General features: G+C 42.5%; 111 protein-coding genes, 1 other RNA gene and 1 pseudogene (2 of these 113 cut by a window edge). 69 read left to right on the top strand and 44 right to left on the bottom strand.

Annotated elements, in window-relative coordinates:
* Positions 1-472, bottom strand: the beginning of a protein-coding gene (gene ppsA, locus ACNQO6_RS01170; RefSeq protein WP_004771590.1) for a phosphoenolpyruvate synthase. 1,907 nt of this gene lie to the left of the window's left edge; the window shows 472 of its 2,379 coding nt (coding positions 1-472); the start codon lies at positions 470-472; the stop codon falls past the left edge of the window.
* Positions 473-630: 158 nt separating this feature from the next.
* On the opposite strand from ppsA, the gene ppsR reads away from it, so the two are divergent.
* On the top strand, positions 631-1,467 hold the full coding sequence (ppsR, locus tag ACNQO6_RS01165; protein WP_343581442.1) for a posphoenolpyruvate synthetase regulatory kinase/phosphorylase PpsR: 837 nt from the start codon (positions 631-633) through the stop codon (positions 1,465-1,467).
* A gap of 79 nt (positions 1,468-1,546) precedes the next feature.
* Positions 1,547-2,263 carry a hypothetical protein gene (locus ACNQO6_RS01160; RefSeq protein ID WP_440207865.1) on the top strand — a complete coding sequence of 239 codons (717 nt, stop codon included), beginning with the start codon at positions 1,547-1,549 and terminating at the stop codon, positions 2,261-2,263.
* A gap of 42 nt (positions 2,264-2,305) precedes the next feature.
* Here the strand turns inward: ACNQO6_RS01160 and ACNQO6_RS01155 are convergent, their stop codons facing one another.
* Positions 2,306-3,307, bottom strand: coding sequence for an LLM class flavin-dependent oxidoreductase (locus ACNQO6_RS01155; RefSeq protein ID WP_440207864.1), 1,002 nt, complete (start codon positions 3,305-3,307; stop codon positions 2,306-2,308).
* Positions 3,308-3,451: 144 nt separating this feature from the next.
* Entirely contained in the window at positions 3,452-3,964 is a 513-nt protein-coding gene (locus ACNQO6_RS01150) for a glycine zipper 2TM domain-containing protein (RefSeq protein ID WP_343581440.1), read from the bottom strand.
* A gap of 246 nt (positions 3,965-4,210) precedes the next feature.
* Here ACNQO6_RS01150 and ACNQO6_RS01145 point away from each other — a divergent pair, with 246 nt between their 5' ends.
* On the top strand, positions 4,211-4,924 hold the full coding sequence (locus ACNQO6_RS01145) for a pseudouridine synthase (RefSeq protein WP_440207863.1): 714 nt from the start codon (positions 4,211-4,213) through the stop codon (positions 4,922-4,924).
* 26 nt (positions 4,925-4,950) lie between these two features.
* On the opposite strand, the gene ACNQO6_RS01140 is transcribed toward ACNQO6_RS01145, so the two are convergent.
* The 4 genes from ACNQO6_RS01140 to imm48 form a co-directional block, all read right to left on the bottom strand.
* On the bottom strand, positions 4,951-5,394 hold the full coding sequence (locus ACNQO6_RS01140; protein ID WP_440207862.1) for a GNAT family N-acetyltransferase: 444 nt from the start codon (positions 5,392-5,394) through the stop codon (positions 4,951-4,953).
* Positions 5,395-5,492: 98 nt separating this feature from the next.
* The gene (locus tag ACNQO6_RS01135) at positions 5,493-5,801 is read right to left on the bottom strand and encodes a type II toxin-antitoxin system RelB/DinJ family antitoxin (RefSeq protein WP_004771601.1); all 309 of its coding nucleotides are present in this window, start codon (positions 5,799-5,801) and stop codon (positions 5,493-5,495) included.
* A 109-nt stretch (positions 5,802-5,910) separates the two neighbouring features.
* A complete protein-coding gene (locus tag ACNQO6_RS01130; RefSeq protein WP_440207861.1) occupies positions 5,911-6,825 on the bottom strand; it encodes a pseudouridine synthase in 915 nt (304 codons plus the stop codon).
* A gap of 38 nt (positions 6,826-6,863) precedes the next feature.
* Entirely contained in the window at positions 6,864-7,385 is a 522-nt protein-coding gene (gene imm48, locus ACNQO6_RS01125; RefSeq protein WP_227554506.1) for an Imm48 family immunity protein, read from the bottom strand.
* Here imm48 and tsaE point away from each other — a divergent pair.
* The 5 genes from tsaE to ACNQO6_RS01100 all read left to right on the top strand — a co-directional run bounded on the left by tsaE (position 7,379) and on the right by ACNQO6_RS01100 (position 12,289).
* On the top strand, positions 7,379-7,855 hold the full coding sequence (gene tsaE / locus ACNQO6_RS01120; RefSeq protein WP_440207860.1) for a tRNA (adenosine(37)-N6)-threonylcarbamoyltransferase complex ATPase subunit type 1 TsaE: 477 nt from the start codon (positions 7,379-7,381) through the stop codon (positions 7,853-7,855). The genes imm48 and tsaE overlap by 7 nt on opposite strands.
* Positions 7,845-9,791, top strand: coding sequence for a DNA mismatch repair endonuclease MutL (gene mutL / locus ACNQO6_RS01115; RefSeq protein WP_440207859.1), 1,947 nt, complete (start codon positions 7,845-7,847; stop codon positions 9,789-9,791). The genes tsaE and mutL overlap by 11 nt, the downstream gene beginning before the upstream one ends.
* Before the next feature lie 6 nt (positions 9,792-9,797).
* A complete protein-coding gene (gene miaA, locus ACNQO6_RS01110; protein ID WP_440207858.1) occupies positions 9,798-10,742 on the top strand; it encodes a tRNA (adenosine(37)-N6)-dimethylallyltransferase MiaA in 945 nt (314 codons plus the stop codon).
* A gap of 92 nt (positions 10,743-10,834) precedes the next feature.
* Positions 10,835-11,350: an RNA chaperone Hfq gene (hfq, locus tag ACNQO6_RS01105; RefSeq protein WP_343578954.1), complete on the top strand. Its 516-nt coding sequence runs from the start codon at positions 10,835-10,837 to the stop codon at positions 11,348-11,350.
* 81 nt (positions 11,351-11,431) lie between these two features.
* On the top strand, positions 11,432-12,289 hold the full coding sequence (locus ACNQO6_RS01100; protein WP_440207857.1) for an EamA family transporter: 858 nt from the start codon (positions 11,432-11,434) through the stop codon (positions 12,287-12,289).
* Between the two features lie 34 nt (positions 12,290-12,323).
* Here the strand turns inward: ACNQO6_RS01100 and nfsB are convergent, their stop codons facing one another.
* The 3 genes from nfsB to ACNQO6_RS01085 form a co-directional block, all read right to left on the bottom strand.
* Positions 12,324-12,977, bottom strand: a complete 654-nt coding sequence (nfsB, locus tag ACNQO6_RS01095; protein ID WP_440207856.1) for an oxygen-insensitive NAD(P)H nitroreductase — start codon at positions 12,975-12,977, stop codon at positions 12,324-12,326.
* A 239-nt stretch (positions 12,978-13,216) separates the two neighbouring features.
* The gene (locus ACNQO6_RS01090; protein ID WP_440207855.1) at positions 13,217-13,933 is read right to left on the bottom strand and encodes a UDP-2,3-diacylglucosamine diphosphatase; all 717 of its coding nucleotides are present in this window, start codon (positions 13,931-13,933) and stop codon (positions 13,217-13,219) included.
* A gap of 79 nt (positions 13,934-14,012) precedes the next feature.
* A complete protein-coding gene (locus ACNQO6_RS01085) occupies positions 14,013-14,522 on the bottom strand; it encodes a peptidylprolyl isomerase (RefSeq protein WP_038345490.1) in 510 nt (169 codons plus the stop codon).
* Between the two features lie 167 nt (positions 14,523-14,689).
* Here ACNQO6_RS01085 and ACNQO6_RS01080 point away from each other — a divergent pair, with 167 nt between their 5' ends.
* Positions 14,690-16,417, top strand: coding sequence for a glutamine--tRNA ligase/YqeY domain fusion protein (locus tag ACNQO6_RS01080; RefSeq protein ID WP_440207854.1), 1,728 nt, complete (start codon positions 14,690-14,692; stop codon positions 16,415-16,417).
* A gap of 406 nt (positions 16,418-16,823) precedes the next feature.
* Here the strand turns inward: ACNQO6_RS01080 and ACNQO6_RS01075 are convergent, their stop codons facing one another.
* The 5 genes from ACNQO6_RS01075 to exaC all read right to left on the bottom strand — a co-directional run bounded on the left by ACNQO6_RS01075 (position 16,824) and on the right by exaC (position 23,092).
* Positions 16,824-17,537, bottom strand: a complete 714-nt coding sequence (locus tag ACNQO6_RS01075; protein ID WP_440207853.1) for a glutamine amidotransferase — start codon at positions 17,535-17,537, stop codon at positions 16,824-16,826.
* Between the two features lie 118 nt (positions 17,538-17,655).
* Positions 17,656-18,468, bottom strand: a complete 813-nt coding sequence (eutC, locus tag ACNQO6_RS01070) for an ethanolamine ammonia-lyase subunit EutC (protein WP_440207852.1) — start codon at positions 18,466-18,468, stop codon at positions 17,656-17,658.
* 12 nt (positions 18,469-18,480) lie between these two features.
* Complete coding sequence (locus ACNQO6_RS01065) at positions 18,481-19,866, bottom strand: ethanolamine ammonia-lyase subunit EutB (RefSeq protein ID WP_440207851.1); 1,386 nt, start codon at positions 19,864-19,866, stop codon at positions 18,481-18,483.
* 23 nt (positions 19,867-19,889) lie between these two features.
* Entirely contained in the window at positions 19,890-21,320 is a 1,431-nt protein-coding gene (eat, locus tag ACNQO6_RS01060) for an ethanolamine permease (protein WP_440207850.1), read from the bottom strand.
* Positions 21,321-21,580: 260 nt separating this feature from the next.
* Positions 21,581-23,092, bottom strand: coding sequence for an acetaldehyde dehydrogenase ExaC (gene exaC / locus ACNQO6_RS01055; RefSeq protein WP_440207849.1), 1,512 nt, complete (start codon positions 23,090-23,092; stop codon positions 21,581-21,583).
* A 124-nt stretch (positions 23,093-23,216) separates the two neighbouring features.
* Here exaC and ACNQO6_RS01050 point away from each other — a divergent pair, with 124 nt between their 5' ends.
* On the top strand, positions 23,217-24,395 hold the full coding sequence (locus tag ACNQO6_RS01050) for a transcriptional regulator (RefSeq protein ID WP_396512942.1): 1,179 nt from the start codon (positions 23,217-23,219) through the stop codon (positions 24,393-24,395).
* Between the two features lie 20 nt (positions 24,396-24,415).
* Here the strand turns inward: ACNQO6_RS01050 and ACNQO6_RS01045 are convergent, their stop codons facing one another.
* Positions 24,416-25,381 carry an alpha/beta hydrolase gene (locus tag ACNQO6_RS01045; protein WP_440207848.1) on the bottom strand — a complete coding sequence of 322 codons (966 nt, stop codon included), beginning with the start codon at positions 25,379-25,381 and terminating at the stop codon, positions 24,416-24,418.
* Positions 25,382-25,576: 195 nt separating this feature from the next.
* Here ACNQO6_RS01045 and ACNQO6_RS01040 point away from each other — a divergent pair, with 195 nt between their 5' ends.
* The 8 genes from ACNQO6_RS01040 (at position 25,577) to ACNQO6_RS01005 (ending at position 36,192) form a co-directional block, all read left to right on the top strand.
* A complete protein-coding gene (locus ACNQO6_RS01040) occupies positions 25,577-27,289 on the top strand; it encodes an AAA family ATPase (RefSeq protein WP_005229701.1) in 1,713 nt (570 codons plus the stop codon).
* A gap of 11 nt (positions 27,290-27,300) precedes the next feature.
* On the top strand, positions 27,301-27,663 hold the full coding sequence (locus ACNQO6_RS01035; RefSeq protein ID WP_440207847.1) for a 5-carboxymethyl-2-hydroxymuconate Delta-isomerase: 363 nt from the start codon (positions 27,301-27,303) through the stop codon (positions 27,661-27,663).
* 226 nt (positions 27,664-27,889) lie between these two features.
* Positions 27,890-30,715, top strand: a complete 2,826-nt coding sequence (locus ACNQO6_RS01030; protein WP_440207846.1) for a type VI secretion system Vgr family protein — start codon at positions 27,890-27,892, stop codon at positions 30,713-30,715.
* A complete protein-coding gene (locus ACNQO6_RS01025) occupies positions 30,715-32,265 on the top strand; it encodes a hypothetical protein (protein WP_440207845.1) in 1,551 nt (516 codons plus the stop codon). Before ACNQO6_RS01030 ends, ACNQO6_RS01025 begins: the two co-directional genes overlap by 1 nt.
* A gap of 17 nt (positions 32,266-32,282) precedes the next feature.
* A complete protein-coding gene (locus ACNQO6_RS01020; protein WP_440207844.1) occupies positions 32,283-33,230 on the top strand; it encodes a hypothetical protein in 948 nt (315 codons plus the stop codon).
* 122 nt (positions 33,231-33,352) lie between these two features.
* Positions 33,353-34,468 (top strand): hypothetical protein, encoded by a 1,116-nt coding sequence (locus ACNQO6_RS01015; RefSeq protein ID WP_440207843.1) that lies wholly within the window; start codon positions 33,353-33,355, stop codon positions 34,466-34,468.
* A 49-nt stretch (positions 34,469-34,517) separates the two neighbouring features.
* Positions 34,518-35,360, top strand: a complete 843-nt coding sequence (locus tag ACNQO6_RS01010; protein WP_440207842.1) for a hypothetical protein — start codon at positions 34,518-34,520, stop codon at positions 35,358-35,360.
* Between the two features lie 19 nt (positions 35,361-35,379).
* On the top strand, positions 35,380-36,192 hold the full coding sequence (locus ACNQO6_RS01005) for a DUF7738 domain-containing protein (protein ID WP_440208060.1): 813 nt from the start codon (positions 35,380-35,382) through the stop codon (positions 36,190-36,192).
* Positions 36,193-36,426: 234 nt separating this feature from the next.
* On the opposite strand, the gene thiM is transcribed toward ACNQO6_RS01005, so the two are convergent.
* Together thiM and ACNQO6_RS00995 are read right to left on the bottom strand one after the other, a co-directional pair.
* On the bottom strand, positions 36,427-37,242 hold the full coding sequence (gene thiM / locus ACNQO6_RS01000; RefSeq protein ID WP_440207841.1) for a hydroxyethylthiazole kinase: 816 nt from the start codon (positions 37,240-37,242) through the stop codon (positions 36,427-36,429).
* 33 nt (positions 37,243-37,275) lie between these two features.
* The gene (locus ACNQO6_RS00995) at positions 37,276-38,436 is read right to left on the bottom strand and encodes a hypothetical protein (protein ID WP_440207840.1); all 1,161 of its coding nucleotides are present in this window, start codon (positions 38,434-38,436) and stop codon (positions 37,276-37,278) included.
* A 371-nt stretch (positions 38,437-38,807) separates the two neighbouring features.
* On the opposite strand from ACNQO6_RS00995, the gene ACNQO6_RS00990 reads away from it, so the two are divergent.
* Complete coding sequence (locus tag ACNQO6_RS00990) at positions 38,808-39,281, top strand: DUF2147 domain-containing protein (RefSeq protein WP_440207839.1); 474 nt, start codon at positions 38,808-38,810, stop codon at positions 39,279-39,281.
* Positions 39,282-39,494: 213 nt separating this feature from the next.
* Positions 39,495-39,968 (top strand): DUF2147 domain-containing protein, encoded by a 474-nt coding sequence (locus ACNQO6_RS00985; RefSeq protein WP_440207838.1) that lies wholly within the window; start codon positions 39,495-39,497, stop codon positions 39,966-39,968.
* Between the two features lie 58 nt (positions 39,969-40,026).
* Here ACNQO6_RS00985 and ACNQO6_RS00980 read toward each other — a convergent pair whose 3' ends face one another.
* Positions 40,027-40,284 (bottom strand): hypothetical protein, encoded by a 258-nt coding sequence (locus tag ACNQO6_RS00980; RefSeq protein WP_004652954.1) that lies wholly within the window; start codon positions 40,282-40,284, stop codon positions 40,027-40,029.
* 428 nt (positions 40,285-40,712) lie between these two features.
* Here ACNQO6_RS00980 and pepN point away from each other — a divergent pair, with 428 nt between their 5' ends.
* The 6 genes from pepN (at position 40,713) to ACNQO6_RS00950 (ending at position 48,348) form a co-directional block, all read left to right on the top strand.
* On the top strand, positions 40,713-43,319 hold the full coding sequence (gene pepN / locus ACNQO6_RS00975) for an aminopeptidase N (RefSeq protein ID WP_440207837.1): 2,607 nt from the start codon (positions 40,713-40,715) through the stop codon (positions 43,317-43,319).
* A gap of 112 nt (positions 43,320-43,431) precedes the next feature.
* Positions 43,432-44,118, top strand: a complete 687-nt coding sequence (locus ACNQO6_RS00970) for a dienelactone hydrolase family protein (protein ID WP_440207836.1) — start codon at positions 43,432-43,434, stop codon at positions 44,116-44,118.
* Positions 44,119-44,182: 64 nt separating this feature from the next.
* Positions 44,183-44,620 carry an RDD family protein gene (locus tag ACNQO6_RS00965; protein WP_032872020.1) on the top strand — a complete coding sequence of 146 codons (438 nt, stop codon included), beginning with the start codon at positions 44,183-44,185 and terminating at the stop codon, positions 44,618-44,620.
* A 307-nt stretch (positions 44,621-44,927) separates the two neighbouring features.
* Complete coding sequence (locus ACNQO6_RS00960) at positions 44,928-45,623, top strand: hypothetical protein (protein WP_440207835.1); 696 nt, start codon at positions 44,928-44,930, stop codon at positions 45,621-45,623.
* Between the two features lie 56 nt (positions 45,624-45,679).
* Positions 45,680-46,399 carry an MgtC/SapB family protein gene (locus ACNQO6_RS00955; protein ID WP_440207834.1) on the top strand — a complete coding sequence of 240 codons (720 nt, stop codon included), beginning with the start codon at positions 45,680-45,682 and terminating at the stop codon, positions 46,397-46,399.
* Positions 46,400-46,515: 116 nt separating this feature from the next.
* The gene (locus ACNQO6_RS00950; RefSeq protein WP_440207833.1) at positions 46,516-48,348 is read left to right on the top strand and encodes a monovalent cation:proton antiporter-2 (CPA2) family protein; all 1,833 of its coding nucleotides are present in this window, start codon (positions 46,516-46,518) and stop codon (positions 48,346-48,348) included.
* Between the two features lie 156 nt (positions 48,349-48,504).
* Here ACNQO6_RS00950 and leuE read toward each other — a convergent pair whose 3' ends face one another.
* The 3 genes from leuE to ACNQO6_RS00935 all read right to left on the bottom strand — a co-directional run bounded on the left by leuE (position 48,505) and on the right by ACNQO6_RS00935 (position 51,222).
* Complete coding sequence (gene leuE / locus ACNQO6_RS00945) at positions 48,505-49,155, bottom strand: leucine efflux protein LeuE (RefSeq protein WP_262764904.1); 651 nt, start codon at positions 49,153-49,155, stop codon at positions 48,505-48,507.
* Between the two features lie 74 nt (positions 49,156-49,229).
* Positions 49,230-50,219, bottom strand: coding sequence for a transaldolase (tal, locus tag ACNQO6_RS00940; protein ID WP_440207832.1), 990 nt, complete (start codon positions 50,217-50,219; stop codon positions 49,230-49,232).
* A gap of 103 nt (positions 50,220-50,322) precedes the next feature.
* The gene (locus ACNQO6_RS00935) at positions 50,323-51,222 is read right to left on the bottom strand and encodes a LysR family transcriptional regulator (RefSeq protein WP_199950317.1); all 900 of its coding nucleotides are present in this window, start codon (positions 51,220-51,222) and stop codon (positions 50,323-50,325) included.
* Between the two features lie 88 nt (positions 51,223-51,310).
* Between ACNQO6_RS00935 and aceI the strand changes: the two genes are divergently transcribed.
* The 6 genes and pseudogenes from aceI to ACNQO6_RS00905 all read left to right on the top strand — a co-directional run.
* On the top strand, positions 51,311-51,739 hold the full coding sequence (gene aceI / locus ACNQO6_RS00930) for a chlorhexidine efflux PACE transporter AceI (protein WP_440207831.1): 429 nt from the start codon (positions 51,311-51,313) through the stop codon (positions 51,737-51,739).
* Between the two features lie 216 nt (positions 51,740-51,955).
* Positions 51,956-52,456 carry a hypothetical protein gene (locus tag ACNQO6_RS00925; protein ID WP_440207830.1) on the top strand — a complete coding sequence of 167 codons (501 nt, stop codon included), beginning with the start codon at positions 51,956-51,958 and terminating at the stop codon, positions 52,454-52,456.
* 138 nt (positions 52,457-52,594) lie between these two features.
* The gene (mfd, locus tag ACNQO6_RS00920; protein ID WP_440207829.1) at positions 52,595-56,053 is read left to right on the top strand and encodes a transcription-repair coupling factor; all 3,459 of its coding nucleotides are present in this window, start codon (positions 52,595-52,597) and stop codon (positions 56,051-56,053) included.
* Between the two features lie 198 nt (positions 56,054-56,251).
* Positions 56,252-56,686: an HIT domain-containing protein gene (locus ACNQO6_RS00915; RefSeq protein ID WP_004661448.1), complete on the top strand. Its 435-nt coding sequence runs from the start codon at positions 56,252-56,254 to the stop codon at positions 56,684-56,686.
* Between the two features lie 51 nt (positions 56,687-56,737).
* Positions 56,738-58,174 carry an adenylate/guanylate cyclase domain-containing protein gene (locus ACNQO6_RS00910; RefSeq protein WP_343578922.1) on the top strand — a complete coding sequence of 479 codons (1,437 nt, stop codon included), beginning with the start codon at positions 56,738-56,740 and terminating at the stop codon, positions 58,172-58,174.
* 119 nt (positions 58,175-58,293) lie between these two features.
* A pseudogene (locus ACNQO6_RS00905) lies at positions 58,294-58,715 on the top strand (NAD(P)/FAD-dependent oxidoreductase); the annotation flags it as partial.
* A 58-nt stretch (positions 58,716-58,773) separates the two neighbouring features.
* On the opposite strand, the gene fdx reads toward ACNQO6_RS00905, so the two are convergent.
* From fdx to ACNQO6_RS00865, 8 genes are all read right to left on the bottom strand, one after another.
* A complete protein-coding gene (fdx, locus tag ACNQO6_RS00900; RefSeq protein WP_004771669.1) occupies positions 58,774-59,112 on the bottom strand; it encodes an ISC system 2Fe-2S type ferredoxin in 339 nt (112 codons plus the stop codon).
* A 17-nt stretch (positions 59,113-59,129) separates the two neighbouring features.
* A complete protein-coding gene (hscA, locus tag ACNQO6_RS00895) occupies positions 59,130-60,989 on the bottom strand; it encodes a Fe-S protein assembly chaperone HscA (RefSeq protein ID WP_440207828.1) in 1,860 nt (619 codons plus the stop codon).
* Positions 60,990-61,027: 38 nt separating this feature from the next.
* Entirely contained in the window at positions 61,028-61,546 is a 519-nt protein-coding gene (hscB, locus tag ACNQO6_RS00890) for a Fe-S protein assembly co-chaperone HscB (RefSeq protein ID WP_440207827.1), read from the bottom strand.
* An 86-nt stretch (positions 61,547-61,632) separates the two neighbouring features.
* Positions 61,633-61,953 (bottom strand): iron-sulfur cluster assembly protein IscA, encoded by a 321-nt coding sequence (gene iscA / locus ACNQO6_RS00885; RefSeq protein ID WP_004661460.1) that lies wholly within the window; start codon positions 61,951-61,953, stop codon positions 61,633-61,635.
* A gap of 29 nt (positions 61,954-61,982) precedes the next feature.
* A complete protein-coding gene (iscU, locus tag ACNQO6_RS00880) occupies positions 61,983-62,369 on the bottom strand; it encodes a Fe-S cluster assembly scaffold IscU (protein WP_004639432.1) in 387 nt (128 codons plus the stop codon).
* A gap of 91 nt (positions 62,370-62,460) precedes the next feature.
* Positions 62,461-63,678 (bottom strand): IscS subfamily cysteine desulfurase, encoded by a 1,218-nt coding sequence (locus tag ACNQO6_RS00875; protein WP_004771672.1) that lies wholly within the window; start codon positions 63,676-63,678, stop codon positions 62,461-62,463.
* A 1-nt stretch (position 63,679) separates the two neighbouring features.
* Complete coding sequence (locus ACNQO6_RS00870; protein WP_004771673.1) at positions 63,680-64,153, bottom strand: Rrf2 family transcriptional regulator; 474 nt, start codon at positions 64,151-64,153, stop codon at positions 63,680-63,682.
* Between the two features lie 107 nt (positions 64,154-64,260).
* Positions 64,261-64,899, bottom strand: coding sequence for a hypothetical protein (locus ACNQO6_RS00865; protein WP_440207826.1), 639 nt, complete (start codon positions 64,897-64,899; stop codon positions 64,261-64,263).
* Between the two features lie 209 nt (positions 64,900-65,108).
* On the opposite strand from ACNQO6_RS00865, the gene ACNQO6_RS00860 reads away from it, so the two are divergent.
* The 3 genes from ACNQO6_RS00860 to ACNQO6_RS00850 all read left to right on the top strand — a co-directional run bounded on the left by ACNQO6_RS00860 (position 65,109) and on the right by ACNQO6_RS00850 (position 68,016).
* A complete protein-coding gene (locus tag ACNQO6_RS00860) occupies positions 65,109-65,564 on the top strand; it encodes a phasin family protein (protein ID WP_004771675.1) in 456 nt (151 codons plus the stop codon).
* Positions 65,565-65,732: 168 nt separating this feature from the next.
* Positions 65,733-66,005 carry an HU family DNA-binding protein gene (locus tag ACNQO6_RS00855; protein WP_004639426.1) on the top strand — a complete coding sequence of 91 codons (273 nt, stop codon included), beginning with the start codon at positions 65,733-65,735 and terminating at the stop codon, positions 66,003-66,005.
* 139 nt (positions 66,006-66,144) lie between these two features.
* On the top strand, positions 66,145-68,016 hold the full coding sequence (locus tag ACNQO6_RS00850; RefSeq protein ID WP_440207825.1) for a SurA N-terminal domain-containing protein: 1,872 nt from the start codon (positions 66,145-66,147) through the stop codon (positions 68,014-68,016).
* Between the two features lie 66 nt (positions 68,017-68,082).
* Here the strand turns inward: ACNQO6_RS00850 and ACNQO6_RS00845 are convergent, their stop codons facing one another.
* Positions 68,083-68,940, bottom strand: a complete 858-nt coding sequence (locus ACNQO6_RS00845; RefSeq protein ID WP_440207824.1) for a YbgF trimerization domain-containing protein — start codon at positions 68,938-68,940, stop codon at positions 68,083-68,085.
* 323 nt (positions 68,941-69,263) lie between these two features.
* On the opposite strand from ACNQO6_RS00845, the gene ffs reads away from it, so the two are divergent.
* Positions 69,264-69,360, top strand: an RNA gene (gene ffs / locus ACNQO6_RS00840) — signal recognition particle sRNA small type.
* A gap of 10 nt (positions 69,361-69,370) precedes the next feature.
* On the opposite strand, the gene ACNQO6_RS00835 is transcribed toward ffs, so the two are convergent.
* The 4 genes from ACNQO6_RS00835 to ACNQO6_RS00820 all read right to left on the bottom strand — a co-directional run bounded on the left by ACNQO6_RS00835 (position 69,371) and on the right by ACNQO6_RS00820 (position 72,222).
* Complete coding sequence (locus tag ACNQO6_RS00835) at positions 69,371-69,853, bottom strand: regulatory protein RecX (protein ID WP_343581483.1); 483 nt, start codon at positions 69,851-69,853, stop codon at positions 69,371-69,373.
* A gap of 46 nt (positions 69,854-69,899) precedes the next feature.
* Positions 69,900-70,946 carry a recombinase RecA gene (recA, locus tag ACNQO6_RS00830; RefSeq protein ID WP_005229770.1) on the bottom strand — a complete coding sequence of 349 codons (1,047 nt, stop codon included), beginning with the start codon at positions 70,944-70,946 and terminating at the stop codon, positions 69,900-69,902.
* 159 nt (positions 70,947-71,105) lie between these two features.
* Entirely contained in the window at positions 71,106-71,534 is a 429-nt protein-coding gene (locus ACNQO6_RS00825) for an RNA-binding S4 domain-containing protein (protein ID WP_005229771.1), read from the bottom strand.
* Entirely contained in the window at positions 71,518-72,222 is a 705-nt protein-coding gene (locus ACNQO6_RS00820) for an HAD-IA family hydrolase (protein ID WP_343581484.1), read from the bottom strand. The genes ACNQO6_RS00825 and ACNQO6_RS00820 overlap by 17 nt, the downstream gene beginning before the upstream one ends.
* 11 nt (positions 72,223-72,233) lie before the next feature.
* On the opposite strand from ACNQO6_RS00820, the gene ACNQO6_RS00815 reads away from it, so the two are divergent.
* Both ACNQO6_RS00815 and ACNQO6_RS00810 read left to right on the top strand, forming a co-directional pair.
* Positions 72,234-73,091, top strand: coding sequence for a 3'(2'),5'-bisphosphate nucleotidase CysQ family protein (locus ACNQO6_RS00815; RefSeq protein WP_440207823.1), 858 nt, complete (start codon positions 72,234-72,236; stop codon positions 73,089-73,091).
* A 51-nt stretch (positions 73,092-73,142) separates the two neighbouring features.
* On the top strand, positions 73,143-73,877 hold the full coding sequence (locus tag ACNQO6_RS00810) for a histidine phosphatase family protein (protein ID WP_440208059.1): 735 nt from the start codon (positions 73,143-73,145) through the stop codon (positions 73,875-73,877).
* Positions 73,878-74,011: 134 nt separating this feature from the next.
* On the opposite strand, the gene ACNQO6_RS00805 is transcribed toward ACNQO6_RS00810, so the two are convergent.
* Positions 74,012-74,428, bottom strand: a complete 417-nt coding sequence (locus ACNQO6_RS00805) for a hypothetical protein (protein ID WP_440207822.1) — start codon at positions 74,426-74,428, stop codon at positions 74,012-74,014.
* Between the two features lie 308 nt (positions 74,429-74,736).
* Here ACNQO6_RS00805 and ACNQO6_RS00800 point away from each other — a divergent pair, with 308 nt between their 5' ends.
* Entirely contained in the window at positions 74,737-77,544 is a 2,808-nt protein-coding gene (locus ACNQO6_RS00800) for a M66 family metalloprotease (RefSeq protein WP_440207821.1), read from the top strand.
* 179 nt (positions 77,545-77,723) lie between these two features.
* On the top strand, positions 77,724-78,992 hold the full coding sequence (locus ACNQO6_RS00795) for a hypothetical protein (RefSeq protein WP_440207820.1): 1,269 nt from the start codon (positions 77,724-77,726) through the stop codon (positions 78,990-78,992).
* 47 nt (positions 78,993-79,039) lie between these two features.
* On the opposite strand, the gene rpsT is transcribed toward ACNQO6_RS00795, so the two are convergent.
* Positions 79,040-79,306, bottom strand: coding sequence for a 30S ribosomal protein S20 (rpsT, locus tag ACNQO6_RS00790; protein ID WP_004771687.1), 267 nt, complete (start codon positions 79,304-79,306; stop codon positions 79,040-79,042).
* Positions 79,307-79,519: 213 nt separating this feature from the next.
* Here rpsT and ACNQO6_RS00785 point away from each other — a divergent pair, with 213 nt between their 5' ends.
* The 5 genes from ACNQO6_RS00785 (at position 79,520) to ACNQO6_RS00765 (ending at position 84,613) form a co-directional block, all read left to right on the top strand.
* The gene (locus ACNQO6_RS00785; RefSeq protein WP_440207819.1) at positions 79,520-80,185 is read left to right on the top strand and encodes an NAD(P)H-binding protein; all 666 of its coding nucleotides are present in this window, start codon (positions 79,520-79,522) and stop codon (positions 80,183-80,185) included.
* A gap of 12 nt (positions 80,186-80,197) precedes the next feature.
* Complete coding sequence (gene rraA / locus ACNQO6_RS00780; protein ID WP_440207818.1) at positions 80,198-80,710, top strand: ribonuclease E activity regulator RraA; 513 nt, start codon at positions 80,198-80,200, stop codon at positions 80,708-80,710.
* A gap of 12 nt (positions 80,711-80,722) precedes the next feature.
* Positions 80,723-81,511, top strand: a complete 789-nt coding sequence (locus ACNQO6_RS00775; protein WP_440207817.1) for a glutathione S-transferase N-terminal domain-containing protein — start codon at positions 80,723-80,725, stop codon at positions 81,509-81,511.
* Between the two features lie 117 nt (positions 81,512-81,628).
* The gene (locus ACNQO6_RS00770; RefSeq protein WP_440207816.1) at positions 81,629-81,982 is read left to right on the top strand and encodes a hypothetical protein; all 354 of its coding nucleotides are present in this window, start codon (positions 81,629-81,631) and stop codon (positions 81,980-81,982) included.
* 123 nt (positions 81,983-82,105) lie between these two features.
* On the top strand, positions 82,106-84,613 hold the full coding sequence (locus tag ACNQO6_RS00765; protein ID WP_440207815.1) for a tetratricopeptide repeat protein: 2,508 nt from the start codon (positions 82,106-82,108) through the stop codon (positions 84,611-84,613).
* Positions 84,614-84,696: 83 nt separating this feature from the next.
* Here the strand turns inward: ACNQO6_RS00765 and ACNQO6_RS00760 are convergent, their stop codons facing one another.
* A complete protein-coding gene (locus tag ACNQO6_RS00760) occupies positions 84,697-86,232 on the bottom strand; it encodes an acetyl-CoA C-acetyltransferase (protein ID WP_005229789.1) in 1,536 nt (511 codons plus the stop codon).
* Positions 86,233-86,455: 223 nt separating this feature from the next.
* On the opposite strand from ACNQO6_RS00760, the gene ACNQO6_RS00755 reads away from it, so the two are divergent.
* The 3 genes from ACNQO6_RS00755 (at position 86,456) to ACNQO6_RS00745 (ending at position 90,103) form a co-directional block, all read left to right on the top strand.
* On the top strand, positions 86,456-87,847 hold the full coding sequence (locus ACNQO6_RS00755) for a 3-oxoacyl-ACP reductase (protein WP_005229792.1): 1,392 nt from the start codon (positions 86,456-86,458) through the stop codon (positions 87,845-87,847).
* A gap of 67 nt (positions 87,848-87,914) precedes the next feature.
* Positions 87,915-88,769 (top strand): MaoC family dehydratase, encoded by an 855-nt coding sequence (locus ACNQO6_RS00750; RefSeq protein ID WP_440207814.1) that lies wholly within the window; start codon positions 87,915-87,917, stop codon positions 88,767-88,769.
* Positions 88,770-88,849: 80 nt separating this feature from the next.
* Entirely contained in the window at positions 88,850-90,103 is a 1,254-nt protein-coding gene (locus ACNQO6_RS00745) for a serine hydrolase domain-containing protein (RefSeq protein ID WP_440207813.1), read from the top strand.
* Here the strand turns inward: ACNQO6_RS00745 and ACNQO6_RS00740 are convergent.
* A complete protein-coding gene (locus ACNQO6_RS00740; RefSeq protein WP_440207812.1) occupies positions 90,100-90,618 on the bottom strand; it encodes a GNAT family N-acetyltransferase in 519 nt (172 codons plus the stop codon). The genes ACNQO6_RS00745 and ACNQO6_RS00740 overlap by 4 nt on opposite strands.
* A gap of 12 nt (positions 90,619-90,630) precedes the next feature.
* Positions 90,631-91,215, bottom strand: a complete 585-nt coding sequence (locus tag ACNQO6_RS00735; protein WP_440207811.1) for a TetR family transcriptional regulator — start codon at positions 91,213-91,215, stop codon at positions 90,631-90,633.
* 126 nt (positions 91,216-91,341) lie between these two features.
* Between ACNQO6_RS00735 and ACNQO6_RS00730 the strand changes: the two genes are divergently transcribed.
* Positions 91,342-92,832 (top strand): MFS transporter, encoded by a 1,491-nt coding sequence (locus tag ACNQO6_RS00730; RefSeq protein ID WP_440207810.1) that lies wholly within the window; start codon positions 91,342-91,344, stop codon positions 92,830-92,832.
* Positions 92,833-92,874: 42 nt separating this feature from the next.
* Here the strand turns inward: ACNQO6_RS00730 and ACNQO6_RS00725 are convergent, their stop codons facing one another.
* Both ACNQO6_RS00725 and ACNQO6_RS00720 read right to left on the bottom strand, forming a co-directional pair.
* Entirely contained in the window at positions 92,875-93,468 is a 594-nt protein-coding gene (locus ACNQO6_RS00725) for a Maf family protein (protein WP_150953538.1), read from the bottom strand.
* Positions 93,468-93,851 (bottom strand): DUF2237 family protein, encoded by a 384-nt coding sequence (locus ACNQO6_RS00720; RefSeq protein ID WP_005229802.1) that lies wholly within the window; start codon positions 93,849-93,851, stop codon positions 93,468-93,470. Before ACNQO6_RS00720 ends, ACNQO6_RS00725 begins: the two co-directional genes overlap by 1 nt.
* A gap of 140 nt (positions 93,852-93,991) precedes the next feature.
* On the opposite strand from ACNQO6_RS00720, the gene ACNQO6_RS00715 reads away from it, so the two are divergent.
* Entirely contained in the window at positions 93,992-95,179 is a 1,188-nt protein-coding gene (locus ACNQO6_RS00715) for a phosphoglycerate kinase (protein WP_440207809.1), read from the top strand.
* A gap of 152 nt (positions 95,180-95,331) precedes the next feature.
* Positions 95,332-95,586, top strand: coding sequence for a hypothetical protein (locus ACNQO6_RS00710; RefSeq protein ID WP_032872047.1), 255 nt, complete (start codon positions 95,332-95,334; stop codon positions 95,584-95,586).
* A gap of 48 nt (positions 95,587-95,634) precedes the next feature.
* On the opposite strand, the gene ACNQO6_RS00705 is transcribed toward ACNQO6_RS00710, so the two are convergent.
* Positions 95,635-96,018 carry a hypothetical protein gene (locus ACNQO6_RS00705; protein ID WP_440207808.1) on the bottom strand — a complete coding sequence of 128 codons (384 nt, stop codon included), beginning with the start codon at positions 96,016-96,018 and terminating at the stop codon, positions 95,635-95,637.
* Between the two features lie 254 nt (positions 96,019-96,272).
* Between ACNQO6_RS00705 and ACNQO6_RS00700 the strand changes: the two genes are divergently transcribed.
* The 18 genes from ACNQO6_RS00700 (at position 96,273) to ahpF (ending at position 115,131) form a co-directional block, all read left to right on the top strand.
* The gene (locus ACNQO6_RS00700; RefSeq protein WP_440207807.1) at positions 96,273-96,851 is read left to right on the top strand and encodes a nitroreductase family protein; all 579 of its coding nucleotides are present in this window, start codon (positions 96,273-96,275) and stop codon (positions 96,849-96,851) included.
* Between the two features lie 48 nt (positions 96,852-96,899).
* Positions 96,900-97,973: an NAD(P)H-dependent glycerol-3-phosphate dehydrogenase gene (locus tag ACNQO6_RS00695; RefSeq protein WP_396512883.1), complete on the top strand. Its 1,074-nt coding sequence runs from the start codon at positions 96,900-96,902 to the stop codon at positions 97,971-97,973.
* A gap of 75 nt (positions 97,974-98,048) precedes the next feature.
* Entirely contained in the window at positions 98,049-98,504 is a 456-nt protein-coding gene (locus ACNQO6_RS00690) for a SixA phosphatase family protein (protein ID WP_440207806.1), read from the top strand.
* A gap of 40 nt (positions 98,505-98,544) precedes the next feature.
* A complete protein-coding gene (gene gspL, locus ACNQO6_RS00685) occupies positions 98,545-99,684 on the top strand; it encodes a type II secretion system protein GspL (RefSeq protein ID WP_343579659.1) in 1,140 nt (379 codons plus the stop codon).
* Entirely contained in the window at positions 99,684-100,163 is a 480-nt protein-coding gene (gspM, locus tag ACNQO6_RS00680; protein WP_009508583.1) for a type II secretion system protein GspM, read from the top strand. Before gspL ends, gspM begins: the two co-directional genes overlap by 1 nt.
* 431 nt (positions 100,164-100,594) lie before the next feature.
* Positions 100,595-101,602 (top strand): quinone-dependent dihydroorotate dehydrogenase, encoded by a 1,008-nt coding sequence (locus ACNQO6_RS00675; protein ID WP_440207805.1) that lies wholly within the window; start codon positions 100,595-100,597, stop codon positions 101,600-101,602.
* Between the two features lies 1 nt (position 101,603).
* The gene (locus ACNQO6_RS00670) at positions 101,604-102,197 is read left to right on the top strand and encodes a CvpA family protein (RefSeq protein WP_199950348.1); all 594 of its coding nucleotides are present in this window, start codon (positions 101,604-101,606) and stop codon (positions 102,195-102,197) included.
* A gap of 24 nt (positions 102,198-102,221) precedes the next feature.
* Positions 102,222-103,760, top strand: a complete 1,539-nt coding sequence (gene purF, locus ACNQO6_RS00665) for an amidophosphoribosyltransferase (protein WP_343579662.1) — start codon at positions 102,222-102,224, stop codon at positions 103,758-103,760.
* Between the two features lie 101 nt (positions 103,761-103,861).
* Positions 103,862-105,751 (top strand): peptidase M48, encoded by a 1,890-nt coding sequence (locus ACNQO6_RS00660; RefSeq protein ID WP_396512879.1) that lies wholly within the window; start codon positions 103,862-103,864, stop codon positions 105,749-105,751.
* 124 nt (positions 105,752-105,875) lie between these two features.
* On the top strand, positions 105,876-106,676 hold the full coding sequence (locus ACNQO6_RS00655; protein WP_343579663.1) for an undecaprenyl-diphosphate phosphatase: 801 nt from the start codon (positions 105,876-105,878) through the stop codon (positions 106,674-106,676).
* Between the two features lie 108 nt (positions 106,677-106,784).
* On the top strand, positions 106,785-107,582 hold the full coding sequence (locus tag ACNQO6_RS00650; protein ID WP_343579664.1) for a PaaX family transcriptional regulator: 798 nt from the start codon (positions 106,785-106,787) through the stop codon (positions 107,580-107,582).
* 126 nt (positions 107,583-107,708) lie between these two features.
* On the top strand, positions 107,709-108,692 hold the full coding sequence (locus tag ACNQO6_RS00645; protein WP_440207804.1) for a fatty acid desaturase family protein: 984 nt from the start codon (positions 107,709-107,711) through the stop codon (positions 108,690-108,692).
* A 63-nt stretch (positions 108,693-108,755) separates the two neighbouring features.
* Positions 108,756-109,169 (top strand): PaaI family thioesterase, encoded by a 414-nt coding sequence (locus tag ACNQO6_RS00640; protein ID WP_440207803.1) that lies wholly within the window; start codon positions 108,756-108,758, stop codon positions 109,167-109,169.
* Positions 109,170-109,329: 160 nt separating this feature from the next.
* Positions 109,330-110,322: a putative solute-binding protein gene (locus ACNQO6_RS00635; RefSeq protein ID WP_440207802.1), complete on the top strand. Its 993-nt coding sequence runs from the start codon at positions 109,330-109,332 to the stop codon at positions 110,320-110,322.
* Positions 110,323-110,498: 176 nt separating this feature from the next.
* Complete coding sequence (locus ACNQO6_RS00630) at positions 110,499-111,275, top strand: tellurium resistance protein (protein WP_343579667.1); 777 nt, start codon at positions 110,499-110,501, stop codon at positions 111,273-111,275.
* 12 nt (positions 111,276-111,287) lie between these two features.
* Positions 111,288-112,412, top strand: coding sequence for a toxic anion resistance protein (locus tag ACNQO6_RS00625; RefSeq protein ID WP_440207801.1), 1,125 nt, complete (start codon positions 111,288-111,290; stop codon positions 112,410-112,412).
* Positions 112,413-112,439: 27 nt separating this feature from the next.
* Entirely contained in the window at positions 112,440-113,354 is a 915-nt protein-coding gene (locus ACNQO6_RS00620) for a hypothetical protein (protein WP_440207800.1), read from the top strand.
* A 211-nt stretch (positions 113,355-113,565) separates the two neighbouring features.
* Complete coding sequence (gene ahpF / locus ACNQO6_RS00615; protein WP_440207799.1) at positions 113,566-115,131, top strand: alkyl hydroperoxide reductase subunit F; 1,566 nt, start codon at positions 113,566-113,568, stop codon at positions 115,129-115,131.
* Between the two features lie 50 nt (positions 115,132-115,181).
* On the opposite strand, the gene ACNQO6_RS00610 is transcribed toward ahpF, so the two are convergent.
* Positions 115,182-115,343, bottom strand: the final stretch of a protein-coding gene (locus ACNQO6_RS00610; RefSeq protein ID WP_440207798.1) for an esterase/lipase family protein. 1,863 nt of this gene lie beyond the right edge of the window; only the last 162 of its 2,025 coding nucleotides appear in the window; the start codon falls outside the window, past its right edge; the stop codon is at positions 115,182-115,184.

The raw sequence follows: 115,343 nt of genomic DNA, 5'->3' as shown, positions 1-115,343 counted from the left end.
CTTCTTTAATCGCGATAAGAATATTGTCAATACCACGGATATTTAAGAAAGTTTCTTGTTGCCCTGCAAATGAAGCGTCAGGTAAGTCTTCAGCAGTTGCCGAAGAACGTACAGCAACGGCAATGTCTGGGTTACCGTTTGAAAGTGCTGCAAAAGCATCACGAATTTCTTGTTCTAATGTCGCAGTAAGCGGAGTGTCAACAATCCATTTACGGATTTTTGCACCAGTCTCAGCAAGTGCAATGACATCATCAACATTGAGTTGGGTAAGTTCAGCCTGAATTCGAGCATTTAAGCCGCTTTGATCCAAGAACTCACGATAGGCAGCAGCAGTCGTTGCAAAACCACCCGGTACCGATACACCAGCATTGGATAAATGGCTGATCATTTCACCCAGAGATGAGTTTTTCCCACCTACGAGTTCGACATCGTGTTTTCCTAATTTTTCCAGACCGATTACGCGCGCTTCCAAAGTATTTACTCCACTTTTTTTGCAGTATGAATGACCATCATTGGTATGAAATTATACAAAAGTGCCTAGATTTAGTATTTTACTAAGCGACAGTCATGTTAGATGAGTTTACTATAAAGATTATAGAGCACTAAGACAAATGTTTAAGGAGAATTTTGATGCCCGTAAGTAAAGAAATTAAACGGAGCGTTTTTTTTATTTCGGATGGTACCGCAATTACCGCAGAAACCCTTGGACATTCACTACTTGCGCAATTTCCAAACGTCGATTTTGACATTCATATTATGCCATATATTGCCACCGAAGAAGCAGCCATGGTGGCCGTGGCCGAGATCAATGCGTGCCAGTCTCGGGATGGTTCTTTACCTTTGGTTTTTGATACTTTGGTCGATCCGCATGTCCGTGAAATTATCAATACGGCGAAGGCGGTCAACCTTGATGTTTTTGAAGGTCTCATTAGTAAATTAGAACAAGAATTGGGTACACCACCGACGACCTTGGTTGGACAAACCCATGCTGTCACCGATTCGGAATATTATAAAGCGCGTATTGATGCGGTACATTTCGCGCTGGACAATGATGACGGTGCCAGAACACGACATTACGATAAAGCTGATATTATTTTGATTGGTGTCTCCCGTTCCGGTAAAACACCGACCTCAATTTATTTGTCATTACAATTTGGTATTCGTGTTGCGAACTATCCTTTAACTGAGGAAGATCTGGATGACAACCGCTTGCCAAAAGTGCTACGTGAACATAAAAACAAGCTGTTTGGCTTGATGATTGATGCAGAACGTCTGGTGGCAATTCGCAGTGAGCGCAAGGCCAATAGCCGTTATGCAAGTTTTAGTCAGTGTCAGATGGAACTCCGCGCTATTGAAGGAATTTATATCTCTGAAGGGATTAAATATCTGAATGTGACGGAGATGTCGATTGAAGAAATCTCAACGCGTGTTCTACAAATGACCGGTTTAAAACGTCGTATTGGTTAAAATGTAATCCAAGAAAGAAAAGCGTGGTCGATGTGCTGCGCTTTTTATATTTTTGGGATAATAAAAACAGGACAATAGAATGAAAAGACATATACTTCTTCTGGTTCTGCTGATGATTTCGCAAACGCATGCGGAAACCTTGGTACAATTTGAAAAAAAGCTAATGCAGAAATATGAAAATAAAGATTTTTATCAGGTCAATCAGGCAATCGAGTTGGAAATCGTCGAGAAAATCAAACAGGATCCTGCCAGCTTCAATTATTCCTTTCCCGCTTTTGCAGATCATTACCATGTGCGTATCCAGTTTTCACCCGATAAACATTTAAAGTTTTATACTTTTGATGTCGGCGGTGGTGGAACCATGGGGGAATATTCTTCATATGTACAGACTCAAAATGAGGGGAGGACGGATTTAACGCCTATTGAGACCGGGTTGATTTATCAGGTGAAGCAAACGGTATTAGCGACACAACCGGTTTATTTGGTGGACAGCTATTATAAGGGGAGCAGCTGTGTCGGAGCCTATGCGGTTAATGCATTTCAGCCGACCAAAGCGGGAGCGGTGCAGTCAATAAAGGTATTCCAGACCAAAACAAAACTGCTGGATCACATTCAGGTTGATTTCGATTGTAACAATCATGAAGATCGGAATGATGTGCCTGATTATATTCGCAGTGATAAAAAATTAAATACGATTGATATTATGTTGCTGGACCAAAATTCAAAACCACAAGCCAAGTATTTACGCTATCGCAAAAGCAATACAGTTTATCGGTATATAGGCATCGTGAAGTAAGCATCATTTATGAAAAAATAATGCTTACTTTCAGATAGCTATTTAGTTGTTTTTAAGGTCCATCAATAGGCTAAAGTTTTCTAACCGTTTCTGGGTATCGTAAATATCACAGGTGAAAATAAACTCATCTACTTCATATTGACTGGCAATTTTATTTAAACCCGCTTTCACTGTTTCTGCTGAACCGATTTGCGCCATGGCATAGAAATTCTGAATGGCAAGTTGCTCAGAACTGTTTGCCAGACCTTGAGTCGATGCAATGGGTGGTTTGAGTTTCAGGCTGTGGCCCCGGATCAGGTTCAAGATCCGTTGATAAGAACTGGTTGCCAGATGTTGAGCTTCTTCATCGGTTTCAGCAACTACGGTCGGTACACCCATCGATACATAAGGTTGATCCAGATATTCAGAAGGCTGGAAATTATCCCGATAGATGTCGATGGCCTGACCTAACATTCTTGGTGCAAAGTGCGAAGCAAACGAATAGGGAAGTCCCAGCTTGGCTGCCAGTTGTGCACTAAATAAACTTGAACCAAGTAACCAGACTGGTACATGGGTATTCTGCCCAGGCGTTGCAATAATTCGTTGACCGGGTTGCGGTGCTTTAAAATATTGTAAAATTTCCTGCACATCTTGCGGAAACTGATCCTCTGTTTCCTGACGTCCTCGACGTAATGCGCGCATGGTCATCTGGTCCGTACCCGGTGCACGGCCCAAGCCTAGCTCAAAACGATCTGGATAAAGCGTTGCCAAGGTACCGAATTGTTCTGCAACAACTAGTGGTGCATGGTTGGGCAGCATGATACCGCCTGAACCCAAACGGATGTTTTGGGTATTTGCAGCAATAAAACCCAATAAAACCGCGGTAGCAGAACTGGCGATCCCATCCATATTGTGATGTTCCGCCAGCCAGAAGCGTTCATAGCCTAACTTTTCTGCATGTTGTGCCAGTTCTAAAGCGTGGCGCAGGGAAAATTCAATATTCTTATCCTCTCTAACAGGGGCCAATTCCAGAATAGAGAACTTGATATCTTGTAGTGTTTTCATCATTACATCTCAAAACCATATATCGAAATACTACGATATAAGTTTGAGTTTGTATATCGAATTTGTTCGATATGTTGTTTCGATCCCATAAAAAAAGCACCCGAAGGTGCTATAAAGGGTAAAACCAATGTGAAACGAACTGGATTAATGGTGTTTGTACCAACCACGGTGGCGACCATTATCATGACGGTAGCTTTCACGCGAATTGTAATAACGGCGATCATCATAAGAACGACGGTTATCATAACGGCGGTCATAGCGACGATCATCATAACGGCGATCCGCATCGCGATCCTGACCAACCTTTTGGCCTAAAGCCGCACCACCGGCAGCACCTAATGCAGCACCGATATAGCCGCCATTGGTTCCGCCCATATTACGCCCTACGGTATAACCACCGACACCACCTAAACCGCCGCCAATGGCAGCTTCAGTACGGTCACGTCGATTACTTGAAGCAGCTGCACCGCCAGCACCACCAATGGCCGAACCAATCATGGCACCCGTATTACCGCCCAGTTGCTTACCTATCGCGGTACCGACGACGCTGCCTAGCGCTGAGGTGGCGGCTACACGAGTGGTGTTGTCCGCATGTGTAACAGTGACCATTGATGAGGTTGCTAGGATAACGCTACATAACCACATATTTGCTTTCATGATGAAACTCCTTATCCATTCTTTTGGACAGTATTCTTTTTGCTTGTGACAAATGTAACAAGACTTTTTAGCGAAATTATGGAGTGCAATATCTGGATTGAGCGAGTTTCACGAGGGTTTTGTTTGAGTTTTATTACAAGTGAAGAAATTGTGAATAAATTATAAAAATAAAGAATGAATGTACAATGAACAACGGGCCTTATGCTAATCAGGTACAATAGTGCAAGTTTCACTTAGGATGTAGATATGCTGCTGGAAAAAATTTTGCAATCTCAAGGCTTTGGTTCACGTAAGTATTGCCAGCAGTTAATTAAAAATGGTTCTGTCCTGATTGATCATCAGATTTGTGATAATCCTAAACAGAATATCAATACCGATCAGTTGCTGTTTCAGGTCTTTGGTGAAGAATATCAATATCGTGAGCATGTTTATCTTGTTTTGAATAAACCGCAGGGCTATGAATGCTCACATCAGGCTACGCATCATAAAAGTGTATTCAGTTTATTTCCTGAGGTGTTGCTCCACCGAGGTATTCAGTGCGTGGGGCGGCTGGATCAGGACACGACAGGACTGTTACTTTTGACTGATGATGGGCAATATTTACAAGCCTTGACTCATCCGCGCAAACATGTGCCTAAGGTGTATCATGTCACTACTGCAGATCCGATCACACCTGAGCAAGTTCAGGGCTTGCAGCAGGGTGTGGAACTTCGAAATGAAAAGGGAATCTTTGCTGCAACAGATGTTACATTATTTTCGGAACATCAGTTGAGCATGACCATTCACCAAGGTGTCTATCATCAAGTCAAACGTATGCTGGCTGCAGTGGGAAATAAAGTTGAAGCTTTACATCGTCATCAAGTGGGTTTGCTTGAGCTGCCTGAGTTGCCGGAAGGTGAATGGATATATTTAAATGCTGAGCAAAAACAGTTGAGTCAAAATATTGTTGTAGACGGTTAAGCCTTGTCGTATTCCACAGCTCCTCATTATTTCAAGAAGCAATGATAGGTCTTAAATTCACTATCCTGAATAAATCCCATGTGTTCATATAGACGATGGGATTGATAATTGTTTTTTTGGGTTTCGAGGCTAATCCGTTGTGCATTTTCATGACGTGCGAAAAGGATCGCGGTATCAATCAGTTGTTTGGCTGAACCCTGTTTACGATAGCTTGGGGTGACATAAACATCATCTAATATGTAATAGGTTTCACAGGCAACTGATGAAAAGGCACGGTAAAGTAGAATAAACCCGGTAAAGACATCATCTTTCACATGAATGAAAATGACACTTTCTTTATTGTCAAAACGTTGCTTGAGAAATTGATAGGATTGTTCAAGATTTGATGATGCACCGTAGAATTGACGGTATTCGTCAAACAAGACAGCAAGTTGATGAAGATCTTCCTTTGTGGCTCGCTTAACAATCATTCCAGCCCGTCCTTACACTTATAATTTTATTTGGACTGTCAGAATAGCGAAAAAATTTCAGCGTAAAAAATAAAAACTTGTTTATAAATGCAACATTGTTAAGTTTTGTCACTTTCGCCCAATAGTGCATTCAGCTCTTCAAACAGGTCTTCGTGATCATCCTCAATCTCAACTGCAGACGGGTTTTCGGCAGATGCAGCGGCTTTGGATTTACGTAACTTAAGCAGTTGTTCCATATTGATGTTCTGGTTTTCGATTGCAAAAGGAATCGATTTGGTCAGTACGACCTGTTTAAAGAAAAGACGGACGGCCTGAGCAGGGGAGATCCCTAACTGCTTAAACACAGCAAAAGCCTGTTTCTTTTCCTGAGAATCGAGGCGAACCTGATAAACTTCTGTTTTGCGCATGAAAAATGTAACCACATATTTTTAGTTATCGTCATGTATTTTAAACCATTGCAATGTAATTTCAATATTTTTGAGGTGAAAAAATAGAATTTTTGTCATTACGATGTATCTACAGTGTCAATTCAATATGAGATTTAAAGTTCATTTCCTGTTGTAGAATAGGGTCTATAAAATAAATTTCTTTAGCGAGTAACTGTAATGGATGGCTGAAATCATCGTCAGTTTTATGCGCGACCACTGGATAAAACGGATCATTTAAGATGGGAATGCCAAGATAATTTAAATGCACACGTAACTGGTGTTGCTTTCCTGTTGTCGGTTTGAGCAGATACTTTGCAAGCTGGTGGTTATGTTCCAGCAACTCGATCAGTGTTTCCGTATTCGGGGTTTTTTCAGGATTAATTTGCATGGTGTAAAAGGGCGTTCCCTTTTCCAGATGCAATTGCAAGCTTTGTGGAAAGTTGAGTTCTGGTCGATAAGCCGCAATGGCATGATAGGTTTTTTTGACTTTACGTTCGGCAAAAAGCTGCTGATAAATGCCGCGGGTTGCGGGTGTTTTGCAGAATAAAACCACACCCGCCGTTTCCCGATCCAGTCGGTGAATGGGCGTGAGCTCAGCATAACCTGTCTGCTTCTTTAATCTCACTAAAAGCGTTTCCTGAACATATTGTCCAGTTGGCGTCATGGTGAGGAAGTGTGGTTTATCGACCACCAGCAAATCTTCATTTTCAAATAAAATTTCATGTTGAAAGGGCACATGAATTTCATGCGAGAGAAAACGATAATAAAAGATGTGGGTATTGGGTGTGTAAATACTGTCGATACCAAGTTTTGTGCCATCTGCTGCATAGATCAGCCCATCGGCAAAGCGTTGTTGCCATTCTTCTGGCTGGATATGAGGAAAATGCTGGCAGAGATAGTCAAAAATAGTATTTGCACAACGATCATGAGGTAAAAAGACTTTACTGGCACTCACGCCGTCGATCAGTGGCGGAGTAAAATCTGTATTTGAGAATTTATTCATTGAGTTAAATTATGCCCTTAAAAATCAAGATGCGCATTTTAAGGGCAAATCAGAGTAAGTATACCGTTGATGTTATTGCTTAGATTGACATAATCAGAATTGATGAATTGCCTGTGTCCATCAATTCCCCTATGAATGATTGCATGAGTGGTCGGGTGAAGCTCTTTGTCGCTAGCAACTTGAATAAGATGCTCTACGAAATCTTTAGCTTGTTGAGGGGTATATTTAAATTCTGCAGTCAAAATAAAAATGGCGAGTTTATGAATCTCTAAAGCGGGTAGTTGATTTAAAAAACATTGGGCATGAATGGCACCGAAACTAAAACTCGCAAGAATTTGCCTTTCTAGCTCAGTTGTTTTTTCAAAAGGTTTCCCAATGGATAAAAAAAGCTGATGCGTAAATTTCGAAATGAGTATCCGATGTTCTTCCACAACAGTTTCCTCAGAAAATAATTTAGAAGTTGTTTTAAAAAGTAGCAACTTCTTTCTATGGATTAGGCTTTGAAGCAGGGCAATGTTATCATAGCCAGCATCCCAATTTTGTTCTATTTGCCATGTCATCGTCAGTGAAATTTAACTTAAATCATGAACAAGACACTCAACAGTTTGCACGCATCATGTCTCAGCATGTGCATTCAGGCATTATTTACTTGATTGGTGATCTGGGGGCTGGCAAGACGACCTTTACCCGTTATTTTTTACAAAATCTTGGTCATCAGGGTTCGGTAAAAAGTCCGACTTATACGCTGGTTGAACCTTATACCATTCAAGGCAAGGAAGTTTTTCATTTTGACCTTTATCGTCTGGATGATCCTTATGAATTGGAATTGATGGGGATTCGTGATTATCTGGAAACGCCCGATGCCTTATTCCTATTTGAATGGCCGTCTAAAGGTGGCGATGAGATTCCAACGCCGGATATCGTGATTGATATTCAAAAGTCAGAGGATGAATTGACCCGTTCTGTCACCTTAACTACAGAATCAGACTCTTTAATTCAAATTTTGCAGGAACAATTGAATGGCGCATGATTCAACCCGTCGTATTCATACCCTTGATGCTGCATTAGCCAACCAGATTGCAGCAGGTGAGGTCATTGAACGTCCCTCATCAGTGGTCAAAGAATTATTAGAAAACTCGATTGACGCGGGCGCAACTGAACTGATTATTCGGGTGGCGCAGGGTGGTTCGACCCTGATTGAAATCATTGATAATGGTAACGGGATTCATCCGGAAGATTTGCCTTTAGCCGTGATGCGACACGCCACCAGCAAAATTCAGACTGCAGATGATTTACATGCGATTGTGAGTCTGGGCTTTCGTGGTGAAGCTTTGGCTTCGATTGCAGCCGTATCGCGTTTGACCTTGACCAGCAGTCAGGATGAGCAGGGTGTTGGCTATCAGGTTGAAGTGAATGGGACAGCGTTTGATCATCAGCAGATTCAGGCGGTGGCGGCCCAGAAAGGGACGCATATTCGGGTGCAGGATTTATTTTTTAATGTGCCTGCACGTCGTAAATTCTTAAAAAAACCGACCACAGAATTTAATCATATTGAAGAAATTGTGCGTCGTCTGGCTTTAACCCATTTCGATATCCGATTTGTACTGGAACATAACGATAATATTCGTTTAAACCTGCCGATCGCGGACAGTGGTGAACTACGATATCAGCGGGTGCAACAATTATTGGGGCAACAATTTATCCAGAATGCCTACTGGATCGATTCGGATAGTATTAATATGCGTTTATCTGGCTGGCTGGGTCATCCATCCGATGCGCGGGCACAGGCCGATTTGCAATATGTCTATGTGAATGGTCGTATTGTGAAGGACAAGACCATTTCGCATGCCTTACGTATGGCCTATGACGGTATTTTGCATGGTCATCAACATTCATCCTATCTGTTATTTTTGGAAGTTGATCCCGAAAATATTGATGTTAATGTGCATCCGACCAAACATGAAATCCGTTTTCTGAACCAGCGTGAAGTGCATGAGTTTGTCCGGCATTATGCCAAAGCAACTTTGTCGCAATTTCAGACGGCAACCGCTGATCTGGCACAGGCCATGAAAACAGATGGGGCAGAGAATAGTTTCAGTGCTCCACCACAGCCAAAATATCAGGAACAATTTAATCTGCATCGTGCCGCTGTAGAAGCTGCACCACAGGCCGCTCAGCCTGCCGAGGTGTCGACCGATTTGTTGACCGACTTTCATCAGAGTCGCCCGCAGGCGGTACAATACAATTCAGCGCAAACTCAGCAACCACGTTACAACGGTTCAGTTCAACTGAATAATGCCTTGAAAACCTATCTGGCACCTTTGCGTGATGAGTCTGAAACTGCGACTGAAGAAGACAATACACCATCTCGAGTAGATGAGTTTCCGTTAGGTATTGCGATTGCACAGCTACATGGCATCTACATTCTGGCTCAGAATACGGAAGGCCTGATTATTGTGGATATGCATGCTGCTCATGAGCGGATTCTGTTACAACAAATGAAATCGGCATGGGATAAGCCTGAGTTCTGGACCTCACAGCAATTGCTGATTCCGAAGGTGGTTTCGATCACCCGCATGCAGGCGACGCGGATCGAGGATCTACAGTCACAATTGCAACGTTTAGGTCTGGAAATAGATCAGTATGGTGATGAGCAGGTGATTGTACGTGGTGTTCCTGCGATTTTGCATAAGGCAGACTTTGCTAATCTGATTCCAGAATTATTAAATGACCTTGATCCTAATGATGAGGTGAGAGGTTTATTGCAAAAACGTGATGAGCTTTTGGCGGGCATGGCCTGTCATGGGGCAGTACGTGCCCATCGACAATTAAGCCTCTCAGAAATGAATGCCTTATTACGCCAAATGGAACAGACCGAATTTGCCAGTCAATGTAATCATGGTCGTCCGACCTGGCGCGCGTTTCCATTGCATCAACTAGATAAATTATTTGCTCGAGGAGAGTAGTTTTACATGTCAAATCAATTGCCCGTGATCAATTTAATGGGGCCTACCGCAAGTGGTAAAACAGCATTGGCATGTGAACTTTACGAGCGTGGTAATTATGAGCTGATTTCAGTGGACTCGGCTTTAGTTTATAAAGATATGGATATTGGTACGGCCAAGCCGACCAAACAAGAGCAGGAGCAGTATCCGCATCATTTAATCGATATTATTACGCCATTAGAAGTATATTCGGCAGCACAATTTGTGGAAGATGTATGTCCACTGATTGATGATATGCATGCGCGCGGCAAGACCCCGATTCTGGTGGGTGGAACCATGCTGTACTTTAAGTCTTTGCTGGAAGGGCTGGCTGATAATCTACCGAATGCAGATCAAAGTATACGCGATGCAATCACTTCTAAAGCAGAGCAGGAAGGCTGGCAGGCGGTTTATGATGAGCTGGTTGCAGTCGATCCTGTGGCGGGACAAAAGTTTAAAGTATCAGATAAACAGCGGATTATTCGGGCACTGGAAGTGTATCGAATTACCGGTCAACCCATAACAAAATTACAAGCTGAACAACCTAAAAATCAACCATATCGTTACACATTTCATAACTACGCATTGATGCCAGATCGGTTAGAATTACATCAACGCATTGAGCAAAGATTGCGCAAGATGTGGGATATGGGTTTTTTGAATGAAGTAGAGGGGGTGATTGAAAAATACGATTTAAATGATGATTTGCCATCGATGCGGTCTGTCGGTTATCGTCAAGCTTTAGAATTTTTATTAAAAAGTGACTTGAGTCTCGAAAATAAAGTAGAAATGGAGAACAAAGCGCTATTTGCTACAAGGCAATTAGCAAAACGTCAATACACTTGGTTACGTTCTTTGCAAGAAATACACGATTTTAAAACTTACGTGACGATAAAGCAGGCGAAAGAAGACTTGCGAAACTTCTTTGGATAAAGCAAAATTCGCAAGCTGTCTTTTTAATAATTTTTAGTTGAAAAATAAAGATAGTTTTTTTGCGCTGATTTAAAAATTTTTTGGAGTTAAAAATGTCTAAAGGTCAAACTTTACAAGATCCGTTCTTAAATTCTCTCCGTAAAGAACGTATTCCAGTTTCTATTTTCCTTGTAAACGGTATCAAATTGCAGGGACACATTGAGTCATTTGACCAATATGTCGTTTTATTGAAGAACACTGTAAGCCAAATGGTTTATAAACACGCGATTTCTACAGTTGTTCCTGCGCGTAACCCACGTCCAGCTGGTGCTCAAGGCGCTGCAGGTGGCTTCCCAGCTCAAGGCGCTGCTGGCGGCTTCGGCGGTCAAGGTTCTACTGGCGGCTTCGGCGGTCAAGGCGGCTTCGGTGGTCAAGGTGGCTTCGGCGGTCAAGGCGGCTTTGGTGGTCAAGGTGGCTTCGGTGGCGGTCAAAGCGGCTTCGGCGGTCAAGGTGGCTTCGGTAGTCAAGGTGGCTTCGGCGGTCAAGGCGGCTTCGGTGGCGGTCATCAAGGCGGCTTCGATGGCGAAACTAAATTTGAAGATGGTCAAGAAGACGAAAATAATCGTTAATTGATCGATGATCTTTAAGAAAATGCCAGTCTTTTAATCGACTGGCATTTTTTTGTGTGTTGAAAAGTTAGAATAAATATTATGGAAATGATTGTTGCTGCGGCATGTTGTAGTGTTCTCGTCTCGATTGTATTGAAATACCTGAAAGCTAAGGGATTTGATGTTTTTCAAATGATTGCATGGAATTATTTAAGTGCAAGCATTTTATGTTATTACTGGTTTAAAACCGATATTACCCATATTTCTTTCAATCGCACGCCTTGGTGGCTAATTTTAGTGCTTGCTGTGCTACTGCCGAGTATTTTTCTATGTCTGGCAAAATCATTGCAGTTCGCAGGGATTCTTAAAACAGAAATTGCGCAGCGACTTGCGGTGATTTTGTCATTACTCGCCGCTTATTTTATTTTTGGGGAGCATTTTAGTCAGATCAAATTGATTGGTGTGGTTCTGGGAATCATTGCAATTTTAGCCATTATTATTGGTCAGGCCACAGAGCAGGCCAGTAAAGGCATCAATTTAAAATCTGCGTTGTTTTTATTCAGTGTCTGGGCGGGTTATGCTGCAATTGATGTGCTGCTTAAATACAGCAGTAGTTTGGGGCTTCAATCGGCTGTTACGCTGAATCTTGCCTTTATTGGTGCTTTTATCCTTTCAATTGCATATATCGCGATTACACAGCCAAATTGGCAGCCTAAAAATATTTTCACGGGTTTAGTGCTCGGTGTATTGAATTTTGCCAATATCGCTTTATATGTCAAGGCCCATATGCTGTTCAAGGAAACGCCTGCCATTGTTTTTGCGGGTATGAATATTCTGGTGGTGGTATTAGGTGTATTGAGTGGGGTGATCTTCTTTAAAGAACGTTTACAGGCCTATACCTGGATTGGTTTGGTCAGTGGTATTGTTGCGGTACTTTGTTTGGCAAAAGCCATGATGTAAAAAGGGAGTAACCAATACTCCCTTTTTTGAATGCTTATAAACGTGTGAAAATCACGTCATCAGGGAGACGTGATTTAGGCAGTTTGGCATTAAAATCACTGTCACTGCGATAACCCAACGCCACGATGACCGAGGCTTTTAGCCCCTTTTCTGTTAATCCAAATTCCTGATTGATGGTATTACGATCGAAGCCTTCCATTGGGGTGGCGTCAATGCCTTCCAGACCTGCAGCAAAAAGTAATTGTCCTAATGCTAGATAGGTCTGATTTTCCATCCAGGCGGGCAGATTTTTCAGTTCATTACGATAAAACTCGACATAGCCTTCGCGTGTCGTGCGTTGACCTTGTTTGGCTGTTTCGTCTTTAAAACGGCCACTGAGATCATCCTGTTGCAATAACTGTTCTAAATACTCAGCCGAGATATCGGTACGTGTACAAAAGATTAAAGTATGTGAAGAATGAAGCACTTTGGCAGCGTTATATACATAGTTACCTGTCAAGCCTGAGGCAATACGTTGTTTGGCTTCATCTGTTTCGGCAATCAGGAAATGCCACGGCTGGATATTCACAGAAGAAGGGCTGAAACGTAAAATTTCAAGAAGCTTTTCAAACTGCTGTTTTGGAATTTTTTTCTCTGCATCATAAGCTTTGGTTGCATAACGTGTTTTTGCTGTAGCTAGGGTATCCATCCGTCATTCACTCAATTAAAAGTTTCATTTATTTTACTTGATCTCACTGTCGCTGAAAGTAGCTAAATGTGATTTTGATATCGATTTAAGTCGTATATGCGCTTGATCAGAATGACTAAAATGCTGATCAAGCGTCAGAAGATTAAGACCTAATATCGCCCGGGGAGTGGAATGAATTTAAACATTAAAAAGTACAGAAATAAGAAATAGATAGTTTAGTAACCACTATAGTTAAATGCTTAATAATGCCACTGTTTAAAATCTACTTGATAATTTTCTTGTGGATCGAGTTCTAAGATCCAGGCTGTATCTTCACGCCAGTCGCCTAATACAATACGCTGCTTATGTTGCAGTTGATGGATTTCAGGACGATGCGTATGCCCATGAATTAAATAATCAACCTGTTCAATCACGGATTCTACGGCTTGAGCATTCACATCCATGATGTCGTAACTTTTGAGCTGCTTGGTTGCACTACTTTTTTTACGGAAACCGTTGGCAAGTTTTTGCCTGAAACTGAGCGGCGTTCGTTTTATGAGTCCTAATAACACTGGATTACGAATTACTTTGCGGAAACGCTGGTAAGCCACATCATCGGTACATAAGGCATCGCCATGTTCAAGTCGGAATTTAATGTGATTAATTTCTAGGGTATAAACATCGGGCAGTAAAATACCGTTGAATTGGTCCAAGAATTTTTGGCCTAAGGCAAAATCACGATTACCGACTTGGAAGTAAATCTGATTACCAGCAGCAGAAAAGGATTGTAGGGCAGTGACAATTTCATCCAGCCACGGAGCAGTGTAATCATCCCCAATCCAGGCATTAAACCAGTCACCTAAAATATAGAGCTGGGTATTTTTATTCTTGTATTCGTCCAGTAAAGCCAAAAACCCTCGAACGAGTCGAGGGTGATCAGGTGACAAGTGTAAATCTGAGACAAACAGATAGGTCACATTTTTATCCTTTTTAATCTCCCTAAATCCCTGTTTAACAAAGAGGGACCTGCGTAGCGATGCTACTCAGGAGAGATTATTATTCAGAAATAATTTTAGCAGATTCAATCACAACGTTCTCTAAAGGAACATCGGCGTGGTAACCACGGTTACCTGTACGAACGCCTTTAATTTCGTTTACAACGTCCATACCTTCAACAACTTTACCAAATACGGCATAACCCCAGCCTTGAGCTGTTTTACCCGTGTGGTTCAAGAAAGAGTTGTTTTTAACGTTAATGAAGAATTGAGCAGAAGCAGAGTGCGGAGCTTGAGTACGCGCCATTGCAATTGTGCCTTCATCGTTGCTTAAGCCGTTGTCAGCTTCGTTTTCGATTGAATCACGCGTTGCTTTCTCTTTGAAGTTTTCGTCCATGCCACCGCCCTGGATCATAAAACCATCAATCACACGGTGGAAAATTACGCCGTCATAGAAACCGTCACGTACATATTCTAAGAAATTTGCAACCGTTTTTGGTGCTTTTTCAGCGTTAAGCTCAAGAACAATACGACCTTTATTGGTATTTAATTCGACTTGAGGAAAACTCATTACATTAATCTCCTAAACATGGGCAAATTGACCATGGGTTTTTGGTTGAGAGAAGCATAAGCAAACTGTAAACTACAAGGCAAGTAAAAAACGTTAAAATCTTTCATAAATAGTAAAGATTGCGTTTTTATTTCCCATTTTTAACTGTAAGAAGTGATTTACACCCTATGAAGCCAAATGATGTTGTTTCAGAACTGCCAAAGACCCCGACGCCGAATACTCAAGCCTCTGTCGATGCTGCGCAGCAAGAACAACAGGCAGGCTTAGATTTTGTTCGTCAAGTGATTACTGATGATCTAAATGAAGGTCGTACCCAAAAAGTAGTGACACGTTTCCCGCCTGAGCCAAATGGTTATCTACATATTGGTCACGTGAAAGCGATTTGTCTGAACTTTGGGATTGCCGAAGAATTTGATGGTCTATGTAATTTGCGTTTCGACGATACCAACCCGGATGCTGAAGAACAAGAATATGTCGATGGCATTGCCAATGATGTGAAATGGTTAGGCTTTAACTGGAATGGCGAGCCTCGCTATGCCTCTGGTTATTTTGATCAGTTATATGCATGGGCCGTTCAATTAATCGAACAAGGTGATGCCTATGTGGATTTGCAAACTCCAGAAGAAATCAAGCTGAATCGCGGTAATTTCGTTGAACCTGGTAAAAACTCACCATACCGTGATGCAACGGTTGCTGAGAACCTGGCACGTTTTGAACAAATGCGTAATGGTGAAATCCAAGAGGGCGGCGCTGTACTTCGTGCCAAAATTGATATGGCCAGCCCGAATGTGCATATGCGTGATCCGATTCTTTATCGCGTATTGCATTCAGAGCATCACCAAACCGGTGATAAATGGAAAATGTATCCAATGTATGACTATGCTCACCCACTGTCAGACGCAATTGAGGGCATTACCCATTCACTCTGTACTCTAGAGTTCCAGGATCACCGTCCATTCTATGACTGGATTGTCGAGAAAGTTCATTCGCAGGCAGTACCACGTCAGTACGAGTCTTCTCGTTTAAATGTCGACTATACCATTACCTCTAAACGTAAATTGCGTAAACTGGTTGAAGGCAACTATGTACACGGGTGGGATGATCCACGTATGCCAACCGTAGTCGGGATGCGTCGCCGTGGTTTCACACCTGAAGGCTTGCGTGATTTCTGCAAGCGTGTAGGTGTTTCTAAGACTGATGGTATTGTAGATGTGGCGATGCTTGAGTTCTGTATCCGTCAGTCATTGGAAAATGCTGCAGCACGCGGTATGGCGGTCTTGAACCCACTCAAAGTTACGCTTACCAACTTACCTGAAGAATTGGATCTTGCGCATGCACGTCATCCAAATGTGGATATGGGCGAACGCATTATTCCGTTAACGCGTGAACTTTATATTGATCGTAAAGATTTTGAAGAAGTTCCGCCTAAAGGCTTTAAACGTCTGATTCCAGACGGTGAAGTGCGTTTACGCCATGCCTACGTGATCAAATGTGATGAAGTGATCAAAGATGCGAATGGTGAAGTGGTTGAGCTTAAATGCTCGATTGATCCGGAAACTTTAGGCAAGAATCCTGAAGGCCGTAAGGTGAAGGGCGTTATTCATTGGGTTTCTGCGACTAAAGGTGTCCCGGCTGAAGTTCGTATTTATGATCGTTTGTTTAACGAAGCCGCCCCAGATGCAGATGATGACTTCTTGGCTCATCTGAATCCAGAATCATTAAAAGTGGTTCAGGCGGTGATTGAACCTGCTTTGGCACAAGCGAAACCGGAAAATCGTTTCCAGTTTGAGCGTGAAGGTTACTTTGTCGCAGATCAACATGATCATCAGGCAGAAAAACCGGTGTTCAACCGTATTCTTGACTTGAAAGACAGTTTTAAAGCAGACAAGAAGTAATGCTAAAAGGGCCTAATATTGATTAGGCCCTTTTTTATACTGTTCAGTTAGAGTGGGTTGATTTGATAGAAATAAACCAACAGTACAATGAATAAAATGGTGGCCAGCACTAAATACGTATTTAGCGTATGAAAACTTTTGATAAATTTTAATATAACCATTTTCTTAATCACAAAAATATTACTAATCGTTTGGCAATGACTGCATATTCCTTGAACAGTAGAATGAATTAGGTCTTCTTTCAATATTTCAGCCTTCAAATGACGATATTTGTCCTAAAGGGTATTTATTTTCTGTCTAAAGTGTATTTCTTCTTTATTTTGTTGTAGCTGGCTCTTTGGCGGCGTTGCGAGAAGTGCTTTAAACACTAAAGCACTTGAAATGAAGTTTTATTCTCAGAGATGGATTATGCGTGTTCTAGCTGCGTCAGAAAATGCTGGATGACTTTAGCAGTCTGTTGTTCCAGTTGCATGGCATAGGCTGAATTATCTGCTCTGAGTTGAGGGATAGATAATCCGGCATGACGTATTTCACAGGTATGGCCAATCAGCCATTTTTCAAAGTTCTGTCCGACCACCTCAAGATGAAATTGTAAGGCCAGAATATTATTACCAACAGAAAAGGCCTGATTCGGATAGATTGCCGAACTTGCCAGTAAGGTTGCCTGCTCAGGTAAATCAAAAGTATCACCATGCCAGTGCAATACTTCTACATGCTCAAGTGATCCTAATGGATTATTTTCAACCGCTTTGATGTCTAGCTGACTCCAGCCAATCTCCTTTTGATGCCCTGCATAAACTTTTGCACCGAGTGCATGTGCGATCAATTGTGCGCCTAAGCAAATACCGATGGTGGGTTTATTGGCTTTCAGACGTTGTTTAAGTCCGGCAATTTCATCGAGCAGAAAAGGATAGTCCTCAGTTTCATATACGCCAATTGGTCCACCCAAGATGACGGTGAGGCCTTCATAATTCAGGGCAGGGCTGAGATCATCGACACCTGCTTCAAAATAACGTACCCGAAAACCGAGTTGATAAAAGACATCTTCTAAGGAGCCCAGATCTTCAAAGGCAAGGTGTTGAATCACATTGACGGTTTTCATAAAAGTGGACTTTGTCATTATCGCTTACCAATGATGAATAGAGGAAACTTGTGCATCTTAAAACATTTATACCGCAGATGTCCTCATCCTGTCTCAAGTTACAGCAAGAAGGGCGGATTATTATTTAAAAAGCATGTCAAAATAGTAGCTTACGATTATAAGTATCTTCCATTACAGGGACGACATGCTCATCTTTGAGATCAACGCCAGAACGTCCCAGCTGTCTGGAGTTATGCATCAAAGCCAGTAGGCGTTGTGTTGCAATAGGAATACTTAAACCCGCAGGGCGAATATTTGAAATACAGTTACGCTGTGAATCCAGACAGCCACTATGTGCTTCCCAAGTGTAATAAAGGCCCATACTGTCTGGAGAGCTAAGACCGGGACGTTCCCCGATCAGCATAATGAGCATACGTGCTTGAAAAATTTCGGCAATTTCATCTCCTAAGGCGACGCGACTGCCAGTGGCTATGGCAATAGGAGCTAAAGACCAGCGTTGTTCAGAAAAAGGCTGAATGAGTGCCTGAATAAAAGGTAGTGCATTTTCTTCAATGGCACGCGCAGATAAACCATCACCAATTACAATACAGATATCATAAGACTGGCTATCTGACTTTACTTGCTGAAGTTGCTCAATAGAGTGGTTACAAAGCAAACGCCCCAAATCCGGTCGTTTTAAGTAGAGTTCTTTATGCTCAGCCTGACTTTTTACATGTATTGGATTTAATCCCAGTTGCTGTAGTTGCTCACAAAGTAATTCGACATTTAAGCACTGAAAAACTGCATCTTTGGCTTGCGCATGGCTCAATTGAAAATCGAGTAAGGCACGGGTCGGTATACTGCATCCAGCACGTCCAATCGCGATCCGGGCATTGGTAAACTGTTTTAATGTTTCCCACTGATCTTGATGAGACTGGGCTGGATATTGGATATCTTTTGAAAGTTTCATTTTTGCTCTTCCTTAATGCATGAACAGTTTGGAAAATTGAGCGGGGACTTGCTCTGCCCAATGAATCTGGTGCTGCTGTTGCCTCAAGATTCCTTGTTGTTCTAACCAGTGAGAAAATTCAGGTGCAGGTTTGAGTCCAAGCAGTTGTCTGAGATAAAGTGCATCATGGAAGGAAGTGGTTTGATAATTCAACATGACATCATCTGAACCAGGGATCCCCATAATAAAGTTAATGCCTGCTGTTCCGAATAGGGTTAAAAGTACATCCATATCATTTTGATCAGCATCGGCATGGTTGGTATAACAAATATCGCAGCCCATCGGAACGCCAAGTAATTTGCCACAAAAATGATCTTCTAAGCCTGCACGAATAATCTGTTTACCATCATAAAGATATTCAGGGCCAATAAAGCCGACGACCGTATTCACCAGTAAGGGATTATATTTACGCGCAACGGCGTAGGCTCGCGTCTCGATGGTCTGCTGATCAACGCCATGATGCGCATTGCTGGACAGGGCACTGCCTTGACCGGTTTCAAAATACATCACATTGTGACCTACCGTACCGCGATTTAGCGCAAGTGTCGCCTCATAACCTTCTTGCAACATGGCAAGAGAGATACCAAAACCCTCATTGGCTTTTTGTGTACCTGCAATGGATTGAAACATTAGATCAATCGGGACATTTTTTTCAGCCAGTTGAATACCTGAACTGATATGGGTTAATACACAAGACTGGGTGGGAATTTGATATTCCTGAATGACATGATCGATCAGTTTCAGTAATTCAGATAAATTATGCAGATTATCTGTTGCTGGATTAATCCCGATCACGGCATCACCATTCCCATACATCAGACCATCTAAAATACTGGCGGAAATACCCAATACATCATCGGTTGGATGGTTGGGCTGCAAACGTGTGGATAGGTGACCTTTTAAACCGATGGTATTTCGGAATTGAGTAATAACCTCACATTTGCTTGCGACATAGATGAGATCCTGATTGCGCATGATTTTACTGACAGCGGCTACCATTTCGGGCGTTAAACCAGCAGCAAGCTGTTGCAGTTTTTCGGTCGTTGCATTTTCACTTAATAACCAGTTACGAAAATCGCCCACAGTAAAATGTGCAATCGGGGCAAATAGGTCTGTCCGATGTTCATCCATAATCAGTCGGGTAATCTCATCTGTTTCATAGTCCACAACTGTTTCGTGTAAAAAGTTTTTGAGTGGAACTTCTGCAAGTGTCATTTGTGCAGCAACACGTTCTGTGGCGTCTTGGGCTGCCACACCCGCCAGATGATCACCAGAACGTAAAGGAGTGGCTTTAGCCATCAAGGTTTTCAAGTCGGCAAAATTGTATTGTTGTTGAGCTACGATTTGACGATAGCGCATGTGATTCTCCTTAATCTGCTGATTTATTCCTGTTCATTGCTTTTGAGATGAGCAAACTCTTCCTCTGGTGTACCTTGTATTAAATGATGGCGACTGTAGAACATGAAATAGCCAATAAATAGTACGTAGATTGTAGCCGCAATACACCAGACTTTTGGGTTGACTAGAAAGCCCGCAATCACAGCAATAGCAGCAAGAATTAAAGCAATACCAGAGGTAAAAATGCCACCAGGCGTTTTATAGGGGCGGTGCATAAGTGGACGGGATAGACGCAATTTAATATGCGAAAGCATCATCAGCACGTAGGAGATGGTTGCTCCAAATACAGCAATTAAAATCAGTAAATCACCTTCTTTGGTTAAAGACAGTAAGAAACCAATAATGCCTGGAATAATAATCGCTAAATAAGGGGCTTTATTCTGATTGGTGAGGGAAAGTGAGGTTGGCAAATATCCTGCACGGGATAAGGCAAAGATCTGTCTCGAATAAGCATAGATAATTGAGAAGAAGCTGGCAACCAGTCCTGCCAGTCCTACAAAGTTTACAAAATTGGCGAGCCATGTACCTTGTCCGTAGACTTTCACTAAAGCATCAACCAGTGGTGCACCAGAATGTTGCAAAGCGCTTGCACCAGCAGCACCTGCACCCAAGAATAAAATCAGCATGGCAAAGGCGGTTAAAATTAACATGGCTCCGATTAGCCCGCGAGGTAATGACTTGGCCGGATCTTTGGCTTCTTCGGCCGCAAGAGGCACACCTTCAACGGCCAAGAAAAACCAGATTGCATAGGGAACGGCAGCCCAGATTCCTAAATAACCATAAGGTAGAAACGAACTGGCACCGCGTTGTTGACCTGCCGGAATATCAAACAGGTTATGCATACTAAAATGAGGGAACATGGCAAAAATAAAAACAGCCAAAGCAATTGCAGCAACCAGTGTAATGGCAAAGATAATTTTGAGGGCTTCTCCAGCACCTTTAAGATGAATACCCATAAAAATGAGATAACAGGTCAGATAGACTTGCCAGCCACCAATACCAAATAATGACTCACAATAAGCGCCAATAAAGGTGGCGATTGCAGCAGGAGCAATTGCATATTCGATCAAAATGGCCGTGCCAGTTAAATAGCCCCCTAGAGGCCCAAAAGCCGTACGGGCAAAACTATAACCACCACCCGCAGTTGGCAGCATGGTTGCCATTTCTGACATGGAAAGGCATAAGCATAAATACATAAAGGCGACAATTGTGGTGGCGACAAACATTCCGCCCCAACCGCCTTGGGCGATACCGAAATTCCAGCCGGCAAAATCTCCAGAAATGACATAGGCCACGCCCAGACCAATGAGTAATAACCAGCCTACAGCGCCTTGTTTAAGCTGTCTTTGTGCAAAATAATCCTCAGAAGAGCTTGGGGATGCTGACAATGTAGATGTGTGTTCTTGATTGTTCATATAAAACTCCATGTATTCGATTTATCAGCAAGATGCAAAAGCAATGCCGATATTGCACACCTTGTGCAAATCTTGATTGTGAATATCGATGTTTTAATCTGTTGTCATAGCAATAAAAGGGAAAACACGGTTGTAAAAATGCTTTTTGTCTAAAAAACTGCCAATAATGCTGTGTGAAGTGAATTTTCATTTTAGAAGCCAGCGTAGATTTTTAAAAAGAAACTTACGCTGGCTTGTTACAGATGCCTTGAATATCGGACTTAGAAAAAGCCCATTGCTTTTGTGGAATAACTGACAAGCAAGTTTTTGGTTTGCTGATAATGATCAAGCATCATTTTGTGATTTTCACGGCCAACACCTGACTTTTTATAGCCGCCAAAAGCAGCATGGGCAGGATAGATGTGGTAGCAGTTGGTCCAGACGCGACCAGCTTCAATTGCACGTCCAGCACGATAGGCGGTATGGGTAGAGCGTGACCAAACACCAGCACCTAAACCATACATGGTGTCGTTGGCAATCTGGATCGCTTCATCAAAGTCTTTAAAGGTTGTGACCGACAAGACGGGACCAAAAATCTCTTCCTGAAAGACTTGCATGTTGTTATGGCCTTTAAAGATCGTCGGTTCAATGTAGTAACCATTACCTACTGCTTTACGTTCATGACCACCTAGTAGTACCTCGGCACCTTCCTGTCGACCTGTATCAATACAGCGTAAGATTTTTTGTTGTTGTTCCAGTGAAGCTTGTGCACCCACCATCGTTTCTGTATCAAGCGGGTGTCCCAGCTTAATGCGTTTTACCCGTTCAATCGCTTTTTCCATAAACTGATCTGCAATACTTTCCTGAATCAAGGCACGGGATGGGCAGGTACACACTTCGCCCTGATTCAAGGCAAACATGGCGAAACCTTCCAGAGTTTTATCCAGAAAGTCATCGTCTTGATCCATGACATCAGCAAAGAACAGATTCGGTGATTTTCCGCCGAGCTCGAGCGTCACAGGAATGATGTTCTCTGTTGCATAACGCATGATCAGTTGCCCGACCTGAGTTGAACCTGTGAAAGCAATTTTGGCAATACGTGGACTGGTTGCAAGGGGTTGACCAACCTCAGCGCCATAGCCATTGACGATATTCAGGACTCCCGGCGGGAGTAAATCCTGAATTAACTCTGCCACCAATAAAATCCCAACCGGTGTTTGCTCGGCAGGTTTGATTACGACACAGTTGCCTGCTGCTAAAGCGGGTGCCAGTTTCCAGGCAGCCATGAGGATCGGGAAGTTCCACGGGATGATCTGACCCACTACACCCAGCGGTTCATGAAAATGATAAGCAATGGTGTCTTCATCTATTTCAGAAATACCGCCTTCTTGTGCACGAATACAACCCGCAAAGTAACGAAAATGATCAATGGCTAACGGAATATCCGCTGCAAGTGTTTCGCGGATTGGTTTGCCATTGTCCCAGGTTTCAGCAACAGCCAACATTTCCAGGTGAGCTTCCATTCGGTCTGCAATTTTTAGCAATAAATTAGAACGCGTGGTTGGAGAAGATTTATTCCATTCCTTTTTGGCTTGATGGGCGGCATCAAGTGCCAGTTCAATATCTTCTGCACTTGAACGAGGGATACGTGTAAAACTTTTGCCATCGACAGGGGAAATATTGTCAAAGTACACTCCTTTGACCGGTGCTATCCATTTTCCACCAATAAAGTTTTCATATTGGGCTTTAAATTGTATTTTGGAATCAGGTTGATTAGGATCGATATAGCGCATAAACATATTCCTTTATGTGTAAGTTCATTTGAATAAAGTACCGAGTACGTTATTGAATAAAGATTAAATTGCCCAAGGTTGGGAAAAGGTTGGAACTGCCTGTAAATGGACAAGGAAATTACAAATGTTCACAAAGAAAGAGCTACTTCAGCAAAGGATGCTGGTCGAGCAATGTCGTACCCAAAGTGTTTTAAATCCAAAACATGCGGAGAAACTTGGACAGAGCATTGCGAGTTCATGGGAACGTTCCACGCAAGCCAATATTCCGAAAGAGCGCGATGCTGCGCCTTTACAAGATCAAAGTACTGAAAGTAAAAGTTCGTTGATGCAGGCATTGGAGTATTGCAAAGAAGACTTGAAGCATATTGCAGAACAATCTTCGATGGTGTTGGCTGTTGGAGATGTGGGAAGTACTATTATCTGGACAGCAACTAGCGCGCAAATGCGTAATGCCGCAGAACGGGTGCATTTTGTTGCAGGAGGACAGTGGCAGGAAGAACTGGTTGGAACCAATGCGCTGGCTTTGTCTCTAAAAACCCAGCAATCCAGTTGCGTGTTTTCTAATGAACATTACATGGCTTCCGTACATGACTGGGTTTGTTATGCGGCTCCAGTAGTTGATCCTCACTCCAAACGGATTTTAGGGGTGGTAGATTTATCAACGACCTGGAAAAATCATAATAGTCTGGGGGTGCTGGCTGTTGAGCGATGTGCTTCAATTATTCAAATGGCAATACAAGAGTTACAACAACAATCGCTATATTTAAGAACCTTTTCGGCTCCTCAGGCTTCATTTAATGGTAAAAATCTGCTGCTGACCCCGCGACAGATTGAAATCATGACGATATTAGCGTTGTGTCCGCAGGGGATGAGCCTCGATCACCTGCATCAAGCATTATATGGGGAACGCAAAGTCAGTATCGGAACTTTAAAGGTGGAGATGTCCCATTTGAGAGAGCGATTAGGAAATGCCTTGGGCTCACGACCTTATCAACTGAAAGTTCCAGTCGAAGCGGATTTTCTGCAACTGGAACAAGCACTGGATGCGGGCTATTTAAATACCGCTTTACAATGTTATACAGGTATCTTTCTGGCGAAAACCGAGAGTCCATTTTTGTGTACATGGCGTGACTGCATCGAATCGCGGTTAAGTCATGCGATTTTTCAGGCGCAGGAAAGTGATATTTTATTCAAGCATCTGGCATACAATCCTGAAGCAATTGACGTTGTGGAAAGATTGATGGAATTATTACCTATAGATCATCCTGCAAGGCAGATGCTCAGACGCTATCGTGACTGCTGAGCATCGCAAGGTCAGGGTGATTATTTAAGTTTTTCTGCCAGCCAGCCAAACAGCGCTTGATAAACTTTTTCCCGTACCGGTGGGGCTGAAAGCACAAGGTCATGTAAACCATTGTGAATCGCTAGAGTTTGTACATCACCTTTCATTTTCTTGGCATTCTGTGTCATATCTTTGACATCCAAAATGACATCACTTTGCTGTGCATCAATACCCCATTTTCTCGGATTGTTGGATTGATGTGAGTGCATGATCAAGGTGGGCACACTTAAGCTCACGCCTTGATGAATTTCTTTTTGCGCTTCATGAATCGCCGTCACAAAACTTAAATTCACAAAGGGCATGGTTTTCGGTTTCCAGTCTAAATTGAAATTCCATTCCCCATAGAAATCTTGATGTAAGCTTGGGGTGTACCATGGATTGAGACCACTTGGGAACTTCGCCTTTGGTAGTCGTTTACCAACTTCACTGAGCAAGGGAATACCGAGTTTTTTCTCGATGGTACTTTTGTAGAAATCATAAAAAGGGCTATTGGCCCAAACTGCTTTAATCAGACGGTGATCCGGATAATGTGCCGCATAAAGTGTCGCAATCAAACCGCCAGTCGAATGCCCAGCCAGTACCACCTGTTGATGATTTTCTTGTCCAATGATTTCTAGGGCTTTGCTGATTTCGGCATCGTATTCGCGTAAATCAAGTACATAATAGAATTTCTGATGGGGCAGTCTGGAACGACCGTATTTTCTCAGGTCCAGTGCATAGAAATCATAACCATGCTGGTTAAACTGTTCTGCCATTTCTTTTTGAAAGAAATAATCGGCAAAACCATGAATATATAAAACTGCTTTTTTTGTGGCTTGAGTGGCTTTCTTGCGTACCAGAGTGGCTACAACTTTTCCATCATAATCATCAGCGAAATTCAAGGTTAGCTGCTGATATTCTCCACCTAATATATCTGTTTGATAAGTATAAAGATTTGAAGTAGTCATTTTTATAGATCAAGTCTGAATTCATTAACAATTACCTTAAATGAAAAGCTCTGAATGTCAACGTAAATATACGAGCTCAGCAGTTGATTAATGGAACGTCATTTGGTGCCAGAAGGTGGATGAGTGCCGGATTGCATTTTTATTTTTGCCAAAAAATCGTTAAGCTATGGGCTGTTGTTTTTGACTGAAGAAATTATGAAACAAGAGACTGCACTGAAGTTACTTAAAGCTGGGGAAAATGTTTTTTTAACGGGTTCAGCTGGTGCAGGAAAAACCTATACGCTTAATCAGTACATTCATTATTTAAAAGCACGTAAAGTTCCGGTTGCGATTACCGCATCGACCGGTATTGCTGCAACGCATATGAACGGGATGACAATTCATACCTGGGCGGGTATCGGAATTAAAGATAGCTTGAGTGATGATGATCTCAAGCGAATGAAAGAGCGTAAATATTTAAAAGAGCATTTGGAAAATGCCCAGGTTCTGATTATTGACGAGATTTCCATGTTGCATGCCAAGCAACTGAATCTGGTGAATCAGGTCTTAAAATACTTTAAAGAAAGTGATGAAGCCTTTGGGGGCATTCAGGTGATTGTGGCTGGGGATTTCTTCCAGTTACCGCCTGTGGGCAGAAAAGATGAAAACAATCGTGATAAATTCTGTTTTATGTCCGATGCCTGGGTAGAAGCCAAATTCCGGGTCTGTTATTTAACTGAACAACATCGTCAGGATGACGAGATTCTTAACCAGATTTTGAATGCGATTCGGGCGCAAAGTATTCAGGACAATCATATCTCGGCCTTACATCAGTCACGCCAGCATGATATTGGGGAAACCTTTACCCGGTTGTACACGCATAATATGGATGTAGATAATATTAACTATCAGCATCTCAATGAAATCGACAATGAAAGTCATCAATTTAATGCAGTGCTGGACGGTAATGAAAAGTTAATTGAAACCCTGAAATCATCAGTCCGTGCGCCAGAAGAATTGACCCTTAAAAAACATGCCAAAGTAATGTTTGTCAAAAATAACTTTGATATGGGTTATATCAATGGCAGCTTGGGTGAAGTCATTGGCTTTGAAGAAGATGATAAGCAAGGTATTTTGCCGAAAGTCAAATTGACTGATGGCACCACTTTTCTGGTTGAACCGGAAACATGGTCAATTGAAAATGAAGCAGGAAAGGTGATTGCCAGTTATCAGCAGATTCCTTTACGTCTGGCTTGGGCCATTACTATTCATAAAAGCCAAGGCATGACACTGGAAGCGGCAGAAATCAATTTAAGCCATACCTTTGAGAAAGGTCAGGGCTATGTGGCTTTATCCCGTTTGAAGTCACTGACAGGATTGAAATTATTGGGCTTTAATGAGCAGGCACTGGAACTGGATAGCCTGGCCATTAAAGCCGATCGCCGTTTTCAGGAACTGTCTGCCGAAGCGGAAGCCAACTTTGAAAATATTGATCTCACGACCCAGCACAATGCCTTTATTCGTCATTGTGGCGGTACGCTGAATGCGACTGAAATCGCACGCAATGAGAAGAAAATTGCCAAAGGTGGTAAGCAGAACTACGCTGCAGCGACGTTAGATGAAACCCGTGCTTTATTCGAAGGCGGTTATGAAATTGAAGATATTGCCCATGAGCGTGGTTTAACGCCTGCCACGATTATCAATCATCTGGCGCGACTGCATAAGGAGCAGGGGCTGGATATTTCGGTGGCCAATCCTGGTGATGAAGTGGTTGAAGAAGTGCGCAAGATTTATAAACGCTTGCATAAGCGTAAAAATCCGGAACATTTTACCGATGATGGTGCAATCAAGTTGCGTCCCATCGTGGAAGCCACCAGCCCGCGTATGGCCTATGATCAGGTTCGTCTGGCTTTACTGTTTATTGAATAGGACAATCAAACATGCCTCATCTCGTTGCCAATTATTCAGCCAATCTGATCGAACTGGATCAGCACACATTGCTTAGCAGTGTCAATTCGGCATTGATTGCAACCCATCTGTTTAGCCCGAATGATGTAAAGTCGCGTATTTTTAAAGATGAGGCCTTTTTGATTGGGATGGGCGAAACGCAAGATGCCTATATTCATTTAAAGCTGTATTTGCTTAGCGGTAGAACGGCGGCACAAAAGCAGGATTTAGGCAGCGTCTTATTGGCGATACTGAAACAAAAAAACTATCTGCCGGTAGAGAATCAATTACCGCTACAGCTATGTGTGGAAGTAATTGATATGCCAAGCGAATATTATTTTAAGGCAAGCATTTAATTTTATCTGAATCAACTGCACTTGAGTGCAGAGGTGAAGTTGATTCGTTTTTAGATAAAAAATTCCTGATTTTTAGACTACTCCGTACAGTGAGCTATGTTTTTATTTTCTCAGATGATTTTGTTCATGTGCAGAAAAGCTGGTAAGTGCGTAACATTAAAAATATAGACAAGTATGTATGCTGTTTATAAAATGCGCGAAATTTTATTAAATAATCTATAAAAAGATGCTGAAAAATATCTTTCAAGCTTTAGAGAATTTAGGGCTGAGCGCGCAAAAACGTGTGATCCATGTTCAGTTCTCCAACTCATCTTTAAATGATCAAGTATTTTTACAATATGTAGAAGGCACTCATCAGCTTAATCAGGGTATTGAGCTTCAATTGCTCTGTCTTTCGACCAGTGCTGTTATTCCATTAAAAAGCTTTATTGGCAGTCAGGTTGCCATTGATATTGTGACTGATCGGGCTGAACTAAACCGTATCACCGGTATCGTGACTCAGGCTGATGTTGGTGCGAGCGATGGTTCGCTCACCTTGTATAAACTCGGCGTACAAGACCCGACAGCTTTATGGAAGCATCGACGTAATAGCCGTGTGTTTATGGCCAAATCAGTTCCAGATGTCATTCAGACCATCTTTAAGGAATGGCAGTCTAAAAGTCCGTTATTTGCAGCCAGTTTGACTCTGGATGTCAGCGGACTTAGCAAAGACTATGATGTCCGTCCTTTTATTATGCAGAGTAATGAAAGCGATTATGACTTTCTGACCCGTTTGATGCGGAGTGAAGGGATCAACTGGTTGATTGATGAAGCCCAGTTAAAAGTTGCCAGCTCAAGTGAGCAGATTCAGGCCCAGAAACTCAGACTGATTGATGATAATACTCAATATAACGCTTTGGATCGCCGTCATATCCGTTTTCATCGCAGTAGCGCCACGGAAACACAGGACAGTATCACCGCATTCGTCGCCCAGCGTACATTACAACCTGGCGCGGTCCATGTACAGTGTTGGCAGGCCGATGCTTTGGAACAGGAAGAAGGTGCGGGTAGTGTTCAGAGCAAGCATCAACATAGTGACCAGCATGATAACCACCAACTGGCGCTGGAACAGGCATGGCATTTTTCACCGGCCTGGATTCAGGACCTGAATGGTGAAGATGGCACCACCAAAGCAGGCAATGCCCAGATCGAAAAACTGAATCAGAATTTAGGACAATACTACGATGCTCAGGCCAAGCAGTTTGTTGCAAATTCGACAGTTCGGGATGCGCAGGTCGGTTACTGGTTTGAATTGAATGAACATCCTGAAATTGATCAGCATCAGGGCGCAGACAAAGAATTTTTAATTACCTCAAAACGCTTTTATAACCAGAATAATTTACCCAAGGACTTGACGGATCAGGTTCATGCCTTACTTCAGCACAGTCATTGGCCGTTAAAAGGCTTGAGCGCAGCACAGGCCGACGAACGCCAGGCGAATCAGCTGACGTTACAACGCCGTAATATGGCATTGGTACCAGAATATAACCCTTTGCTGCATCGACCAGCAGCGCATCCACAACGTGCTCGCGTGGTGGGGCCGAGTGGCGAGGAAATCCATGTCGATGAATGGGGACGCATTAAAGTCCGCTTCCTGTTTACCCGTGCAGAGGACCATAGCCATGATGGTGGCGCGGGGGCCAATGACAACGATACCGATTCTGCCTGGATCGATGTACTGACGCCGTGGGCAGGTGAGGGCTACGGCGCACGTTTCTTGCCCCGTATCGGTGAGATTGTGGTGATCAACTTCTTTGATGGCAATATTGATCGTCCCTATGTGGTGGGGAGGATTCATGAAGCACAACGGAGTCCAACCAGGTTTGACGATGTCGGCAAGCTGCCGGATACCAAGAAATTGGCAGGGATTAAATCTAAAGAATACCAAGGCGAAGGCTTTAACCAGTTACGTTTTGATGACACCACAGGTCAAATCAGCGCGCAACTACAAAGCAGTTATGCTGCCAGCCAACTGAATCTCGGTAAACTGAGCCATCCAAAGGACAAGGCTGAAAGTGAAGACCGTGGTGAAGGCTTTGAACTGCGGACCGATCAATGGGGGGCTGTGCGTGCAGGGCAAGGTTTGTTGCTGAGTACGCAGAAACAGGATCAGGCCCAAGGCGAACACCTCGATGCGCAGCCAGCCAAACAGCAGCTTGAAGGTAATCAAAGTAATGCCAAAGCCTTAAGCGAGGTTGCCAAGAACCAACAGACCGACGAAATTGAATCGGTTGAACAATTGAAAGCATTTGCTGAACAGATTGAAGCAAAAATTGCCAGATTTAATAAAGCTTTAATGCTACTGAGTTCACCGGCGGGGATTGGCCTGAGTACCAATGAAGATATTCATCTTTCAGCAGATGGACAGATTAATCAGCTGGCAGGCGATAGCATTAACTTGAGTACGCAAAAGAACCTGATTACGCATGCGCAAAATCGAATTAGTCTGTTTGCGGCACAGAATGGGATCAAGCAGGTCGCTGCCAAAGGTAAATTTGAAGCGCATGCCCAATCGGATGGTATGGATTTACTGGCAAAGCAAGGCATCCAGATTATCTCGACCGAAGATCGTATAGAAATCACCAGTCCAAAAGAAATTGTAATTACAGCGGGTGGTTCTCAAATCAAGCTGAATGGCTCAGGGATTTTTCCGACCACGGGTGGCAAGTTTGAGGTGAAGGCGGGGCAGCATTTGTTTATGGGTGGGGCACAAGTGAGTGTACAATTACCAGCTTTGCCTAAATTTGATAATAAAAATTGGATTGCTTTAGAACATCTAGATGTAGATCGCCAACCATTTGCAAATTTGGGTTATAAAATCTTTTTTGAAAATAATCAGGTTATTGAAGGAAGGTTAGATGAGCATGGTAAAGCTCATCATGACAATGTTCCAGAGAAAGCAATTAGAGTTGAGTATGAGCAACCTAAAATGGAAGAAGATAAGCCTTGGGATCAGTTTGATACAGTCATGGCAGAATTAGACAAGATTGATAAGAATAAGGGGCAATTTTAATGCCGGATTTTTTACCATCTAAGAAAGAGCTAACTAATGCTCTAGCGTGGTTCACAGCCCCAGTAAATGATGCAATTAAGAAAGGGAAAGAAACTGCAGCTGATATCGCAGAGTGGCTTTGGGTTGTGTTACAAGGAGACTTTGCAGAGGATCAAACAACTGCACAAATTGTCACTGGTACAGTGATTTCAATGATCCCTTTTGTAGATCAGATTTGTGATGTTCGGGATATTTGTGCGAATGCGACAAAGATTAAAGAAGACAGTAATAATCCGTGGGCATGGGTTGGGCTGATTCTAACACTAATTGGCTTATTTCCAGTGTTGGGTTCATTATTTAAAGGGGTTTTCAAAGTTATTTTGGCTCCTATTAGACGCTTTATGCTTAAGCCTGCAACCAAAGGTTTAAAGTTTACGGGTGGAAATATATATAAGTTTGCTGAACCTGCGATTGAAAGTGGAATTACAGAGTTAAATAAATTTCTTGCACGCCCTGCGGTAAAAAAGGCCATTAAAAACGCAAAGATTACCAATATTTATAAAGCAACAGCGAGCAAAATTCGAGAAGTTAAAGGTATGTTGACCAAGCAGGCTTTGTTGGGCGTGTTTGATAAACTTGTAGGATATTTAAGAGATACGGTTAAATTTATTGATAAATACGCAAGTAAGGCGATTGGTGCAAAAGCACGACAAATGTTGCAAACCGTAATTGATGTCCGTAACTTGGCGAATCAAAAACTTGGCGAGTTTTTAAAACCTGTACAAGACTTTTTGGAAAGATTGGCGGTTAGAATCGAGAAAGAGAGTGATCAGGCTTTTAAAGCGACGACTAATGTTAGAAATGTGACCCAATTTAGAAGATTGGGTGATGACGAAGAACTTAAAGCATTTCGTAAGCAAAAGCCAAATTGGGTTCATCTAACTCCAGAAAATGGGCGATTACCTTTTCCTCAAGCTAGAAAAGACCCCAAAACAGCAACTACAGCATTCCATCCTAGTTTAGGAAATGTGCAACCTGCATTGAAAAATCCTAAACTAACACACCCTTTAAAAGGAAAATTTGATACTTTTGCTCAAGGTCCAAAGGGAGAGAAATTAATTAAAGCACAAATATTTAATGAAGGTGATATTTTAGTGCGTGTATTAGCGCCAGGTAGTTTTGACAATAGTATTTGTTGGATGCGTAAGTCCGAGTTTGAAAAGCTAAAAAGCCGTGAAGAGTGGCGTGATAAATTTGCAGTTTGGGCGAGTTGGAATGCTAATGGAGAATATCTTGAATATACAGTCCCTAAAGGTAAAAAGTTATATGCTTGGGAAGGTCCTGCTGCCTCACAAGAGCTTGGTGAGTTTTATTTAAAAGGTGGAGGTATTCAGATTGTACTAGATCCCAATGACTTGGTTACTTCCGGACTAAGCAAACGAAAATTGACAGGTTGGGGTTATGGTACGGACACAGAAATTGGTGATTTTTCAATGGTTGGGGTCCCTACTTTAGCTACAAATTTGGGTGATTATAGCTTAGCTGCTAAATTAGAATATAAACCAAGATAAACAAGATAGAGAAGATCATGAATTACGAAGTAAATCCTAAAGCTGCATATTTATTAGAACAATTTAGCTCGTTAGAATTTTTTGAGACTATGCGAAATAACTATGGTTTTTTTTTAGATAGTTTAGAAGAACTATTTGAAATCTATATGCATAATTTACCATATAATTTACGAAGTTTACCCTATCCAGAACAAGCAGATATTCAATGGGGTGGGACTGTTTTGCCTAATTTAAGAAATACGATGGATCGTATAGAGTCTGCGTACGCAAAAATAAAAACAGGTGATTTTACTTATTTACGTTGTACTGGAGAAATACGCTCTAATGATAAAGGTTTGAGTGAGTTTTCTCCACATTGGATGGATGATTTACCTACAGATAAAGTAAAACAATGTTGGGATTATTATTCAATTGCCAAAAGCTATGCTTCAATTATTTCAAATACTTATCCAACCTATTGGAATATTGATGAGCTTGTTTTTGATTATCCTGAAGCTGATATATTTCATGAAATCAATCTAGTTTTACCTGACTCTTATCCAATTTATAGAATAAATCCAGAAATAATAGTTAAATCTAATGAGAACGTTGGGAAAACAGGTATCTATATTTGTGAAGAAGATAGAAACAGAATTGAGTTTATGGCAGCAAGTGAGGAGGAAGGTAGAGGAGTAGGAAGTGTTATAGCTACTGGAATGGATCCTGAAACATTTGAGACTTTCTATGGCGATTGTACTTGGGTGCTAGTTGAACGCATTGCAGATGAAGGTGGTTCATCTGAGACAATTCAAGCTGAAAGCTTAAAAGGTTTTGCTGGTCAGACTTGTCAACGGACAGGTAATTGGTGGAGTCCTGCAAATCAATTGCAATCCCGTTATTTTGAACAGGGAGAGGTATTCCCTGAGGTTGAAAATAATAGTTGGGGAGAGACGATTTGGTATTTAGAAGTGACGAATAAGAAATAATTTATGTATACAAGATTAGATTGTCAAAATAATGATAAAGTTTTGATGAAGGTAAAATTCTACCTGAGATCAAATCTGATTGGAATGAGGGGTTTTGGTAGTTTGATAGTGATGACTAGCTTATGCTAAGAAGCTGTTCTAAATTGACTCGTTTTCAAAAGCAATCAATTGCTTTGTTATATTATTTTACTTCACGGCCTTATTTGGAAATGTTGCTGACCAAACTGGAAGATTTGATTCAGTATACTGGTGGTGTAATTGATTTGGCTGATCAGCAGTATCGTGACCGTGTTCTATTGCAAGAAGGTTGGGGAATGGGTGATACCTCAGCCAATTGGAGTACCTATGCTTACTCATCTTTACTCGATTTTAGAATAGGGTTAATTAGAATAATTGAAGAAACAAAATTAGATGAATATGGTTGGACACCTGCATATAATACAGCACGTATGTTGGGTGAGTTTCGACCTAATTGGATGTCAGAAGAAGAAGCTGATTTTAAAATGCGCTTTGATGAATTATATAGATTATGTAGTTATTATGATTCTTGTGTTAAGCCTCCAAGATCATGGACTTTATATAGTTTATTTGAAGTGATTAAAGAGCTTGGAATTTTTGATCATAAAGTCCCAAAGCTTAGAGTTCATACAGATATACGTATAAATAGTGGGGAATCTATTTATAGGACGGGCGTTTATATCCCTGTAGGCGATCAATTGGGTACACCACAATTTGCTTGGACTTACCGTGATGAAAATGGTTTTGAGGGTGGGCAATTGGAAGAATGTGAAACATTAAATGCTTTAGGTAAGAAGTTATTTTCTAAGTTTAATGAATATATAGCATGGACTCCATCTGAAGAACTAAGAACATTCGCAATTGAAAATATTAAAAAGAAGAAAATAGATGACGATTTTGGTTATGTAAAGTTTGATTATGACACCCAATTAAGATTAGCCCCAGAGTTGATTGCAAGAAATGCATTTACTGGCTTTGACTGTAGTTGGTACTTTGTTGAATTGGTTGATGGTGAGTTTGAGGATATTGGTGGAGAGGAGATAGATTTTTTTGCTACACCTGATTTAAAAGTTATAGGTGGCGAGCTATGCCCAAGAACAGGTTATTGGATTTTATCTAGCCAAAAGGAGAAGCGTTTGTATTTTACTAAGGGAACATTAATTCCGAAATATAATAAAGACTGGGGTGAGGAATATTGGATCTTTGATGGTGAAGACTAACTAATATGCCCTTCGGGGCATTTAAAATTTTGAGATTTATATAATTAAAATGACTGATTTAAAGAAGCTAGAGTTATTCCCTCAAGAGATCTATGCAATTGAACAATTTATTTCATATAACTATTACTATGAAACGGTAAAGTTATGGGAGGAGTTGATTCAATATGCTGAAGAACTATTAGATGAATATAGTGCTCATTTAGCACCCGATCATCGTGCCCACCATCCATCTCATCAAGCCGATTATGTTTGGGGAACCATCGTACTACCAAATTTTAAAGGCGTCCTCCATCATTTAGTTGATGGCTTGGATGACTTAAAAGAAGGTTTTTTGCCTATCTTAAGAAGAATGAGCAGCATTAATAATGCTGCAATCGCACAGGGTAGAGATTATCCCTATGACTGGATGGAAAAAGTAGAAAAAGGAGCTGTTGAAAAATATGAAGCTAAAGAAAAAATTGTTCTAACTCGAGCAACGAATATCTATATTGCTAGTGATTATTATACAGCTCAATGGGATTATAAAGATCTATTAGAAGATGGGTATGTTGTGGGGATAGATTTTCCAGAGTATTTACCTAAATATCAGCTCAATACGAATATTATGGTTAAAACTGGTGAGCCGATCATGGTGACAGGGATTTATCGTTCAATTGAGCCATACTCTGCTTGTAATTTTATGATAAAAGAAGAAAAAATGTCAGCCAAGCATCCTGAAGACTGGAAATTAGCTCCTAAAGTTTTCAGCTTTAAAACGAATCCAGATCTTTTTACAACGCCAGATACAATTGAAAACCCAATAAGAGTTGAAACGACATGGATACTGGTGGAAAAAGTAGTTGGGGATGGTGATAGCAATTTGGCATTTAGTAAAGAGAAACTTTCTCAATAAACTTCATCACTGGTATAAAATGACAGATTACGCTAAAAAGATTCTATTAGGCTTTTTACCTATTATTTTATGTATCAGTTGCAGCAATGGTCAGCCAACTGCCCAGACAGATTCTGATACTGAAGGATTTGTAAAAAAATTAAATCCACAATATCGGTTTAAGGTGCATGGTTGTGCAATTAATTATAATGGTACAGATCTCTATATGAACTCTGGTGTTGAGCCTTGGCTCAAGGCATTAGGAAAAAATTATAGAAAAGTAGATAGTACGGATGGAGCGAACTTAACCAATTTATATATTTATGATGATATAGGGGTCCGATTGGTTGAGAGAAAAAATGATAAGCAAATCGATAGTTTGCGTTTCCGTTTAGAAAGACCTGAGCATGATATAAAGAAAGAAACCGATGCAGAAATAGAAGAAGAGTTGAAGAAACCTGATACAGAGCAAGTGAGAAGTATCTTTAAAGATGCGATTGATGTAGATAGTGTACTTGTTGGTGCTTATCCAATGCATGATGAAATTAGAACTAAATTTCATTCGAAAACACGGGTCAGCTATAACTTAACCATGAGTTGTGAAGATAATCAAAAAGGTGAGCCATTTGGGATTGAGTTAAGTACGAGCTTTAATGATCCGGAAGTAATTGATCATATGTATTTTTATAATTACTTAGATTCGATGAGTGAAGAGCAAAAAAAACAGTTATATAGAAGAAAAGATGAAACTGGTAAGGAGGTGTGTGACGAATATTTTGATGTAAAAGCTATGAAGGTTGTCCCAAGATACTGTACGCCAGAAGAATTGGAAGAGGAAAAGAATAAGAAATAGTTTTAAGAAAATGACGTGTTCTTGGCAAAACTTTTTTGTGATTCAATTCAAATAGATTGTTTTTTATCTCTGGGTAACCTGATATTTGAACTTATTTCACCCAAAGTGAAATATTGCCAGTGCTTCCTAAAGTATAATGGGGTGAGGTGTATTGGCAGTTTAATGGAGAAGAATAATCTATGCCTATAAAAAGAACGCACTTCTCAGTGCGTTTTATCCCGTATATTTGTTGCGTCAAATAACATCAATATCAACATATTGCTGAATTAAATTATCATCAAGCATATGCACATAATCCAAAAATGCGATATTAAAACTACCGACAGTCTGCGCATGCTCAAAGGCCAGTTTTCCAGCAATGGCAAAATGAATATGTGCAGCCAGCGCTGCAATCGTAGCTGGAGCAACGGCATGATAGGCCGCGGTTAAAGCCCCTAAGGCACAGCCAGTGGCGGTAATTTTAGGCTGTAAATGACAACCACCATTGACCTGAATAACCGCATCGAGCTGCTTGGATATGATGAAATCAGACTTGCCAGAGATCGCCACACACTCGGTATGTTGCAATAAGCTTTTTGCTTGGGCATATACATCCTGACTGTTTAGTGTACTGTCTACACCTTTAGACTGAATCTGGTTGCCTGCTAATGTACTGATTTCAGAAGCATTGCCACGAATAATACTGGGGTGGAATTGCAGAAGCTGATCAACGGTTTCGCTACGCCATTTCAAAACTGAGCCATATCCTACCGGATCAAGCACCCAAGGCACCTGATGCTGCTGTGCCGTTTTCGCCGAAATTAACATGGCTTGGGTTTGCTCGGTGGTGGGTGTACCGATATTTAGACTGAGTGCTGCACTGATTCGGGTGAAATCTTCAGCTTCATAAGGATTATCAATCATGGCAGGCGAAGCACCTGCAGCCAGCAAAATGTTGGCAACATAATTATTGGCAACGCTGTTGGTCATACATTGCACTAAAGGAGCCTGTTGTTGTAACGCACGCCAAGCTTCAATGACTTGATCAATCAGTTGTTGTTTTAGTGACATGACATATCCTTTATAGCAGCTTTAAACAGGGCGTTAATGGGTGAAATAGTGATCTTGATGCTTACATTTACGGCAGATCAATGAGACATAATCCTGCGCATCATAATCTACGATCAGATCATTGGAACCACAATACATGCAACGCTTAACCGAATAAAAATTTAAACGGGGCTCGATTTTTCGCCAAGATTTCCAGACTGGCTGGATAAAAACACTTTCGTCATAACCCAGAAATTTAAACAATAATATTTCACTCATTTTACTGAATGGAATGGTGTAAGGGCGTGGCAAGGTGGTGGTTTCCCAACGTTCAGTCAAAGCACGTTCACGATATTGTTCCAGCGTCTTTTTCAGCAAATTGGTATTGATAAACTTGTCATTTCTCGGCTGTAAGGCTTTCTGTTTGTGCAGATATTCCAGCGCTGTCTGGATCAGATAGAAAATCTGCCCGACCGCAAGACCTTCCATCAAGCGATAACAGAATGCCTGAAAAGGGCGGTTCCCCGCAATTTGAATACCCCAGGTACGGCAAGATAACTGCATGAATTGTACAATTTCTTGGTAGAGTACCAGGTACAGCACATCTTTGACTTCATCTGTGCTTTTGAAGGGAATACCCAAGCTCAGGTTTTCATAAAACCATTGACGTAATTGTTGAGCAATGCTGAACAGGCTTGGGTCCGCGTAGCCATCCAGCCGGATATTCAGATAAAAATGTTCGGTTTCGATATGACTATCTTGCGATTTCAATATCCCGGATTTCAGCAGTTCCTGAACAAGCTGGTGCTGAAACAGATAATTGGGAGTAAAGTCATGATATTTAATGTTTTGCCAATGAATCAGTTCATCATGCTGTACATCTTCACGCGCGTAACCATCGAGCACACTCAGCAAAAATAGTTTATGTAAGAAACTCAGTTGATTAAGACCATAGACCACTTCGTCTTTGACTTTATGTTTACGTTGTTCTTGTAAAATGGTTTGTTGGGTCTGTTTCTTACGGCTAGCGGTACATTGGGCACAATGACAATTGAGTTTACTGTCGTTTTTAAACACCCGATGCTGGCAATGACTACATTCATGGAACTGAATTTCTTGTGCATATTGTTCCGCTTCGACCCAGTTCATCGAGGCTTGGCACAGAGGGCAATGGCTACTTTCATCTAACTGTTTTTGTAGAATCTGTAAATCCATTGATGTTAAACCTATGACCATTTAAAAGGGAATTATACATACTCTGTAGACAGAGTGATGCAAAGTTTATAGACAGTTAAGCTCTGGTATTCAGATCACGATGACGTTGCTGGATAGTGTGGTAATGACTGAATTCAGCCAAATGTATAAAAATCAGAGTTAATGCCTTTATACGTTTATGGCATTCTCCACGATGGAGCAAAATCTTAACACTGTGCCAATCTGGCATCACTAATTCAAGAATGTGTGAATTGATTAAAATTTTCTTTTATTTTAATGGATTAAATAGTCATGCGTTGTGTTGACTGTTTGTAAACGATGGCATAAAAATGAAGTTATAGATGGATCTATTTTGCATTACGGAGATTATTATGCAAAAAAATGCACTCATGAAAGGACTCATGGGAAGTTGCTTGGTGGTATTTGCCAGCATGAGCTTTGCCGCAACACCAGAAGGCTTCTGGAAAAGTATTGATGACCGGACTGGTGAACAGCTTTCAATCGTTGAAATCAAGAAAAAAGCAGATAATACCTATACCGGCACAATCGTATACCGTTATCCGGTGCCTGGTGGTACGGTCTTGACCCATTGTGTAAAATGTCCTGAACCATTCAAAAACAAACCTATTTTAGGGCTGCAAATTGCTTGGGGATTGAAAGAAGATCCGAAAAACCCGAATCAATATATCGATGGACGGGTATTAGAACCGAAAAGCGGTAATGTTTATAAAGGAAAGGCACAACTCAGCGCTGATGGTAAACGTCTGCGTATGCGCGGTTATATGGGTGTTTCTGCGTTGGGACGTACACAAGTCTGGTTGCGTACCGAGAGTGCAAATCCGTAACCTGCCTTCATTTTTTAGAAAGCCTAACGACTGATTTAGGCTTTTTTATTTGTGCTAAAGAGTATTCATGCCCTGATTAAATCAATACAGAAAATCCGTTATTTCTTATACAAATGAACTCTAGTGTACAGTGTAACTTTATGAAAATTGTGATAATTTTCGTGCCTTCAACCTACGTCGTCAAGTAGGTTAATTTTTTTAGACGGGGTAAATATGCTAAATCGTATGCTCATGAAAGGAATCATGGGACTCACTTTTGCTTGCGTGAGCGCAGCATCATTTTCAGCTTCAATTGAAGGCTACTGGAAAAGTATCGAAGAACGTACCGGTGAGCAACTTTCGATTGTTGAAATCCGTAAAGGCAATGACGGGCGTTATCATGGGAAAATTGTTTATCGTTATCCAAATTCGCATGGAATTGCGCTAACAAACTGTACCAAATGTCCGGCACCCAATACCAATAAACCGATTCTCGGGCTGGAAATTCTGTCGGGCTTTAGAGAAGATCCAAATAAACCGGACGCTTATATTGATGGACGTGTCCTAGAGCCAACATCGGGTCGTGTCTATAAAGGCAAAGGTGTGGTCACGGGAGAGGGGAAACGTTTACGTATGCGGGGTTATATGGGCGTTTCAGCACTGGGGCGTACTGTGGTCTGGCTTCGTACAGAGGCTGCCACGCCTTAAATGTAATGAAAAAAACCTCGATTCGATTTCGAGGTTTTTTTATGGTTAAAGTGAATGGCTAAACAGGGCATGGTAAGTTTTCGTCCTCCTGTCCAATTTTTTTAGCGGCAATCAATGCCTGTACTTTTTTACTTGGCAGCTTTTCTTTGCCAAGCGCATCATAGGTATTCACAATATTGGTGACTTCTAGTGTGGTCAGCTCGATTCCTTCTGCAGTTAAAAAAACGGAAATGACATGATGATCCACACCTGCTTTTGCGAGATCATGGATCGCCTTGATATTTTCTAAACGATAAAGATGTGCTTTTAATTCCATCGTCATAACCCTCTCTTATTTTATTGACCTAGATTGGCATAATTGGTTAAGCAATAACCGTGCACAAAATGTAAAACTCAGGAAAAAAATGTAAGTTGCGCGATAGAACGCAATCGGTTCTGTAGTTTTTATTTAAGAATGGAAAACGATGTTGTAATTTTGTCTAAATGATCGGGCAATTTGCAGATCAAATTTGAAAACCTGAATAGTAAACCCAATAAAATGATTAAAACCGATACCGAGCCGTAAAGACAGGTTCTATAAGTTGGCGTATGATCTGATAGAGTTTCACCGATGCTTGTGACAAACGTGATTTGTCACAAGAATTTAGGCGAAATAAGGCATGATTTGTGCAACCGAATGACTTTAATCAAGAAGTCTTGCCAACAAGACCATCTAAACGACATGATGAAAGATAAGGAATACTGATGAATATTGCGGCACAACCTCCCGTACAAGCAGATCAAACCATTTACCTCAAAGATTATCAAAAACCATCTTTCTTGGTTGAATCAATTAACTTAGATATTCAAGTCTATGATGATCATACAATTGTTGACTCAACTTTAGTGATGAAACGTCAAACGACTGGTGCTTTGGTGCTTTTGGGGCGTGATCTTGAATTAAAGTCGATTCAACTTAATGGGCAAATCCTGAGTGCAGCGCAATATGATTTAGACGATGAGCAATTGGTGATCACAGATGCACCAGATCAGGTCATTTTGCAAATTCAAGTGGTGATTCACCCTGAGTCAAATACCCAGCTTGAAGGTTTATACAAGGCGGGTGATTTATTCGTGACCCAGAATGAACCTGAAGGTTTCCGTAAAATTACCTTCTATCCAGATCGTCCAGATGTGCTAGCTGAATTCACCACCCGTGTAGAAGCAGATAAGAAATATCCAGTATTGCTCGCAAATGGGAACTTACTGGAAACAGGTGATGCAGGTAATGGTCGTCACTTTGCGATCTGGCAAGATCCAACCAAGAAGCCAAGCTATCTATTTGCCTGTGTGATTGGTGATCTGGCAGTACTGAAAGATCGTTACACCACGTCTGAAGGTCGTGATGTGGCATTGGAAATCTATGCAATTGAAAAAGATATTCCTAAATGTCACATTGCCATGGAAGCTTTAAAGCATTCCATGCGCTGGGATGAAGAACATTACGGCCGCCCTTACGATCTTGATAACTATATGATTGTTGCGGTGAGTCAGTTCAACATGGGCGCAATGGAAAATAAAGGTTTAAATATCTTTAATACCTCATGCGTACTGGCCGATGAAGAATACACCACAGATGCTGCGATTATGCGTGTTCAATCGGTGATTGCCCATGAATATTTCCATAACTGGACCGGTAACCGGATTACCTGTCGTGACTGGTTCCAACTGTGCCTAAAAGAAGGCTTAACTGTTTTCCGTGATCAATCTTTCTCCGAAGATTTACAATCTGCCGCGGTACAACGGATTGATGATGTAGCGGTATTAAAATCGCACCAGTTCCCTGAAGATGCAGGTCCATTGTCACATCCACCACGTCCGGATCATTTTGTCGAGATTAATAACTTCTACACCGCGACCGTGTATGAGAAAGGTGCTGAAATTAACCGTATGATGGCGACTTTACTGGGTAAGGAAAAATATCGTCAGGGTACAGATGAATACTTCCGCCGTCATGACGGACAAGCGGTTACGGTTGAAGATTGGGTTGCTGCATTGAGCGCAGGTTCAGGTGTCGATCTCTCTAATTTCCTGACCTGGTATAACCAGCCAGGTACGCCAAAGCTAGAGGCCAAAGGTGAGTATGATGCAGCTGCACAAACTTATCGTCTCAGCTTGAAACAAAGTCTAAAAGCACATCCTAAATATCCGGACTTGAAGGCGGTGCCGATTCCTGTCGCTTTGGCATTATTCAATGCCCATAGCGGTGAGCAATATACTTTGCACAGCGCTGATCTGTTTGTAAATGATGTCAAAGATGGCGTGTATTTATTTGACCAGAATGAAGCCACGATTGAATTTAAAGGCGTGACTGAACAACCTGTCGTATCGTTATTGCGTAATTTCTCTGCACCTGTGAATTTGGTATTTGATTATTCCGATAATGATCTGGCTTTCCTGATTCAGCATGAAACCAATGGCTTTAACCAGTGGCAAGCTACCCAAACCTTGTTGGAACGGATTTTATTAGACGATCATAAAGCCGATATTTATATTCAGGCGATTCAGAACACCTTGCCTGAGCTGGTCAATAAAGATCCTCTATTGGCATCACGTTTATTTGATGTACCAAGCGAAAATTATTTAGGTAGCCGTATCGATCAGGACTACGAACCTGAGCTGGTGCTGGAAAAGCGCGAAGCTGTGTTGAATCGTTTAGCACGTGAGTTGGGCTCATTCTGGAAAGACACGTATCTGGCTCTAGATCCTGAATTGCAAAAAGAGTTTTCTCTGGCAATGGGGGTACGGGCGCTGAAAAATATCATGTTAAATATGCTGGCGCGTCAGGGTGATGATGCGGTATTTGAGCTGGCTTATGCGCAATACCAGAACACGGGCAATATGTCTGAGCGTTTAGGCGCATTACGTGTTTTGGTCTGGAACGATGCACCGCAGGCGCAAGCTGCATTAGCGGATTTTTATAACCGTTTTAAAGATGAAGCCTTGTCTCTGGATCAATGGTTTACCATTCAGGCCTCTAATCCAAATGCGACAGCGGAAACCATTGAATATCTCACCAAGCATGTAGACTATGATCTCGGTACACCTAACCGTATCCGTTCGGTCAGCGGCGGTCTGGCAGCCAATCCTGTGAATACCTGGAGTTTTGGTGTTGATCATTTCATTAGCTTGGCAGCTTATCTGGATGAAAAAAATCCAATCTTGGGTTCACGGTTACTGCAAGTGCTTTCTCGCTGGTACACCTTGGCTGAACCACAACGCACTCAAGTCCAGCAAGCGCTTCAGGCATTGCAACCGAAAGTAAAATCTAAAAATGTAGCTGAGACATTAAATAGCTTGTTAAGTATTTAATTCAAGCTTCAAATCCATTGCAAAAAGGATGTCGTCAGGCATCCTTTTTTATTTGACAATAATAATTGTCATAAATAGTATGGAAACGATTCGAATGCAATGGATGACTGCAATGGAAATAAAAACAATCACATTACCGACACGTCAAATTGAAGTAGAAGTGTATGCACCTGCACAGACTGCGGAAAAAGCACCTGCAATTTTATTGCTACACGAATTATTTGGCATACTCGATGTCTATCGGGAAGATGCTCAAGACCTCGCTGATCGCGGTTATCTGGTCTATGTACCAAATCTGTTTAGTGGTGGTGCAGTGAAATACTGTATTCGCGCCATGGTGAGCAAAGCTGGGCGAAGTAATGCGGCAGAGAGTGAGGTCAATCAGGAAATCCATGTTTTGCTGGATGCGCTTAAAGCAGACCCAAGATCTAATGGTCGTTTAGGAATGTTGGGACAGTGTCTGACTGGGGGTTACGTGATTCAGATGGCAAAACGTGACGATATGCTGGCGCCTGTGGTTTATCACCATTCTTTAGGAATTGAAGGGGCAGGTATTCCGAAAAAAGAGTCTCTGGATGAGGTGCGTATTTTACAAGGGCATTGGTCAAACATTGATCCATTTTGTCCGGCAAGCAAACGCAATAAACTGATCCAGCAACTGGGAGATCGGGTAGAAGCCTATACTTATAACATGCCACATGGTTTCCGGAGTGTCAGTCGTGGTCTACCTGAAGCCAAACTGGTGTGGCAGCGAACCGTTGAATTTTTTGATCAGGAATTAAAACAAAACATAATATAAATCATTGGAACAACAGGTTATTATTGCTCAATATTAACTTTTACAAATAAAAAGTGAGGGGAAAATGTCTGAGAAATATGAGTATGCAGGTTTCTGGATTCGTGTTGGCGCAGCAATTATCGATTCAATTATCGTGATTGTGGCGATGATTCCATTAACCATGATTTTTGGTGGGGGTGAAACCACGGTTGCTTCTGATGGATTCTCGTCATTCCAGTTTATGTCAACCTCTGACTGGATCTGGCAAATCATCACTGCCGTGTTTTATATTTTCTGCTGGATTAAATTTGCAGGTACACCGGGTAAGCGTTTACTGCGTTTAAAAGTGCTGGATGAAAAAACCGGTGAAAATGTAACTGTCGGGCAAGGGATTATTCGCTACATTGGCTATATTCCTGCAACGCTGGTGTTTTTTATTGGCTTGATCTGGGTGGCTTTCGATGCCAAGAAACAAGGCTGGCACGACAAAATGGCAAAAACAGTGGTGGTGAGAGAGCTTTAATTCAGGGCGAAATTTTATCATGTAATAAAAAATTCATGGGATAGGGCTTGTGAATCAGTTCGCATGTCCTATAATGCCTTTGAATTTATTCACGGAGATCCTAAATGGGTAGTTGTTCGAGGTTCGGGTTGATCAATCGATTAAACCAAAGCGAATACTGAGCAAGATCGCCTGTTAGGTCGGCTGTCTTGCAATGAGATAGCTTTGAGATAAATTTTAACCCTTCTGTATAATTTTGCTGTATTCACGAAATTTATTCTATTGACTGCAACCTGTTTAGTTTCTCACCTAAAATGGGGAGAAGCCTATGTTCTTTCATGCGTCCATTCAATGGCTTGCTGTTATTCATGTGTTTGTTTTATCTGGTTTATTGCTGACACAAAAAAGTAAGGCTGGCCCGCTGATCAATACCGATGATGTCTCGATTACAACGGCACAGCATTGTCAGTTGGAAAGTACCTATACACGTAACAAAGATGGCAGTTGGGGCTATCAAGTTGTTCCCGCCTGTAATCTCAATGAAAATTTAGAAATATCATTAGGTTATCATTCCAGCAAGGATATTGATCAGATTCATGGTTTTTCAGCTCAGGCCAAAACCATATTAAAACCGATGGAAAATGATTGGGCTGTTGGCTCTAGTTTGTTGCTCTCACGGGATGATGTTTCACATCATGGTGGCCAGCTGGACTGGTTTTTCAATGTACCTGTAAGTTTTGAATTTTTAGATCAACGTTTAGCTCTAGATACCAATATTGGTTATCAACATGCCGATGAGCATCTGGTACGTTGGGGTGTGGCTTCAACCTATAATGTGACGGATCGGCTGGGGTTAATCCTTGAAACCTATAATCAGGATCGTCAGGCACCGTTCTTTCAGACCGCAGTGCAGTACAGTATTATTCCCAATGTGTTAAGTCTGGAAGCATCCTTTGGTGATCGCTTGCGTGCAGAGAAACAGCACTGGTTCGGCTTGGGACTGAGTTTTACGCCGTCATCATAATTGCAGCTTTTCATAATATCCTTCATTCAAAATCATGAATAATAAAGAGGTGGAATATGCAATTAAAATTTCTGCAACATACCGATTTTTCTAATATTCTGGATACTTTAATCAGTCTTTCTGTCGCATTTATTTTAGGTGCGCTGATTGGTTTTGAGCGTCAATACCGGCAGCGTACTGCAGGTTTACGGACCAATGTACTGGTAGCAGTCGGGGCTGCCATTTTTGTGGATATTGCGATTAATCTGACGGGCGCCGATGGGGCAGTTCGGGTGATTGCCTATGTGGTTTCAGGGATTGGCTTCTTGGGTGCAGGTGTGATTATGCATCAGGAAGGCAATATTCATGGTCTCAATACCGCAGCGACCTTATGGTGCTCAGCAGCAGTCGGGGCATCTGCAGGTGCGGATCTGGTGATTGAAGCGATATTGGCGACCTTATTTATTTTAGCGGCAAATACCTTGCTAAGACCGATTGTGCATGCGATTGACCGCCGTCCGCTGGATGATGATACTGAGGTTATGCATGTGATATATATTATTTGTGATCGTAGTCACAGCAAAGCCGTCATGGATGAGCTGAATCTGACCTTGATGCATCATCATTATCCTGCCAAAGATATTGAGGTCACACCTTTTGGTGAAAAAGAGGTCGAGATTGAAGTGACATTGATTGCCACCTCGATTGAAGCAGAAGAAGCGCAACATATCATTAACCACCTGAATGCCATGCCGCAGGTTCGGCAGGCCTTTTGGGACAAAAATACCATCAATTAAGTTCAGGAAAATATTCCCCTAAAGAATCGAATTGGGATGCATTGTCCTATAAATGATATATATGGCCTGTATTGTTTCCTTTAAAATGAAACGCACATGATAACAATGAGAACAGTATGAGTTCAGAAGCACATTCTATCAGTTTGATTGCACCAGTGGTTTTGCTGGCAGCCGCTGTTGTTGCAGTTCCTATTTTTAAGCGGATCGGGTTGGGATCGGTTCTTGGTTATCTGATTGCCGGATTAATTATTGGGCCATTCGGGTTCGCATTTTTCCATGATTCCGCCTCGATTCTGCATATTGCGGAACTGGGGATCGTGATGTACCTGTTTGTGATCGGGCTGGAAATGCAGCCTTCTCACCTGTGGAGCTTAAGACGGGAAATTTTTGGTCTGGGTACTTTACAGATCGTGGCGTGCGGTCTGGCTTTAACCGGAGTAGGACTGCTGTTTGGCTTTAGCTGGCAGGTGGCTTTCATCGGCGCAGCGGGTTTTGTGCTGACTTCAACTGCCATAGTGATGCAACTGTTGGGAGATCGGGGTGATATTACCCAACCCCATGGGCAAAAGATTGTCGCTATTTTATTATTTGAAGACTTGTTGATTGTTCCTTTACTGGCCATTGTCGCCTTTATGGCACCAAACCATGTGGTGGAAAGTACCTCTACACGTCTTGAAAGTATCGGTATCGGTTTAATTGCAATTGCCGGGCTGATAGCTGCGGGTTACTGGCTATTAAATCCTTTATTCAGGTTGCTTGCTGCTGCAAAAGCCCGTGAAGTGATGACAGCCGCTGCGCTTCTGGTGGTTTTAGGCGCTGCCTTGTTGATGCAGGTCAGCGGACTTTCTATGGCGATGGGGGCTTTCCTCGCAGGGGTATTATTATCGGAATCTACCTTTAGACATCAGATTGAGGCCGATATTGAGCCTTTCCGTGGATTATTGCTGGGCCTGTTTTTCCTCGGTGTCGGTATGTCGCTTGATTTATCGGTGGTGGCACAAAACTGGCAACTGATCATCAGTGGTGTTATTGCCATGATGTTTGCCAAGGCGCTGATGATTTATATCGTTGCGCGTGTAAGCAAAAGCCCGCATAGTGAAGCTTTAGACCGCGCGTTGTTGATGGCACAAGGCGGTGAGTTTGCTTTTGTGCTGTTTGCCGCTGCCGTTAGTGCCCAGGTGATTGATAATACCATCAAGTCCAATCTGACTGCGATTGTGGTGCTTTCTATGGTGTTGACCCCGATCGTGGGAATTCTGTTTAAACGCTTCACTGAACGCAAAGACCCGATTAATCTGGATAATGTCACGGTAGCCGAAGGTTTGAGTGGCAGTATTTTAATGATTGGCTTTGGTCGTTTTGGTCAGGTCACCAGTCAGTTATTGCTGGCACGTGGTGTCGATGTCACCATTATTGACAACGATATCGATATGATACAAAACGCAGAGAAATTCGGTTTTAAAATTTATTATGGAGATGGTTGCCGTCTGGATATTCTGCATGCCTCTGGTGCTGCCACAGCACAAGCGATAGTCGTGTGTGTCGATAGTAAGGAAACCACCAACCGTATTGTCGAACTGGTCACACATGAATTTCCATTGGCAAAGCTACTGGTTCGTTCTTATGACCGTGAACATTCACTTTATCTGGTCAAACAAAAAGTGGATTATATGATTCGCGAAACCTTCGAGTCTGCAATCAAGTTTGGTGGCGTGATCTTGCAAGAGTTAGGGGTTGAGCAAGATGAAGTACAACGGATTACGGATGAAATTCGTGATCGTGACGAAGAGCGTTTTGAAACAGAAATTGCGGCTGATGATGTATATGCAGGTGTCGGATTGCAATATACCCATGCGCATCCACGCCCGACTGCTCCGTTAATTCGTCCTAAACAGGCGGCCCGAATTTTAAATGACGAAGAAGCACAAAAGGATCTAGAGGAAAAGTAGTCATCAATATGATCTTGGTCGAGCCCTCATCCTGATGAGGGCTTTTTTATATTAGAGATAAATTAAATGAAATATCTCGAATAATAACCAGTGCTATGGGACTTCGATTTGAATATGTTTTGATTTGGGAACCAACTAGAAATCAGACTGAATCGATTAAGACAAGGTTGAGGTTGCCAGTCTTAAACCAAAACCAAAGAACAGAATCCCGACCAGACAAATACCCGCGGCTGCAATTTTATAATTATGTTTAAAGAAATTTGCCAGTTTAATGCCTGAAAAAATTAATGCGGTCAGATAACTGAAACTGACCAGTTGCAGAATGATCGCCAGAATTAAAAAGCTTAAAGCCGGATAGGCATAACTTGGTTCAACAAACTGAACAAAGAAGGACAGGAAAAACAAGATTGCTTTAGGGTTAAGCAGGCTAATGCTTAACGCTGTACGGTAGGGATGAACCTGGTCTAAATTGGGTAAAGCCGCCAGTTCAGCATGATGCGGCGGCTTGTTCCATGTCTGGTAAGCTCCCTGTAGCAATTTGAAACCCAAATAGGCCAGATAAGCTGCCCCAGTGATTTTTAAAATCACAAACAGGATCGGGAAGGCTTTTAATAAGGAAGCTGCGCCCAGAACGGTACAGAGAATTAAAATAAAATCACCGGTAAATACGCCACAGGCTGCCGCATAGCCGGTGCGGATGCCATAACGCGAGGCGACAGACATCACATATAATGAGTTGGGGCCCGGTAATAACACAATTAAGATTGTCCCAATTATATAAGTGGTTAAATCTGTTATACCGAACACGATGAAAACTCATTAAAAAACCGATTTTCGCTAATATAGCAAAAATCGGTTTTTATGGGTGAAAATTCGACTAATTATGGCTTGATTTCAGCATCAATTCCAAAAGATTGACGCAGCAATAAACTCAGTTGATCACGGGCCTTGATAAAGCCGTCGATACCGCCTTGCAGTAACTGGAACGCCATCAAATCCTGCTCAAGTTCAGTCTTAAAGCTTTCTTTGGTTTGCGCTGGACGTTCAATTTTTTCAGCTTGCTGGGCTGACTCAACGCTCAATTGGGCTTCAACCTTTTGCTGATCCTGTTCAAGTTGAGCCAACAGGTTTGGTGCAATTGTCAGTAAATCGCAACCTGCCAGACCCAATACCTGAGCGGTACTGCGGAAGCTTGCACCCATGACTTGGGTCTGAATACCTTGCTGTTTGTAATAATTGTAGATTTTCTTGACTGAAAGTACACCGGGATCTTTGGCAATTGGATATTGCTCAACACCTTCCGCTTTTTTATACCAGTCAAGAATACGGCCCACGAAAGGTGAGATCAGGGTAACTTTTGCATCTGCACAGGCTTGTGCCTGATGTAAACCAAACAGCAGGGTGAGGTTACACGGAATGCCTTCTGCTTCGAGTACTTTAGCCGCCTGAATACCTTCCCAGGTTGAGGCAATCTTGATCAGGATACGCGATTGCTCGATACCATAACCTTGATACAGCTTAGACAATTCGTGTGCTTTGGCAATGGTGGCGTCGGTATCATAAGACAAAGAAGCATCTACTTCAGTTGAAACTCGGCCTTCAACCAGTTTTAAAATTTCCACACCGAATTTTACGGTCAAGATATCAATGGTACGCTCGATTAACTCGTCGCTTTGATAACCTTCCTGTTTTGCTTGGGTATAGGCATCTTCAATCAGTGCACGGCTTTCGGGTAACTCCGCGGCAGCCGTGATCAATGAAGGGTTGGTTGTTGCATCGAGTGGACGAAATTTCTCAATTGCTTCCAAGTCACTACTATCGGCAACAACAGTGGTTAAATCTTTTAATTGGTATAAGGCATTCTGAGTCATTGATATAGCGTTCTTACTTAAACATATTATTGGTAATTTCTTTTATAACATAATCCAGACCAAAGCAAAGCATCGCTTTTGTTGGCAGAGTTATTCCTTAAGGTTATCTTTTATTACCGGTGTGTTGACGTTGTTTACGGATATGGTCAATCAGGAATCTTGCTGCTGCACCGAGTTCACTTTCCCGGCTCCAGACCAGATCGACATAGTATTCAAATTTAGGCGTGAAATCATACAGATCCAGAATTTTTAGTTTTTTACGCAATTCAGGATTTTCATTAAACATCTCTAAAGGCAAAACCCCCCAACCCAGATTCCGCACAATCATCATACATGCCGAATGATGATTGTCGGTACGCCAATAATCTTTGGAATAAAGTAATTCAGGTCGAATGGTGTTATCACGACTGGCGACGACAATTTGCCGGGTCTGCACCATTTGCTCAAAGGAAACCTTGTCCAGTTCTGCCAAGGGATTAATTTTTGCAATGACCGGAACAAGCGCTTCTCTTTTTAGCTCAACAAACTGTTCGCGACTGTCCAGTTGCTCCCGTTCAAACATCAGGGCGAGCTGAGCGCTTTGATCAAGCAACATTTGCAGAGCGTCCTCTTGTGGCGCTGAAACCACATTCAATGACAGGCTCGGAAAATGTTGATCGAGCAGGGTAATGTAGTCTGTCCAGTTGGTATGTAGCAGCTCCGATACCACCACTATATTTAAGGTCGATTCCAGTCCCGTACTTAGCGCATGGGCATGTTGTTTCCATTGATTCATTTCGATCAGCAATTGCTGGGTTTTTTCATATAAAACCCATGCTTCTGCGGTTGGCGTTGGTTCGCGGCCGATCCGTTCAAATAGTTTCAGATCGAGATCGATTTCCAGATTGGCAATCGACATACTGACCGCTGAGGGAACTTTACCTAATTTACGGGCAGCGGCAGAAAAGGAACCTGTCTCGATGACGGTCTGAAACATGAGAAGTTGTTCTTGATTGATATTCATTTGTCAAAAAAACTGAAAGAATCTGATTGGATTAATCAATATTATAAAAATAAAATAGCCACTATCCAAACAAGAGAGTGTTACAAAAATGTTGATTTCCAAAAGAAGACTCGTTCATGCGATCAGCTATGAAGTGATTTTATTGGTCATCATCGCGATTGCGTTAAGTTTTATTTTCAGTATGCCACTCGAAGTAACGGGTATTCTAGGTACAATCATGGCGGTGATTTCTGTATTCTGGAATATGATTTTTAACCATTATTTCGAAAAAGTAGAGCAGAAGTATCAATGGGAAAGAACAGTTCCTGTCCGTATTTTGCATGCGATCGGATTTGAAGGCGGGCTGATGCTTGCAACGATTCCAATCATTGCCTATTTGATGAAAATGACCATCATTGAAGCCATCATTTTGGACTTTGGTTTAACCATGTGTATTCTGGTATATACCTTCATCTTCCAGTGGTGCTATGACATGATTGAAGGACGTTTCTTTCCAAATGCTAAACTGGCATCATAATTTATAATAAAGATTAAAAATAAAGCACTTTTTGTCATTTGATGAAAAGTGCTTTTTTATTGTCTGTAATTCACAGAATGTGAAGATAGGATTAGAAAATAGCCTAAGTAAGTTAAACCTTTTAATGCGATCAAAATTACGGTTTCACATGAATATAAAAATCTCTAAACCGAAGAGATGATCTGATCTTATCTTAGATGGAAAAATAGGGATTTTATGACTTTTAAAGCGCTTTTTGTTGAAATTTATTATGGTGATTATTCAAAAGAAATCATCTTAAAAATCAATGAATACATAGAAAACAATGAAATTATGGAGATCGAATTTTTTGAACTACTTGATAGCGCAGTTCATCAGGCATCTTTACTACTTCAATTGATACAAGCAACAGATCCCAGCTTTTCAGCTGACTCCGTTGAAGCTGAAGTTCTAACGGCTCGTTATTTCCTAAATGTTTTAGAGCATTACCCAAATGGTCAGATAAGTCCTTTTGATTTATGTCGAATTTTTAATAATATCGAAATCGGTTTTATGGGAGCAGCAAGAAATCTTCCTGTAAACATTGCATATTATTCAACATGGATGGGTAACTTATATAATGCATGTGACTGGTGTGATGAAACATGGACACTTGAAGATAATCCTCATCTTCTTATTGAAGTAGAAAAGCAAATCCAGAATATTAAAGATTGGTTATTAAATCCGACTTTTAGCTAACATTGCTACTTTCTTGTAAATCGATACGATCTTTTATAAAGACAATTTTGCATTCAGGATCAGCCAAAAAATTCCTATTCACAAAAAACATCATGCTAAAATAGAGGACTTATCTTTTTAGATTGCATGATTTTCTCTATGTTCCAACAAGAAATCTCTCAATTAAACCTACAACAATTTAAAGCGGGCGAGAAACGCTGGATCGGTTCCTTACTGGGATCATCGGCTGCATTATTATTCAAAGAAATCGCAACCCAAAGCTCTAATCTCTACATGATTGTGGCTCGAAATAACCAACATCTTGCCCAGCTGGAAAGTGAACTCGAGTTTTATGGGATCAAGCCGACCATATTTCCTGATTGGGAAATTTTGCCTTATGACCGTTTGTCTCCGCATCAGGATATTGTGTCTGAGCGTTTGGCGATTTTGTCGCATATGCCGCAAAAGGGCATTTTATTGATTTCGGCGAGTACGCTAGCGCAGCGTGTTGCACCTTATTCATGGGTGGTAGGGGAACACTTTGATATTAAGGTTGGGCAAAAGCTCGATTTAGAAGTACAAAAAAAGCAGTTGGTACAAGCGGGTTATCGTCTGGTAGATACAGTATATGATCACGGCGAATTTGCTGTTCGCGGTAGTATCATGGATATTTTTGCTTCTGGACAAGATCAGCCGATTCGGATTGACTTATTTGATGATGAAATTGAAAGCTTAAAATTCTTTGATCCAGAAACACAACGTACTACAGAATCATTAAAAAACTTCACGGTGTTACCTGCGAAAGAATTTCCTTTGAAAGAAGGACGTTCTATTTTCAGAGACCGTTATGCGGAAAGTTTCCCAACAGCAAATCCAAAGAAAAATCCAATTTATCAGGATGTACTTGAAGGTATTTCGACCCCTGGATTAGAGTTTTACCTGCCATTATTCTTTGATAAAAAGGTGATGGAAGCGCAAAGTATGTTCACGACATACTTACCAAAGCATTGCGTTGTCATTACAAATAATGAAATTGAAGATGAATTAATCAATTTCTGGAAAGAAGTGATGCGTCGCTATGAAGACCGTCGCCATAACATTGATCAACCGATTTTGCCACCTGAAGAACTGTTCTTGATGCCGAATCATGTATTGCAGGCACTCAATCAGTTCCCAAGAATTATAGCCTCAACAGATGCATTTGAAGCAAAAGCAGGTGTATTAAATCTGGCTGCTGAGCAACCTCCAAAATTGCCGGTTGATCCGAAAAAGCCACAACCTTTCGACGCAGTTAAACAGTATATCGATCAGGCTAAACATCCTGTGCTATTGGTGGCAGAAAGTGCGGGTCGACGTGAAACCTTAAAAGATGCGCTACGTTCTGTTTTGGGAGAAATTCAGAATGTAGAGAGTTTTGCCCAGTTTCAGAAAGATAAATTATCGGTCGCCATTACCAGTGCCCCTTTAGATCGTGGTTTGTTGCTTACAGATCAGCTATCGGTCATTTCAGAAAATCAACTGTATGAACATCGGGTGGTGCAGCGCCGTCGTAAGCGTCAGCAGGAAGTTTCAGAAGAATTTTTAATTCGTAGTTTAACCGAGCTAAGCATTGGTGCGCCTGTCGTGCATATTGATCATGGGGTCGGGCGTTATGCGGGCTTGGTGACGCTGGAAATTGATGAGCAGGACCATGAATTTTTACAGCTGGATTATGCCGATGGCGCAAAAGTCTACGTTCCTGTAACCAATTTACATCTGATCAGCCGTTATAGTGGCGGGGACCCAGATCTGGCCCCGTTGCATAAGCTGGGTACAGATACCTGGAGCAAAGCGAAACGTAAGGCTTTGGAGCAGATTCATGATGTGGCGGCTGAACTGCTGCATATTCAGGCGCGTCGTCAGTCCAAACCCGGTTTTGCTTTTGAGCTGGACCATACCGGCTATATGCAATTTGCCAGCGGCTTTGCCTATGAGGAAACGCTTGATCAGGCCAATGCTATTGAAGCGACTATTCATGATATGCAGCTGGCCAAACCGATGGATCGTCTGGTCTGTGGTGATGTTGGTTTTGGTAAGACCGAAGTAGCGATGCGTGCAGCATTTGTGGCGGTACAGAACAATAAACAGGTGGCGGTATTGGTTCCAACCACCTTGCTGGCACAACAGCATTATGAATCCTTTAAAGACCGTTTTGCCGATACGGCCGTGCGCATCGAGGTACTTTCTCGATTTGGTAGTAACAAAGCCCATTTAAAAATCATTGAAGATTTGGCCGACGGTAAGATCGATATCGTGGTCGGCACACATAAAATCCTGCAAGAAAACGTGCAATTTAAGAATCTTGGTCTGATGATTGTGGACGAAGAGCACCGTTTTGGTGTGCGTGACAAAGAGCGAATCAAGGCGCTACGTGCCGATGTGGATATGCTGACACTCACAGCGACACCAATTCCACGTACATTGAATATGGCTTTCTCTGGCATGCGTGATCTCTCGATTATTGCTACGCCGCCCGCACGTCGTTTAGCGGTGAAAACCTTTGTTCAGGAACATACCGATGATTCGGTGAAAGAGGCAATTCTACGTGAATTGTTACGTGGTGGGCAGGTGTATTTCCTGCACAATGAAGTGGATACCATTGAACGGACAGCCGAAAATATCCGTCATCTGGTGCCTGAAGCACGTGTTGCGGTGGCGCATGGGCAAATGCGTGAACGTGAACTTGAGCAGGTGATGCAGCAGTTCTACCACAAGGAATATAACGTATTGGTATGCTCGACCATTATCGAGACCGGTATTGATGTGCCAAATGCCAATACCATTATTATCGAACGTGCGGATAAGCTCGGCCTTGCACAATTACACCAGTTACGTGGTCGTGTTGGACGTTCCCATCATCAGGCCTATGCCTATTTGCTGGTGCCTTCAATCAAGCATCTGAAAGGAGATGCAGAGAAACGACTCGATGCCATTCAACGTGCTTCAACGCTGGGTGCAGGCTTTATGCTGGCAACCGAAGATCTGGAAATTCGAGGAGCGGGTGAACTGCTCGGTGAGCAGCAAAGCGGTTCGATGCAGGCCATCGGTTATAGCCTGTATATGGAAATGCTTGAGAAAGCGACCAAAGCAATCCAGAAGGGTAAAACACCAAACTTCGATGCGCCGTTGTCATTAACCGCTGAAATTAATTTACATATGCCGGCGTTAATTCCAGATGACTATCTTGGGGACGTACATCAGCGCCTGTTGTTCTATAAGCGCATCAGTAATACCGATAGTCAGGAAAAGCTCGATAACATCCGTATGGAGCTGATTGATCGTTTTGGGATTCCGCCACAACCGGTGAAACAGCTATTTAGCGTACACCAGTTGCGTTTAAAGGCAGAACAACTGGGCATTACCAAGATTGATATCAACAGCAATGGCGGTTATATCGAGTTTTCTCCAGACACACCTGTGCAGGCGATCAGTATCATTCAACTGATGCAGAAGCAGCCGACGTATTACCGGATGGAAGGCGGGCAACGCTTGAAAGTCATGGTGCAACTGGCTGAGTATGATAAGCGAATCCAGTTCATTATTGACCTGCTCAACAAGCTGGTGAGCGAGTTGAATTAGTATCTTGAAAAATGATCGTTGAGTGTTAAATGAGCAAGTTTGGTTGTTTGCAAGATCGCGACATGTTTTTGGTCAGATGTTGCTGCAATAAATGAGGAAAATCATTGTTATTTGTAATCAAACGGGTGACTAAGAATATTCACATCAAAACTGATGTGATAGTATTGATCATCATTATTCTGCATCATTTATAAAGATATGTTTAGTTTGCATCCACAACTTGCTCAAGATACATTTTTTGTAGGCGACTTTCCGCTTTCAACATGTCGTTTAATGAATGATATGCAATTTCCTTGGCTGATCCTTGTACCACGCGTACCAGGCATTACAGAATTATATGAACTCAGCCAGGCAGACCAGGAACAATTTCTACGTGAGTCAAGCTGGTTATCAAGCCAACTTTCACGGGTGTTCCGTGCAGACAAGATGAATGTGGCGGCATTAGGGAACGTTGTTCCTCAGCTTCACTTCCATCATGTTGTACGTTATCAAAACGATGTGGCATGGCCGAAACCAGTATGGGGAACGCCTGCAGTACCATACAGTAATGATGTACTCGCGCATATGCGTCAAACATTGATGCTTGCGTTACGTGGTCAGGGTGATATGCCATTTGACTGGCGTATGGACTGATCCATAAAATAGAATAAAAACAGTATTCTATAATAAGAAAAGGAGGACAGAGTGCCACTAGATAGGTTAATTGATAAAGAACCTAGACAGTTCGCTTATTTCCATCGTTTGATGGGATACTCGATTCTGTCACTGATTCTGGTAATTTATACATTTACCTCTACCAGTGCTAGCTACCAACTCTATCTCCTTCCATTATTATTGGCCTATTTTCTGTTTTGTCCCCGTTTAGAAAAATGGTTGCAATACAAATTTGATAAAAAAATAGAAAAAAACGTTCTATTTGCCAATGAAGCCATCATTATTGCGCTTGTTCTAGCCGCCTTGCATCTGAGTTTAGTGCCTACTTTTACCATCCTGTTTGGATTGCTCTATGTTGGTCTAAATAATAAGATTTCTTTGCCAGTTTCATGTCTGATCGGGTTGATTGGTGTAATTACATTCTATTTTAGTACTTATATCATTTTTGGTACTGAAGAGTATTTTGAACCGACCAATCCTGAATTGACTGTCGTAAGTCTGCTCGGCTTGATGATGTTTATTGTGATTGGTAACTATTACCAGCACCGTCGCCTGAATATTCTCGGACAGCAACGCCAGCATTATCATAATCAGATGACTCGCTATATTGCTTTTGCCAATCAGCTCAGTCGTTATGCCCCGCTGCAATTGTGGCAATCGATCATGCGTGGAGAAGCTGAAGCAAAAATTGAATATAAGCGTAAAAAACTCACGATCTTTTTCTCTGATATTCAAGGTTTCACGGAACTTTCTGAAACACTGATCCCGGACGATTTAGCCTTCTTGCTGAATGATTATCTGAGTCATATGACCGAAATTGCCAAGCAGTATGAAGCAACCGTCGATAAGTTTATGGGTGATGCGATTCTTATTTTCTTTGGTGATCCAAACTCGCAAGGCGTTGAGCAAGATGCAAAATCCTGTGTAGAAATGGCGATTGCGATGCGTCAACAAATGAAATTGTTGCGCGAGCGCTGGAAGAAAATGGGCTATCCGGCCTTGCATATCCGCATGGGGATTAGTACGGGTTATTGCCACGTTGGCAACTATGGCGCTTCACATCGTATGGCTTATACCATTGTCGGGCGCGATGTGAATTTGGCTGCACGTTTGCAGTCTGCTGCCGAGGTGGATGAAATCCTGATTGCCGATGACACCCATCAACTGATTAAAAACGAATTTTTATGTGTGCCGAAAGTGCCGATCTATTTAAAAGGCATTCAAGGCCCGGTGAAAACCTGGCAGGTGATGGAAAAATTCACAGGGAAAAAATCTGATACGCAACAATGGTTTGATTTTGACTATAAAGGCTTCCATTTGGTTCTTAATCTGGAAGAAGTCCAAAACTATGAATATCCGGAACTGGTTGAAATTCTCGAAAACATGGTCCAACGTATCAAAACCCAGCAAAAAATTACCAATGCGCAGGGTATTCCTAAACTCACTTTAGATGATGAAGTGAGATAGACAACTCAATACTCAATGTTGAGTATGTCTATTCTGATGTGAATGCATTGCATCTCAATGATTAAATTCTGAAGCGAGTGCCACAAGAGTGGTGGATTTTATCTGTCGTCCTAAAATAGGCTACTTATTTATCGAGGATGCTACCAGACTGGGATGAGAAACCATGCTTTTCTTAAATGCTTATCCTGTAGCTGATGAATTACTTGTGCAATTAAGGACTCCTAGGAATTAATCGAACAGTGACTGATTCGGGAAATTACGGGTAGAGTGATGTCTTAGTTGTGGATGGCCCTGTAATCCAACTGGCTGACATTTTCGCAAAGACCGAATACAGCATTGCTCAGGATTAGGTTTTAAGCTGGGTTGTGAAATTGAACAGAGTGCGAAGGGACAAATCATCAAAACCACTGTCATGAAGGAAACATCTGTGACAGGAATTTTTGCTTGTGGTGATGTGGCGCGCTTGGGGGCGGTATCACTTGCAGTTGGTGATGGTACTCTGGCAGGCGTCGCTGCGCATCGTTCTTTAATTTTTGTTTAATCATAAAAAAGCTAGAGATTTACTCTAGCTTTTTTGTATTTGGAATGAAGCAGCTAGCTTAATGATTTTCCGAAGCATGGTTGATGGTGTATTTAGGAATTTCGATTTCTAAATCTTCATCCACAATTTTCACTTGGCAAGACAAACGTGAATCAGGTTCTAAGCCCCAAGCACGGTCGAGCAAGTCAGCTTCAACGTCATTCATCTCATCTAGGCTGTCAAAACCTTTACGAACAACCACATGGCAGGTTGTACATGCGGCAGACATATCGCAAGCATGTTCAATTTTAATGCCTTGTTTTAATAAACTCTGGCATAAATTGGCGTTTTGTTCGACTTCAAATTCTGCACCTTCAGGGCAAATTTGTGCATGAGGAAGAACTTTAATACGTGGCATATTGATCACCTATACCTTTAGTTTGAGTTTGACCAATCTTCGAGTTTCGTACCTTTTAAGGCATGGTCAATATGTCGGTTCATGCGAAGCGCAGCAAAGGCATCGCTGTGAATTTTAAGTTGCTGAACTGCATGTTCAATCGCTGCAAGGTCATCCGTTTTAAGACGGGCTTTTAACGCTTCAGCGGCAAGAATCAAGTCGCGAGCCTGTTGCTGAGAGAGTAGATCTGTATCTGCTTTCAGGGCTTGCTCTAATGCTTCTAGCTCACGTTGTGCTTCAACTTTGGTTTCTTGCAAGTGGCGAAGCTGTTTATCTTCCTCCGCATGCTGGAAACCTTCTACCAGTAAACGTTCGGTATCTGAAGCAGATAAACCATACGACGGTTTGATGTCGATTTTCGCTTGCACACCAGATGTAGTTTCTTTCGCAGAGACAGTCAGTAAGCCGTCTGCATCAACCTGGAATGTCACTTCAATACGCGCTTGACCTGCAGTCATTGGTGGAATGCCATGTAAGACAAAACGACCTAAGGAACGGCAATGCTCAACCAGATCGCGTTCACCTTGAACTACATGGATCAACATGGCAGTTTGGCCATCTTGATAAGTGGTAAATTCTTGACGGCGTGCAACAGGAATGGCGGTATTACGTGAAACCAGACGTTCCACCAAGCCACCCATGGTCTCTAAACCAAGAGAGAGTGGAGTCACATCAAGCAATAATGAACCATCTTGGCTATTGCCGATGAGCTGATTGGCAGTAATTGAAGCGCCAATTGCAACGACTTCATCCGGGTTAATGGTACATAGTGGTTCACGTTCAAATAAATCACGTACCGCTTTTTGTACAGCATAAGAACGTGTTGAACCGCCCACAAGTACCACATGCTCAATGTCATCGAGTTCAAGTTTGGCATCACGTAATACGCGTTTGCAGACACTCATGGTTTTATCGAGTGCGACTTGAATAATCGATTCAAAGGTCGGGCGGTCGAGTGTTAAGCGATCATCCAGTAATTTTAATTCGGCAGCATCGTGATCTGTTAAATGTTCTTTGGCTTGGCGTGCAGCAACAACGAATACCGCATATTCTTCATCGCTTAATGTTTCGATATTAAGCTGTTTTTTAGCCCATTTTACGATTAAACGATCAAGGTCATCTCCGCCCAGTGCTGTATGTCCACCCGTTGCGAGGACTTCAAATACACCTTGTGAGAAACGCAAGATTGAAACGTCAAACGTACCGCCGCCAAGGTCGTAAATCACATAGTTGCGGTCTGTACTGAGATTGGTCTCTTGATCCAGACCATATGCCACCGCAGCAGCAGTGGGTTCATTCAATAAGCGTAAAACATTGAGTCCAGCAAGCTGGGCTGCATCACGTGTTGCCTGACGTTGTGCTTCATCGAAATAAGCAGGAACGGTAATCACTGCACCATTGACAGGATTATTAAGGCTTGCTTCAGCACGATCTTTTAATTGTTTTAAGATCTCGGCAGAAATTTCGACCGGGGTTTTACGTCCAGCAGCCGTTTCAAATGCTGGCATTTCATTTTCTGCGCCAACAAGGGTATAAGGATGCTGGAATTTAATATCAGCTTGTGAACGACCCATAAAGCGTTTCACTGAAACAACTGTATTTTTGGGGTCGGTCATCATAAACGGTTTGGCTTCATAACCAAACGTTGTCAAATCTTTCGCGTAATGAACAATAGAGGGAAGTAGAACCCGATCTTGGTCATCATGTAGAACTTTCGGTTTTCCCGATAGCACTGTCGCCACTAAAGAGTGGGTTGTACCTAAGTCGATTCCGATCGCAATACGATGTTCGTGCGGTGCGGTAGATTGACCTGGTTCAGCAATTTGCAAAAGCGCCATGCGTACGGTATCCCTTGAAAATAATCGGTAACAGCGGATTAAAAATCATCGTCTAGATCGAAGCTATCTTCTTCGTCCAGCATGCGATCTTCAGCTTTATCAATATCATTCATGACACGTTGGAAAAAGCGTAGCTTACGAACAGTATCACGTGCCTCAGCCCAGTCTTCGTCAGCATAATCGAGTTTGAATTCGCGTACGAGGCCATCAATCCATTGCTGGATTTCAACTTTTAAGGTGCGAAGTTGCTCGGTTGAGGTGGCTTCGTCCAGTTGCTCGCGCATTTCGAGTGCAGATTGCAAAAACTCAAAATCATTGATGGACTGATCAAGATGATGATCTTGTTTTTTGAGGGCAAGCAGATAGGCAGCACGACTATCAACCAGTGATAACACTTTATAAGCCTGATTGATTTCGCTTGACTTGATCAGCGCCTGATCCTTGTCACTGGCTTTATCTGGATGATATTGCTGTTGCAAACTTAAAAACTGTTTTTTTAAAGCTGCTAAATCTATATCGAGTGCTTCTGGTAATTGGAACAACTCAAAATGATTCATGGGAGATGGATTCCGCTATTGATAAATACGTTAAAACAGTGCGGAACACACTGTTTTGACGAAAAGAAAGAGAGTAGTGGTTGAGATTAAACAGTGAATGATTCACCGCAACCACATTCACCTTTTTGGTTTGGGTTGTTAAACTCAAAGCCTTCATTTAGACCATTTTTAACATAATCCATCTCTAAACCATTGAGATAAACCAGGCTTTTAGGGTCTACAAAGACTTTAACGCCGAGTTGTTCAAATACTTGGTCGTGTGTGTCGATGTCATCGACAAACTCAAGTACATAAGCCAATCCAGAACAACCCGAAGTTTTCACACCAATACGAATGCCTTCACCCTTACCTCGGTTTTGCAGGTAATTGCTGATGTGAGTCGCAGCATTTTCAGTTAAATGGATCATGAAAACTCCAATGTTATTTCGGTCATCAATTAAGCTTTCGCTTTCTTACCGCGATAGTCTTCAATCGCAGCTTTGATTGCATCTTCAGCCAATACAGAGCAGTGTACTTTTACTGGTGGAAGTGCAAGCTCAGTTGCGATATCAATGTTTTTGATCGCTTGAGCTTCATCAAGTGTTTTGCCTTTTAACCATTCGGTTACAAGTGAACTTGAAGCGATGGCAGAACCACAGCCATAAGTTTTGAAGCGAGCTTCTTCAATTACGCCATTGTCATCGACTTGAATTTGTAAACGCATTACGTCGCCACAAGCAGGTGCACCGACCATACCTGTACCTACATTTTCTGCATTCTTGTCTAAAACACCAACATTACGAGGGTTTTCGTAATGATCAATTACCTTTTCGCTATAAGCCATGTCGCTTCTCCAAACCTCGGGGTCAGCCTAATATTAATATGAGGGTTAAAACATACTTTTCAATGAAGTGCTCAAAAGAGCACCTGATGAATTAGTGTTCAGCCCATTCAACTGTTGAAAGGTCGATACCTTCTTTGTACATATCCCAAAGCGGAGAAAGTTCACGTAATTTCTCAACAGCAGCTTTGGTAATGGTTAACACGTAGTCAATATCTGCTTCAGTGGTGTATTTACCGAAACTGAAACGGATTGAGCTATGTGCCAACTCGTCAGATAAACCTAAAGCACGTAATACATATGACGGCTCTAAAGTTGCAGAGGTACATGCAGAACCACTTGAAACAGCTGCATCTTTCAAGGCCATCATCAGTGACTCACCTTCAACGAAGTTGAAGCTGACATTTAGATAGTTAGCAACGTTTTGTGTTGGGTGACCATTCAAGAACACTTGTTCAAGGTCTTGTAAGCCATTCCAAAGCTTGTCGCGTAACTTGCGAATGCGCTCTTGTTCTGCTTGCATGGTTTTGCCAGCAATTTCAAAAGCTTCGCCCATACCAACAATTTGATGCGTCGCTAAAGTACCAGAACGCATACCACGTTCATGGCCACCACCGTGCATTTGCGCTTTTAAGCGAACACGTGGGCTACGGCGAACGTAAAGGGCACCAATACCTTTCGGGCCATAGACTTTATGACCAGAGAAGCTCATCAAATCAATTTTCATGGTTGAAAGATCAATTTCAACTTTACCAGCGGCTTGAGCTGCATCAACGTGGAAGAATGTTTTGTTCGCACGTGTTAATTCACCAATTGCAGCAACATCTGTCACAGTACCGATTTCGTTGTTTACCATCATGAGTGAAACAAGAATCGTATCTGGACGTAAAGCCGCCTGAACCATTTCAGGTGTAATTAACCCTGTACGCGGTTCTGGTTCTAAATAAGTAATTTCGAAACCTTGTTCTTCAAGCTCACGGCAAGGATCTAACACTGCTTTGTGTTCGATTTTACTTGTAATGATGTGTTTGCCTTTTGAACCGTAGAACTGAGCAATCCCTTTTAATGCCAGGTTGTCAGACTCGGTTGCACCAGAAGTCCAAACGATTTCGCGTGGATCTGCTTTGATTAGATTTGCAACTTGCTCACGTGCATACTCAGCTTTTTCTTCGGCTTGCCAACCATAGGCATGTGAACGTGACGCCGGGTTACCAAAAGTCCCCTCGAACGTTAAACATTCCATCATGCGTTCTGCAACTTCTGGCAGTACTGGCGTGGTTGCTGCGTAATCAAGATAAATTGGACGTTTCATGTCAAATACCTGTAACCGATAGAAGGGCTGAATCTAAACTTGGTGAATTCTGGCGTAATGCAACGGTTTGAACGTTGTCACGCGCAATCAAATCAGCAAGGGTGATTTTTGCAAGATAATCGGCAATATGGTGGGAGAGTTCTTGCCATAAGTCATGAGTCAAACACATTGCACCATTCTGGCAGTTACCCTTATGGTCACAACGCGTTGCATCAACAGTTTCATTTACAGCTTCGATGATTTCTAGCACAGTAATTTCACTTGCATTGCGCGCCAGGTGATAACCACCATTTGCACCGCGTACACTTGAAACTAACCCATGACGTTTAAGTTTCGCGAATAACTGTTCTAAATAAGCGACTGAGATGGATTGGCGTGCTGCTATTTCCGCAAGCGTGATCGTTTGTTCAGTTGGCTGCAAAGCTAAATCAAGTAGAGCAGTCACTGCGTAACGACCGCGAGTTGTAAGACGCATGATTCGGTACACATGGTTAGACTAGATGTTTAAATTTTATGAATTCCGACTAAAATAGTCAAGTTTTAAATTGCCAATCTGAGCGTGAAAAGTGAAATATATTGGAATTATTGTATCCACGTATTATAAACAAAAAAGGTGATGAAAATAAAGCTTAAAACAGCAAAGCTGATGTTGATTAAACGTTGACGTTTTTGCAGACGGTGGATGCGGTTTTGATACTGCTTGACTTCAACCAACAGCGTATTGATTTCCGAACGTTGTTGATCGATTTTATCCAGCAACGGGGCAATACGTTGTTGTGAAGCAACGGCTTCAGCCTCATCACTAAACCATTGTTTCCAGTTTGCCAGAATGCTTGTGAGAGTAAGATGTGGAAGTAAGTCCATAAACGCTTCAGTATGCGCGGCATCACCCAGAATGCGCATATTGGCAATGCTACGTTGATTGTTAAACACAAAAATTTTGATCAGGTCGATTAATGTGCTATTAATCTCCAAATCAATGGTGCGATCCAGGGCTTTCATATCAAACAGAAGACCTTTTTCGGTAAACTGGATATAAAAGTCGAAGAACGGGATATAGCTGTTAATCCTGATCGTGGTTTTCTGGTCGATTAACTTTTTGGCTTGCAGGCGTAATGCTGCATCATGCGTCAGGATGAAAGAGAAAAAAGTCTCTAAAACAATGATGACAATGTTGAGCAACAAATGCGGATGTTTATGTCTTTGTTGCGTATCACTCATAAGTCTCTTTTTCCTTGCCAATCAATCAATAAAAACAAAAAATCTGTAAACCTGAGTATCCTTACTCAATTGTTAAAAATAATTTACAGGACTTTCTTGCTTTGTAGAACAGTTTTTTAAAACGATCAAGTCTTAACTTTGATATTATAAAAACATTTTTATGGTCAAATACGACATACTGTTTGTAAAGTGCTTAGGAGTAATGGTCAATGGATAACTCAAATATAGAAAATCCTAATGAGGAAGCTGAAGTAAAAACTAAGCCAAAATCAAAGAGTTCTAAAAAATCTGCGTTGGATTTCAAAAAATATACACAACAGATCTGGCTGGCTGGGTTAGGTGCTTTTTCTCGTGCCGAAGAAGAAGGAAATAAATTGTTTGACTCACTGGTCAAGGTGGGTGAGGAGCTAGAATCAAAAACCGTCGATTTTGCTGACAATACGGTTGGCAAAGTGACAGAGAAGGCCAAAGAGTCGGTAACGGATACCAAAGACAAGGTTGAAAAGATTTTAGATACCAGTGTGAACCACTCGCTTAACCGGATTGGGCTGGTAACACCAAAGGATCTTCAGCACATTGAACAGTTGCTTGTACAACTGCATATCAAGGTTGATGCGTTGATCGAAGAAAATAATCAATTGAAGGCCAAATTGAATAAAAAGTAAAAAAAATGCAGGTAACTCGTCTGTTTATGTCGTATTTCAGTATTTATTTTAATTAAAAGGCCTTTCTAGTATTGCGTTATCCCCCAAAGCATTGCTATAAAGGCGTCATGGCCTTTTAAACTATAGCCTTGGATCTTAACAAACGATATTAAGAGGATATTTTTTATCATGAATAAATCAGAATTAATTGATGCGATTGCTGAAAAAGGGGGCGTGTCAAAATCGGATGCTGGTAAGGCACTCGATGCGACAATTGCATCAATCACTGAAGCACTTAAAAAGGGTGATACAGTTACTTTAGTTGGGTTCGGTACTTTCAGCGTTAAAGAACGTGCTGCTCGTACTGGCCGTAATCCTAAAACTGGCGAAGAGCTACAAATCAAAGCAAGTAAAGTACCTAGCTTCAAAGCTGGTAAGGGTTTAAAAGATTCGGTTGCGTAATCTTTTTAAATCAATAAACGCACCATTATGGGTGCGTTTTTTATTTATTGAATGAAAAACTTAATTTGATCTTTATTCTGCATTCATTCGCCTTTGTTTTTCAGTTAAAATTGCCCCGAAATAAAATATTGGAATTCTTATGGAATCGTTTCGTACTCTCATTAAGGGTTGGCTTGGCAAAGTCCTGTTAGTTTTGTTTTTGACGCCATTAGCGCTTGTCGGTATAGAAGGGTATTTTAGTGGTAGCAATAAAGCAGACGTTGCAAAATCAGTAAACGGTCAAGATATTTCTAATAAAGAATTAGAAAGTGCAACCAAAAACTATAAAGATCAATATTTATCACTGGTAAAAGGTGATGAATCACTTTTGAATTTACCTGTTATTCAAGAAAAAGCACTTGATGCATTGGTTGCCCGCTCATTGCTACAACAACAAGCTGAAAAGTTGGGGATGACTTTAAGCGATGTGCAGCTTGAGCAAATGTTGGCACAACAGCCAAGCTTCCAAGAAAATGGTAAATTTTCTCAAACCTTATATGAAAACTACCTGCGTTCTGTAGGAATGACCAATCAGGCCCTGATTGCCAGCTTACGTCAAGATCATGCGCTTAAAATGATTTCTACATCATTGATGGATTATGCTTTGGTGAGCAAGTCCGATGTGCAGCAGTTGGCAAATTTACAGACTGAACAGCGTACTTTGCATTTGGCGAGTATCAAGCTGGATGACTATAAGAAAGGCGTGACGGCTTCTAGTCAGGAAATTGCTGATTATTACAACAAGCATAAAAATGAATTTAAGCAGGTTGCAAGTGTTGATGTGGATTATGTGGTATTAACGCCAGCTTTGCTGCCTAAGGCAAACATTGCGGTGACTGATGCTGATCTTCAACAGGCATATACAGCTTTTGTTGATGAGAAGAAAAAAGCAGTTAAACCTCAAGTTAAACATATTCTCATTACCACAGATGCACGTGATGATGCGGCGGCTCAGAAGCTTGCAAATGAAGTCTATGCAAAAATTCAGGCAGGTGAATCATTTGCTCAGGCAGCAGCTCAATATTCGGAAGATCCAAGTTCTAAAACACAAGGTGGTTTAGTGGATGCGTATGCACCGGGTGTTTTCTCTGCTGACTTTGATAATGCAGTCAATGCATTAAAGAATGGTGAAATTTCTAAACCGGTTAAGACTCAGTATGGTTATCACATCATTCAAGCTGAATCACCAATGCTGAAATTACCTTCATTTGAAGCGGAAAAAGCGCGTTTAACTGCTGAAGTTGAGAAAAGCAAACTGGCGAATCAGTTTAGTGACACGGTAAATAGCTTAAATGAAATGGTCGTAGGGAATGATTCTCTAGAAGCGGTTGCCCAGGAAGTGAAGAGTGCGCGTATTGAATCTGCAAATGGCGTAACTTTGGCGACTGATAATCCATATTTGAGTGATTTAAGTGTTAAAGCTAAATTATTTAATGATGATGTGAAGAATGGTGACCGTAACGCGTCTTCAAATATTCAGTTGGCCAATGGTGATACGATCTGGATTAAAGTCCGTAACTATCATGCTGCAGGCGTTAAACCTTTGGATCAAGCGACTGCTGAAGTAAAAGCGAAAGTGATTGAAGCGAAGGCGTATAAAGCAGCGCAGGCGAAAATTGCCACCATCCTGAACGAGTTTAAAACTCAACCAGCCGCACAAGTGGTAGCAAAATCTCAAGTGAAGTTTGAAAATGCGGGTACTTTTGCACGTTCTCAAGGTTTAAAACGTCCGATTGAGCGTGCTGCATTTAGTATTCCAGCGCCAGCGAAAGAAGGCTTATGGTCTGCAACCACTGCGAAACTACCAAATGAATTGGTGATTGTTGCGGTTTCAAACGTGAATAGTCGTGTTGCGAGCACATTGCCAGCAGAACAGGTACAAGAGTTGAATAAGCTGTATCAGCAGTTCCGTGGGCAACAAATGCTTGAAGACTACACTGAATACTTAAAATCACAAGCGAAGATCAAATAACGGATTTGATCCCAGCATAAAAAAGCCAGTTGATATCAACTGGCTTTTTTATTGAGAGAAGAACACTTATTTTTTCTGAATAAATTTTGCTTCCTCAGATTGAGGGTATTGGCTTAACAGCTTGCTCTTATACTGACTGGCTAAGGCTGTATTTTTATCGACTTCTTTGGCAATGCTGTAAAGCTGATACACGGCACGTGATGCTCTTGCCGAGTTCGGGTAGCGTGTGGCAACAATATTATAGTTTTGCTTTGCAGATTTATAATCAACGGGATCAACTGCGAGATAAAACTCGGCTAGCCAGAAGTATGCATTTCCAATATAAATACCGTTGGGGTGGTTTTTAATAAAGTTTTGCATTGGCTGAATCGCTTTTTTTGCGCCGCCTTGTTTATAAGCATCAAGTGCAACGGTATAAGCTGCTTTTTCTAACTCGATTTGATCATTGGTTGTATTGCTGGCTGCCGCAGTATTGGTTTGTGGTTGAGTTGCTGGAGCTTGCTGGGTTGCAGGGGTGGTTTGTTGTGGTACTGGTGCAGCAGGAACGATCGCAGGAGCACTGGTATCTGCATTGGTTGATGCTGTTGTAGCAGAGGCATCTTGTGCTTCAGGATTGTCTTCAGGTGGATCAATTTTTTGTGAAAGTAGTTCTAAACGCTGGTCCAGATCGGTATAGCGATTGGTCAATTCTTTTTTTAATTGCTCGATGGCATTGTCATGTTCTTCAAGCTGACCACGCAACTTGCGGATTTCCTCTTCAAGCTTCTGGTTCTTTTGCATGATTTCCCAGTTCAGACTCGGCGTACCGGCAACCACATTACTGGCTTGTTGCTGGCTTAAAGCACGCGATTCAATAGGGACGTTGGCATATAAATGTGCACTACTGAGCAGGGCAATAAAAAGTACGGAATGCTTTTTTAGCATAAAAATTCATCCATAAGTTGAAATACAAAGCTGTGGTCGAACAAGTCTTCACTGTTTACTTGCAACACACCAGATATAGATTTTTGATTTAGCCATTAAAACAGCAACTCATTTAAATGCAATAAGCATTTACAATCTTCAAGCACTTTTGAAGAAATTAATCTGTTCCTGTTGAATGTTTGCACAGATCGAAAGTAAAAAGATAACAAATACGGACTGGTTGATGATGAATTAGGCAGTTGAGCTAAAAACTCACTGAAAAACAGAGACAAGTCTTGCAACTCAGGCAAAAATCTCTATACTTTGTCAGGCAATGGTAGCCCTGCTGGTAGCTTCGCAATTGTACTCTACGAACCCCGCCAGGACCGGAAGGTAGCAACGGTAGTAGAACTATGATGTGCCGAAGTCATGCTGGTAGGGCTGCCACCAGTTATTCTTCTTCGCTCGTTCGAGCAATCGCTTTCATAATCACACCCATATCAAAGCCACGGTATTGTAAAAACCGGATTTGTCTTGCCTTGATTTTCGGATCAGTTGCGACTTCTTTGCCAAATTTCTTTAGTTTCAGTTGATAGGCCTGATCAAGCCAGTCCACTTCTTGCAATTCTTCTGTAATCAGTTCTGCATCCAGCTGTTTGGCTTTAAGCGCCTGCTTGATGCGTTGTAGCCCTTTTCCTTTTCTTAACTGACTTGCCAAAGTCAGCTCGGCCACACGCTGGTCACTTTGATAATTATTCTGCGCAAGCTCCTCTACCAGCTTCTCGACTTCTTCTGGATTGATCGCATATTGATTGAGTTTGGCAATCAGTTCCGCCTGTGAATAGTCGCGACGTGTGAGCAGGGCAAAGGCATAAGAGCGTAGTCGTGTTCCGGTCAGGGTTTTAGGTTTTTCTGTTTTTTCACTATTAAACAAAATCGATTTCCTCATGAAAGAAAAACGCCCCGAAGGGCGTTTTAGCTTAACTTTCTAAAAAGTCTGGTTCTTCTTCATCTTCGGTTTGTGCAGCTTCAACATTGGTTTTAGTCAGAAGTTGCTCACGAATCTGTTTTTCAATCTCTTGCGCCATGGCTGGATTCTCTTCAAAATGACGAATCACATTGTTTTTACCTTGGCCAATTTTGTTGCCTTGGTAGGAATACCATGCGCCTGCTTTTTGTACGATATCTTGCTGAACCGCAAGATCAACCACTTCACCTAGCTGATTGGTACCTTTACCGTACATAATCTGGAACACTGCTTCTTTAAAAGGAGGTGCCATTTTATTTTTGACGACTTTAACGCGAGTTTCGTTACCGGTAATCTCATCGCCTTCTTTTACTGCACCAATACGACGGATATCTAAACGCACAGATGCATAGAATTTAAGTGCGTTACCGCCAGTGGTGGTTTCTGGGCTACCAAACATCACACCAATCTTCATACGGATCTGGTTAATGAAGATCACCATACAGTTAGAACGCTTTGCATTACCTGTGATTTTACGTAATGCCTGACTCATTAAACGTGCTTGTAGACCCATGTGTGAATCACCCATTTCGCCTTCAATTTCGGCTTTAGGAGTTAACGCAGCGACAGAGTCGACAACGATCAGGTCAATTGCCCCTGAACGTACCAGCATATCTGCGATTTCAAGCGCTTGTTCACCGTGATCGGGTTGAGAGACCAATAGGTTATCAATATCGACACCCAGCTTACGTGCGTATTCTGGATCTAATGCGTGTTCTGCATCGATAAATGCACACGTACCGCCATTTTTCTGACATTGCGCAATGGCTTGCAACGTCATGGTCGTTTTACCTGATGACTCAGGGCCGTAAATCTCGATGATACGGCCTTTAGGTAATCCGCCAATCCCTAATGCGATATCCAGTGTTAAAGAACCTGTAGAAACAGCTTCAACTGCCTGTACAGTGTTATCACCTAGGCGCATGACTGTATTTTTACCAAATTGTTTTTCAATCTGGCTTAACGCAGCTTGTAACGCCTTGCTTTTATTATCATCCATCTCAAAACCTCAAAACTTTATTTCTTAACGACTAACCCAAGTGGATGTATTGAATCTCAACTTGTTGGGACTTGAGTATAGTGGCAGATTCTCGTTGTTTATTCTACATCTGATCTCTGTCTATGCGACACAAGATGACGCACCCAAAATTAGAAAATTTTATTCATCATGATAAGACCATGACTGTACATTTTCCTGCTTAAAACGATTGATATCACGACGATCTTTTTTGCTTGGTCGATGATCTGGTCGGGCTAGATTATGCATTTTTCGTTGTGATGCATGCAACTCCCGACGTGCAATACTTTCAGCTGTTTCTTCATAAAGCAGTTGTGCAGCTGGCGCACCACCACGTACCGCTGAAAGGGCTTTCACCACTACGGTCTTTTTCTCGAAACCTTGCTGGATGGTCAGTTCCATACCAATACGCACGTCTCTAGAGACTTTGACACGATCATTATTATGGTGGACTTTACCGCCCTCTATCGCAGCTTTGGCAATTGAACGTGTTTTAAAAAAACGTGCAGCCCATAGCCATTTATCAATACGCATGGCATCCATGCTTTCTGGTTCATGCTGTCTTGGCATCTGTTACCTGTAGGTTGGGTTCAAGATAATCAAAAAGTTCAGTTAAGTGATCAAGTGCAGGATACGGTAATTCGGTTACAGCTCTGGCAGCTTTGCTGCTTGATGGCTGTAAAATGCTAAAGAGTTGGCGAATACCGAAATCTTCTGCGCTTTTGAGCACGGCAACGGTATCGTCAATAAAGACGGCCTGAGCCGGATCAAAGGGATGCAATTGCTGTAGTTTTTGCCAAAAAGCGGTTTCTTCTTTGGCGTGCCCGAGTTCTTCACTACTGATCATTACTTCAAAATAAGGGCGAAGTTCGACATTTTCAAGCTTCAATTGCAGGCCTGCACGATCGGCATTGGTCAGTAACCAGCAACGATAACCTTCGGCTTTGAGTTGCTGTAACAATTGATGGCAGCCAGCACGTGGGCCAATTTTCTGGCGATGTTGGTATTGAAGTTGCAGGACATCGACTCCGACTTTAGCCGTCCAGAACGCCGAAGAGTACCAAGATAGTGTATGCTTATGTTGTTGGTAAAACTGAAAGAGTGTTTGCTGACTTTGTTCCAGGCTGCATTGATGCACTTGAGCATGTCGCTCAGGCAAACAGTGATTCCAGATAAAGTCGTCAAATGCTAAATCGAGTAAAGTGCCATCCATGTCGAACATGGCAATCGGCTGCTGCTGTAAATCTGAATATGACATAAGGTTGGTCTATGTTTATTAAAACGCTTGCCCCACAAGATCAGTTAATTTCACAACTTGTTCCGATCATGGCGCAGGCTAGTCAACTATTGCTGGAAGAATACCAAAGTTATTGTGCCGGGTGCGAGTTTAATATTCAGGAAAAGAGTGATGATTCTCCGGTAACGCAGGCGGATCTGAAAGTGAATCATTTTTTAATGAAGCATTTAGCGACAGTCACGCCGCAACTGCCGGTATTGTCGGAAGAGAGTGATTATTCGGCGCGGTCTGCTTGGCAACGCTGCTGGATGCTGGACCCTTTAGATGGCACCAAGGAATTTATCCATGAGCGTGATGAATTCACCATTAATCTGAGTCTGATTGAGGATGACCGGACTACATTTGCGATCATTGCCGTGCCATGTGAGCAGGTGATGTATATCGGCTATACCTCACAATTGCCTTATAAATATAGTTTTAGTCGACAAGAATGGTTTCAGTACCAGATTGAAGAACATGACTTCTCAGTACCCCTGCAAATTGGCCTAAGCCATAACAGCAAAAATCCGAAGTATAAAAACTTTATGCAACCGATCTTGCAACATCGCGCTATTGAGCGCCGCGAAGCGGGCAGCGCCTATAAATTTTGTATGATGCTGGAAGGTGAAATTGATATTTATCCTCGCTTTCATCCCACCTCGGAATGGGATACCAGTTCAGGGCAGGCTTTACTGGAAAGCATTGGTGGTGGTCTGATGACGCTGGATCAAAAGCCTTTTTTATATAATCAGCGTGAAACGGTTTTAAATGGCGGTTTTATCGCATTTCGAGATCAGCATTGCAAAAAAATTGCTTATGAGGCTCTGGCACTTTCTGGCATTTTGGATTGAGAGTCATTCCACTCATGCTATAGTGGGTTAAATCCGAATTTGTGTATGAATATGGCCCTGCATTTATTGCCGAAAAGTATGTTCGAAGCAATTGATTTATTACCTGATGCTTCAACCCCTGTCACCTTGTTTACCCGACACTCCTTGCGCGAGTTGGTGGATGGGCAGGGCTTGGCGGGTTATGATCTGCAATTGACAGAGCCTGGGCGTGATCTGGCCTATGCTTGGGGAGAATATTTAAGCCAACATAGCGATCGGGCCATTCAGCATTGTATTTCAAGTCCAATTCAACGTTGTGTCGATACCGCAGCCTTAATGATCGAAGGGGCGGACCAGACCCGCAAAGCAGTGAATACCCATCGTATTGAAATTGTGGAACAGCGTTTACTGGTTGAACCAGGAAGCTTTGTGCTGGACATTCAACAGGCGGCGCCCTATTTCCGTAAGCAGGGCGCTTTGGGCTTTATTAACAGTTTTGTGAATAATGCACTGCCAGGGATGAAACACCCGATTACGGGCGTATTTGATGTCTTGGAACTGCTTTACCATACTCATCCCACCCAACAAAATAGCCTAAGTCTAGCGGTAAGTCATGACACGATTCTTGCGGCTATCATTGCCGTTATTTCCGGCAAAAACCAGATTGAGCAAACAGATTGGCCTGCGATGATGGAAGGTTTGTTTGTCTGGTTCGAAGGCGATGATTTTGCCGAGAGCCAGTTAAAATGGATTTGGCGTGGCGAGAAAAATGTTTTGAATATCAAACAGTTTTTAAATCCGAAATAAGGTCGGTCACATACAATCTGGCGTGAAAAAAAAGCGGTAAGGCGCTTCACTTCTTAATATCTATCTAACTTTCTTGGTAAAACGCTGAATCCAGAAGCTCGACAGGAGCTGGCAATCTGAATAACTCAATAGCGTTAGCGGCATTTACCGGTTTTTTGTCCTTCAATACTGCTTAGATTGGTTTTTAGTCTAGTAGATGCAGAGCACTGCAGATCCCCAGAAATAACCGATTTTTCCAAGTGAATCATGGTTGTGGTCTGCGCTGCATGTACATCACCACTCACACTTGAGTTGATTAAGCGAACAGCTTTGGCTTGATTCGCTTGTATGCTGCCCTGAACGGATGAACTGTTTAGAATCAGGCTGGCATCTTTTTGAATATTTACATCGCCTTCAATGGAGGCGTTATTCACGGTACAAGTGGCGCCAGCTGGAATAGTAAGATCACTGAGCGTATTGTTATCAATGGTGCTATTGCATGTTGCTGCAAAGGAAAGGCTACAAGATAAAGCAAATGTGGTGGGAATAATGACTTTCCAGATTTTATTCATGATGCTCTCCAGCATGTGTTATCTAATTATTTATATACACTTCAATTTAAATTAATTTTATTTTCATAAAGTAGAGCGTTTAAGTTGTAGAAATGTAGTTGGGCATTGGTCTGATCGTGATGCTATACCCGCGTTTATTATTTTAAAATTACAATAAATTAAGTGGGCGATGTTGAATGGGAAAAATTAACTTCGCATTAAGTAGATTAAGTTGTTAATATTATAAATATATGATTTATATTAATTTTAATTAATTAACAGAATTTATCATTAACGATAATCTGACAAGTTTTTCTTGGGGAAATGTGATGCAATTACAACTTAAACATTTAACGGCCTGTTTGCTGTCCATGATGCTGGTGGCTTGCGGTGGTGGATCAGATGACAGCAGTACAACACATCATACTGAGCCACCGAAGAATGATAATACAACGGCTGGAGGTGGCAGTCTGGTGCCAGACGATGGAAGCAGTGAGTTGCCAGGCGATGGGACACCTGAGACACCGAATCAAGGTGGTGGTACGACAACAGATACGCCATCGATACCTCCTGTTATGGAAAAGTATCCTGAACCTAATAAGGATATGATCGATGAAGCGGTTTTGGGCTTTTATGATTACGATAAACTCGGACTGCCAAGAATATTACGCAATGATTTAAATGGCGGATTTGCTGCAATGTTGCAATTTGCACAAAGCCATGTGGTCAATCCTAACCAGAATGAAAAAAATTCAATGCCACGCTTAACTGCGGAAAAAGATGCGTTGTTACTGGTGACACCATTGGCGGAAATGGGTGATCTGCAGACATTAAATGTCGAAATTTATCGGGATAATCAACTGCTTCGAACGGTTAAATTGAAAGAACCCTCAAGAATTGCAGCTTCGGATCAATCCAATACGGATGCGCGCCCGCCTGTCAGTTATTCAACGCGGGCATGGACTGTCGCATTGAAATGGCATGAAATCCGCGCAGGTCTGCATCTTCGGGTGATTGATCCACTGAATAATCGTAGTGGTGATTTAACAGCAGACAAGATTGATCTGGCCGCACCCGGTGAGTTGGTGCTACAGAATATTCGTTTAGGCTTATTAACCGATCCGCCGAAATCAACAGGGCATTATATGCTGCTTGAGCCAGCCAAAGCAGGCACTGATTATTTCCAGACCATTCCAGCGGCGCGTATGATCGTTGCAAAATATGATGATTTAAAACTCGATAGGGTCATGGTTGCAAGCGGTGTTATTTATGACACAGCCAGTGCCACAACAGGGGATGTATATAGCGGTGATATGCGTGAAAATACCGCCAAGTCCACTTTCGGTGTCGGCATTAATCTCGCCAACTGGGGCGTCACCAGTGCGTCAATGGCCAGTCAGGAGCAACCCCAGCTGACTCAAAGCGTGGTGGCGCATTATGCACGCGGGAAATATAGCAATGGTGAGGCAACGCATGGCCTAAGTGGCGGTAATGGTATGTTGACCTTAATTGATTCTGTGGGCAATGAGTTTAGCCACGAGATCGGACATCACTATGGGCTTGGACATTATCCTGGCGCTGAGGGGACGAATATGTTCTGGGCTGCGCACCATGCGGACAGTGGCTGGGGGTATATCGCCTTTAGAAACAAAATGCGTGGCAATCTTAACTGGACCAATAGCAATCTAGGCGATGGTACCAATGGCGTACCGAACTTCCTGAATAAATATGCCTATGGTTGGGATGCGATGTCGGGCGGCGCAACGGCCAGTAGTATTTCCAGATATACCCATTACACCGGTTATAGCACCTACCTAAAAATTCAGCCTGCTTTTGATCGTTATGTATGGGATGCGAGTTCGCCAACCGGTTATAAAAAGTGGAATGCCAGTACCCGTATGATGGAGGTTGCACAGCCTAAAACGCCAAATTCAAGTAATGTCTGGTATAACCGTGCCGATGGTAACTATCTAAAACCAAGAATGTTTGGTGTGCCTGTGTATACGATTTTAGGGGGGTATGATCCAGAGGCACAAGTTGGGTTGATTTATCCGGCAGCAAAAGGAAACTGGGGGAATGTATTTGAGCTACCGCAAGTAAATCCAGCTGCTGCAACCGCAAATTGCTGGCTCAATGTGCAGTTTGTAAGTGCAACACAAAATATTGCTTTGGCACCGCAGCGCATGAATGGTAATGCAAATAAGTTTCATATTAATTTGGCACAAAGTGAGGCACCACAGCAGGTCAAGCTTTATTGTAAAAAGGCCAATCAGGCAGCAGTTTTATTGTCGAGTATGTCGATTCCTGTTAATACGCCTGCTTTAGCTCCAGCAGTTGATATTGGTAAAGAGGCCGAATATTCAGCTTTAAGAGCAATTGAGTTACCGCAGCTGGAACAGGCTTTGCTCGAAAATAAGAATAAGCGGGTTGTGAACCTCTCACCTGAAGCTAGATTGCTGTTTGATTCATATCGAAGCTTTAAGGATCAGTTATCCTCAGATGCGCAAACGGAAATGATGCGTTATACCCAGCAGCAAATTAAGCTTTATCGTGTAAATCGCTGGATCAATGTCTATCGCTCAGACTTGACCAATTTAAATGCCGATGCATTAACTGCGTTCCGTGCTTTTGTTGAAAAGTTAGAGCTTAAAGGTGATTTGAATTTTGCATCAAGTACCAGTTTATTAAACAGAACCAATTGTTTAAAAGCCGAGAAATTGGCAAATGGACAGCTCAATGCCTTTATTAGTGGGCCGACGGGTTGTGTTGGGGATGATTCGGAAAAATGGGTTTATGATGCCTTGGGCAAAATCCATAACAAGCAATATATTGATCACTGCCTAACCACTACGGCTGGAAATGTGATTAATCTGATGCCATGTCGTACTGCAAATAGTCAGGTGTGGGAGATGGATACTGTTGCGCAGGCAATAAAGCAGTCAAATCAGTGTTTTGATCTGGAAGGTGGGTATCTAACTAATAATCGTGCACGTTTAATCCGTTATCGCTGCACCAATGGGGCCAATCAGAAATGGAGTATTCCAGTGATGAATCATAGTTTGCTACTTGCAGGACTATCTGCCAAGAATTTGCCGATCGCCGCTAAGGCCTTAGTCGTCAGCCCTTCATCGCGATAAGCTTTAATCTGGGTTTTATTGGTCAAGAATATGAAGCGCTTCGGGGCTTCATATTTTTTATAACGCATTCTATGTCCTAAAAAGTTAAAAAATAATAAAAACTGATCTTTTAAAGTCGGACTTTTTTCGTCATGATAGGAAAATAAAAAGAGAAAACCGACACATAATTGGATAAAAAGATGTTATCAAACACGATTTATTTATGGGAGCCTGAGATTTTTACAGGCAAAGTACCCGCAGAAGATGATTCTCAACAGGTTGCTTTTGAATTGCATCAGCAATATTGCAATATTTCCAGTCATGGTAAAACGTTGCAGGCATGGTTGGAGTTATTTTCCAATAAAATTTGTGATCCACAATATCAAGACTATTTTTCTGAACCTACTCAACAGTGGCTGCAAAAGATCAAGCTGCAATTTGCGCAGGGCATAGGTGCCAGCGTGCGTCTGGATGCATTAATACAAGAAGCTCAAAATGATGCGGTGTATCGGGTTTTTTATGAAACAGTCCAGCAGACCGGGGTCGGATTTTATGAGCCGAATTATAATGTGTGGGCGATTGGTGAATTGCAGTCTCCTGAAAATGCCGTATCAAATATGCTGCAACCGTATTTATTAGAGCCATTAGAGTTAAAACAAATTCAGCCTGTACAAGATGCGAAATCGCTGTTGCAAACAGGTGATTTTGAGATGCCACATAATATGGCCGCCGCAGAGCAACTGATTGGTCAATGGTTTGAACAGCAGGAAGATACCCGGCATCTCAAGCTTGATGTGTTTAATGTAGCGCATGATTTTATATCAAACTGGGGGAATATTGGTCGACCGGAGCTGGCGCTGGATACGGGTTACCGGTGTTTTTTATTGACCCAGAAACAGCTGGGTGTGTTTTATCAATTGAAGATGGTGCTGAGAAAACTGACCATTAGTCCCATGCTGTCTTTTGCAATGGATTTTACCGATCGTTTTATTCCTCAGCACTTGCAGGAGCAGTTATCTGAACGGTTGATTTTTAGGCTGCGTTCGATGGATGTGCATCGGCGTGCTAATGGGGAATATAGTCCAGAACCTTGTTTTGCATTAACGGGACGTTGGGAAAGCAAGGCCAATATTCAGGATTTCTTTAAACAGCTAGATGCTTATATTGCTTTTATCTTTACGCATCTGGGGCACGGGAAGCTGGAAGCGCTGCAAGCGTGGGCCTATGGCGATATGCCTAAAGACTTTATGGTGGATCTGGATTTTCGATTTGAGTTAATGATGATTGCACTGAGTCAGGATCATGATTATCTAAATGAGCGCTATCAGTTTTATAAACGGTCTTTTACTCAGCACAATGCGCGTGCGAGTGATCTGGGGTTGCTCGAGGAAAGTTATAAGTTCTGTCAGAAACTGATGCTGCTTGTGAAAGAGGCGGGAACAGGTTTACAGCCATATTTGAAAAACTGAAGACAATAAAAAAGCCCGAAAATTCGGGCTTTTTTATATGCATCAAATTAGTTAGCTAATGCTTTAACTTGAGCGTTCAAGCGGCTCTTATGACGAGCAGCTTTGTTTTTGTGGATGATGCCTTTATCAGCCATACGGTCGATTACAGGAACAGCTTTTTTGTAAGCTTCTGTAGCAACAGTATAATCACCAGCAGCGATCGCATTTACAGTACGTTTGATGTAAGTACGAACCATAGAACGCAAGCTTGCGTTGTGTTTACGTGCTTTAACGTTTTGACGAGCACGTTTTTTAGCTTGAGCAGAGTTTGCCACTCGTGCACTCCTTGAAAATAAGTTGGTCTGGGCGGGCTGAAGTTAAAACCAAAATAACATTGGCAACATTCACCAGCCCGTAAACAAGTGCCATATTTTGAGGAAACTAAGCCCCGAAGTCAAGTCTTGTGATACTTTTAAGTACATTTAACAGGTGATAATCGTCCAATAAAACGTTACATTAAGCCTAGTCATGGCTTGGAAGAATTAAAAATGAGAATAGGCGATAAAAAAGCAATTGTAATTGGTGCGACAGGACTGGTCGGTCAGGCGTTAGTGGATGAACTGCAGCAAGCAGAAGATTTTGACACGATTACCGTAGTTGTTAGAAAAAGTTCAGAAACATTAAACGCTTATAGCAAGGTCACCCAGCTGGTTCTGGAAGACTTCCTGTTATTGAATGATGAAGATGTCAGTGCCTATACCCATGCCTTTAGTTGCTTGGGAAGCACCATTAAACAGGCGGGTTCCAAAGACGCTTTTTATGCGATTGATTATGAAATCAATGCGCATTTTGCTGATTTGATTCAGGATAAAAATATTCATTTATTGCTGGTAAGTGCGTTGGGAGCGAACGCAAATTCGCCGATTTTCTATAATAAAGTCAAAGGTGAACTGGAAAATTACCTGAAGAGCCTGTCAATTTATAAGCTATCAATTTTCCAGCCCTCACTTTTAATCGGCAAACGTAGTGAAGTTCGCCTGCTTGAAGATCTGGCACAGACAGCATTTAAACTGGTCGAAAAAACCTGGACTCGGCCGTTTAAACTTAAACCTGTTACAGCAGAACAATTGGCGCATACTATGCGGGTTGCAGCACAAACACAGACTGCCGCATTCAAAGTCTACGATAACCTGAGTATACAACAAAGCAAATAATGGAGAATTTCAGTGACGACAATTCCTTTTGTAACCTGTGATTTGTTAGATGATAACCCGGAAAAAGAGCTACAAGTGGTCATCCCGTCTTTAGATGGTAAATTCTTTAAAAGCTATGGCGCGCGTAAAACCTTTGGCGGTCAGGTGGTGACTGTAAAGTGTTTTGAAGATAACTCACGTGTGAAAGAACTCTTGGCAACCGACGGTACAGGGAAAGTACTGGTAGTCGATGGCGGTGCATCAATGCGTTGTGCCTTGATGGGAGACATGATTGCCGAGTCTGCAGTGAAACATCGCTGGAACGGGGTGGTGATCTATGGCTGTGTCCGTGATGTGGATGCACTTGCAGAACTGGATTTGGGGGTACATGCCTTGGCTGCAATCCCGCAAAAAAGTAATCGTAAAGGCATAGGCGAAGTCGATGTTAGCTTGTATTTTGGTAGTGTAACAATCAACTCAGGCGATTATATCTACGCAGATAATAACGGCATTGTGATTGCAAAAGAAAAATTAGTCGACTGCTAAAAGGAGAGTGCGATGTTGAATAGGGTGAATCACCAACTCAAGGTTTTACAATCGGTTGTTGCCAGTGTAATTGAAGGTGGACGAGGGGCAATGGGCACACCATTTCCTAATCAGCCGGCAAAGGCAATAAAACTGTATGAGTTTGAAGGTTCACCATTTTGCCGTCGTGTCCGTGAAGTGATCACCTTACTGAATCTGGATGTAGAAATTTATCCATGTCCTAAAGGTGGGCAAAAATATCGACAGATCGTCAAAGCCAAAGGTGGTAAAAAACAGTTTCCCTTTTTGATTGATGAAAATACCGGTGACCAGTTATATGAGTCACAAGCCATTATTCATTATCTGTTTAAGCACTATGGCAAAACAGGGAAAACACCGAAAAAGTATAGCCATTATCCAAAACTTCCATATGTGTCTACGTTGGCAACAGTCGCTAACGCAGCGCGTGGCGTCTGGATTGATCCGCAGATTGTTGATCGTCCAGCACCAGCGCAGTTATTGGAACTGTGGAGTTTTGAGGCGAGCCCGTATACCCGTTTGGTGCGTGAAGTCCTGACCGAGTTAGAACTGCCCTATATTTTGCATAATGTACCGAAAGAACGTTGGCAGGATATGGGGCCAGCTGTATTGCGCCTAAAGCCCGGTAAGTATATTCCGTTGCCGAACGGCAAACGTGAAAAGGTGGTTGAGGTCATGGGACGCGATATTCAGGTGCCTTATCTGGTCGATCCAAATACAGGTGTGAAAATGTTTGAGTCTGCCAAAATTATGGAATATTTAAAGAAGCAGTATGGCGCATAACTGTTCAGAAAGTATCTTTTAACAGGTGCTTTCTTTATATCAACTGCGATGGCGGTTGCTTCAATTATGGGTTTAGCGGTTTAATAGACCTGAAAATAGTCATATGATCACCCCAAAATGTTAAGTCAATTTAGCAATCTCTTCAAAAGTTCGAAACAAACACCCGAGCAACTATTTCTAAAAGAACACGCTTTGTCTTTTGATGCTGAGCAGGGACCAATTTTAAATGGTGTGGTACTGAATGATTTGGGTTTTCGTCTGGAATATTTCTCAAACCGAAAATTAGAACGATTTGATGATTTAGAAAAGCTGTTCCGGATTGCACCACAAATTAATGAAAAAATTGATCTGGAAATTCATTCACAACGTTTTGTTGAGCGGTTGGGAAATAATGAAGAAAATCTCAAAGAACTCAAGCAAATGATTAAAGTTTTAAATGATTATTATGTGAAGTTTAAACGGGCCAGATAGAGCAGTATAAGTCGAACACCCTCCATCAAGTAACCAGCACATATAAGGCCTGGCTACAAAAGTGTAGTCTTACCCTATATTCGGGTATGAACTTTCATAAAGATAATAACTAGAGACAAATGCATGGCACATCGTATTTATTTATACAATGTTAATAAAGATAAACAGCATAGTGATTTGGGCTATCTAGGTGAGTGGAAATATGAAATTCCACAGTTGTTACTTCCGCTGTTTTTTGCACAACCTTCCCGTAAGGGGCATTTGCTGTACTTTGACCGCCAAGGTGGTGTTGAGTATTTACAACGTTTTTACGATTTATTAAATGAACAATATCAATTCAGTGAACAGGCGGGCTGTATCGAGGCTCAGCAGACCATGTTCGAGCTGTTACAGCACTTGCCTTATGAACAGCTAGAAATGGATGCCACTGATGTCTTTAATATGAATGATGACAGTCATCGTTTACAGGCACAGCAATGGCTTGAAGACATCCTGGAGAAAAAAGCCTTGTATGATCAGGCTCTGGAGCAGCGGGATCTAACGGTTCTAGATGCTGTATTGACCAGAACTGGCTATGACAATTTTCTGGATATCTTACAGACAGACTGGGTGCAATGGGGACTGGGCTATTGGGAAGAATCACTTTATCGGGATGCGTCGGAAAGCTTTGAGGAAAACGGCCTATGGGGACTCAGAAATCGTCAAGGAGAAGTTGTTCTTGCGCCGCAGATGAGCGAGATCTGGGCGTTTAATGATGAGGGGATTGCCGTATTTGAGCGCAACGCACAATATGGTTATCTGAATCATTATGGGAAGATTTTGCTCGAAGCACAGTTTGCAGATGCCTATGACAGTTTTCAGCTGGAAGGTAAAAATTATGCAGTGGTACATCCACAGGAAAAGCCGGAATTAGAAGGTCTAATCTGTGTGGAAGATGGTCAATGGATGATTCCAGCCTGCTATGAAGCGGTAGAGCAGCTACGTTACTCGGATGTTTTTAATGTGTTTAAAGATGGTGTATATCAACTGGTCAATCTCCAGCATCAGGCTGTGATTACTGAATCATCGGAGTATCCTTTTGAGATAGATTATTTAAGTGAACAGGTTAAGCTGTATTACAGTGCACAAAAAGGCTCGGCAAAGAGACGCTATTTCCTCAGTAACGGCAGCTATCTGGGGGAGTATATTGAAGATTCGCTACAACCCCTCAGTCATGGCTATTTATGGGTCAAGCCGAATAAGTTCCAGCGCAAGATTTGTGTATTAAAACCAGATGGCGAGTTACTGATTGATGATATTGATCAGCTAAAAGCATGGTCGGATTATGGTTATCGTAGTTTTGCTTATTGCAAAGACAAGCAATGGTCTGTCTATCAGACCGACACCCATCGCTTTTTGTTGCCGCAAGGTATGGATAAGCTGATTGAGGGAGAATATCTGCATGAACTCGAAGATATTTATCCTTTTGAACATGCAGGGCAATATGGTCTATTCGATGCCAAGCAACAGCGATGGCTGATCCCGCTTGCCAATCAGTTTAAGCGTATCCAGCATGTCAGTCACGGCTTGTTCCAGTGCATCACAACAGCGGGAAGCCATTACTACGATGCAAAACAAAACATGCTGGGAACAACAAGTTTTGATTATATTGCGCCTGCAATTGAACGTTATGACCCGGAACAAGGACTATTAACTTTATTCAAAGCGCTAAATGTATTTTTTATCAACCCGCAGCGTCAACTGGTACAAGCTGACCCTGATCAGATTGCTCAGTTTTATCTGCGGCGCTTTAATTTCCAAGGCAAGGATTTAAGATTTTTCGAGCAGTTCTATTCACGCTGGAAGGCCGCCCAAGGCGATAGCTATTTTGGCCAGCTGAAGGTCAAGACCTTGTTGAAAATGGCGCAATATTTTGAAGAGCACCATGATATTGCGCAAGCCATACAATATTATCAGGCTGCTGCGGATCAGGGGGATAGTGAGAGTATGGTGGCCTTGGGCCTGATTTATAATAATGGTGAAGGTGTGCAGCAAGATTATGCGCGCGCGCTGGACTATTACTGGCAAGCAGTGCAACTGGACAATTCATGGGGCTGGAACAATCTGGGGTGTATGTATCTTAACGGGCACGGGATTGAGCAGGATGTCCAGTTGGCGATTGAATGTTTTAACAAGAGTGCACAATTGGGGAATGGCCAGGCCTGCAAAAATCTGGCAGGGTTTTATTATGACGGGATTGACGTTGAACAGGATCTGGCGCTTGCCGCAACATATTATCAACGTGCCGAGCAGCAGTTTTATTTCAGTGGAGAACAGCTTGCTGATATCTACTATCAACAGGCGGCATATGCTCAAGTTGCCAAGCTGATCAAGCGTGATGAAGACGAGGCATATACGGCGATCTATTATGCACTGATGTATGAAGCAGGACATCAGTTTAAGCAGAATATTAAAAAGGCCATTCAATATTTTGAAAAAGCATTGCAGTATGCTGATTATCCTTATGCATTGAAGCAGTTACTGCATTATTATGCTGAATCGGAACAGTTTAAAAATCCTGAAAAATATCAGTATTGGCAGGAATATATCGAAAGCAATGATATACAACTTGATGAATCTGCATCTGATTAAGCAGGACATAAGCCTAGTAAAGCGCTGAGCAATAAAAAAGCTGAATCAAGGGATTCAGCTTTTTTGCTTCAGTCGGTGAGCAATTATTTTTCAATAATCGCGGTCACACCTTGACCACCCGCAGCACAGATCGAAACAAGGATACGACCTGAACCTTTTTGATTTAAGATTTTCGCAGCAGTCGCGATGATACGACCACCTGTAGCAGCGAATGGGTGACCCGCAGCTAAAGAAGAACCTTTAATATTCAGCTTGCTACGATCAATTGAACCTAAAGGTGCGTCTAAACCTAAACGCTCTTTACAGAATTTTTCATCTTCCCACGCTTTCAAAGTAGAAAGCACTTGTGATGCAAATGCTTCGTGGATTTCATAGTAGTCGAAATCTTGAAGTTTAAGGCCAGCACGCTCAAGCATACGTGGAACTGCATAAGCAGGTGCCATCAATAAGCCTTCTTTCTTGCCCACGAAATCAACCGCAGCAGTTTCAGAGAAAGTCAGGTAAGCAAGTACTTCATGACCATTGGCTTTCGCCCATTCTTCAGACGCTAAAAGCACACATGACGCACCATCAGTTAATGGTGTTGAGTTACCCGCTGTCATGGTTGCAGCTTCGCCTTTACCAAAGACTGGTTTTAATTTTGCCAGTTTTTCAGCAGTTGAGTCAGCACGTAAGTTATTGTCACGGCTTAAACCCAGGAATGGCGTAATTAAGTCATCGAAGAAACCTTCTTCATATGCTTTTGCCATTTTTTGGTGAGAAGAGGCAGCTAGTGCATCTTGTTCTTCACGTGGAATACCCCACTCAAGTGCAGTGATTGCTTGGTGATCACCCATTGATAAACCGGTACGTGGTTCACCATTTTTAGGCGCATCCATCAGGTCTTTCACGTTGATTTTCGCTAAAGCTTTTAAGCGGTCTTTACCCGTTTTCGCAATGTTAAGCTCAAGCAGGGCTTTACGTAAGCCGTCACCGAAAGCAATTGGCGCATCAGAAGTGGTATCAACACCACCTGCGATACCCACTTCGATTTGACCTAAAGCAATTTTGTTTGCGACAAGGAAAGCGGCCTGTAAACCTGTACCACACGCTTGTTGAATGTCATATGCTGGTGTTTCTGGCGCAAGTTGCGTATTTAAAACACATTCACGTGTCATGTTGAAATCACGGCTGTGCTTTAATACTGCGCCCGCAACCACTTCACCTAAGCGTTGACCTTGCAGGTTGAAGCGCTCAACCAAACCGTTTAACGCAGCTGTAAACATGTCGATGTTAGAAGCTGTGAAATAAGCGCCGTTAGAGCGAGCGAAAGGAATACGGTTACCGCCGATAATGGCAACACGGCGCACAGTGTTTTGGCTCATGGTTTTATCCTGTTGAACAGAAGGTTTGGTTGTTTTAGCAGTCGCTGCTTTCGTCGTTGTAGAAGACGCAGCGCTTTTTGCAGCACCTGCACTACGTGTTGTAGAACGGGCACGCGTTGTTTTTGGTGTCGTGGTTGCTGCTTTTGGAGTTGTGCTCGCAGTTTTACGTTTCGTAGAAGCTGCTGTTGATGTATTTGACACAGTCTCCTGAGCAGAATTGTCGACTGCTGGATTTTCTTGAGTTGTTTTGCTCATAAGGCTTTTCCAAGCATAATTGCGATATTCTTGCTACAAACATACCATATTTTCAATACTGCTGTATTGACTAGAATGACGCTTGAGACCACATTCAGGTCAAGACATCCAGACATGAACTCAAGTATGATTTGTGATGAGTCAATCAGACATTGATTTCATGCCATATCCCAACATGATTCATGTGTTTGTAACAAATTCATTTGTATGAGAGATAATAACCATGACTGATCAGTACCAAGCATTTACACAATCACCTTTAGGTAAATTTGTTGTAAAAAATTTAGGTCTACCATCACCAGTTACGCTAGATCGTTTTGAAAGTGCTCAACCTGTTGTGAATGGGGCAGTATTGCTTGGCGCAGCACCATCAAGTACGGTTTCTGCTGCGATTGCTCAAGTTCTTAGCAATATTCATGCAGATAGCTATGTTGGTAACAATGTTGAGTTACAACAGACTGCTGCAAAAGTCGGCTTAAATCTTCGTCCATTGAATGCCGATGATAAAGAATCTAAATTTAAAGCGGTTGTATTTGATGCGTCTGGCATTCAGGATTCGGAGCAGTTAAAAGAGTTGTATAACTTCTTCAATCCAATCGCTCGTCAAATTTCAAGTTCAGGTCGTGTGATTGTGATCGGTACCACACCTGAAACTGCAAAAACAGTCAAACAGGCGATTGCACAACGTGCGCTTGAAGGTTTCATCAAATCTGTTGGTAAAGAATTCAAAAAAGGCATTACTGCTCAAGTGGTTTATGTCGACCAAGGTGCAGAAGCGAACCTTGAATCAACTTTACGTTTCTTGATTTCACCACGTTCTGCTTATGTATCAGGTCAAGTGATCCGTGTATCTAAAGCTGATGTGGCTGATTTAGACTGGGCGAAACCACTTGCAGGTAAAACTGCATTGGTTACCGGTGCAAGCCGTGGTATCGGTGAAGCGATTGCACATGTCCTGGCGCGTGATGGTGCACATGTCATTTGTTTAGACGTTCCACAACAACAAGCGGATCTTGAACGTGTGGCAGGTTCAATTGGCGGCTCAGTATTGGCAATCGACATTACGGCTGCGGATGCGGGTGAAAAAATCAAGACTGCTGCTGCAAAACAAGGCGGTTTAGACGTGATCGTTCACAATGCAGGGATTACCCGTGACAAAACTTTGGCAAATATGAAGCCTGAGCTTTGGGATCTTGTCATCAATATTAACTTGTCTGCCATTGAGCGTGTTAACGATTACTTACTATCTCATGACGGTTTAAATGCCAATGGTCGTATCGTTTGTGTATCATCAATCAGTGGTATCGCAGGTAACCTTGGTCAAACTAACTATGCTGTGTCGAAAGCAGGTGTAATTGGTTTGGTTAAATTTACTGCGCCGACATTAAAGAATGGTATTACTATCAATGCGGTTGCACCAGGTTTCATTGAAACGCAAATGACTGCTGCGATTCCATTCGCGATTCGTGAAGCTGGTCGCCGTATGAACTCAATGAACCAAGGTGGTTTACCTGTAGATGTAGCTGAAGCAATTGCGTGGTATGCATCTACTGGTTCAACAGGTGTGACTGGTAACGTGGTACGCGTCTGTGGTCAAAGCTTGTTAGGTGCTTAAGCATTAGGGTTTTGAAGAGGGGGTGCTTGTGCATCCCTTTTTTATAAAAAATATTGAAAGGTTTATTATGAATACACGTCATTTTAGTCAGTTGCCAAAACCTTATTTAGCTTATCCAAAAGTCATTCAAGGTCTCATTTTCAAAAAGCCAAAAGGTGAAAAGGTTCTGCCACAAGTTGAGTATGTGGTGGATACCCTTAAAATTGATAGCAAACATTTAGAAAGCTATAACGAGATTTGTGGTTTTAAAAATGATGGTGTCGTGCCGGCCATTTATCTGGCAGTTTTGTCGCAAAGCCTGCAAATGCACATGATGACCAGTGAAGCTTTCCCGTTTCCAATCTTGGGTTTGGTGCATATTCGTAACCAGATCAAGCAAATACGTAATATAGGCGTGAATGAGCAAATTATGCTGTCTTGTAAATTTGGTGAATTGAAACCGCACGACAAGGGTTTGCAATTTGATTTCATCACCACTGCGAAAGTTGCCGGTGAAGTGGTGATGGAAAGTTTAACCACCTATTTATCACGCCAGAAAACTGAGAAAAAAGCAGGTGAGAAGGCTAAAGATACGCAAGAACCCGCTTATCAACCACAAGCAGAATGGAATATTTCAGAAAATACGGGTCGCCGTTATGCGTTGATTTCGGGTGACTTTAACCTGATTCATATCCATGCGGTGACTGCAAAAGCATTTGGTTTTAAACAGGCGATTGCACATGGGATGTGGAGCAAGGCAAAAGCTTTGGCAAGTATCGAATTGCCTGCGGCTTATGAGGCAGATGTCTGGTTTAAACTGCCAATGTATTTACCTTCAACGGTTGAGTTCCTTACCGCAGCTGAATCAAAGCAAACAGATTTCTTGATCCGCAATGTGAAATCTAAAAAGCCGCATGTGGCAGGTACAGTGAAAGCACTTTAATATTTTTTAAAATTGAAAATGCTCCCTGTTGTGCGCAACAGGGATATTATAAAAACATAAATATCATAAGGAATTGAGCTTTGATTAAAGAAATTTTATTTGCCGATACGCATCATTATCATGGCAGTGTTGATGAGCGTTTTATTGACTTGGCTAGCCAGTTTAGCCGTCTACAAGATGCGCGAAGCCAGCAAGGCGGCGCGGCATTGGTGGTGTATTTCCAAGGTCAAAAAGTTGTTGATATTTTTACGGGTAAAAAATCTCAAGAAGAAGATTGGCAATCAGATACTTTAGCGATGTGTTACTCAACGGGTAAAGGCATTCTTGCAACCCTTGCGCATATTCTGGTGAGTGAAGGCATGCTGGATTATGATCAGCCGATTGCAGATTACTGGCCTGAATTCGCTCAAAATGGCAAAGCCAATATTACTTTGCGTCATGTTTTATCGCATCAAAGCGGTTTGTTTGATATTCGCAATATGATTGATACTGCCACAGAAATGCTGGATTGGTCGCACATGCTGGATGTGGTTGCAGCGGCAACACCGCGTTTTGCGGCAGGACAAAGTTTTGCCTATCAACCTTTGACCTATGGCTGGATTCTGGGTGGTGTGATTGAGAAAGCAGCCAAGCAGCCATTAAACTGGTTAATGCAGCGTTATCTGGTACAAGCGCTTGAACTGGATGGGGCATATTTTGGAACGCCTGCTTCAGAACTAGATCGTGTTGCACGTTTATTGTTAAAACCCAAAGCGCCAACCTCAACTAAACCTCAAACCAAGAAAAATAATCAGCCACGTAAAGCCTCTTTATCCGAACGGTTATTGGAGCTTTCAGGGCAAAACCCTCAGGATTTTCAGGATGCTATGATCCCAAAAGGGATGCGCCATTTTAGCTTTTATAGTGATGAGGGCTTGCAAGCCGTTATTCCGGCAGCCAATGGTGTATTTACTGCAGATAGTTTAGCTAAAGTATATGCGATGCTGGCCAATCAAGGGCAATGGCAGGGGCAGCAATTCATTCGTCCAGAAGTATTTAAGCAACTGAGTACGCTACAAAGCAAAGCACGTGATCGGGTGATGCCAATTCCAATGCATTGGCGTTTGGGGTATCACCGTATTTTAACGATGGGCAAACGTGCGCCACAGGGCTTCGGTCATGTTGGCTTTAATGGTTCAGGGGCATGGTGTGATGTTGATCGTGAATTGAGTTTTGCTTATACCCATAATTTTAATGTGACTTCGGCAACAGGGGATTATCGTTTGTGGGGCTTAAGTCAGGAAACGCTTCGCTGTGCAGATGCAATTTTAAATGGACGCAAAGGCTGGTTCTAATTCGTATCACCTTGATAGGGTGGAATGTGATAAATCACTGCCTCATATTTCCGTTCAGTCTTGTATGCAGCAACAGTTCCACCTAAAAATTCAGCCAGTTTACGACTGGGTTGATTATCGACTGCTACTGGATATAAAAAATATTGAGCGGATAGATGCGCAGAGGCCCAACGAAAAACCTCAAGAATCGCTTCTTTGGCAAAACCTTGATGGTGGCAATCTTCCCGAATCCATAAGCCCAGTTCAGGTGTCGACGTCTGCATGCGATGCACACCGATCAGGCCAATAAAACGCTGGTCTTGTTTATGACGTAACACAAAATGCCGGTCTGTATTGTTGGCTTCTTTTTCTAGCCATTGCTGAGCAATTTTTTCCTGTTCTGCAAAGCTGGATGCAGGCTCCCAGCTCATATAGCGTGTGAGTGTCGTTGTAACGCATGGGTAGATGTCAGCAAGATCATCCAGTTGAAAGGTAAATAAATTAAGTCTTTGGCTTTGTAATAAAGGGTGTTTCATTGTTTGCTCATTTTAGTTTTCAAATAATTCTGCCTGAATCATGGCTTCGGTATGGCGTCTAAAATCAGCTTCATTTAAGCCAGTCAGGCCTAATTTATAAATTCCTTCCAGACCACAGACAAACGCAATTAACCGCCATGCAATGTCATGGCTATTGCTCTCAAAATGAAACTCGCCCTGTGCTTGACCTTCATTAATCATACAGACAATTGAGCGATGCCAGTCCTGCATGGCGATATTGTAGGCCCGTTTAATTTCTTCATCTTGGTCAATCAGCACTTCAGCTTCATTCCAGAGTCTTAAATAAGGCTGAATCTGTTCAATATTTTCGCAACCCAGCAGGAGGGAAAGACGTTGTAAGGCGTTGGCTGTGCTGACCTGATTTTCAATTTCGTCCAGTTGTTGCATCAGTTTGATAAATGCTTCGGCTTTTAAATGCGAGCTGGAGGCAAAATGATGATGGACTTGTCCTGTCGAGGTTTGGGCTTCGGTGGCAATACGGCGTACGGTCATCGCAGAAAAACCTTCGTTTAAGGCGACCTGCATGGCGGCCTGTAGAATCATTTCACGACGTTGTTCGCGATTTAAATAAGCCATTCTTTATTCGCACCTCTACCAGGATATAAATCGGGAACACACTACTCCAAATTTAAAAGTTGGACAAGTGTTCAATTTTGGTTATAATGACATCAATTTGAACAATTGTCCAATTTAGAGGCATTTATGTCACGCAAGTGGTTAATTCTTGCAATCGTTGTATTGATCTATCTCCCAGTATCGATCGATGCAACCGTTTTACACGTGGCGACACCAACGTTGAGTGAGTCACTTTCTTTAACAGCAAATGAGTTGCTGTGGATTATTGATATCTATTCTCTGGTCATGGCCGGTCTGATTCTACCCATGGGTGCCTTGGGTGACCGAATTGGCTTTAAACGCCTGATGATCATTGGCGGCATCTTATTCGGTCTGGCATCACTGGCAGCCGCATTCTCTTCGACTGCTTATGCCTTGATTGGTTCGCGGGCTTTACTGGCCGTAGGTGCGGCCATGATTCTGCCTGCCACTTTATCTGCAGTTCGTAATACCTTCCTGGATGAAAAGCAACGTAACTTTGCGCTTGGCATCTGGGCAACGGTCGGCGGGGGCGGTGCTGCCTTTGGTCCGTTGCTCGGTGGTTTCTTATTAGAGCATTTCCATTGGGGCGCAGTGTTCCTGATTAATGTGCCGATTATGCTGGCTGTATTGGCTTTAACGGTTTTCGTGATTCCAAAACAGGCAGGGCAACCAAAACAGAACCTTAATCTGTTACAGGCAATTGTGCTGGTGGTTGCGATCCTGAGCATGATCTATGCTGTTAAAACCGTGATGCATGGGTTTAGTATCTGGTCAGTGTTGATATTCGCCGTAGGCTTTAGTTTGCTGGTAGGCTTTATCCGTAAACAGCTCACTTCAACTTCGCCAATGATCGATATTCAATTATTTAAACATCCGGTGATTGCAACGGGTGTGGTGATGGCAATTGTCTCCATGATGGCACTGGTCGGTTTTGAATTGCTGATTTCACAGGAACTGCAATTTGTTTACCAGCTTTCGCCATTGGCTGCGGGTGCATTCATTTTACCGTTTATGGTGGCGATCAGTCTGGGTGGTCCAATTGCCAGTATGCTGGTCAACCGTTTTGGACTGCGTTCGGTGGCATCGCTGGGGATGTTGATGAGTGCTGTCAGTTTGTGGGGCTTGGCCAATACAGACTTTATGCAGGCGAAGATGCAGGTCTGGAGCTGGATGGTTGTGCTGGGAATCAGTGTAGAAATTGCTTTACTGGCATCTACCTCGGCCATTATGTCGTCAGTGCCGCCAAGTAAAGCCACGGCAGCAGGGGCAATTGAAGGCATGGCCTATGAATTGGGTGCAGGTTTGGGCATTGCCTTTTTTGGATTGATGTTGTCATGGTTCTATGCCAACTCGATTGTGGTACCAGCCGATGTGCCGTCTAGTATTATTGAACAGGTGAGTAGCTCGATTGGTGAGGCAGTTCAGGCTGCCAAGCAATTACAGCCCGTGATTGCTGAGCATGTGATTGCAGCTGCAAAACAGGCTTTTAGCCAATCGCATCGTTCGGTGTTGAATGTGGCAGCTTTATTATTCTTGATCTTGTCGATCTTTATCTGGTTTGCTTTACCAAAGCGTGTCAAGGTCGTTGAGGAATAATCATTGACCCTGATCTAAAGTAATTTAGATCAGGGTGTTTTTTTAAGGTGTATTTACCCCAAACTGACGTAAAATTTTACACAACTGAATCATTGGCAAGCCCATCAAGGTGGTTTGATCATCACCCACCATTCTTTCAAATAAGCTGATGCCCAAGCTTTCACATTTAAAACTGCCCGCACAATGCAAGGGTTGGTCAATCTCAATATAGCGCTCAATTTCTGCCAAGGTCAGCTGACGGAATTTGACTTGGTAATGTTCGACCCGTGTCGTTTCAAAGCCAGACTGTACATGTTGAACACTGAGCGCAGTGCTGAAAAATACAGTTTGACCCGAGTTGGCCTGTAATTGCTGAATGGCATTTTCAACACTTAGCGGCTTGCCAATGAAATCGTAAGGTGCATGTTCACGCCAAGCGACCTGATCGGAACCAATCACAATCGCATCTGGATGTTGCGCAGCAATCACAGCTGCTTTCTCAAAAGCGAGACGTTTAGCCAAGTCATCGGCATGTAATTCACCTGTTGCAGATTCATCAATATCAGGAGAGATACAGCGATAATCTAGTCTTAAACGATCCATGAGGTCTTTACGGGTCTGGCTGCCGGATGCCAGAATTAGTTCATATTGACGCATTACACTGCATATTCCACAAGAATATTGAGCGGTACATAGTGTAGAACTGCATTGTGACATGCATTCAGTTTGATCGGTGGGGCATGCCCAGCCTGATAGGCTTCAACCCAGCGCGTGACACAGATACACCAGAAGTCACCCGGTTTAAGCCCGGGAAAGCCGACTTCTGGTAATGGTGTGATCAGGTCATTGCCGACTTTTTGTGAGAAATTCAGAAATTCAGAGGTCATTTGCGCGCACATGGTGTGTTGGCCTGAGTCGGTGACCGCGGTATGACAAAAACCATTACGGAAATATCCGGTTAAGGGATCATAACAACAGCTGGCTAAAGGTTCGCCAAGCACATTTAAACGATTAATTTTAGGATCTGGATGAATAGACATAATAATAATAAAGATCGAGTGACGCTGATTATCATAATCAAAAGTGACGGCTTCGGCAGCTTTTCTGCAAAAAAACTCACCTTTATTTCAGAGAATCATTTAAAATTGTGCCGTTTTTAAAATCAACTAGAGAGCCATCCATGAATTTTCAGCGCATGACTGATCTTGATTTAGCAGGTAAACGTGTCCTTATTCGTGAAGACTTAAACGTTCCTGTAAAAAATGGGGAAATTACCAGTGATGCACGTTTACGTGCGGCATTGCCGACCATTAAAGCTGCTTTAGAGAAAGGTGCGGCAGTGATGGTATTTTCTCATTTGGGTCGTCCTGTAGAAGGTGAGCCAAAACCAGAACAATCACTTGCGCCAGTTGCTGCTTATTTAAGCAAGGCTTTGGGTCAAGACGTTAAATTATTCACAGACTATCTAGATGGTGTGGACATTGCAGCAGGTCAGGTGGTATTACTTGAAAACGTGCGATTCAACCACGGTGAAAAGAAGAATAACGAAGAACTGGCAAAAAAATACGCTGCACTTTGTGACGTATTCGTAATGGATGCATTTGGTACAGCGCACCGTGCAGAAGCATCAACAGAAGGTGCAGCACGTTTTGCACCAATCGCAGCGGCAGGTCCATTGTTGGCGGCTGAATTAGATGCGCTTGGTCGTGCCATGCAAACCCCAGAAAAACCAATGGTGGCGATTGTTGCAGGTTCTAAAGTATCGACCAAGCTTGATGTATTAAACTCATTGTCTACCATCTGCGATCAATTGATTGTTGGCGGCGGTATTGCCAATACCTTCCTGGCAGCAGCAGGTTATAACGTGGGTAAATCACTTTACGAAGCTGATCTGGTTGAAACGGCAAAACAAATTGCTGCAAAAGTCAGTGTGCCATTGCCAACGGATGTTGTGGTTGCAGATGCTAGCCAGATCAACTTTGAAGACTTCCTGGGTTCATTGGCAAGCGCGCAAGCTGTTGTGAAAAATGTTGCAGATGTGACTGACACCGATATGATTCTGGATGTTGGTCCTGAAACGGCTAAAGCATTTGCAGAAATCCTGAAATCTTCAAAAACCATTCTTTGGAATGGCCCAGTGGGCGTATTTGAAGTGGATCAATTCGGCGAGGGGACCAAAGCACTTTCTTTGGCAATTGCTGAATCTGCTGGTTTCTCGATTGCTGGTGGTGGTGACACATTGGCTGCGATTGATAAATATGAAGTTGCGGACCAAATCGGTTATATCTCAACCGGTGGCGGTGCTTTCCTTGAGTTTGTAGAAGGCAAGACTTTACCGGCGGTTGCGGTTCTACTTGAACGTGCTTAATCAAGACATAGCGCTTTGATTAAATAGAGAAATAAAAAAAGAGTCGATTTAAATCGGCTCTTTTTACTTTTGTATCACATGGTCGTCATTAAAATGTCATATATCTGAAATATGCTTGTCACAAGTTAACCAAGTTACTGTGGAAAGCCGTAATGAAATTTAAATTGACCCTTGCCGCGCTAATCATTGCTCCAATCATGCTGACTGCATGTGCAAAGAAAGATGAATCGAAGAATGCTGAACAGCAAGATCAGGCAGCTTCTGCTGTATCTACTCAATCGACACAGACCACTCCAGAACAACAAGCTGCAATTGATGCCATTGATAAGCCCAATTTAGATGAACATAATAGCGATGTTGTAGAGCATGCGGCAGCTTCAGAAGTTGCTGCGAGCCAAGCTCACTAAGCCATACAGAAAATAAAAGCCGATGTAGAAACATCGGCTTTTTTGTATTTAGGCGTTGGCCTTGCAATAGAAGGTGAGGGTGGTCTGATAATCATCATCTTTGGCTAAAGAGGCATTTTTACCTGTAATGGTGCCAATCACACCTGCGGCGGCTTCAACCATCTTGCCGGTTTGCTCATCCACCACACCTTTGAGTACGCCTTGATAGGCGGTTTTTTCATCTACAACAACAGGTGAGGTATTGCGGTTACAGGTTTTTTGAGCAGCACTAATCGCATTATTTTTGGCGATCAGGTTGGTTTTACCAATGCCCGTCACTTCATATTGATTGTTTTCTTTTTGAATGGCCAATGTATTGGTTGGTGTAGATGCACATGCCGTTAGACCCAGTGCCAGACCGCCAACTAAACTCATGATAAAGGTTTTTTTCATTGCTTGTTCTCAAGTGATTACGTAATCATATTATTTGAACATATAATTTATGGGGGCTTTGGCAGGTTATGTACAGTTTGTGCAGAGACTCTGTTAATTTTGTCAAATGAATGATGAGCTTAGTAATCATGAGGTTTTCCATTTATTGACAAAAAGTAATATAACCCATTATGACAAGCAGGAATTAGGCATAGTGGAATTGATTCAGATTATGCTAATCTAGCGCCATCCTTGTGTTAGTTAGATTCATTTCAATGACGGACTCAAATATAGAGACAATTCATCAAAATATTCATCAACGTCAATCTATTGGGCAACTCATTGAGCCTGCACCGAATACAGAACAACTCGAAAAAGCAGTGCAAGCTGCGCTGACTGCCCCAGATCATCATCGTTTAAAACCGACACGTTTTGTCATCGTTACTGCTGAGCAGCGCGCTGCTTTTGGTGAGCATCTGGCTAAGGCCTTGGCAGATCTCGGAGAAACAGATACTGCCCAGCTCGATCGGGTCAAGCAGCATCCATTCCGTGCGCCGTTGCTGGTTCTTGCTTTAACGACGCTTCAGGATCATCCCAAAGTACCGCACTTTGAACAGATCCTGAGTACGGGCGCAGCGATTCAGAATTTCTTGTTATCTTTACAGGCTCAAGGGTTTGCCAGTATGTGGCGTTCAGGTGCCGTCGTTGAGTCAAACTGGTTAAAACAGCAATTGGGCTTAAAAGAGCAAGATTTAATTTCAGGAATTATTTATATTGGCACTGCGGCAAAGGCGATTGCACCGCGTGCAGAAATAAACAGTCAGGATTTTGTCAAGGTGTGGCAAGCAAACTAAGTCTGGTTTGTAATGATGAAAGAAAGAAAATAGGTTTCAGGATAAAAAATGACAGAGTTAAAATTTAGCGATTTAGTTGAACCGGTGGCTGTAGATCAGAAAACAGCATTAAGAATTACAGTATTGGGTGGTGGTAGTTTTGGCACAGCCATGGCTAACCTGGCTGTGCGTAATGGCTGCGATACCATGATCTGGATTCGTGATGCTGCCGTCGCAGAGGAAATTAACCAGACTCACGTCAATAAACGCTATTTACCTGATTTTACTCTGGAAGCCGGATTGCGTGCAGTCGCCGATCTGGAGCTTGCAGTACGTGACCGTGACATTATTCTGGTGGCGATTCCGAGCCATTCATTTCGTGATGTGTTAAAGCAGATTGCACCGTTTATTACATCTCAGGCTGTAGTTTCATTAACCAAAGGGATTGAAGCCAAAACCTTCAGTTTCATGAGTGATATTATTCGTACAGAATTGCCAGAAGTACCCTACGGTGTGTTATCCGGTCCCAACCTTGCCAAAGAAATCATGGCAGGTATGCCATCAGGCACGGTGATTGCCAGTGATTCTGAACTGGTTCGCTATGCCGTTCAGCATGCCTTACATAGTGCTTTATTCCGTGTGTTTGGTAGCGATGATGTGCACGGTGTGGAATTGGGCGGTGCACTGAAAAATATCTACGCCGTGGCGATGGGGATGGGGGATGCCTACAAGATTGGTGAAAATACCAAGAGTATGATCCTAACCCGTGCTTTGGCTGAGATGAGTCGTTTTGCGGTCAAGCAGGGGGCTAATCCTTTAACATTCTTGGGGTTGTCGGGTGTCGGTGATTTATTCGCAACCTGTAATAGCCCGTTAAGCCGTAATTATCAGATTGGCTTTGCGCTGGGTTCAGGTAAAACTCTGGATCAGGCGACCAAAGAGCTGGGACAGACCGCTGAAGGGATTAATACCATTGTTCAGGTGCGTACCAAAGCACAAGAACTGGATGTGTATATGCCAATTACCAATGCACTCTATGAAGTAATTTTTGAAGGCGCACCGCCTATGAATATTGCGTTGTCTTTAATGAAAAATGGTCATCGTAGCGATGTTGAATTTGTGTTACCTCATCATGAAGTCTAAGCAAAATCATGAGATGTATCAAAAAACTGTCATCTATTCGCGTTATGATACCGCTATAAAAAATAAGGTCGTTTTATGCAGTTAACTTTAGTTCGTCACGGTGAAGCATCTCCAGCCATCAGTGGAAACGATACGCAACGCCCCTTAACCCAGCGTGGTCATCAGCAGGCTGAGCAAACCGGGCAGTTTTTAAAAGATGTGATACAGCCGGAAATCTTTGTGGTGAGCCCTTTGTTGCGTGCTCAGGAAACTTTGGCCCATATCAAGGCACATTTTCACGGTATTCCCGTATTGATTTGCGATAAAATCAAACCGGATGATGAGGCCAAAGATGCAATTGAATGGTTGTCAAAATTACCGTATGAGTCAATTGCAGTGGTCTGTCATATGAATGTGGTGGCGCATATTGCTGAACAGTTGACCCATGAGAACTTTAATCCATTTGCATTGGCAGAAGCCCGTATTTATGATCAAGCTGTGATCGCGAATGGACTATCGACACAAAAGAACCGTTTTACGCCAACATTATAATTTTTATATATCCGCGTTAGGATAAGGGTACTGAACACCGATGCTGTATTTATGGATGCCCGAAACCAATGGAACATGGTATTGGTCGGCTGGGGAAAACTGGTTGCAGGCAGACAGTCTTGAGCAACTGATTCAAGACTTGCAGACGCATAGCGGAAAAGAGACCGTGGTTTATTTTCCAAGCCGTCATGCGCAGATGTTGCAACAGGCGATGAGCAAGGTACATTACAAACAACTGGGACAAGAAGGGATTAAATATCTTCTGGAAGAGTTTGTAAGCTTGCCGATTGACCAGATGAAAGTGGTACATCATTTTCAGCAGGATCAGGTCAGTATTCTGGGGGTAGCACAGTCAAGTATTGAAACCTGGCAACATGCACTTAGTCTGTTACCTGTCCAGATCAGTGCCTTCTTGCCTGACTTTCTGATTTTGCCTGAACCCGCACAGCATGAAGTGGTGCTGGTCAATCTCTATGATCAATTACTGGTCAGGGAAAATGCATGGTTGGGGAACTCGGTGGATGATCTGGGTTTATTTCTTGAGTTCCAGCCAGCTGAAACGCAGTTTAAGTTTGCCAATTTAAATGCTGCCCAGATGGACAGTCTGGCAACGGCATCCAGCAAAGACCAGCGCACGGAATTCAGTTATCAATTTCAGCCCCTGTTAAAAGCGAAACAGCATCCGTTTAATGTTTTGCCGAAGTCAAAACATGCCGAAACCCAATGGTCGGGTTATTGGAAAGCTGCCGCGGCAGTGTTGTTGGCTGTGATCGTGGTGCAACTCGGCTATGATGCCTTACGCTGGTCGAAACTGAAAAAAGTTGCGGATCAGACCGCTGCTCAAGCCATTGACCAATATAAATACTGGTTCGGCGAAAATATCAGGGTCACTGAACAAAATATCAAGAGCCAGTTTGAAAGCCAGTTACGGATGAGTCAGCTGGGCGATACCCAGGCACTTTCGCTATTAAGTCGTGTCGGCCCCATCCTGATGCAAAAACAGATTGTGGCCCAGCAAGTCAGCTATGAGGCTTCAACACTGGCCATGTCGCTCAAGGCAAAATCGGCAGAAGATCTGCAAGGCTTGACCCAACAGTTAAATCAACAAGGTTTTCAGGCTGAGTTAGGTAATGTGCAGGCGGACAGTGCCGGCGCAATCGGGGTGGTAAAAGTAAAATAATGAAAGCACTAACACGTTTACAAAACAGCTTCGACCAGAAAATCGAAGCGCTTAATGACTATCTGCAAGGTTTATCTGTACGTGAGCGCGTGATGGTGATTTTTACGACCATCTTTGTGATCGTGACTATTATTGGTTTTTCCTTGTGGAAAATGCACGCTTTGGCCGATCAACAGCAAAAACGTTTAAATGAACTCAAGGATCTGACCGTCTGGATGCAGAGCAATGCTGCCACCATGAAACCTGCCAATGATCTTGCACTGTCCGCTGCAGACAAGATTCAGCGTACCGCGCAACAGCAGGGCCTGGCTGTCTCCTCACAGCAAAATGGGGAACAGATTCAACTGGTGGCTGAACATCAGAACTATGCCGTTTTAGCTAACTTTTTAATGCAGTTGTCACAAATGGGCATTAGCATCCAAAAAATGGATATGGTGTCAAATAACAATCAGATTAAACTGACTGCAACAGTGCAATAAGATCAGGGTTTTGGATTTTTTACACAGTATGAAGGCTCAGCCTGAATGCGTAGCCTTTTTGTAATACCTGATCTTTCTTGGCAGGCGACACTGGAACTCACTCATAAACCGTAAACAAAGTCAGGGAAGGCCGGTTGTATGAGGAATAATACTGCATAGTTTCCTGTCTAGAGTAGGTGGGCGTATTTTTTCCTGAATATAAATAGGTTGTTGGGACTAAAGAAAAAAATCAGCAAACTGGCTTATAAAGTTTGCCAACAGGGTCTCCTTATCTACATTTGAGGTCTCGTTTGAATGGTTTTGTAGAAGTCAGGCAATATATGGCTGAAATGTCACCAGACCTTAAAAAATAACCCTATGTCAGGCATGGTGTTTTGATACGCCTATGCCTATAATATGCCTACTTGAAAAAACAGTAGACTGTGATTGGTATGTTATATTCATTGGCTCGCCCTTTGTTGTTTACTTTAGCGCCAGAGCGTGCACATGAACTTACACTTTCAATGCTGGATAAAGCCCATAAAATTGGCTTCATGCATCAGAAAGTAGCAGCAAAACCTGTGACATGTATGGGCATTGAATTTCCGAATCCTGTAGGTCTTGCCGCTGGTTTGGATAAAAATGGTGCGCATATTGATGCTTTAGCAGCTTTAGGCTTCGGTTTTATCGAAATTGGAACCATTACACCACGTCCACAAGCAGGTAATCCTCAGCCGCGTCTATTCCGTATTCCTCAGGCAAAAGCCATTATTAACCGTATGGGTTTTAATAATGACGGTGTGGATAAACTGATCGAGAATGTCAAGGCGGCAAAATTTAAAGGTGTGCTAGGCATCAATATTGGTAAAAATGCCGATACGCCTGTTGAAGATGCAGTTTCTGATTATCTGATCTGTCTCGAAAAAGTTTATAATTACGCTTCTTATATTACGGTGAATATCTCATCGCCAAACACCAAAAACTTACGTAGCTTACAAAGCGGTGACGCACTGACAGAGTTGTTACAAACATTAAAAGATCGACAACTAGAGCTGGCAAAACAATATAATCATTATGTTCCTCTGGTGCTTAAAGTTGCACCTGATCTCACAGCAGAAGATATTGATTTTATTGCAGCACAATTACTGCAATTCAAGATCGATGGTCTCATCGTGACCAATACCACGCTGGGCCGTGAAGGTGTCGAAAACCTGGAAAACGGTAATGAAGCAGGTGGCTTATCTGGTGCACCTGTATTTGAGAAAAGTACCGAATGTTTACGCCAGTTTGCGAAAGTTCTCGCAGGTCAGATTCCTTTGATCGGCGTCGGCGGTATTCTGGCAGGCGAACATGCGGTTGCGAAACAACAGGCAGGAGCGAGCCTCGTTCAGGTCTATAGCGGACTGATTTATACCGGTCCAACCCTGATTAAAGATTGTGTTAATGCGATGACATTGTGAAATGAACACGCTTGATATCATTATTCTGGTCATCTTGCTCATTGGAGGGCTGAACGGTTTGCGCCAAGGATTTATTAAAGCCTTTGCCAACTTGATCGGATGGATATTTGCATTGATCATTGGAGCAAAATACGCTGTGGTCTTGGCCCCTGCGATGAGCAGTCTGAGCCAAGACCCGGTTGTGCAAAAAATTGCAGCTTTTGCTTTTATCGTATTGATCATCGTGGTGTGTACTTGGATTGTTTCGGCATTACTGAATGGGCTCTTGAAAAGTTTAAAACTGGGCCCATTAAATCGTTTAGCAGGGGGCGCTTTTGGTTCCCTTAAAGGGCTTTTGATTGTGCTGATCACCATGCAGGGGCTTGGACCTTGGGTTGAAAGTTCACCGCACTGGAAACAGTCTAAATTCGTACAAATTTTATTACCTTACGCACCTTTGGCAACTGAAATGTCCAAAGATGCGGCAAATCAAGCTTTACATCAAATGACATCCGAAGGTGCGTTATTACATCGCCCTTCACCAGAAATGGACGAATCAGAACGCGCATCAGTCACTGAGCGTTCTGATCATTCGACGAAAAATCCTTTTTATTAATCGCTAGCTTGTCGCGAGGTTGCTATGTGTGGAGTTGTTGGGATAGCCGGTAAATCACCAGTGAACCAAATGTTATTTGATGCCTTAACGATGCTGCAACATCGAGGACAGGATGCCGCAGGGATCGTAACCTGCCACCAAGGGCGTTTATTTCTCCGCAAAGATAACGGTATGGTACGCGATGTATTTCATACCCGTCACATGCGTGCATTGCTTGGAAACTACGGGATTGGACATGTGCGTTACCCAACCGCAGGTTCATCCAGCAGTGCTGAAGCACAGCCGTTTTATGTAAACTCTCCTTACGGGATTACCCTTGCACACAATGGTAACCTGACCAATGCCGCAGAAATTCATGATGACCTGTTTAAAACAGATTTACGTCATATGAATACGGATTCCGATTCCGAAGTTCTGCTCAACGTGTTTGCGCATGAACTGCAAAAGCTCCGCACTTTAAATCCAACGCCAGACGATATTTTCCATACCGTTTCTCGTGTACATGAGCGCTGTAAAGGTGCTTATGGCGTGGTTGCCATGATCACAGGCCACGGCTTGGTCGGCTTCCGTGACCCGAATGGTATTCGTCCGCTGGTCTACGGTTCTCGCGAAACTGAGCAAGGCACTGAATATATTATTGCTTCTGAGTCTGTGGCGATTACCGCACTCGGTTTTAAAGTTGAACGTGATATTGCGCCAGGTGAAGCGATTTTCATTGATGAGAATGGTCAGTTGTTTAGCAAGCAATGTGCTGCAAATCCTGAATATCGTCCATGTATTTTCGAATACGTGTATTTTGCACGTCCAGATGCCACGATTGATGGTATTTCCGTGTATAAAGCCCGTTTGAAAATGGGTGAGAAGCTGGCGTACAAGATTTTGAAAGAGTGGGGCGAGCAGCACGATATTGATGTTGTGATTCCAATTCCGGATACCAGCCGTACTTCCGCTTTAGAATTGGCGAATATTTTAGGGGTGAAATTCCGTGAAGGTTTTATGAAAAACCGTTACATTGGACGTACCTTCATTATGCCAGGTCAGCAGCAGCGTAAGAAATCGGTTCGTCAAAAGCTGAATCCGGTCGAGCTTGAGTTTAAAGACAAGAATGTACTTCTGGTTGATGACTCGATTGTGCGTGGCACCACCTGTAACGAAATTATCCAGATGGCCCGTGATTCGGGAGCGAAGAAAGTATTCTTTGCTTCAGCTGCGCCAATGGTGAAATATCCAAACGTCTATGGTATTGATATGCCAGCCAAGGCTGAACTGATTGCATCAGGACGTACCGTAGAAGAAATCCGTGAAAATATTGGTGCAGACCGTCTGATTTTCCAGGATCTGGAAGATTTAAAAAATGCCGTGCGTACCAGTAAAGTGCCAGATCTGACTGAATTTGATTGTTCAGTCTTTGATGGTATTTATGTCGCAGGTGGAATTGACAAGGCTTACCTTGATAACCTTGAGCAAAAACGTAGCGACTCTGCTAAAAATAAACTAGATAGCTATATCGATGTGAATATTGATGCCGCTTCGGTAGATTTAACCGGTATCAAAGAAATGTAAACCTTTTGGTCCATAGAAAAGCGGGAATTTCCCGCTTTTTTATTTTATGATAGCGGATACGGAAGTCCTTACTAGAAACAATGTAATCAGGAAAATTTACATTGAGAGAAATGAGCCATTACTTAATCGAAAATAAGAATATTGCATGGTCAATGAGCTTTTGTTGGCTGGCGATGTTGTTGACTGTTTTTATTCTGAATCTAATTTTAGGTTTGGTGGTTCATTTCTTTGATTATACCCAGCCCATCTGGTGGCATGCGCTCAGTCCCTATTTTATTCTATTGCTGATTTTTGTGCTGTTCTGGTCGGTGGGTGCAGAGTTGTATGTACTCCGTGAGGGCGGACATTCACTTGCCAAGCAATTAAAAGCCAGACGTCTGGTTTTTGATGAAAGTACACCGGAAGAAAGTACGGCATTGAAAATTGTCGAGCAAGTGGCCAAAAGTTTTTCCATCGATCCTCCAGCAGTCTATGTATTACCGGATGAAGTCGGGGTAAATGCCTTAACGGCTGGGTTTAGATCACAGGACATTGTGATCATCCTGACCTGGGGCGCTTTGCAAAATCTGGATGAGCTGGAACTGTATGGTTTGCTCAGTTATGAGTTTAACCAGATTTTATCCGGTGAAGCCGTCGAAAATACCAAGCTGAAGCTGTTATACAGTGGCTTGACCACGTTTAGCCAATGGGGCAGTAAGCTGGCTCAGGCTGGATATAGTCCCTATGCAACGTCCTATCGCAATAAGTTTGAAACCATTTTTGTCGCGATAGGGGGCGTGATCTGGCTGATTGGTAGTTTGGGTATTTTGATTACTCGTGCAATTAAATATCTCACTTTGAGTGGGCGAACCTTTCGCAATGATCTTAAGACTATGCGATTGATGAATAATAATGCCAATATTCAAACCTTATTACGGATTTACGTGCATCATTCCGGTTCGCAAATTCATAGCGCCTATTCTGAATCCATTTCACATATGTGTTTTGCCAATTCATTAAGTCCGCAAAGCTGGATGAATATTCATCCCAGTATTAAAGACCGCATCTATGAATTGAACCCGACCTTATTGCAAGATTTACAGTTGGAAAATCTCAGAAAACTGCGTAATCGTCCTTTATTCAGCCTGTTTCGTTCGCTGGAAGAAGAAACCACCGACATTACCACGCCGTGGAGCTCACCGCAGCCTTTGCCGCTGTTGCGTTTATCGCCGATTAGCTTTGCCTTGAACGATGCGATTAAGCCGCTTAACCCAGAGATACGTAAAAATAAGAAACGCCCTGAATTGATTCAGCGCGCCATGCAAACCGCAACGGGTTCGCGTGAGGTGATGGTGGCGATTCTGATGATCCGTCAATATCGCGAATTTATTCCGCAGGATGCACCGGTCAGCCATGCCATCGTCGATGCTTTATTGAATCTGGATGGTCGTATTCATGTGCAGATTTTCCATGATGCCTGCAAGAATATTGGGCACATGCCAGCCAGTATCGCCCGTCAATTTCTTACCAAGCTGGCCTGTATTATTCAGGAAGATGGGGAAGTGGGCTTGCTGGATGCCTTGTTGCTCGAACGCGTCAAACATGAACTGAATTTAATGCCGGCCCATTTACCTGCGGCTTTTGAAGATGTGAAATCCCAGATTGTGCATTTGATTGATGCCTTGCTGCATGTTCAGCAAATTAATAGTCCAAATCAGCTTGAGGTGCGGGAACGTATCTTGCAACTGCTTTTGACTGAAGATGAAATGCAAACCTATGCCGATATTTCAGATGAGCCACTGGATCTGGCGGAAATCCTGAATGATGTGTCAGGCTTGTTATTGCGTGATCGTCTCAATATTTTGTCAATTGCAGAAAGATGTCTTTGGAACGACCGGATTATTACTCAGGATGAGCTGGATGTTCTAGAACTTTTATATTGGCGTCTGGGATTCGATACGCATGAAGTGGTTGAGCAAATGCAAAAGAAAAATAGTCTGATGATTATTTAAAGGACATGCAGGTGCGCGTGATTTTTTGATAAAAACGTTACGTGACAAACACATAAAATGCTGCCATTTCAAGGTAAGCTTGCCATTTATTTTTATTCTTGTATTACGTGTTTTTGAGTAATTTATGGAACATATTGAAATTTTAAAAGCCTTGTTTTTAGGCTTTATTGAGGGTTTAACCGAATTCCTGCCCATTTCAAGTACAGGTCATTTGATTTTATTTGGTCATATGATCGACTTTCATTCCGATGACGGTCGTGTTTTTGAGGTGGTGATTCAGCTGGGTGCGATTCTGGCGGTTTGCTGGCTGTATAGACAAAAGATTTTTGACCTGATCAAAGGGTTTTTTAGTGGAGATGCAGAAGCACGGCATTTTGCTTTTAGCGTTTTACTGGCATTTATTCCAGCGGTGGTGATTGGGGTATTTGCAGTCGATTTTATTAAGAGTGTCCTGTTTAGTCCGCTGGTGGTTGCGATTGCTTTAATTGTCGGTGGTTTGATCATTTTCTGGGTGGAATCGATTAAATTTGATCATAAAACCACGGATGCAACCAAGATTACCTATAAGCAAGCGTTTCTGGTGGGATGTGCACAATGTGTGGCCATGATTCCAGGAACCTCACGTTCAGGTGCGACTATTGTGGGGGGGATGTTTGCAGGGTTGTCACGTAAAGCCGCAACCGAGTTTTCATTCTTCCTGGCAATGCCGACCATGTTGGGCGCAGCAGTATTTGACTTGGCACGCAATGCGGATGTATTGACACAAGACAATATGCTGAATATTGCGGTGGGTTTTGTTGCAGCCTTTATCTCGGCACTGTTTGTGGTCAGTGCACTGGTAAAATTTGTTGAACGTCATACCTTACGTGTGTTTGCTTGGTACCGTATTGTTCTCGGTATTATTTTACTGTTTGTTTTCCTATAAATAATAAAAAACTCTCCCTTTTAGCAAATGCCAAAAGGGAGATTCTCAGTTAAGATTCCAGTCTCTTATTTCTCATCTTTTCTATTCCAATGTGGGTTCGACTGCAACATGACAATCGCTAAAATGAATGCCCGTGATTTAATTATTGATTTGCTCTTGGGATTACAAGGTGGTGCGATTTCAATTAAGCAGATGATTGTGGCGGCTAGGTTATTCAGCATTAGTGAAAACAGCATTCGCGTGGCAGTGACCCGTTTATCCAGTGATGGTGTGATTGAAGCGATTGAACGTGGCGTGTATCAATTTACAGTGCAGTCGCATGAATGGGCCGATGTCATGTTAAATCGTAAACAAGGCATTAAACAGACCAAGCGCTGGAATCATCAATATCTGGCGGTATTTACCGGTGCCTTGGGGCGTGTTGATCGGACTGCCTTAAATCGGCGTGAAAGAGCACTCAAGCATTTTGGTTTTAAAGAACTGGAACAGGGAATCTATATTCGTCCGGATAATCTGGCGACGGGTTTTGATCAGCTTTGTGCAGAATTAAAAGCCTCAGGCTTAGAAGAGTGTGCAAAAATCTGTCAAATTAATCATTTTGATGCGACAACTTTGGCAAACTTGCCAAAACTCTGGGCAACCCAGACCTTAAATCAGAATTATGAAAAATACAGTCATATGATCCAGCAGTGGTTAGCCACAGTACCTAAACTTGCCTTGGACGATGCCGCTCGAGAGTCATTATTACTCGGGCGTCAAACCATTTCTTTATTGATGAATGATCCCTTATTGCCAGAAGATTTTGTAGATGTACAACTGCGCCAGCAATTTGCTGAAAGTGTACAGCAACTCGATCAGACCGGCTTAGAGGCGTGGCGTAAATTCTATGAAAGTCAGGAGGAGTAAATCCTGACTATAAATATTACAATTATTTTAATTTTAATTTATTGACAGAAATATTACTGAGTTTAAAATAAAAAGATAAATTGTGTAGTTTTATAATAATACAACACATTCAGGCAGGATAAAGAGATGAATACACGCGTAGCAATCAGTGACTTATTCAGTAGAGAGGAAATTACTGAGCTCACGGCTAAATCGGATATACAGGGCAGTTGGGCGGTGTTCTCGACCTGGGCTGTTATTGGTGGGACTTTTGCCGCCGTAGCAAGTTCATGGGAATATTTGCCTGCTTGGGGGAAATTACTGATGTGTATTGCAGCGCTGGTTATTTTGGCAGGGCGTCAACTGGCCCTGGCGATTATCATGCATGACGCATCGCATCAAAGCCTGTTTAAAACCAAATGGCTGAATGACACATTAACTGACTGGTTATGTGCGCGTCCGATCTGGAATGATTTACATAAATACCGTGCTCATCACATGCGCCATCACAGTAAAACCTCGACAGTGGATGATCCTGATCTATCACTGGTCACGGGTTTTCCCACCTCTAAGAAATCGTTGATGCGGAAATTCATGCGTGATTTAACCGGAGTGACCGGATTTAAGTTTGCAGTTGGTCGTGTGCTGATGGATATTGAAAAAATGGAGTGGACAGTTTCCAATGACCGTCGCTGGATTTCTCAGGAAGGCAAACACTGGACTGATTATCCCAAAGCCTTTTTAAAGAATAGTGGTGGAGCAATTGCAACCAATGCAGCGCTGTTTTCAGCATTATGGGCGGCAGGTCATCCTAAGCTTTATGCATTGTGGATCGTAGCCTATTTAACCCCATTTCCTTTATTCCTCAGAGTCCGTTCAATGGCAGAACATGCCGGCATGGAGACCAGTCACAGTGCCTTAACCAATACCCGCACCACCAAAGCGGGCTATTTGGCACGTGCCTTAGTTGCACCGATCAATGTGAACTATCATAAAGAACATCATTTGATGGCCGCGGTACCTTATTCTAAACTGCCCAAAATGCATCAGATGTTACGTGAACGTGGACATGTGGCTGAACCGCCAAGTTATTGGCAGGTATTAAATCAGCTTTCCAGTCAGGCAGATTAAATTACCGTGTCAAGCATGTCAGTTTAAATCAGGGATCAAACAACAGGAGCAAGGGAAGAACGCATGGCAGCAACAAAAGAGCAAATCATGGGATTTCTGGCACAAGAATTTCCGCAAGCGCTAATGAAAAGTACCATTGAGGAAATTACACCCAGAGGAGCACAGCTGCTTTATCGTGTTGATACAGGTGATTTACGGCCAGGTCAGACGGTTTCTGGGCCGACCTTAATGCTGGTTGCAGATTACGTGCTGTACATTGCCATTCTGGGACATTTAGGTTTGGTTGCGATGGCGGTCACCACCAATATGACCATTAACTTTTTTCGTAAGCCCAATGGTAATCGCGATATTCGGGCGGTCTGCAAATTGATAAAAGTGGGTAAAACCTTAGTTACAGGCGAAGTCTGGTTATATTCACTGGATGATGAGGAACCCGTCGCCCATGTGATTGGCACCTATGCACTGCCGCAAAAGTGATTGGTCTAAATCTACAGGTCGTAGCGATGAATCCGCTATTTCAACGGTTTGTGCGGTTGTATTGACTGTAAATCCGTTAAAAAAATTAATCTCGTCATAGGATCATGCGGCTCAATCAGGTGTGATCAATAGATAACAAAACTGATCTGGGATGAACGGGATGATCATTAAAAACGGTTTCATAGTTTTGGCCTTATGGGGATGTGCAGTCGCTACACAGGCCAAGCAAACAGTGTGTGTATTCGATCCTGTGGGTAAATCAGGTGATGCTTTTGCATTGGCAAAGGATTATGCGCTTGAAGCCAAGAAATGGGGAGCTGATATCGATTTGCGTGCTTATGTCGATGAACGTGTGGCTGCAGAAGATCTGAAGGTCGGGCAATGCGATGGAGCGATTATCAGTGGCTTACGTGGCCGACAGTTCAATAAATATGTCGGTTCTCTAGATGCAATTGGTGCACTGACCGATTTAAAAACGGCAATTTTAGCCTATCAGCTTTTGTCCAAACCACAAGCTGCAAAAAGCATGATCAATGGGCCTTATGAAATTGCCGGGCTTGGTACCATTGGGCCTGCCTATCTATTTGTTTCTGATCGTAGTATCAATACCCTAGCCAAGGCTGCCGGAAAGAAGGTTGGCGTATTTGCCTATGATGAGGCACAACCGAAGCTGGTGGCTCAGGTCGGTGCCCAAGCGGTTTCAGTTGATGTGACCAATGCCGGTGCCAAATTCAATAATCACCAGATTGATATCGTGCCTGCACCGATTGTGGCCTATAAGCCTTTTGAACTTTATAAAGGTTTAGGCGATAAAGGCGGCATCGTAAAATTTCCGCTCACGCAAATCTCGGCAAATTTTATTATTCGCAAGGACAAGTTTCCGGCAGGCTTTGGTCAAAAGTCACGAGAATGGGTGGCAGGTCAATTGGGCCGTACTTTTAATATTATCGCCAAATATGAAAAGGAAATTCCGGCCAAGTACTGGATGAATATTTCCCCTGAAGAGCAGGTGAATTATATGAAAATGATGCGTGAGGCACGTATTTCACTGACCAAGGCCGGGATTTATGATCCAAAAATGATGAGCTTCTTGAAGAAGGTTCGTTGCAAGCAAAATCCAAATAGTTTTGAATGCGCGCTCAATGATGAATAAATCATGAATTAAGCTTGTTAGAATCCTCTTTATTGATTGTAATTTAGAGGATTTTTTACTTTTTAATCAGGCCATATATTTTAAAAAACATAACAACAATGCTGTAGGCGAAACTGTCAGAACATGCTACAAATAAACCTGTCCAAATTTATTTGTACCCACGATTTTTAACTTATATGACGATACCGCCCGACTTGATACCTTTATCGCAAATTGAGTCAAATCAAGAACATATTTTAGCGATCAAGCGTAATGATTTAGTGCCTTTATTAAACGATCCACATCGTTTAAATCATTATGCAGATCATTTGGTACAAGCCCAGAGTGTTTTGCTCAATGGGGTTGATCCCAAACTGAATCAGCAATTGAGCGAAGTGATTAGCCAGATTATTCAGCAGCTTTCGCTTTCAAAAAAATATCTGGGTGGACGTCGCTTCAATGCATTGCAAAAATGGTTGGGGATTGATGTCGAATATGATGCGGGTCAAGTCAAATATGTCAAAGATTTAGATCGCCTGATCCATGAAGCCAATCATCTGAGTCAGCGCTTGCAGATAGAAATCCAGAAATCGCAGTCACGTTTGCAACAGGCATTGGGGTTGCGTGAGCAGATGGCTGCCTATATTCAGGCCGCGGATGAGTTTTTAAGAGAATATCCTCAATTTAGCAAACAGCAGGTGCTGGATCATTTTGTCGAGCGACTTTCAAAAAAAGTGAATACGCTACAAACTTTACAGAGCAGCAATGATATTGCGATGAAGCAGATGCAATTATCCCAGCATTTGTCGTTTAGTCTGTTAGACCGTTTTAAGGAAGCGCAACAGGTGCTAATTCCTGCATGGCAATATCATTTGAAGCAAAGTCGTGAGTCTGGCTCGTCGTCGACCATTGAGCAACTAGACAAGAGCCGAGAAAACCTGATTCAAAATTTGAAAAAATCATTACAGAAATAAGAGGGGAATACCATGTCAGATTCAGAACTTAGTAAAGTGTCTCAACAACTTGAACTCAAGCCTGAGCAACGTTTTGAGCAACTCAACCTGAAAGAGTTGGGTTTACAGCCACAAGACCTTGCCGAAGTGATGGATGCGCATAAAGAGTTGGCAGAGATGAGTCAGACTGTTGTGGCAGAGTATGGTAAAAATATTGCCAATAAGACCTCGACTTATACGGATGAGTTATTAAGTCTGGTGCAGAATAAAGATCTGGATAGCACAGGACAAAAACTCAATGAAGTGGTGCAGGTCGCCCAGCAGCTCAATACGTCTAGCATTCTGAATAAATCAAAGAGCTCGGGTTTTTTTGGCGGTTTACTGAGCAAGTTTAAAAGCGCCAAGCAAAATTTTGATCAGCACTTTAATACCACCAAAGAACAGATCGATGTTCTGGTTAAGGAAATTGAAAGCTCGCAATCTGGTTTGAAGGCACGGGTTGGTACGCTTGATAAAATGTTTGATGCCGTACAGGATGAGTATAAGCAATTGGGTGTGTATATCGCAGCAGGTCAATTGAAGCAACAGGATATCCAGCAGCAGATTTCAGCGTTGTCTTCTCAAGAGCAGGATCAGCAGACCACACAGCAGATTTATGACCTGAATCATTTGGCCAATAATCTGGAAAAGCGGGTCAGTGATTTACAGGTCTTACAACAGTCTGCCATGCAAACATTGCCCATGATCCGCATTATCCAGTCGAATAACCTGATGCTGGTCGATAAGTTCTATGCGATTAAAAATATCACTTTGCCAGCTTGGAAAAATCAGATTAGTCTGGCGATTTCATTACAGGAGCAAAAGAATAGCGTGCAGCTTGCCAAAGCCATTGATGACACCACCAATGAGTTATTACGTCGTAATGCAGAGTTACTTCATCAAAACTCGGTTGATACGGCTAAAGCCAATCAGCGCTCAGTGATTGATGTGGAAACCCTTGAACATGTTCAAAACACCCTCATTAAAACAGTAAATGATGTGATTCAAATCCAGAAAGAAGGCATGCAGAAACGTGCTGAAGCCACGACACGGTTACGGGCCTTGCAGGATAGTCTGAATCATCTGGTGCTGGAGAATAGCCAGCCACCTCAATCTTGATACGATTAATTTTTGAAGGAAAGATCATTGTCACCGATAGACGATTTGAGTGTACAGCCGCTTGACCAGCGTTTAGATGTGTTAAAAAAACGTCAGCGTCATTTAATGATCTGGTTTTTTCTGACCAGTACTTTAGCGGCGGTTACCATTGCCTCGCTATTTTTTCAGAAAGAATTGATCTATCGTTTCTTCGATCTTTCCATGCAGGTTCAGGTACTCGATTTGCCTTATCATGTCCAGGAGCTTATTCCTTTCAAGCAACCTGTCGATTATTTATTTAATTTATTGTCATGGGTAGGCTGGCTGTTCCTGAAAATCCTGGTTTCATTTGTTGGTGCTTTTTTTCTGGTGAGCTGGGCGAAAAAACTCAAGTTTTTTCAGCAGCGTTTTCAGGCCTGGACGCAACGCTTTCTGGCATGGATCATTGCATTTATCTTACTCTGGTCTGGTTTAAGTTACATTCAGTATGACTGGAAAGATGAAACCAAGCAGGCTTATCAGCAGTGGATGAGTTATCAAAATAATATTGTGGAAAGCCAGATTGCCCAGGATTTACAACAAGCCGAGATTTCTTCGACGGAAAAAGCTTATGTTCTGGCCCAAGTGGCTTTATTGCATCAACCTGTCGATCGTAAGACCGCGAATGTGTATGTAAACCAACTCATTGATGCTGAAAAGAATGATCCACTTTTGTTTAAGAAATACGATTTCAAGCCTGAGCAGTTGTGGGTGATGCAACAGCAACTTTACGGTAAAAGCATCACTGCACTTACACAACCGCTGGATTTACGTGCCCAGCAGGCAGAGCGTATTTCTCAGATTGTGAACCTCATTTTGTGGGGAATCGTTTTATTGATCTTGGCTTTAAGTGCCGTTTTATATTTGTTAGCCAAGAACTTGAAAAATCGTCGCAATCGAATTAGTCAAAAGCTTGAGTATTAATCTGTTTTTATGATCAGAACGCCTTACAGCGTACCGCATCGCGTTGACCTTTGTGCTTGCCCCTGTATGCTGTGCCGGTCGATTTGTTTTTGATAGATTTATTCGATTGAACTCATAAAAACATACTGTTTTACCTATTTATAGTTTTTGCGTAGTATAGCCTTATTGAATGAATTGACCGATTTAAAAGTCTTAGGGTTTGGAGAAATACATGTTAGATCAAAATATTAAAACTCAATTAAAAGCTTATTTAGAACGTTTAGAAAGTCCGATCGAACTGGTTGCTGCTTTAGATGACTCAAACAAAGCAGAGAAAATCAAAGAACTGGTGACTGAAATCGTGGAACTTTCTGACCAAGTTACGGCGCGTTTTGACGGTTCAAACGCTCGCCGTCCTAGCTTCGGTGTTGCCAAAGCAGGTGAACAACCGCGTGTGTTCTTTGCTGGCTTGCCGATGGGCCATGAGTTTACTTCTTTGATTCTGGCATTACTGCAAGTGTCTGGCTATGCGCCAAAAGTCTCTGATGAAGTCCTAGCTCAAATCAAAGGCCTCAACTTGACTGCAAACTTCGATGTATTTGTGTCACTAAGCTGCCACAACTGTCCAGATGTGGTGCAGGCACTTAACCTGATTGCAATCAACAACCCGAATACCACGGCAACCATGATTGATGGTGCTTTCTTCCAGGATGAAGTGGAAGAGCGCAAAATCTTAGCTGTACCTATGGTATTCCAGGACAATGAGCATATCGGTCAGGGTCGTATGACTCTGGAAGAAATCGTGGCCAAGTTAGATACCCATTCAGCTGAGAAAGATGCAGCGGCCATCAATGCCAAAGATGCATTTGATGTGTTGGTGATTGGTGGTGGTCCTGCCGGTGGTACTGCGGCAATCTATGCAGCGCGTAAAGGGATCAAGACCGGTATTGTGGCTGAACGCTTTGGCGGTCAGGTGATGGATACCATGGATATTGAAAACTTTACCACGGTGCAAAAAACTGTCGGTCCGAAGTTTGCTCAGGACATGGAAGCACATGTCCGTGAATACGGCGTGGATATCATGAACCTGCAACGTGTCAGCAAGATCACAGGCGCAGATCAAACCGCCAACGGTCTGGTTGAAGTTGAACTGGAAAATGGTGCCAAGCTTGAATCGAAAACCATCATTCTTTCAACCGGTGCACGCTGGAGAGAGATGAATGTGCCGGGTGAAGCCGAATACCGTACCCGTGGTGTGGCTTACTGCCCACACTGTGATGGGCCATTGTTCAAAGGCAAACGTGTTGCGGTGATTGGTGGTGGTAACTCGGGTGTAGAAGCAGCCATTGACCTTGCAGGCATTGTTGAGCATGTAACTCTGGTTGAATTTGATACCAAGCTTCGTGCCGACCAGGTGTTGCAAGACAAGTTAAACAGCTTGCCAAATACCACCGTGATCATGAATGCACTGAGTACAGAAGTGGTCGGTGATGGCGCTCAGGTGACGGCGTTGAAATATAAAGATCGCGCCACTGATGTAGAACATACGGTTGAGCTGGCAGGGATCTTTGTACAGATCGGCTTATTGCCAAATACCGACTTCCTGAAGAACAGTGCGGTTGAGTTGAGCAACCGTGGCGAGATCGTGATCAACGACCGTAACGAAACCAGTGTTAAAGGTGTATTTGCTGCCGGTGACTGTACGACTGTGCCGTACAAGCAAATTATCATTGCCACAGGTGAAGGTGCCAAGGCTTCACTCTCTGCCTTTGATTATATGATCCGTTCTGGCCTATAAATGAGCTGATCTAAAAAAGCCCCAAAAGTTTGGGGCTTTTTTTATGGTGTTTAGTTCTTCGGTTTATATAACCCATGATCAACCAGATGTTCACGTAAAATACGACGAAGTTCTAATACTGCTTCAGGGGTTTCCTGAATGGAGTGGCCACCTTTGAAAATCTTTTCAGACACAGCACCATCTAAATGTGCACTTTTATAAGGAACAATTCC

It is taken from the genome of Acinetobacter calcoaceticus, assembly GCF_051947995.1.
Classification (GTDB): Bacteria; Pseudomonadota; Gammaproteobacteria; order Pseudomonadales; family Moraxellaceae; genus Acinetobacter.
The sequence above is the reverse complement of the archived record's forward strand: the minus strand, read 5'-3'. Positions and strand labels throughout refer to the sequence as shown.

Bases quoted from the DNA above. Each gene is read 5' to 3' on its own strand.
- ppsR (WP_343581442.1), top strand. From the start codon at position 631: ATGCCCGTAAGTAAAGAAATTAAACGGAGCGTTTTTTTTATTTCGGAT.
- ACNQO6_RS01160 (WP_440207865.1), top strand. From the start codon at position 1,547: ATGAAAAGACATATACTTCTTCTGGTTCTGCTGATGATTTCGCAAACG.
- ACNQO6_RS01155 (WP_440207864.1), bottom strand. From the start codon at position 3,307: ATGAAAACACTACAAGATATCAAGTTCTCTATTCTGGAATTGGCCCCT.
- ACNQO6_RS01150 (WP_343581440.1), bottom strand. From the start codon at position 3,964: ATGAAAGCAAATATGTGGTTATGTAGCGTTATCCTAGCAACCTCATCA.
- ACNQO6_RS01145 (WP_440207863.1), top strand. From the start codon at position 4,211: ATGCTGCTGGAAAAAATTTTGCAATCTCAAGGCTTTGGTTCACGTAAG.
- ACNQO6_RS01140 (WP_440207862.1), bottom strand. From the start codon at position 5,394: ATGATTGTTAAGCGAGCCACAAAGGAAGATCTTCATCAACTTGCTGTC.
- ACNQO6_RS01135 (WP_004771601.1), bottom strand. From the start codon at position 5,801: ATGCGCAAAACAGAAGTTTATCAGGTTCGCCTCGATTCTCAGGAAAAG.
- ACNQO6_RS01130 (WP_440207861.1), bottom strand. From the start codon at position 6,825: ATGAATAAATTCTCAAATACAGATTTTACTCCGCCACTGATCGACGGC.
- tsaE (WP_440207860.1), top strand. From the start codon at position 7,379: ATGTCATCGTCAGTGAAATTTAACTTAAATCATGAACAAGACACTCAA.
- imm48 (WP_227554506.1), bottom strand. From the start codon at position 7,385: ATGACATGGCAAATAGAACAAAATTGGGATGCTGGCTATGATAACATT.
- mutL (WP_440207859.1), top strand. From the start codon at position 7,845: ATGGCGCATGATTCAACCCGTCGTATTCATACCCTTGATGCTGCATTA.
- miaA (WP_440207858.1), top strand. From the start codon at position 9,798: ATGTCAAATCAATTGCCCGTGATCAATTTAATGGGGCCTACCGCAAGT.
- hfq (WP_343578954.1), top strand. From the start codon at position 10,835: ATGTCTAAAGGTCAAACTTTACAAGATCCGTTCTTAAATTCTCTCCGT.
- ACNQO6_RS01100 (WP_440207857.1), top strand. From the start codon at position 11,432: ATGGAAATGATTGTTGCTGCGGCATGTTGTAGTGTTCTCGTCTCGATT.
- nfsB (WP_440207856.1), bottom strand. From the start codon at position 12,977: ATGGATACCCTAGCTACAGCAAAAACACGTTATGCAACCAAAGCTTAT.
- ACNQO6_RS01085 (WP_038345490.1), bottom strand. From the start codon at position 14,522: ATGAGTTTTCCTCAAGTCGAATTAAATACCAATAAAGGTCGTATTGTT.
- ACNQO6_RS01080 (WP_440207854.1), top strand. From the start codon at position 14,690: ATGAAGCCAAATGATGTTGTTTCAGAACTGCCAAAGACCCCGACGCCG.
- ACNQO6_RS01075 (WP_440207853.1), bottom strand. From the start codon at position 17,537: ATGACAAAGTCCACTTTTATGAAAACCGTCAATGTGATTCAACACCTT.
- eutC (WP_440207852.1), bottom strand. From the start codon at position 18,468: ATGAAACTTTCAAAAGATATCCAATATCCAGCCCAGTCTCATCAAGAT.
- ACNQO6_RS01065 (WP_440207851.1), bottom strand. From the start codon at position 19,866: ATGCGCTATCGTCAAATCGTAGCTCAACAACAATACAATTTTGCCGAC.
- eat (WP_440207850.1), bottom strand. From the start codon at position 21,320: ATGAACAATCAAGAACACACATCTACATTGTCAGCATCCCCAAGCTCT.
- exaC (WP_440207849.1), bottom strand. From the start codon at position 23,092: ATGCGCTATATCGATCCTAATCAACCTGATTCCAAAATACAATTTAAA.
- ACNQO6_RS01050 (WP_396512942.1), top strand. From the start codon at position 23,217: ATGTTCACAAAGAAAGAGCTACTTCAGCAAAGGATGCTGGTCGAGCAA.
- ACNQO6_RS01045 (WP_440207848.1), bottom strand. From the start codon at position 25,381: ATGACTACTTCAAATCTTTATACTTATCAAACAGATATATTAGGTGGA.
- ACNQO6_RS01040 (WP_005229701.1), top strand. From the start codon at position 25,577: ATGAAACAAGAGACTGCACTGAAGTTACTTAAAGCTGGGGAAAATGTT.
- ACNQO6_RS01035 (WP_440207847.1), top strand. From the start codon at position 27,301: ATGCCTCATCTCGTTGCCAATTATTCAGCCAATCTGATCGAACTGGAT.
- ACNQO6_RS01030 (WP_440207846.1), top strand. From the start codon at position 27,890: ATGCTGAAAAATATCTTTCAAGCTTTAGAGAATTTAGGGCTGAGCGCG.
- ACNQO6_RS01025 (WP_440207845.1), top strand. From the start codon at position 30,715: ATGCCGGATTTTTTACCATCTAAGAAAGAGCTAACTAATGCTCTAGCG.
- ACNQO6_RS01020 (WP_440207844.1), top strand. From the start codon at position 32,283: ATGAATTACGAAGTAAATCCTAAAGCTGCATATTTATTAGAACAATTT.
- ACNQO6_RS01015 (WP_440207843.1), top strand. From the start codon at position 33,353: ATGCTAAGAAGCTGTTCTAAATTGACTCGTTTTCAAAAGCAATCAATT.
- ACNQO6_RS01010 (WP_440207842.1), top strand. From the start codon at position 34,518: ATGACTGATTTAAAGAAGCTAGAGTTATTCCCTCAAGAGATCTATGCA.
- ACNQO6_RS01005 (WP_440208060.1), top strand. From the start codon at position 35,380: ATGACAGATTACGCTAAAAAGATTCTATTAGGCTTTTTACCTATTATT.
- thiM (WP_440207841.1), bottom strand. From the start codon at position 37,242: ATGTCACTAAAACAACAACTGATTGATCAAGTCATTGAAGCTTGGCGT.
- ACNQO6_RS00995 (WP_440207840.1), bottom strand. From the start codon at position 38,436: ATGGATTTACAGATTCTACAAAAACAGTTAGATGAAAGTAGCCATTGC.
- ACNQO6_RS00990 (WP_440207839.1), top strand. From the start codon at position 38,808: ATGCAAAAAAATGCACTCATGAAAGGACTCATGGGAAGTTGCTTGGTG.
- ACNQO6_RS00985 (WP_440207838.1), top strand. From the start codon at position 39,495: ATGCTAAATCGTATGCTCATGAAAGGAATCATGGGACTCACTTTTGCT.
- ACNQO6_RS00980 (WP_004652954.1), bottom strand. From the start codon at position 40,284: ATGGAATTAAAAGCACATCTTTATCGTTTAGAAAATATCAAGGCGATC.
- pepN (WP_440207837.1), top strand. From the start codon at position 40,713: ATGAATATTGCGGCACAACCTCCCGTACAAGCAGATCAAACCATTTAC.
- ACNQO6_RS00970 (WP_440207836.1), top strand. From the start codon at position 43,432: ATGGAAATAAAAACAATCACATTACCGACACGTCAAATTGAAGTAGAA.
- ACNQO6_RS00965 (WP_032872020.1), top strand. From the start codon at position 44,183: ATGTCTGAGAAATATGAGTATGCAGGTTTCTGGATTCGTGTTGGCGCA.
- ACNQO6_RS00960 (WP_440207835.1), top strand. From the start codon at position 44,928: ATGTTCTTTCATGCGTCCATTCAATGGCTTGCTGTTATTCATGTGTTT.
- ACNQO6_RS00955 (WP_440207834.1), top strand. From the start codon at position 45,680: ATGCAATTAAAATTTCTGCAACATACCGATTTTTCTAATATTCTGGAT.
- ACNQO6_RS00950 (WP_440207833.1), top strand. From the start codon at position 46,516: ATGAGTTCAGAAGCACATTCTATCAGTTTGATTGCACCAGTGGTTTTG.
- tal (WP_440207832.1), bottom strand. From the start codon at position 50,219: ATGACTCAGAATGCCTTATACCAATTAAAAGATTTAACCACTGTTGTT.
- ACNQO6_RS00935 (WP_199950317.1), bottom strand. From the start codon at position 51,222: ATGAATATCAATCAAGAACAACTTCTCATGTTTCAGACCGTCATCGAG.
- aceI (WP_440207831.1), top strand. From the start codon at position 51,311: ATGTTGATTTCCAAAAGAAGACTCGTTCATGCGATCAGCTATGAAGTG.
- ACNQO6_RS00925 (WP_440207830.1), top strand. From the start codon at position 51,956: ATGACTTTTAAAGCGCTTTTTGTTGAAATTTATTATGGTGATTATTCA.
- mfd (WP_440207829.1), top strand. From the start codon at position 52,595: ATGTTCCAACAAGAAATCTCTCAATTAAACCTACAACAATTTAAAGCG.
- ACNQO6_RS00915 (WP_004661448.1), top strand. From the start codon at position 56,252: ATGTTTAGTTTGCATCCACAACTTGCTCAAGATACATTTTTTGTAGGC.
- fdx (WP_004771669.1), bottom strand. From the start codon at position 59,112: ATGCCACGTATTAAAGTTCTTCCTCATGCACAAATTTGCCCTGAAGGT.
- hscA (WP_440207828.1), bottom strand. From the start codon at position 60,989: ATGGCGCTTTTGCAAATTGCTGAACCAGGTCAATCTACCGCACCGCAC.
- hscB (WP_440207827.1), bottom strand. From the start codon at position 61,546: ATGAATCATTTTGAGTTGTTCCAATTACCAGAAGCACTCGATATAGAT.
- iscA (WP_004661460.1), bottom strand. From the start codon at position 61,953: ATGATCCATTTAACTGAAAATGCTGCGACTCACATCAGCAATTACCTG.
- iscU (WP_004639432.1), bottom strand. From the start codon at position 62,369: ATGGCTTATAGCGAAAAGGTAATTGATCATTACGAAAACCCTCGTAAT.
- ACNQO6_RS00875 (WP_004771672.1), bottom strand. From the start codon at position 63,678: ATGAAACGTCCAATTTATCTTGATTACGCAGCAACCACGCCAGTACTG.
- ACNQO6_RS00870 (WP_004771673.1), bottom strand. From the start codon at position 64,153: ATGCGTCTTACAACTCGCGGTCGTTACGCAGTGACTGCTCTACTTGAT.
- ACNQO6_RS00865 (WP_440207826.1), bottom strand. From the start codon at position 64,899: ATGAGTGATACGCAACAAAGACATAAACATCCGCATTTGTTGCTCAAC.
- ACNQO6_RS00860 (WP_004771675.1), top strand. From the start codon at position 65,109: ATGGATAACTCAAATATAGAAAATCCTAATGAGGAAGCTGAAGTAAAA.
- ACNQO6_RS00855 (WP_004639426.1), top strand. From the start codon at position 65,733: ATGAATAAATCAGAATTAATTGATGCGATTGCTGAAAAAGGGGGCGTG.
- ACNQO6_RS00850 (WP_440207825.1), top strand. From the start codon at position 66,145: ATGGAATCGTTTCGTACTCTCATTAAGGGTTGGCTTGGCAAAGTCCTG.
- ACNQO6_RS00845 (WP_440207824.1), bottom strand. From the start codon at position 68,940: ATGCTAAAAAAGCATTCCGTACTTTTTATTGCCCTGCTCAGTAGTGCA.
- recA (WP_005229770.1), bottom strand. From the start codon at position 70,946: ATGGATGATAATAAAAGCAAGGCGTTACAAGCTGCGTTAAGCCAGATT.
- ACNQO6_RS00825 (WP_005229771.1), bottom strand. From the start codon at position 71,534: ATGCCAAGACAGCATGAACCAGAAAGCATGGATGCCATGCGTATTGAT.
- ACNQO6_RS00820 (WP_343581484.1), bottom strand. From the start codon at position 72,222: ATGTCATATTCAGATTTACAGCAGCAGCCGATTGCCATGTTCGACATG.
- ACNQO6_RS00815 (WP_440207823.1), top strand. From the start codon at position 72,234: ATGTTTATTAAAACGCTTGCCCCACAAGATCAGTTAATTTCACAACTT.
- ACNQO6_RS00810 (WP_440208059.1), top strand. From the start codon at position 73,143: ATGGCCCTGCATTTATTGCCGAAAAGTATGTTCGAAGCAATTGATTTA.
- ACNQO6_RS00805 (WP_440207822.1), bottom strand. From the start codon at position 74,428: ATGAATAAAATCTGGAAAGTCATTATTCCCACCACATTTGCTTTATCT.
- ACNQO6_RS00800 (WP_440207821.1), top strand. From the start codon at position 74,737: ATGCAATTACAACTTAAACATTTAACGGCCTGTTTGCTGTCCATGATG.
- ACNQO6_RS00795 (WP_440207820.1), top strand. From the start codon at position 77,724: ATGTTATCAAACACGATTTATTTATGGGAGCCTGAGATTTTTACAGGC.
- ACNQO6_RS00785 (WP_440207819.1), top strand. From the start codon at position 79,520: ATGAGAATAGGCGATAAAAAAGCAATTGTAATTGGTGCGACAGGACTG.
- ACNQO6_RS00775 (WP_440207817.1), top strand. From the start codon at position 80,723: ATGTTGAATAGGGTGAATCACCAACTCAAGGTTTTACAATCGGTTGTT.
- ACNQO6_RS00770 (WP_440207816.1), top strand. From the start codon at position 81,629: ATGTTAAGTCAATTTAGCAATCTCTTCAAAAGTTCGAAACAAACACCC.
- ACNQO6_RS00765 (WP_440207815.1), top strand. From the start codon at position 82,106: ATGGCACATCGTATTTATTTATACAATGTTAATAAAGATAAACAGCAT.
- ACNQO6_RS00760 (WP_005229789.1), bottom strand. From the start codon at position 86,232: ATGAGCAAAACAACTCAAGAAAATCCAGCAGTCGACAATTCTGCTCAG.
- ACNQO6_RS00755 (WP_005229792.1), top strand. From the start codon at position 86,456: ATGACTGATCAGTACCAAGCATTTACACAATCACCTTTAGGTAAATTT.
- ACNQO6_RS00750 (WP_440207814.1), top strand. From the start codon at position 87,915: ATGAATACACGTCATTTTAGTCAGTTGCCAAAACCTTATTTAGCTTAT.
- ACNQO6_RS00740 (WP_440207812.1), bottom strand. From the start codon at position 90,618: ATGAAACACCCTTTATTACAAAGCCAAAGACTTAATTTATTTACCTTT.
- ACNQO6_RS00735 (WP_440207811.1), bottom strand. From the start codon at position 91,215: ATGGCTTATTTAAATCGCGAACAACGTCGTGAAATGATTCTACAGGCC.
- ACNQO6_RS00730 (WP_440207810.1), top strand. From the start codon at position 91,342: ATGTCACGCAAGTGGTTAATTCTTGCAATCGTTGTATTGATCTATCTC.
- ACNQO6_RS00725 (WP_150953538.1), bottom strand. From the start codon at position 93,468: ATGCGTCAATATGAACTAATTCTGGCATCCGGCAGCCAGACCCGTAAA.
- ACNQO6_RS00720 (WP_005229802.1), bottom strand. From the start codon at position 93,851: ATGTCTATTCATCCAGATCCTAAAATTAATCGTTTAAATGTGCTTGGC.
- ACNQO6_RS00715 (WP_440207809.1), top strand. From the start codon at position 93,992: ATGAATTTTCAGCGCATGACTGATCTTGATTTAGCAGGTAAACGTGTC.
- ACNQO6_RS00710 (WP_032872047.1), top strand. From the start codon at position 95,332: ATGAAATTTAAATTGACCCTTGCCGCGCTAATCATTGCTCCAATCATG.
- ACNQO6_RS00705 (WP_440207808.1), bottom strand. From the start codon at position 96,018: ATGAAAAAAACCTTTATCATGAGTTTAGTTGGCGGTCTGGCACTGGGT.
- ACNQO6_RS00700 (WP_440207807.1), top strand. From the start codon at position 96,273: ATGACGGACTCAAATATAGAGACAATTCATCAAAATATTCATCAACGT.
- ACNQO6_RS00695 (WP_396512883.1), top strand. From the start codon at position 96,900: ATGACAGAGTTAAAATTTAGCGATTTAGTTGAACCGGTGGCTGTAGAT.
- ACNQO6_RS00690 (WP_440207806.1), top strand. From the start codon at position 98,049: ATGCAGTTAACTTTAGTTCGTCACGGTGAAGCATCTCCAGCCATCAGT.
- gspL (WP_343579659.1), top strand. From the start codon at position 98,545: ATGCTGTATTTATGGATGCCCGAAACCAATGGAACATGGTATTGGTCG.
- gspM (WP_009508583.1), top strand. From the start codon at position 99,684: ATGAAAGCACTAACACGTTTACAAAACAGCTTCGACCAGAAAATCGAA.
- ACNQO6_RS00675 (WP_440207805.1), top strand. From the start codon at position 100,595: ATGTTATATTCATTGGCTCGCCCTTTGTTGTTTACTTTAGCGCCAGAG.
- ACNQO6_RS00670 (WP_199950348.1), top strand. From the start codon at position 101,604: ATGAACACGCTTGATATCATTATTCTGGTCATCTTGCTCATTGGAGGG.
- purF (WP_343579662.1), top strand. From the start codon at position 102,222: ATGTGTGGAGTTGTTGGGATAGCCGGTAAATCACCAGTGAACCAAATG.
- ACNQO6_RS00655 (WP_343579663.1), top strand. From the start codon at position 105,876: ATGGAACATATTGAAATTTTAAAAGCCTTGTTTTTAGGCTTTATTGAG.
- ACNQO6_RS00650 (WP_343579664.1), top strand. From the start codon at position 106,785: ATGACAATCGCTAAAATGAATGCCCGTGATTTAATTATTGATTTGCTC.
- ACNQO6_RS00645 (WP_440207804.1), top strand. From the start codon at position 107,709: ATGAATACACGCGTAGCAATCAGTGACTTATTCAGTAGAGAGGAAATT.
- ACNQO6_RS00640 (WP_440207803.1), top strand. From the start codon at position 108,756: ATGGCAGCAACAAAAGAGCAAATCATGGGATTTCTGGCACAAGAATTT.
- ACNQO6_RS00635 (WP_440207802.1), top strand. From the start codon at position 109,330: ATGATCATTAAAAACGGTTTCATAGTTTTGGCCTTATGGGGATGTGCA.
- ACNQO6_RS00630 (WP_343579667.1), top strand. From the start codon at position 110,499: ATGACGATACCGCCCGACTTGATACCTTTATCGCAAATTGAGTCAAAT.
- ACNQO6_RS00625 (WP_440207801.1), top strand. From the start codon at position 111,288: ATGTCAGATTCAGAACTTAGTAAAGTGTCTCAACAACTTGAACTCAAG.
- ahpF (WP_440207799.1), top strand. From the start codon at position 113,566: ATGTTAGATCAAAATATTAAAACTCAATTAAAAGCTTATTTAGAACGT.